The sequence below is a fragment of the Streptomyces hyderabadensis genome (assembly GCF_020404845.1).
Taxonomy (GTDB): Bacteria; Actinomycetota; Actinomycetes; order Streptomycetales; family Streptomycetaceae; genus Streptomyces; species Streptomyces hyderabadensis.
Map to the genome: position 1 here is coordinate 112,601 of NZ_JAIOJZ010000001.1, position 114,029 is coordinate 226,629.

Sequence of the window (114,029 nt, forward strand, 5' to 3'; positions counted from 1 at the left end):
ATCACGGACTCGATCCCGAGCCCGAACTCGGCGATGGCCTCGACGGCGGTGCCGAAGGCCACCTTGGTCTGCTCGTACGGGTCGCCCTCGCCGTACAGCACGGCGCCCTTGAAGGCGGTGGTGCCCGCCACGACGACACGATCACCCGCCGCCACGGCCCGTGCGAAACCGAAGGACTCTTCCCAGGGACTTCCGCTCTGCACGCGCCGTACGGCTTCGGACGTCATGTCGACACAGCCTCCAGGGCCTCTTCCAGGGTGAACGACTTCGCGTAGAGGGCCTTCCCGACGATGGCACCCTCGACACCGTCCGGGACGAGCCCGGCGATCGCGCGCAGGTCGTCCAGGGACGACACGCCGCCCGAGGCCACGACGGGGCGGTCGGTGGCGGCGCAGACGTTCTTCAACAGCTCCAGGTTGGGGCCCTGGAGGGTGCCGTCCTTGGCGATGTCGGTGACGACGTACCGGGCGCAGCCCTCCTTGTTGAGGCGGTCCAGCGTCTCGTAGAGGTCGCCGCCGTCACGGGTCCAGCCGCGGCCGCGCAGCGTGGTGCCCCGTACGTCCAGGCCGACCGCGATCCTGTCGCCGTGCTCGGCGATGACCTTGGCGACCCACTCGGGGGTCTCCAGGGCGGCGGTGCCCAGGTTCACCCGGGTGCAGCCGGTGGCGAGGGCGGCGGCGAGGGTGTCGTCGTCGCGGATGCCGCCGGACAGCTCGACCTTGATGTCCATCGCCTTGGCGACCTCGGCGATCAGCGCGCGGTTGTCCCCGGTGCCGAACGCCGCGTCCAGGTCGACCAGGTGCAGCCACTCGGCGCCGGAACGCTGCCAGGCGAGGGCGGCCTCCAGCGGGGAGCCGTAGGAGGTCTCGGTGCCGGACTCGCCGTGTACCAGGCGGACGGCCTGGCCGTCGCGGACGTCGACGGCGGGGAGGAGTTCGAGCTTGCTCATCTCTACCGGGCTCATCTCTTCTACCGGGCTCATCTCTACAGGGTCTCGATCCAGTTGGTGAGGAGCTGGGCTCCGGCGTCACCGGACTTCTCGGGGTGGAACTGGGTGGCCCACAGCGCGCCGTTCTCCACGGCGGCCACGAAGGGCTTGCCGTGCGTGGACCAGGTGACCCTGGGCTCGGCGAGCAGCGGGTTGTGCGCCTCCTGGGTCCACTCGTGGACGGCGTAGGAGTGCACGAAGTAGAAGCGGGCGTCCGCGTCCAGGCCGGCGAAGAGCTGGGAGTCGGCCGGTGCCTCCACGGTGTTCCAGCCCATGTGGGGCACCACGTCGGCCTGCAGCGGTCCGACCGTGCCGGGCCACTCGTCCAGGCCCGCGGCCTCCACGTCGTGCTCGATGCCGCGGGAGAACAGGATCTGCATGCCGACGCAGATGCCCATGACCGGACGGCCGCCCGACAGCCTGCGGTCGACGATCCAGTCGCCGCGGGCGGCCTTGAGCCCGTCCATGCAGGCGGCGAAGGCGCCGACGCCGGGGACCAGCAGCCCGTCGGCGTTCATGGCCTTGTCGTAGTCGCGGGTGATCTCGACGTCGGCGCCCGCGCGCGCGAGGGCCCGCTCGGCGGAACGGACGTTGCCGAAGCCGTAGTCGAAGACGACGACCTTCTTTGCCGGGGCGGCGGTCAACTCCACACCTCCAGCCTCAGGACGCCCGCGAGCAGACACATGCCGGCGCCGATGGAGAGCAGCACGATCAGGCCCTTGGGCATCTGCTGCTTGGCGAAGGAGTAGATGCCGCCGAGGAAGAAGAGGCCGACGACGATCAGTGCGGTGGACGTACCGTTCATGGGTTACAGCGCGCCCTTCGTCGAAGGCAGGATGCCGGCCGCGCGCGGGTCGCGCTCGGAGGCGTAGCGCAGGGCCCGGGCCAGCGCCTTGAACTGGCACTCCACGATGTGGTGCGCGTTGCGCCCGTAGGGCACGTGCACGTGCAGGGCGATCTGGGCCTGGGCGACGAAGGACTCCAGGATGTGCCGGGTCATCGTCACGTCGTACTCGCCGATCATCGGCGCCATGTTCTCCGGCTCGGTGTGCACGAGGTAGGGGCGGCCGGAGAGGTCCACGGTGACCTGGGCGAGGGACTCGTCCAGCGGGACCGTGCAGTTGCCGAAGCGGTAGATGCCCACCTTGTCGCCGAGGGCCTGCTTGAAGGCGGCGCCCAGCGCGAGGGCGGTGTCCTCGATGGTGTGGTGGGAGTCGATGTGCAGGTCGCCGTCGGTCTTCACGGTCAGGTCGAACAGACCGTGCCGGCCGAGCTGGTCGAGCATGTGGTCGTAGAAGCCGACGCCGGTGGCGATGTCGGTCTTGCCGGTGCCGTCGAGGTCGATCTCGACGAGGACCGAGGTCTCCTTGGTCGTGCGCTCCACGCGTCCCACGCGGCTCATGTGTTCTGCTCCTTCTTGACTTCACGTACCGCGTCGAGGAACGCGTCGTTCTCCTCCGGGGTGCCGGCGGTGACCCGCAGCCATCCCGGCACGCCGTTGTCCCGGACCAGGACGCCCCGGTCGAGGATCTTCCGCCAGGTCGCGTGGGAGTCCGCGAACCGCCCGAACTGGACGAAGTTGGCGTCGGACTCGGTCACCTCGTAGCCGATGGCCCGCAGTTCGGCGACCAGCCGGTCCCGCTCGGTCTTCAGCTGCTCGACGTACTTCAGCAGCGTGTCCGTGTGCTCCAGCGCGGCCAGCGCGGTCGCCTGGGTGACGGCCGAGAGGTGGTACGGCAGCCGCACGAGCTGGACGGCGTCCACGACGGCCGGGTGCGCGGCGAGGTAGCCCAGGCGCAGGCCCGCCGCACCGAACGCCTTCGACATGGTGCGGGAGATCACCAGGTTCGGCCGGCCGTCCAGCAGCGGCAGCAGGGAGGCGCCGTGACTGAACTCGATGTACGCCTCGTCCACCACGACCATGGAGGGCTTCGCCGCCTGGGCGGCCTCGTACAGGGCGAGGACCGTCTCGGCCGGGACCGCGGTGCCGGTGGGGTTGTTGGGGGTGGTGACGAAGACGACGTCCGGGCGGTGCTCCGCGATCGCCTGCTCGGCGGCGGACACGTCGATGGTGAAGTCCTCGTGGCGCGGCCCGGAGATCCAGCCGGTGCCGGTGCCGCGCGCGATGAGGCCGTGCATCGAGTACGAGGGCTCGAAGCCGATCGCGGTGCGCCCCGGCCCGCCGAAGGTCTGCAGCAGCTGCTGGATGACCTCGTTGGAGCCGTTGGCCGCCCAGACGTTGCGCAGGTCCAGGGGGTGCCCGGAGGTGTTCGTCAGGTACTCGGCGAGCTTGGTGCGCAGCTCGACCGCGTCGCGGTCGGGGTAGCGGTTGAGGTCGCGGGCGGCCACGCGGACCCGCTCGGCGATCCGCTCGACCAGGGCCTCGGGCAGCGGGTAGGGGTTCTCGTTGGTGTTCAGCCGTACCGGCACGTCCAGTTGGGGCGCGCCGTAGGGGGACTTGCCGCGCAGCTCGTCCCGTACGGGGAGATCGTCGATGCCGAACGTCACTTGCTCTGGGGGACCTTCCACTCGAACCTCGCCTTGATCGCCGCGCCGTGCGCGGGCAGGTCCTCGGCCTCCGCCAGCGTCACCACGTGGTGCGCGACCTCGGCGAGCGCGTCGCGCGTGTAGTCGACGATGTGGATGCCACGCAGGAAGGACTGCACGGACAGGCCCGAGGAGTGGCAGGCGCAGCCGCCGGTGGGCAGCACGTGGTTGGACCCGGCCGCGTAGTCGCCGAGCGAGACGGGTGCCCAGGGGCCGACGAAGATCGCGCCGGCGTTGCGGACACGGTCGGCGACGGCGGCGGCGTCGGCGGTCTGGATCTCCAGGTGCTCGGCGCCGTAGGCGTCGACCACGCGCAGGCCCTCGTCCAGGCCGTCGACGAGGACGATCGCGGACTGGCGGCCCTTGAGGGCCGGGACGATCCGGTCGTCGATGTGCTTGGTGGCGGCGACCTGGGGCTCCAGCTCGCGCTCGACCGCCTCGGCCAGCTCCACGGAGTCGGTGACCAGGACGGCGGCGGCCAGCGGGTCGTGCTCGGCCTGGCTGATCAGGTCGGAGGCGACGTGCACCGGGTCGGCGGTGGAGTCGGCGAGGATCGCGATCTCGGTCGGGCCGGCCTCGGCGTCGATGCCGATCTTCCCGGTGAAGAAGCGCTTGGCGGCGGCGACCCAGATGTTGCCGGGGCCGGTGACCATGTTGGCGGGCGGGCAGGACTCGGTGCCGTACGCGAACATCGCTACGGCGGTGGCGCCGCCCGCGGCGTACACCTCGTCGACGCCGAGCAGGGCGCAGGCGGCGAGGATCGTCGGGTGCGGGAGCCCGCCGAACTCTGCCTGCGCCGGGGAAGCGAGGGCGATCGACTCGACGCCGGCCTCCTGCGCGGGCACCACGTTCATGATCACGGACGACGGGTAGACCGAGCGGCCGCCCGGCGCGTACAGCCCGACCCGGTCGACCGGCACCCACTTCTCGGTGACCGAGCCGCCGGGCACGACCTGGGTGGTGTGCGTGCTGCGGCGCTGCTCGCGGTGGACGAGGCGGGCACGGCGGATGGATTCCTCCAGGGCGGCGCGCACGGCCGGGTCCAGCTCCTCCAGCGCGCGCGTGAGCGCGGCGGCCGGGACCCGCACCTGGTCGAGCCTGACCCCGTCGAACTGCTCGGCGAAGTCGATCAGCGCCGCGTCGCCGCGATGATGCACGGCCTCGCAGATCGGGCGCACCTTGTCCAGGGCGGCCGCGACGTCGAAGTCGGCTCGGGGCAGCAGGTCGCGCAGGGCGGGACCCTCGGGGAGGGCGTCGCCGCGCAGATCGATTCGGGAGATCACGGAACCAATTCTCTCAGACCCGCGTCCGGCACGGTCCGCGCGTATCAATGGCTGATACGGAACGCGACGGACCGCACGCCCCACGGTGAACTCGTCCGATCCGTGCTCACTTTGAGTGTTCGGAAGGTCACTCAGTGGGCATGAACGGTTGTACGAAGGGTGAGCGACCGACGAGTAGTTGGGGAGGGAGTGAAGCACCGTGACCGAGGGGGCCGGCCATCGTGACGGAGAGCTGCCGGACGACCTGACCACCGCGGAGGCCGGCATGTGGCAGGCCTTTCGCAACGGCAGCGTGTACGACCTGAGCGGCGGCGACCCGCTCGTCGACGACCCGCACGGCGGGCACCCGTGGGGGCCGGAGCGGACGGTGCGGGCCCGTGTCGTGTGCTGGCTGCTCCTCGACGGCCCGCCGGCGCTCGCCGGCCGGGTGTCCTCGCTGCAGCTGGTGGGCGTGCGGATCAGCGACACGATGGACCTGGCGGGCGGCACGGTGGTGCCCTACGTGGAGCTGCGGCGCTGCCGCTTCGACCGGGAGGTGCTGCTGCCGGAGACCCGGTTCACGACGGTGCGGATCGTGGACTGCGCGGTGCCGCGCCTGGAGGCGGCCCGGCTGCACACCGAGGGCGACCTGCACCTGCCGCGCTCCCGCTTCCCGGGCGGCATCCGGCTCACGGACGCGCAGATAGGCACCGACCTGCTGCTCAACCAGGCGATCGTGCACCGGGACCGCAGCGGGCGGTCCATCGCCGCGGACGGCATGACGGTCGGGCAGGACCTCCAGGCGGAGATGCTGGAGTCGCACGGCGAGGTGAGCCTGCGCAGCGCCCAGGTCGGCGTGTCGCTGAGCCTGCGCGGTGCCCGGCTCCTCAACCCGTACACGCGGCACGCGCTGAACGCGCCGCAGCTGACGGTGGAGCGCACGCTGTACCTGACCCCGGCGGGCCTGGGCAGCCCGCTGCTGCGCGGCACCACCCCGGCCCAGGGCACCCGCATCCAGCGCTTCGAGTGCGAGGGCGGGGTGCGGCTCGACGACGGGCGGTTCGGCGACGCGCTGGACCTGGAGCACGCCCGGTTCACCTTCACCGACGACCAGGAGCTGTCGCTGCGCCGGGTGCAGACGCCCGAGCTGCGTTTCCTGGGTGAGCGTCCGGCGCGCGGGCGGGTGGTGCTGTCGGGGGCGCGGGTGGTCAACCTGATGGACCGGGCGGACAGCTGGCCGGGCCCCGGCCGGCTGCACATGGGCGGCTTCGCCTACGAGAACCTGGTGCCGCGCGGGCCGTTCCCACTGGCCAAGCGGCTGCGCTGGGTGGGCGCCGCGACCGCCGAGTACCACCCGGAGCCGTACGAGCGGCTCGCCGCGGTGCTGCGGGCCGGCGGCGAGGACGAGGACGCCAGGGAGGTGCTGCTGGCCAAGCACCGTCGGCGCCGCGAGAGCCTGCCGGTCGCCGCGAAGCTGGTGGGCTACGCGCAGGACTGGACGGTCGCCTACGGCTACCGTCCGGGCCGGGCGGCGGTGTGGATGGCGGTCCTGTGGGCGGCGGGCTCCCTCGCGTTCGCCCGCGCGGACCCGCCCCCGCTCAAGAGCGGCGAACACCCGGACTGGAACCCGGCGCTCTTCGCCCTCGACCTCCTCCTCCCGGTGATCGACCTGGGCCAGGCGGGCTCCTGGCAGCTCCACGACGGCTGGCAGTGGCTGTCGACGGCCCTGGTCCTGCTGGGCTGGGTCCTGGCGACCACGGTCGCGGCGGGCGCCACCCGCCTGCTCCGCCGCAACTGACCCCTCCGGGGGATCGGCCCCGGCTCGCCTCCGCGGCAGAACGGATCCCGGGCACTCCCCCGGCAGCGAGCGCCCCGGCTCCGCCCCGGGACCGGTGAGCCCCGGTGCCCGCCCGTAGCGGCTGGGTCGCGCGGTCGCGCCCGGAGAAGACCGGGTCTCGGACCCGGAGCGGGGCGCGAACCCACCCGGAAGGCTCCCCGGCCTCGCCCCCGGGGCCCCGGGGCGGACCCCCGGCTCCGCCCGGCGCAGCCCCGGGTCTGCGGGGCCCGGCCCAGCCCTGACCCCGCAGCCGCTGCCCCGGCGTCGCCCCGGGACTCCCCCGGCCCTCCCGGCCACGCCCGACAACCGCCCCGGCGGGAAGCCCCGCACGGGCCACCCGCACCCGGCGACGCATGCCGCACGCATCGCGCGGTGGAAAACCACGAATCCGAAGGCAGAGCCCAACCCCAGGCCCGCAACCAGCACCCCGACGTCCGCCAGAAACTCCCCCGACCTCACCACCGGCCCCGGCCGCGCCCGGCAGCCGCCCCCCGGCGGGAAGCCCCGCCGGGGCCCGCGCGGGTGCGGGTGGGCGTCCAGGGACCCCGAAGGCGGAGCCAAGGACGGGCCCGAGCCGCACAACCATCCCGAACCCTCGACCGTCGTACTGGCCATGCTGCGCGCGTTCCTGCGGTCCGCGGCCGCCCGGGCCCGCTCCCGGTCAGCACGGCCCGCCCAAGACGACGACGTGCTCCTCGACGCCCCCGACGACCGCCTCGCCCCCGTCCTCGTCGCCGCCGCCCGGGGCGAGCACGCCCCCGCGGCCGGCCTCCTCGCCGGTACCCGCGAGGGCGCCGAATGGGACCACCGCGACCGTTACGCGACCCGGCTCGCCGCCTTCGCCCGCTCCCGCTCCGAGTGGCTCGACTCCTGGCGCGCCGCCGCCCCGGACGACCCCGACGCCCGCCTGGTCACCGCCCGCCTGACGGTCCACCGCCACTGGGGCTCACCGGCCCGCGCCGAGCTCCTGCGCCAGGTGCTCCCCGCCGTCGTCGCCGCCGCGGAGGCCGCCGGCCCCGCCGACCCGGTGCCGTGGCGGACCGCGCTGGACGCCGCACGGGGCGCGCGGGCCGGACACACCGAGTTCGAGCGGCTGTGGGAGCAGGCGGTCCGCCGCAGCCCGCACCACTACGGCAGCCACGTCGCCGCCCTGGAGTACCTGGCCGCCGCCTCGCCCGACGCCCACGGCGAGTGCCTGGACTTCGCGGAGACGGCCGCCCAGGACGCGCCCGAGGACGCGCTGGTACGGGCGCTGCCGCTGCACGCGGCCCTCACCTGCCCCACACCCGCCGCCGTACGCGCCCACCGCCCCCGCCTGGACGCGGCCGCGGACCGCGCGATCACCCTCTCGGCGGCCCACCCGGCGGCCGATCCCTGGGCGGCGGAGCTGCGGAACCTGCTCGTCCACGTCCTCGTACGCCTGGAACGCCACCGGGACGCGGCAGAGCAGCTGCGGCTGACCGGCCCGTACGTCACGTCCTTCCCGTGGGACCGGGACACGGACGACCCGCTCGGCGGCTTCCTCCGGGTGCGCGCGGACGTCCGCGCACGCGCGGCGGCAGCGGTCCCGGCGGCCGGTACGGCGGGTTCGGGACCGCCGCGAAATGGGCACGGCGGACGCGTCCGCCCCGGCGACCATTAGGCTTCTGCGTCGTGACCACCGTCCGGCTCCCCCTCTTCCCCCTGAACTCGGTCCTGTTCCCGGGGCTGGTGCTCCCCCTCAGCGTCTTCGAGGAGCGCTACCGCGCCATGATGCGCGAGTTGCTGAAGACCCCCGAGGACGAACCACGCCGGTTCGCCGTCGTGGCGATCCGCGACGGCCACGAGGTGGCCAGGACCGCCCCCGGCCTGCCCGACCCGACGGCCACCGTCGAGCTCGGGCCGACGGCCGGGTTCGGGACCGACCCGCTCAAGGCGTTCCACAAGGTGGGCTGCATCGCGGACGCGGCCACCGTCCGGGAGCGGGCCGACGGCACCTTCGAGGTGCTGGCGACCGGCACGACCCGGGTGCGGCTGCTCTCGGTGGATGCCTCGGGGCCGTTCCTGACGGCGGAGCTGGATCCGCTGCCCGAGGAGCCCGGCGACGAGGCGGGCGCCCTCGCGGAGGGCGTGCTGCGGTCCTTCCGGCAGTACCAGAAGCGGCTGGCGGGGGCACGCGAACGGTCGCTGGCGACCGGCGCCGACCTGCCGGACGAACCGGGTGTGGTGTCCTACCTGGTCGCCGCCGCGATGATGCTGGACACGCCGACGAAACAGCGCCTGCTCCAGGCCCCGGACACCGCCTCGCGGCTGCGGGACGAGCTGAAACTCCTTCGCTCGGAGACGTCCATCATCCGTACGCTGCCGTCGCTGCCCGCGCAGGACCTGACGCGCGGCCCGACGAGTCTCAACTGAGGTACTGGCCCGCATGGCGAAGAAGGCGAACAAGCCCGGCAAGGCGAAGAAGCAGCAGGCGGGCGGCACGCCCGCGACGGTGGCGCTCACGGCGGCCGGGGTGGCGTACACGGTGCACGCCTACGAGCACGACCCGGCGCACCCGTCCTACGGCGAGGAGGCGGCCGAGGCGATGGGCGTCCCGCCGGAGCGGGTGTTCAAGACGCTGGTGGCGGACGTCGACGGCGCCCTGACGGTCGCGGTGGTGCCGGTGGCGGGCCAGCTGGACCTCAAGGCGCTGGCGGCCGCGGTGGGCGGCAAGCGGGCGGCGATGGCCGACCCGGCGCTCGCCGAGCGCACCACGGGCTATGTGCGCGGCGGCATCTCCCCGCTGGGCCAGCGCAAGCGGCTGGCGACGGTCCTGGACGCGTCGGCCGCTGAGCACGCCACGATCTGTGTCTCGGCGGGCCGCCGCGGCCTGGAGGTCGAGCTGGCCCCCGACGACCTGGTCGAGCTGACAGACGCCGTGCTGGCTCCGGTCGGACGCGCCTGACCCCTCGACAGGCCCCCTGTCCTCGGCTAATCAGACAGGACATGTCGAAGCGAACACGCAAACGCCGGTGGCGCGCCAAGAAGGGCCGGGCGAACCACGGCCGCCGCCCGGCCTAGCCAGGTCAGCCGGGTCAGCCCTGAACCGGCTTGTCCCCGTAGGGTCCCGACGGATACTGCCCCGGTGCCGGCCAAGGATCCGGCTCCGGGTCCCGGGGCCCGAACAGGCCGGTCAGCCCCAGGTGGACCACCAGCGCCGCGAGCGACCAGGCCAGCAGCGCCCCCTTGGCGCCCAGCTTGAGCGGCGCGGAGAACGTCACCCCCTTGCCGACCTCCTTGGCGTGCGCGATCACGTCCTGCGCCGGCCCGAGCCACACCCCGAGCCGCCAGGCCAGCAGCGACCCGAGCAGACCGCCCACGCACAGGGCCACCACCAGCGGCACGCCCCCGCGCCGCCGCAGCAGGAAGACCACCACCCCGCTGAGCGCCCCGAACGCCAGCGCGAGCAGCGTGAACGTTCCGTCGACGCCGATCGCCTGCTCGCCCTCGGAGTCCTTGAGGTAGACGACCCAGCTGTCGTTGACCACTTCGCCGACCAGCGGCACGCTCGGTGCCAGCTGCCACCACAGCACGCCCAGCAGGGCGCCGAAGATCGCGACCGCCACCGCGGTCACGGCTGCCTGTCGCACTTCGGTCAGCATCCCGGGGCCGTCCTGTTCGCCGTGCGGGCCGTAGGGGTCGTGAGTACCGCCGGACGCGGCTCCCACCGCGTGGGCGCCGACGGGCGGCGGCACCGGTCCGCCCTGGTACGAGGAGTGTTCGTGCGGCGGCGGTGGCGGAGTCAAGGGTGCGGTCACCGTGCCATCGTGCCAAACCCGGCTGTGCGGCGCGTCACCGGACGGCGGCCCGGCGGTACGCCCAGGTGGCCACGGCCAGCGAGATCACCCCGACCGCGGCGCACACCGCGAGGTCGCCGAGGACGAAGCCCCAGTCGGGCCGCTCGCCGAAGGTACGCGCGAAGGCCTCCACGCCGTACGTGGAGGGCAGCAGGTCCCGGGCCAGGCGGACCACCTGCGGCAGCCGTTCGGGCGGCAGCACGCCGAGCAGCAGGGCCGCCGACATGCCGAGCTGGCCGAGGAGCGTGGCGAACTCGGGCCGGGGGGCGAGCAGCCCCAGCGCCGCGCCCAGGCCCGCCAGGGCGGCGCCCGCCAGCGGGATCACGGCCACCAGCACCCACAGGTGGGTCATCGGCAGCCCGAACAGCAGGCACCCGAACACCGCGGTGACCACGGTGCCGGGCACGGTGAAGGACGCGTACGCGCCCGCCGCGCCCAGCACCACCGCGGCGGGCGGGACCGGCAGCGTCGCGTAGTGGTCGAGGCCGCCGCTGGCGCGCAGCTGGCCGAAGTACTGGGCGAGGAGGTTCAGCGCGACGAAGGCCACGACGAGCACCGCGGACCCGGCGACCACGGCCCGTGCCTCGCCGCCGCCGTCCACCACGCCGCGCATCAGGATCATGATGCCGACCGACTGGAAGGTCGCCACGAACAGCAGCGGGATGCGCGCGACCCGCGCCCGGGACAGCTGCGCCCGGTACACGGCCACCAGGGAGGGCCACAGCCGTGCCCTGGGCCCCAGCTCGGCCGGGCCGGCCGCGTGCCGCCCCTCGGCTGCCGGGGCGGTGCCCCGCAGGGCATCGGCGGATACGACACTCACGTCGCGCAGCTCCCCTTCGCTCGGGTCGTTCGAAGCGGTCGCCCCGGCGGAGGCACTCGCCCCGACGGGTACGGATGCGGCGGCCGGTGTGCTCACCGCTCGCGTGCTCACGCCCTCACCAGTCCCTGTCGCACGGCGCCGCCCAGCGCCAGGTACACGTCCTCCAGGCTGGGCGTGGCCAGGGTGAAGTCGTCCAGGGCGGCGAAGGCGGCGCCGCCGGTGACGGTGGCGACGACCGCGCGGGCCTCCTCGGGGGCGAGCCGCAAGGTCCAGCGGCGCCCCGACTCGACGACGCGGTCGCGCAGGGCGGCGACCTCCGGGACGTTCAGCGGCGCGCTCTCCCGCCACACCAGCTCGACCCGGACCTCGCCGGCGACCTTCTCCTTGAGCCCGGAGGGCGTGTCGCAGGCGATCACGCGTCCCCGGTCGAGGACGGCGACCCGGTCGAGGACGGTCTCGGCCTCGATGACGTTGTGGGTGACGAGCAGCACGGTGGTGCCGTGTTCGGCGCGCCGCCGGTCGACGGCCGACCACACCGCGCGCCGGGCAACCGGGTCCATGCCGGTGGTCGGCTCGTCGAGCACGAGCAGCGGCCGCTCCCCCACCAGTGCGGCGGCGAAGCAGGCCAGGCGGCGCTGACCGCCGGAGAGCTTCTTGAGCGGGCGGCCGGCGAGCCCGGTCAGGCCCAGCTCCTCCAGGACGGCGTCCCGCTCGGCGCGGGCCTGCCGCACCTCCAGGCCGCGCAGCCGCCCGGTGGTCTCGGCAGCGAGCGACACGGTCAGCTCGTCCAAGGCGCTGGACTCCTGCCCCAGGTAGGCGAGGATCCGCGCGGCCCGCTCCGGGTGGCGCACGATGTCGTGGCCGAGGATCTCCACGCGGCCGGCGTCGGGCCGCATCAGTCCGGTGAGCTGGCGCACGAGGGTGGACTTGCCGGCGCCGTTGGGTCCGAGCAGTCCGAAGATCTCACCGCGGCGGATGTCCAGGGTGACGTCGTCGGTGGCCCGCACCTCGGGCGTGGCGGGTACGCCGCGCCTGCCGCGCTGGGCCGGATAGGTCTTGGTCAGTGCGCGCACCACGCACACGGCATCGCCACCGGGTCGAGATGCCTGTGCCGCGCGCGTACTCACAAGGGACGAGACTACGGGGTCGGTCCCCCCGGCCCGCTCCCGGGTCCGCCCATAAGTGTCGATTCAGCAGGTGTCGCCGGCGCCCGCGGGGCAGGGGGCGCCGGCCGTCCGTGCGGCAGGGTCCGCCCGGTGTCCCTGCGGCGGATTCCGCCGGTGTGCCTGCGGCAGGCGCCGCTCGTCGGCGGGCGCCGCGGCACCTCACTCGGCGGCGGGCGTCCGTTCGGTCGCCGTGCGCACGTCGATCTCGCGCCAGAACCCGGCCCGGATGGCGTACCGGTCGTGCTCGTCGATCTGGTCGTCCTTGTGGGCGAGCAGCCCGAAGCGGGCCGCGTAGCGCAGCAGCTCGCCGTCGACGCGGTGCGGGATGCGCGGGTACATCCCGGACAGTTTCTGCAGGTGGCCGTGGTCGCCGAGGCGTTCGAGCCAGCGCCGGGCGAAAACCTGCCCCACCTCGTACGGGTCGCCGCCGACCGTGGTGATGTCCTCCTCGCGGTCGGCCCAGCGCTGCTCGGCCGTGGTGAGCTGGGCCAGCGTCGGCAGCGAGGCGGCCTCGGCGGGCTCGGCGGCGGGCCGGTCGACCCAGCCCTTGTCGGAGGACCAGCGCAGGGTGGCGTTGGCCGGCTGCGGGGCGGGGTGGGCGGCGCCGGGGGCGCGCAGGGCGGCGAGGTCCTTGGGGGTGGGGACGCCCTTGGCGGGCGGTACCCGCTGGTCGGTGCCGTCCTGCCCCGCGGCGGCCGTGGTGGGGTGCTCGGGCTGCTCGGCGGGCCGCTGGGCGGCGGAGAGCGCCGACTCGGGCAGCGGCGCGGAGAGGATCGCGGCGATCTCGGGGCGGGGCACGGGCGGCGGCGCGCAGATGCCGCCGAGTTCCTTGGCGCGTACCGCCTTCGTGATCCACGTACGGTCCAGGACGCGGCGTTCGTCGGCCTCGGCGACCAGGTCCTCGGACTGGTTGTAGTCGCCGTCGGCGGCCTGTACGGCCCACAGGTGGACGGCGACGCCGTGCTCCTTGGCGGCCATCATGCCGGGCAGCAGGTCGCCGTCGCCGGTCACCAGGACCACGTCGGAGCAGGCGCGGTTGCGGGCCAGTTCGGTCAGTTCGGCGTGCATGGCGGCGTCCACGCCCTTCTGCGCCCAGCGGCCGTCACTGCGCGTGAGGGCGCCCAGCCGGACGGTCACCCGGGGCATGACGCGCAGCCGCCGGTGTTCGGGCTGCGGGACGCGGTCGGGGGCGCCGTCGAACCAGTAGATGCGCAGCAGGGGCTGCTGCGTGTCGGACTCGGCGCGGTCGCGCAACCCCTGGATGAGGGCGGCGTGGTCGACGGTGATGCGCGAGCGCGAGGGCTCTCCCGCCAGGAGACTCGCGGCGGCCCCCAGCAGATACCCGGCGTCCACCAGGACGATGCAGCGGTCCACGCGATCCACCCTCTTTCCGGGAGGTTTGCTTCGGGCTTGCTTCGAGTCTGCCCGACCACGCGGAGGTTAACGGCCCGAACTCGATCTTCGGCGTGGCGTTTCGGCACCCCGCACCCCGTCGAACCACGTCACGGACGGTAATTGCCCGATATGCGTTCTTTGTTGGGCTGTGTGAATCTGGATCCGGCCCTGGCCCCTAGATCCCCCTCAGGAGGTAGATCACCATGGCCAAGAACAAGAACAACCGTGATCGTAAGCAGCCCCGGTCCGAGCGCTCCCCGCAGACCGCCGAGTCGGCCGTGCTGGAGCGCGAGGAGCAGCACTCCCCGCAGCTGACGACGCCCGGCGACCCGGCCTCCCGCAAGCGGGGGAAGCGCTTCGGCCACAACTGACACCCGCGGTACGGGCCGTCGCGGCCCCCGCGACGACGAGGGGCGCACCCGGCAACCGGGCGCGCCCCTCGCTCGTTTCTCCGCTCAGCCCGCCAGGCAGGACGGCCCGAGCAGCACCTTCAGGTCGCCGAACAGCGCCGGATCGGGCTTCACCCGGTGCCGGTCCAGGCGCAGCACCGTCGTCTTCGTCGGCCCCTGGAGCTTGATCCGCACCTCGCTGTCGCCCCGGTGGTGGGTGAGGATCTCACCGAGCCTGCTGACCATCGGCGGGGTGACGCGGGTGGCCGGGATGGTGAGGACCACGGGTGCGTTGGTGCCCGCGTTGGACAGGTCGGGGACCATCAGCTCCATCGCGACCAGCCGGGGCACGTCCTCCCGCTTGTCGAGCCGCCCCTTGACGAACACCACGGCGTCCTCGACGAGTTGGGTGGACACCAGCTGATAGGTCGCCGGGAAGAACATGCACTCCAGCGAGCCGGCCAGGTCCTCGACGGTGGCGATGGCCCAGGCGTTGCCCTGCTTGGTCATCTTGCGCTGGAGGCCCGAGATGATGCCGCCGATGGTGACGACCGCGCCGTCACCGAAGTCGCCGCCGGTGAGCTGGGCGATGCCCGCGTCGGCCTTGTCGGACAGCACGTGCTCCAGGCCGAAGAGCGGATGGTCGGAGACGTAGAGGCCGAGCATCTCCCGCTCCTGGGCGAGGAGGTAGGTCTTGTCCCACTCGTCCTCGCCGAAGACGACGTCGAGTCCGAACCCGGGCTCGTCGTTCTGCTCGTCGCCCATGCCGCCGAACAGGTCGAACTGGCCCTCGGCCTCCTTGCGCTTGACCGCGACCACGTTGTCGATCATCGGCTCGTACTGCGCGGTGAGGCCCTTGCGGGTGTGCCCCATCTCGTCGAAGGCACCGGCCTTGATCAGCGACTCCGTCGTCCGCTTGTTGCAGACGACCGCCTCCACCTTGTCCAGGTAGTCGGGGAAGGACGCGTACTTCCCCTTGGCCTTGCGGCACTTGATGATCGACTCGACGACGTTGGTGCCGACGTTGCGCACCGCGGAGAGGCCGAAGAGGATCACGTCGTCACCCTGCGCGGCGAAGTTCGACATGGACTCGTTGACGTTGGGCGGCAGCACCTTGATGCCCATGCGCCGGCACTCGTTCAGGTAGACGGCCGACTTGTCCTTGTCGTCCTTGACCGAGGTGAGCAGGGCGGCCATGTACTCGGCCGGGTAGTTCGCCTTCAGGTAGCCGGTCCAGTAGGAGACCAGGCCGTACGCGGCCGAGTGCGCCTTGTTGAAGGCGTAGCCGGCGAAGGGGACCAGCACGTCCCACAGGGCCTGGATGGCCTCGTCGCTGTAGCCGTTCTTCCGGGCTCCGGCCTGGAAGAGGACGAAGTTCTTCGCCAGTTCGTCGGGCTTCTTCTTGCCCATCACGCGGCGCAGGATGTCGGCCTCGCCCAGGGAGTAGCCCGCGATGATCTGGGCGGCCTTCTGCACCTGCTCCTGGTACACGATCAGGCCGTAGGTGACCGCGAGGACCTCCTGGAGGGGCTCCTCCAGCTCCTTGTGGATCGGGGTGATCTCCTGGAGGCCGTTCTTGCGCAGCGCGTAGTTGGTGTGCGAGTCCATGCCCATCGGGCCCGGGCGGTACAGGGCCGACACGGCGGAGATGTCTTCGAAGTTGTCGGGCTTCATCAGCCGCAGCAGCGAGCGCATGGGGCCGCCGTCGAACTGGAAGACGCCGAGCGTGTCGCCGCGCTGCAGCAGTTCGAAGGTCTTGGGGTCGTCCAGCGGCAGCGACAGCAGGTCGAGGTCGATGCCCTTGTTGGACTTCACCATCTTGACGGCGTCGTCCATGATCGTGAGGTTGCGCAGGCCGAGGAAGTCCATCTTCAGCAGGCCGAGCGACTCGCACTGCGGGTAGTCCCACTGCGTGATGGTCACACCGTCGGTGTGCCGCACCCAGATCGGGGCGTGGTCCACGATGGGCTCGCTGGACATGATCACGCCGGCCGCGTGCACGCCCATCTGCCGGACCAGGCCCTCGACGCCCTTGGCGGTGTCGATGACCTTCTTCACGTCCGGCTCGTTCTCGTACATCGAGCGGATCTCGCCGGCCTCGCTGTAGCGGGGGTGCTCCGGGTTGGTGATGCCGTCGAGGTCGATGCCCTTGCCGAGGACGTCGGCGGGCATCGCCTTGGTGAGGCGGTCGCCCATCGCGTACGGGTAGCCCAGCACGCGCGCGGAGTCCTTGATGGCGTTCTTCGCCTTGATCTTGCCGTAGGTGCCGATCATGGCCACCTTGTCGGCGCCGTACTTCTCGGTCACGTACCTGATCACCTCGACGCGCCTGCGCTCGTCGAAGTCGATGTCGACGTCGGGCATGGAGACGCGCTCGGGGTTGAGGAACCGCTCGAAGATCAGGCCGTGCGGGATCGGGTCGAGGTCGGTGATGCCCATCGCGTAGGCCACGATCGAACCGGCCGCGGAGCCTCGGCCGGGGCCGACCGCGATGCCGTTCTTCTTGGCCCACATGATGAAGTCGGCGACGACGAGGAAGTAGCCCGGGAACCCCATCTGGATGATGACGTCCATCTCGTACTCGGCCTGCTTCTGGCGGTCCTCGGGGACGCCGCCGGGGAAGCGGCGCTCCATGCCGCGGCGGACCTCCTCCTGGAACCAGGTGACCTCGGTGTACCCCTCGGGGATGTCGAACTTCGGCATGAGGTCGCGCTTCTCGAACATGCCGGTGGTGTCGATCATCTCGGCGATCAGGCGCGTGTTGGCGCAGCCCTCCTGCCAGGCGTCGGAGGAGTCGATGGCGTACATCTCGTCCGTCGACTTCAGGTAGTAGCCGGTGCCGTCGAAGCGGAAGCGGTCCGGGTCGGAGAGGTTCTTGCCGGTCTGGATGCAGAGCAGGGCGTCGTGGGCGGTCGCCTCGTGCGCGTAGGTGTAGTGCGAGTCGTTCGTCACCAGCGGCGGGATGCCGAGCTTCTTGCCGATCTCCAGGAGTCCGTCGCGGACCCGGTGCTCGATCTCGATGCCGTGGTCCATCAGCTCCAGGAAGTAGCGGTCCTTGCCGAAGATGTCCTGGTAGTCGGCGGCGGCCTTCAGGGCCTCGTCGAACTGGCCGAGGCGCAGCCTGGTCTGCACCTCGCCGGAGGGGCAGCCGGTGGAGGCGACGATGCCCTCGGACCACTGGCTGATGGTCTCCTTGTCCATCCGCGGCCACTTCTGCAGCCAGCCCTCGGCGTACGCGTCGGAGGAGAGGCGGAAGAGGTTGTGCAGTCCCGTGCTGTTCGTCGCCCACATGGTCTTGTGGGTGTAACCACCCGAACCGGAGACGTCGTCCCGCTTCTGGTGCGGCTGGCCCCACTGGATCTTGCGCTTGTTGCGCCGGGACTCGGGCGCGACGTAGGCCTCGATCCCGATGATCGGGGTGACCCCGGCCTTCTTCGCGGAGTGGAAGAAGTCGTACGCCCCGTGCAGGTTGCCGTGGTCGGACATGGCGATGTGCGTCATGCCCATCTCGTTGCAGGCGTTGAACATGTCCTTGAGCCGCGCGGCGCCGTCCAGCAGCGAGTACTGGGTGTGGACGTGCAGGTGCGTGAACGGCGGCTTGGACACGTGCGGCCTCCTGGGAAAACTGGGGACGACTGGCGGCGGTCGATCCGGGGGGTCAGCGTCGAAGTCTATGCCTCGCCACTGACACTCGAGGGCTGCCCACGCGTACCTTCTGGGGCGGGCACTCCCGCACCCCTTCGAACGTTGGCCCGAGTGGAGATCCGCTCCACTCGTCAGGCACCACCCGCACCAGGAGGCACCAGGCATGTCGGTCCCGCAGCTCAACGAGGAGAGGCGCGGCGAGGAGATCCTCGCCGTCTTCGACACCGCCTTCGGCCAGCTGCTGGCCGCGGATCCCGCGGCGTTCCGGGTGAAGTTCCGGAAGATGGCGGCGTCGGCCTTCGCGTTCTACCGCGGCACCGCCGGCCTCTTTTACCGCGATTTGACCGAGGACCCCGAGTTCGCCGACCGGCCCGGCGGCGCCTACCTGGACGAGCGGACCTCCCGGGTGTGGATCCACGGCGACCTGCACGCGGAGAACTTCGGCACGTACATGGACTCCACCGGCCGGCTGATCTTCAACGTCAACGACTTCGACGAGGCCTACGTCGGCCCCTTCACCTGGGACCTCAAGCGCTTCGCCGCCTCCGTCGCGCTGATCGGGTACGCGAAGGCGCTCAGCGACGAGCAGATCACCGAGCTGGTGCGGGTGTACGCGGGCGCGTACCGCGAGCGGATCCACGCCCTGGCCACCGGCGCCAAGAGCGACGAGGTGCCGCCGTTCACGCTGGACACCGCCGAAGGTCCGCTGCTCGGCGCGCTGCGGGTGGCCCGCTCGCTGACCCGCTTCGGGCTGCTGGACTCGATGACCGAGATCCGGGACTTCGAGCGCCGCTTCGCCCCCGGCGGCGGCTCCATCGAGCTGGACGCCGCCACGCGCTACAAGGTGCTCGCGGCCTTCGACGGCTACCTGGAGACGCTCCCGGAGTCCTCCCTGGCCCGCCCGGACTCCTACCGCGTGAAGGACGTCGTCGGCCGCCGGGGCATCGGCATCGGCTCGGCCGGCCTGCCCTCGTACAACATCCTGCTGGAGGGCAACAGCGACGCGTTGGAGAACGACGTCGTGATCTACATCAAGCAGGCCCAGACCCCGGCCGTCTCCCGGCACATCACCGACCAGGCGATCCGGGACTACTTCCAGCACGAGGGCCACCGCACGGTGATCTCCCAGCGCGCCCTGCAGGCGCACGCCGACCCGTGGCTGGGCTGGACCGAGCTGGACGGCGCCGGCCAGCTGGTCGCCGAGGTCTCGCCGTACGCGGTCGACCTGGACTGGGGCGACATCGACGACCCGGAGGAGATCGCCGAGGTCGTCGCCGACCTGGGCCGGGCCACCGCGACCATGCACGCGGCGGCCGACGACCAGTCCGGGGAGTCCCTGGTGCCGTTCTCCACCGAGCGGGCCATCGACGCGGCGATCGCGGCCGACGAGGAGGGCTTCGCGCCCCTGCTGGTCGACTTCGCGCACCGCTACGGCGCACGCGCGCGCGCCGATCACCAGACCTTCGTCGACCTGTTCCGCAACGGCCGGATCCCGGGTCTGTGACCATTCCGGTTCGGTAACCGTCGGCTGTCTCACAGGAACCTTTTAGGGGTCTCTTACCGGACCCCGTGACACACTCTTCTACTGCTATGGACATATCCGGAACCCCGCTCAGAGCCGTACGCGCGGCGCTGTTCACGGCACTCGCCGTGACCCTCAGCACCGCGTCGCACGTGCTGCTGTCCGGGGTTCCGCTGCCGCTGCCCACGGTGGCCGCCGTCGCGGCCGCCGTGTTCCTGATCGCGTACGCCCTGGCCGGGCGGCGCGAGCGCGGCTTCGGGCGGATCGCCGCCCTGCTGATCCCGCTGGAGCTGGCCGCCGACACGGTCTTCACCACCGGCCAGCACGTCTGCTACGGCCGGGCGGGCGGCCCGGTAGCGGGCCCGCTGCGTTCGGTCGGCTTCGACGTGCTGTGCGGCGACGGGACCGGCGTCCACGCCGGGGTGACCGCGCCGCTGACCCGGGTGACCGGGGCCGAGACCGACCGGATGGCGTCGGTGCTGGCCCAGGCCGACCCGGGCACCGCCTGGCTGCTGCTCGGCGCGCACGTCGGGGTCGGGCTGCTCGCGGCGGCCTGGCTGCGGCGCGGCGAGCGGGCGCTGGGCCAGCTGCTCGGCGCGGTGGCCGCGACCACCTTCCGGCCGCTGCTGCTCGCCGTCGCCGCCGTGGGCGTACGCCGGACCCCGGCGGTGCGCCGCCCGGCTCCCCCGGCCCGCCGCACCGCCGGCGCCCGCGAGCGGATCCTCACGCACTCCCTGGGACGTCGCGGACCGCCGCGCCCGGTCCTCGCCCTCGTCTGACCCGGCACCGGCCGCGTCGCACGAGCACCACCGAGCACGGCAGTCCCCCCATACGTTTTTCCGCACACCCCCGTGTGCGCGTCCCCGGAGAGATCACCAACATGAGCAAGCGGAACAGCCAGGCGGCGAAGACGGCGGCCCGTGAGCGCCTGCGCCAGGAGCGCGAGCGCCAGGCCAAGCGCGACAAGGTCAGGCGGCAGGTCATTGTGGCCGCCTCCATCGTCGGCGTGCTGGCGATAGCCGGCGGCATCAGCTACGCCGTCGTGCAGGGCAACAAGCCGAGCGGCTGGGACAAGGCCGCCGAGGCGAAGGTGGTGGCCCCGGCCAACACCTCCGGCAAGGACGGCACCACGATCGTCATGGGCGAGTCCAAGTCGGACAACGTCATCCACCTCTACGAGGACCCCCGCTGCCCGGGCTGCGCGGCGATGGAGCAGAGCATCGGCGAGGCCGTCAACAAGGGCATGGAGGACGGCGACTACAAGCTGTCGTTCACCGTCGGCACCTTCCTCGACGGCAACCTGGGCGGCGAGGGTTCGAAGAACGCGCTGAGCGCGCTCGGCGCCGCGCTGAACGTCAGCCCCGAGGCGTTCGTCGACTACAAGACCGCGCTCTACTCCACCGAGTACCACCCCGAGGAGTCGACCGACGAGTTCGCCAAGGACGACTACCTGATCAAGGTGGCGAACTCGGTCGACGCGCTGAAGAACAACAAGAAGTTCCAGGACGCCGTGAAGAAGGGCACCTACGACGCCTGGGCGATGCGGATGAGCGACTCCTTCGACAAGGCCGAGGGCGTCCAGTCGACCCCCACCATCAAGATCAACGACAAGGTGGTCGAGACGCCGAGCACGCCGGACGCGTGGCAGAAGGCGCTGAAGGACGCGGGCGTCACCAAGTGACGCGGTGACGCCGCCGGTCCCGGTCGCCGGTTCCGGTCGCCGTTCCCGGTGAGCGTCGTCTGACGAGTGGGCGAACTTTTGCGCGTTCGCCCACTCACGCGCATACCGATCAGTAACCTGATCGGCCGTGACCAGTCGACACAGAGCCTCCGACAACTCCCGCACCCCGAGCCGCCGTACGGTCGTCAAGGCCGCGGCGGCCGGCGCCGTCCTGGCCGCCCCGCTCGCCGCCGCCCTGCCCGCGGGCGCGGCCGACGCGGCCCCCGCCTTCCTGCACGGCGTCGCCTCCGGCGATCCGCTGCCCGACGGCATCCTGCTGTGGACCCGGGTGACACCGGTGCCCGACGCCATACCGGGCTCCGGAACCGGTCCGGACACCGAGGTGAGCTGGGTCGTCGCCACCGACAAGGCCCTCACGAACGTCGTCGCCAAGGGGTCCGTCACCGCGACGGCCGCCGCCGACCACACCGTGAAGGCCGACGTGCGCGGCCTCGCGCCCGCCACGGACTACTGGTTCCGCTTCTCCGCGGGCCCCGCCGACTCCCCCGCCGCCCGCACCCGCACCGCCCCCGCGCACGACGCTGCCGTCCCCGGCCTGCGCTTCGGCGTGGTCTCCTGCGCCAACTGGGAGGCCGGGTACTTTTCCTCGTACCGGCATCTCGCGGCCCGCGGTGACCTGGACGCCTGGCTGCACCTGGGCGACTACATCTACGAGTACGGCACCGGCGAGTACGGCACCCGCGACACCGTCGTGCGTCCGCACGCCCCGGCCCACGAGATCCTGACCCTCGCCGACTACCGGATCCGGCACGGCCGTTACAAGACCGACCCCGACCTCCAGGCGCTGCACGCCGCGGCGCCCGTGGTGGCGATCTGGGACGACCACGAGATCGCCAACGACACCTGGTCGGGCGGCGCCGAGAACCACACCGAGGGCGCCGAGGGGAGCTGGGCGGCACGGCAGAGTGCCGCCAAGCGGGCCTACTTCGAGTGGATGCCGGTCCGCCCGGCCATCGCCGGCACCACCTACCGGCGGCTGCGGTTCGGCAAGCTCGTCGACCTGTCGCTGCTCGACCTGCGCACCTTCCGCTCCCAGCAGGCGGCGCTCGGCGACGGCGAGGTCGACGACCCGGACCGCACCCTCACCGGCCGCGCCCAGCTGGACTGGCTGAAGTCGGGGCTCGCGTCCTCCGACGCCACCTGGCGGCTGGTCGGCAACCCGGTGATGATCTCGCCGTTCGCGATCGGCTCGCTGCCCGCCTCGCTGCTCGGGCCGCTCGCCGAGCTGCTCGGACTGCCGAAGGAGGGCATCGCCCTCAACACCGACCAGTGGGACGGCTACACCGACGACCGCCGCGAGCTGCTGGCCCACCTGCGCGCGCACGCGATCCGCAACACCGTGTTCCTGACCGGCGACATCCACATGGCCTGGGCCAACGACGTGCCGTACCACGCCGGGACCTACCCGCTGTCCGCCTCGGCGGCCACCGAGTTCGTCGTCACGTCGGTGACCTCCGACAACCTCGACGACATCGTGAAGGTCCCCGAGGGCACCGTCTCGGCGATCGCCGCGCCGGTGATCCGGGCCGCGAACCGGCACGTCCACTGGGTCGACACCGACCGGCACGGCTACGGCGTCCTGGACGTCACCGCGGACCGGGCGCAGATGGACTACTACGTCGTCTCCGACCGCACCGACGCGGCGGCCACCTCCGCCTGGGCCCGCTCCTACCGCACGCGCAGCGGCACCCAGCGCGTCGAGCGCGTCTACGACCCGGTCTGAGCCTCCTGGAGCGACGCGAGGAAGCCGAGCGCCACCCGCCAGGTGGTCTCGGCCGCCTCCGCGTCGTAGTCGTCCAGCTCCGGGTCGGTGTACAGGTGGCCGGCGCCGGGGTATCTGTGCACCTCGACGTCGGCGCCGATCCGGCCCATCTGCAGGTACCAGGCGCTGAGCCAGTCGTCCGTCTCGAAGGGGTCCGGCTCGGCCACGTGCAGCTGGACCGGCAGCTCGTCGACCGAGGCGTTGGGTGCGAGGTCCGAGGTGCCGTGCAGCAGGAGCAGCCCGCGCGCCCGGTGGTCGCCGAGGGCGAGGGTCTGGGCGACGGAGGCGCCGAGCGAGAACCCGGCGTAGACCAGCCCGCGCTCCGAGTAGGGCGCGGCGGCCAGCACCGCCCGCTTCAGCAGCTCCTCCCGGCCGATCCCGTCCTGATGGGCCATGCCCTCCTCGACCGAGTCGAAGGTACGGCCCTCGAAGAGGTCCGGGGTCCACACCTGGTGCCCGGCGTCGCGCAGCCGGTCGGCGGCCTGCCGCACCGCCGGCCTCGGGCCGAGGGTCGAGTGAAAGAGCACGATGTTCATGAGGCCATGGTGCCAGCCGGGTGTGACACGGCCCCGCACGGCCGTACCCCGGACGGGACGTAGCTCACAGGTTCACGGCGCCGTGCGGCCGGTTACGTTCGAGGGATGGAGACGATACTCCGCCCGCTGATCGTGGTCGGCGGCTCCGTCCTGCTGACCCTGGTCATCGGCTGGGCCACCGACCTGTTGCTGCGCAAGGCCGACGCACGCCACCCCGAGACACCGCTGTGGGGGCTGCTGCGGCGCGCCCGCGTGCCCTACCAGATCGCGCTCTGCGCGGGCCTGCTGAGAGGCTCGTACGTCGAGGCCGAGGTCTTCCCTGAGCACCAGACCGGGGTCGGCCGGACGCTGACGCTGGCGCTGATCGGCTCGGTGGCCTGGCTGGTGGTCCGGATCGCCGCGGCGGTCGTCGAGACGTCCTACTCGCGCTACGCGCACGCCCACGCCGAGCGGGACCCGGCGCGGGTGCGGCGGGTGCGGACCCAGGTGTCGCTGATCATGCGGGTGGTCACGGCGATCGTCGCCGTGGTCGCCGTGTCGTCGATGCTGCTGACGTTCCCCGCGATGCGCGCGGCCGGCGCCTCGCTGCTGGCCTCGGCCGGGATCATCGGCATCGTCGCCGGTGTGGCGGCCCAGTCCACGCTGGGCAACCTGTTCGCCGGGTTCCAGATCGCCTTCGGCGACATGGTGCGCATGGGCGACACGGTCGTGGTGGACGGCGAGTGGGGCACCGTCGAGGAGATCACGCTGACGTACCTGTCCGTGCGCACCTGGGACGAGCGCCGGATCACGATGCCGGTGTCGTACTTCACCTCGAAGCCGTTCGAGAACTGGTCGCGCGGCACCCCGCAGATGACCGGGACGGTGTTCTGGCACCTCGACCACTCGGCGCCGCTCGACGCAATGCGGGAACGGCTGCGCGACCTGCTGCGCGAGTGCCCGGCCTGGGACGGGCGCAGCTACAACCTGACCGTCACCGACACCACCCCCACCACCATGGAGGTGCGGGCCCTGGTGACGGCGAAGGACGCGGACGACATCTGGACGGTGCGGGTCTCGGTCCGCGAGGGGATGATCCGCTGGCTGGCCGACGAGCACCCGTACGCGCTGCCCCGGGTCAACACGGCGGACGCGGCCCTGCCCCCGCCCCGCGACGGGGTCCCGCACGCCCGCCGCGCCCCGGACGTCGGGACCCGCCGCTCCTCCGACGGGGACTCCCGCCGCTTCCCGGGCCGGCCGGCCAAGAGCCTGTGACCGCCGGGCCGCAGCCAGGTCAGCGCAGGCTGCGCACGTCCAGGTGGCGCAGGACCCGGTCGACGATCTCCGGGTCGGCGCCGGGCTCGCTGCGGGCGGCCAGCACCTCGTGCCGGGCGGCGCTCAGCATCTCGCCCTGGATGCGCCGGACGCGCTTGATCCGGCGCGCCCGCTGCTCCTGCGCCTCCCGCCGTTCCTCGTCACCCAGGTCCGGGCTGATGCGTACGCCGATGTCGAAGGCGCGCCGCAGCATCTGCTCGGACAGCTCCTCCGGCAGCTCCTCCACCGACTCGATCTCCTTGAGCCGCTGCTTGGCCGCCTTGGCCGCCCGCAGCGCCAGGTTCCGCTCGAACTCCTGCTCCCGCTCGGTGTCCGCCCGCACCCCGAGCCGGCCCACCAGCCAGGGCAGGGTCAGACCCTGCAGCAGCAGCGTGCCCATGATCACGCCGAACGCGATGAAGACGATCTCCTCCCGGTGCGGGAAGGCCGACCCGTCGTCCGTCTCCAGCGGGATCGCCAGGGCCAGCGCGACCGAGGCCACGCCCCGCATCCCGGCCCACCACATGACCACCGTCTCCCGCCAGCTGGTCGGGATGTCCTCGTCCTGGTCGCGCCGGGCGTGCAGCCGCTGGGTGAGCCAGGTGGCCGGCAGCAGCCACAGCAGCCGGACCAGGATCACGACGCCGAGGATCGCCGCCGCCCAGCCGAGCAGTTCCGTCCACCGGCCGGAGGCGGTGCGGACGGCGTTGTGCAGTTCCAGGCCGATCAGCCCGAAGGCCACCCCGGTGACCAGGGTGTCGACCACGTCCCAGACGGTGTGCCCGCCGAGCCGGGTCATCACGTCGTCGGCGTCCGAGGCGTACTCGGCGAGGAACATGGCGGTGGTGAGCACGGCGAGGACGCCGGATCCGTGCAGCTCGTCGGCGGCGACGTAGCTCACGAACGGCACCAGCAGCGTCAGCCCGATCTGCAGCGTCGGATCGCCGAGGACGCCCATGAGCTTGTTGGAGCCCCAGCCCAGGGCGAGCCCGATCGCGACGGCGACGACGGCGGACAGCACGAGGTCGAGCCCGGCCCGCCACGGCGAGAAGGAGCCGCCGACCGCCGCGGCGATGGCGACGTGGTACAGGACGATGGCCGTCACGTCGTTGAAGAGCCCCTCGCCCTCCAGGATGGACACCAGCCGGCGCGGCAGTCCCAGCTGCCCGGCGACCGCGGTCGCGGCGACCGGGTCCGGCGGCGCCACCAGCGCGCCCAGCGCGAAGGCGGCGGCGAGCGGCAGCCCCGGCACGATCGCGTGGGCCACGGAGGCCACGCAGACCATGGTGACGAAGACCAGCGCGACGGCCAGCAGGAAGATCGGGCGTTTGTTGGCCGCGAACTGCCGCCAGGACGTGCGCCGCACGGCGGCGTACAGCAGCGGCGGCAGCAGCCCGGGCAGGATCAGCTCGGGCGGGATGTCGACGTTGGGCACGAAGTCGAGCAGGGCCAGGACGATTCCGAGGAGCGTCATCAGCACCGGCGCCGGAAGCCCGAGCCGGGCACCGATCGGGACGCTCAGCAGGGCCCCGAGCAACAGCATGAACAACAGGGCCAGCTGATCCACGGTCACCGCTCCGGTGGGGTCTCGGCGTTACACGGCGGACCTCAAGCGTGCCACGCGACCGGTCTCACCAGCCCGTTCGCCGCCCCGGCTACAGGGCTCGCCGCATCGCACGGTGCGGAATCCCGGCGTCCGGGAACTCGGGTCCGTAGGCCTGGTACCCCAGACGTTCGTAAAAACCCAGGGCGTGGGTCTGCGCGTGCAGGTCCACGGCGGTGAGTCCGCGCGCGCGTGCCGCCTCCTCGACGGCCCTGACCAGCGCCGCCCCGACACCCAGGCCGCGGGCCGCGGCGGTCACCGCGAGCCGTCCCAGGGAGCCGACGGCCGGGTCGCCGTCGCCGTTCTTCGCGGCGGCGGCCGCACCGTGCAGCAGCCGGCCGGTGCCGAGCGGCACGCCGTCCGCCCGGACGGCCAGGACGTGCACGGCATCCGCGTCGTAGGCGTCGTACTCGATGTCCTCGGGGACCTTCTGCTCGGCGACGAAGACGTCCTTGCGCACCGCGAAGCAGGCCTCGCGGTCGGCGGGGTCCTCGGCGACGCGCACCTGGTAGGCCGGGACGGCCGGGTTCGGGGTGCCGCTCATCCGTAGGTCTCCTCGCGGACCTGGTCCAGGGCCTGCTGGAGGTCCTCGGGGTAGTCGCTGGCGTACTCGACCCACTCACCGGTGCCGGGGTGCTCGAAGCCGAGGCGTACGGCGTGCAGCCACTGGCGGGTCAGCCGCAGCCGCTTGGCGAGGGTGGGGTCCGCGCCGTAGGTCAGGTCGCCGACGCAGGGATGCCGGTGGGCGGCCATGTGGACGCGGATCTGGTGGGTGCGGCCGGTCTCCAGCTTCACGTCGAGCAGGGAGGCGGCGCGGAAGGCCTCGATGAGGTCGTAGTGCGTGACCGAGGGCTTGCCCTCGGCGGTGACGGCCCACTTGTAGTCGTGCTGCGGGTGGCGGCCGATGGGGGCGTCGATGGTGCCGCTGGTCGGGTCGGGGTGGCCCTGCACGAGCGTGTGGTAGCGCTTGTCGACCGTGCGCTCCTTGAACTGGCGCTTCAGCGAGGTGTAGGCGCGCTCCGACTTGGCCACCGCCATCAGTCCGGAGGTGCCGACGTCGAGGCGGTGCACGATGCCCTGGCGCTCGGCGGCGCCGGAGGTGGAGACGCGGTACCCGGCGGCGGCCAGCCCGCCGATCACCGTCGGCCCGCTCCAGCCCGGCGACGGGTGGGCGGCGACGCCGACGGGCTTGACGACGACGACCACGTCCTCGTCGTCGTGCACGATCTCCATGCCCTCGACGGGCTCGGCGACCACCTGCACCGCCGCGGGTGCCTGCGGCATCTCGACCTCGAGCCAGGCGCCGCCGTGGACGCGCTCGGACTTGCCGACCACCGACCCGTCGACCTGCACCTTGCCCGCCGCCGCCAGCTCGGCGGCCTTGGTGCGGGAGAAGCCGAACATGCGGGAGATGGCGGCGTCGACGCGCTCGCCCTCCAGGCCGTCGGGCACGGGCAGGGTACGGATCTCGGGAATCGTGCTCACCCGTCGAGTATGCCGGACGGCCCGGACACTCCCGAACGCGCGCCCGGCCGCCTGTGGAAAACCCGGGCCGGCCCAGTTCAGTCCTTGTGGAGGCCAGTCCGTGTGGAGGTCAGTCCTTGTGGACGGTCCCGTCCGGGTCCAGGCCCCGGAAGGAGAGGATCACGATCAGGATGCCGCCGCAGACGATCGCCGAGTCGGCGAGGTTGAAGACGGCGAAGTGCTTGGGCGCGATGAAGTCCACGACCGCGCCCTCGAAGACGCCGGGGGCCCGGAAGATCCGGTCGGTGAGGTTGCCGAGCGCACCGCCGAGCAGCAGGCCGAGCGCGATCGCCCAGGGCAGGCTGTGCAGCTTGCGCGCGAGGCGGGCGATCACGACGATCACGGCCGCGGCGATCACCGTGAAGATGATCGTGAAGGCCTCGCCGAAACCGAAGGCAGCGCCCGCGTTGCGGATCGCGGCGAACCGCAGCCAGTCGCCGATGATCTCGATCGGCTCGTGGTGCTCCAGCTTGGCGACCACCAGCATCTTGCTGCCCAGGTCGAGCAGGTACGCGAACAGGGCGACCGCGAACAGCACGGCGACCCGCCGCTTGCCCCGGGGGCGCTCAGGAGCCTGCACCTGCTTCCGCTCCTGCTCGGCGTCGGGCCGCTCCTGCCCGTCCCCCGCCGCGTCCGGGGTGTCCGGAGTACCGATGATGCGCTCCGCCTCTGCCACGTGAGTCCCTCAGCCTAGGTCCTTGACTGAGCACGAGGGTACGGCACACTTCCCGTCCCGGCTGCGGCTCAGTACCGGCGCTCCTGCTTCTGCTTGCACTCGACGCACAGGGTGGCCCGCGGGAAGGCCTGCATCCGCGCCTTGCCGATCGGCTTGCCGCAGTTCTCGCACAGGCCGTAGGTGCCGGCGTCCAGGCGTTCCAGGGCGCGCTCGGTCTGGGTGAGCACCTCGCGCGCGGTGGCGGCCAGCGCCAGTTCGTGCTCGCGCGTGATGTTCTTGCTGCCGGTGTCCGCCTCGTCGTCGCCGGCGCCGTCGCCGGAGTCGCGCATCATGCCCTGCAGCGACCGCTCGGAGGAGTCGATCTCGGTGCGCAGCCGGTCGGCCTCGGACTGCAGCTCGCCGCGTGCCTCCTCGACCTCCTGCGGGGTCCAGGGTTCCTCGCCGGGGCGAACCGCGAGGTCACCGGGGTCCGCGGCGGTGCCGCGGGCCTTGGGGACAGCGGTCTTGGCCGCCGTGGCCGTGCCAGGAGTCTTCTTCGCAACCACCGTCGTGGCTCCCGTCTGCTCCGCGGCCTCGGCCGCGCCCACTTTCTTGGCCGTGCTCTTCTTCGCCGTGCTCTTCTTCGCCGTGCTTCCGCCCGCCGCGGTCTTCCCTGCCGCGGCCTTCTTCGTTGCGGCCTTCTTCGCCGCGGTCTTCTTCGCTGCGGTCTTCTTCGCCGCCGCCTTCTCCTCCGGGTCCCGCACCGCGGCGTCCTCCTCGGCGGCGCTCCGTTTCGCGGCCGTCGTCTTCTTCTTCGCCACCATGGCCGCGGCCCCTTCACATATTGTGATCTTGCGCGCGAATCGTGCTGGGACGATAAATCGACTCCGGTCCCGCGGCAACGGGGCACGCCGCCCGACTCGCCCGCCCACCGTGCGCCGCCCGGTGAGCATGCATGCGTTGTGCCCAGCTCCCCGCCCGGTAATCCGCCGGAGCGGCGCCCGCCCGGGCCGTCGGGGGGTCGACCCCGGACGGCGGCATTCGGGTCACGCCTAAATGGGTCGGCCGCTGTCCGCGCGGCGCCGTACACTGGGCGCAGCGAAAAGCGTGGATGGGGACGAGTAGCGGCGTCAGCAGCCCAGAGCGACCCGGGGACGGTGTGAGCCCGGGGGCGAGCGCGACGTGAAGATCACCCCGGAGCCGCCGGAAGAAAGCCGTGGCAGGAAGGCCGCGGCGAGTAGAACCGGCTCGCGACCCCAATGAGGGGGCTCGCCGGAGCACACGACGCACCGGCCGGGCCAAGGAGGGTGGTACCGCGGGAGCACGGCTCTCGTCCCTCCGACGGAAGGCAGCACGTCCGCCGGAGGAAGCTCGTTGAATACGCAGCCGCAGTACCGCCAGGTGCCCGCCCAGGTCGACCTGCCCGCGCTCGAACACGCGGTGCTCGACTTCTGGCGCGAGCAGAAGATCTTCGCCAAGAGCCTGGAGCAGTCCGAGGGCCGCCCCGAGTGGGTGTTCTACGAGGGCCCGCCCACCGCCAACGGCATGCCCGGCGCCCACCACATCGAGGCGCGCGTCTTCAAGGACGTCTTTCCCCGCTTCCGCACGATGCGCGGCTACCACGTGGGCCGCAAGGCCGGCTGGGACTGCCACGGCCTGCCGGTGGAGCTGGCGGTCGAGAAGGAGCTGGGCTTCTCCGGCAAGCAGGACATCGAGGCGTACGGCATCGCCGAGTTCAACGCGAAGTGCCGCGAGTCGGTGACCCGCCACACCGACGCCTTCGAAGAGCTCACGACGCGGATGGGCTACTGGGCCGACCTCCAGGACCCGTACCGCACGATGGACCCGGAGTACATCGAGTCCGTCTGGTGGTCGCTGAAGACGATCTTCGACAAGGGCCTGCTGGTCCAGGACCACCGCGTCGCCCCCTGGTGTCCCCGCTGCGGCACCGGCCTGTCCGACCACGAGCTGGCCCAGGGCTACGAGACGGTCGTCGACCCGTCCGTCTACGTCCGCTTCCCGCTGACCTCGGGCCCGCTGGCCGGCGAGGCCGCGCTGGTCGTCTGGACGACGACCCCGTGGACCCTGGTCTCCAACACCGCGGTCGCCGCGCACCCGGAGGTCACCTACGTCGTCGCGACCGACGGCGAGGAGAAGCTCGTCGTCGCCGAGCCGCTGGTGGAGAAGGCCCTCGGCGAGGGCTGGGAGACCACCGGGCAGTCCTTCACCGGCGCCGAGATGGAGCGCTGGACGTACCGGCGCCCCTTCGAGCTGGTGGAGTTCCCGGAGCCGGCCCACTTCGTCGTCAACGCCGACTACGTCACCACCGAGGACGGCACCGGCCTCGTCCACCAGTCCCCCGCCTTCGGTGACGACGACCTCAAGGTCTGCCGCGCGTACGGCCTGCCGGTGGTCAACCCGGTCCGCCCGGACGGCACCTTCGAGGAGGACGTCCCGCTCGTCGGCGGCGTCTTCTTCAAGAAGGCCGACGAGAAGCTGACCGAGGACCTGGACACCCGGGGCCTGCTCTTCAAGCACATCCCGTACGAGCACAGCTACCCGCACTGCTGGCGCTGCCACACGGCCCTGCTCTACTACGCGCAGCCGTCCTGGTACATCCGCACCACGGCGATCAAGGACCGTCTCCTCGAGGAGAACGAGAAGACCAACTGGTTCCCGGAGGCGGTCAAGCACGGCCGGTACGGCGACTGGCTGAACAACAACATCGACTGGGCGCTGTCCCGCAACCGCTACTGGGGCACCCCGCTGCCGATCTGGCGCTGCGCGGAGGACCACCTCACGGTCGTCGGCTCCCGCGCGGAGCTGACCGAGCTGTCCGGCACCGACCAGTCGGCGCTGGACCCGCACCGCCCGTTCATCGACGAGGTGACCTTCACCTGCACCCACGAGGGCTGCTCCCTCGAAGCGGTGCGGGTGCCGGAGGTCATCGACGCCTGGTACGACTCGGGCTCGATGCCGTTCGCGCAGTGGGGCTACCCGTACAAGAACAAGGAGCTGTTCGAGAGCCGCTACCCGGCGCAGTTCATCTCCGAGGCCATCGACCAGACCCGCGGCTGGTTCTACACGCTGATGGCGGTCGGCACCCTGGTCTTCGACAAGTCGTCCTACGAGAACGTGGTCTGCCTCGGCCACATCCTCGCCGAGGACGGCCGCAAGATGTCCAAGCACCTGGGCAACATCCTGCAGCCGATCCCGCTGATGGACCAGCACGGCGCCGACGCGGTCCGCTGGTTCATGGCGGCCGGCGGTTCCCCGTGGGCGGCCCGCCGGGTCGGTCACGGCACCATCCAGGAGGTCGTCCGCAAGACGCTCCTCACCTACTGGAACACGGTCGCCTTCCAGGCCCTGTACGCCCGCACCACGGGCTGGGCCCCGAGCGAGGCCGACCCGGCCCCGGCCGACCGCCCGGTCCTGGACCGCTGGCTGCTCTCCGAGCTGCACGCGCTGACCGACCAGGTCACCCAGGCTCTCGACGCCTACGACACCCAGCGGGCGGGCAAGCTGCTGTCCGCGTTCGTCGACGACCTGTCCAACTGGTACGTGCGCCGCTCCCGCCGCCGCTTCTGGCAGGGCGACAAGGCGGCGCTGCGCACGCTGCACGAGGTCGTCGCGACGGTCACCCAGCTGATGGCGCCGCTGACGCCGTTCATCACCGAGCGGGTCTGGCAGGACCTGGTCGTGCCGGTCACCCCGGGCGCGCCCGAGTCGGTGCACCTGTCCTCGTGGCCGGAGGCCGACCTCACGGCGATCGACCCGGAGCTGTCGAAGCAGATGGTCCTGGTCCGCCGCCTGGTCGAGCTGGGCCGCGCCACCCGCGCGGAGTCCGGCGTCAAGACCCGGCAGCCGCTCAGCCGCGCGCTGATCGCGGTGGCGGGCTTCGACGCCCTCTCCCCCGAGCTGCACTCGCAGATCACGGAGGAGCTGAACGTCGCCTCCCTCGCATCGCTGAGCGAGGTCGGCGGCTCCCTGGTCGACACGACCGCGAAGGCCAACTTCCGGGCGCTGGGCAAGCGGTTCGGCAAGCGGGTCCAGGACGTGGCGAAGGCCGTCGCGGCCGCGGACGCCGCCGCGCTGTCCCTCGCCCTGCGCGAGGGCACGGCGTCGGTGGAGGTCGACGGCGAGACCGTCACCCTCGCTCCGGACGAGGTGATCATCACCGAGACGCCGCGCGAGGGCTGGTCGGTCGCCTCCGACTCGGGCGCGACGGTGGCGCTGGACCTGGAGATCACGGAGGAGCTGCGCCGGGCGGGCCTCGCCCGCGACGCGATCCGGCTGATCCAGGAGGCCCGCAAGAACAGCGGCCTCGACGTCGCCGACCGGATCGCCCTGCGCTGGACGGCCACGGACCCGGCGACCATCGCGGCCCTGACCGACCACGCGGGCCTGATCGCCGACGAGGTCCTGGCGACGGACTTCGCCCAGGGCGAGGCGGACGACACGTACGGCACCCCGTTCACGGACGAGGGCCTGTCCCTGGTGTTCCGCCTGCGCAAGCAGTAACCGAGGGAACGCAACGAGGGCCCGCATCCCTGCAGGGGGTGCGGGCCCTCCGCGCAGCTGCGGGCAGTCGTGCCGCTGGGGCGGCACGGGTGGGCGCAGCGGCACCCGCAACGCCGGGCAGCGCACCCACCCCGCGCCCACACCAACACCCCGCACGCAGAACCGCGCACACCAAAGGGCGGGCCCCGGGTCGAAAAACCCGGGGCCCGCCCTGAACGTTGCCGACGGCTACGCCGTACTACAACTCAGTTGTCGTCCTCGTCGATCAGGAACCCGCGCATCGGCGAAGGCGCCTGCCCCATCGGCGACGGCCCCTGCGGCCGCACCGGTGCCATCGGCTGCGTCATCGCCGGCGACATCTGCTGCTGACCGCCGTAGGACGGACCGGACTGGCTCGGACCGCTGCCCATCGACTGGTTGCCGCCGTAGGACGGGGCGCTGGCGCCGGCCGGTGCCATCGAGGGCGCCGGGGACGGCGGCAGGGAGGCCGTCGCGGGCGTGCGCGGCGGGGCGAGCGAGTCGTCCGCCTGGGTCTCCAGCTGGCGCAGCTGCGACTCCAGGTAGGACTTCAGCCGCGTGCGGTACTCGCGCTCGAAGCCGCGCAGGTCCTCGACCTTGCGCTCCAGCGTGGCGCGGGCAGACTCCAGGGAGCCCATCGCGACGCGGTGCTTCTCCTGCGCGTCCCGCTCCAGGGCGTCAGCCTTGGCACGGGCGTCCCGCTCCAGACCCTCGGCGCGCGAACGGGCCTCGCCGACGATCTTGTTGGCCTCGGAACGGGCCTCGGCGATCGCCTGGTCGGCGGTCTGCTGGGCCAGCGACAGAACACGCGCGGCGCTGTCGCCACCGGGGCCGCCCTGACCGGGCATGCCGGGGCCGCCGGGGCCCTGCGGGCCGCCCATGGGGCCGCCCATCGGACCGGGACCCATCTGGCCCTGCATCGGACCCGGGCCCTGGCCCATCGGCCCCGGACCCTGACCCATCGGGCCGGGACCCTGCGGGCCACCCTGTCCGCCGGGGCCGGCGGGCAGCTGCGGGGCACCGCTCGGCAGCTGGGGCGGACCACCCATGGGGCCACCCATCTGCTGCTGCGGCGGGCCCGATATGCCGGCGGGCACCGGAGCGCCGGGACCTCGCATGCCCTGCTGCGGCATACCGCCCTGCTGCGGGTGCCCCTGCTGGTGCGGCGGCTGTCCCTGCTGCGGCGGCTGCTGATCCTGCGGCGGTTCCGGAGGCTTGCGCATGTTCTGCTGGTTCTGCGCGGCCGCGCGCGTCGCCGCGGCCAGCTTGGCGCGCAGGTCCTCGTTCTCGCGGAGCAGTCGGGTCAGTTCGGCTTCGACCTCGTCGAGGAAGGCATCGACCTCGTCCTCGTCATAGCCTTCTCGGAGGCGGACGGTCGTGAACTGCTTGTTCCGCACGTCCTCGGGGGTCAACGGCATCTCTTCACCTCAACGTTGTCGTCGGCATTCGGCAAGCCCGTATCTCTCTCATCGATCACAGCCGGCTCACGATCGAGATCAGGATGTAGACGATGATCATCAGTACGAAGAAGGACAGGTCGAGCGCCACGCCCCCGAGACGCAGCGGCGGGATGAACCGCCGCAGAAGCTTCAGCGGTGGATCGGTGACAGTGTAGGTGGCCTCCAGAACGACCACCATCGCCTTGCCGGGTTGCCACGAGCGGGCGAACTGGAAGACGTAGTCCATGACCAACCGGAAGATGAGCACGATGAGGAAGCACATCAGCGCGATGTAGACGACATCCAGGACCACGCTCATGACCCTTGCTTCCCTCTCCCCTGAACCATCTCTCGGACCCGTTGTCGGGCCCGTGGCTTGCTCACTGCCGGTGTTGCGTCTCAGCTCTGGTTGAAGAACCCGCCCTCTGCGATGCGGGCCTTGTCCTCCGCCGTGACATCGACGTTAGCAGGAGACAGCAGGAACACCTTCTGCGTCACCCGCTCGATACTGCCGTGAAGACCAAACACCAAACCGGCCGCAAAGTCGACAAGTCGCTTCGCATCTGTGTCATCCATCTCAGTGAGATTCATGATCACCGGAGTGCCCTCACGGAAGTGTTCCCCGATGGTACGGGCCTCGTTGTAGGTCCGGGGGTGAAGTGTGGTGATCCGGTAGGGCTCTCGTTCGGACACGACCTTGGGCATGATGACCGGTGCGCTCTTTTCCAGGCTTGCGCGTTCTTGTGTGATGGACGCCACGGGCGCGATGCGCGCCGGACGGCCGGATTCCGCCGCGAGCGAAGCGGAACGGGGCATCGGCTCGCGCTGCGCGGGCGGTTGTACGACTCGTACCTCTTCGTCCCTTTGGGGCTGATGCGAACCGTGTGACTGGTGCGCCGGTTCGTGGCGCCGGTGGTCCCGCTCGGGCTCCGGGTCCAGTTCGGGTTCGAAGTCGTCGTCGGGGTCGAACCCCCGGCCGTCGTACCCATCGTCCTCCACGAGGCCGAGGTAGACCGCCATCTTGCGCATCGCGCCGGCCATGCTCTGAGTCCTCCGCTCTGTGGTGGATCTGCTGACGACTGCCAAGTGCCTGCGATCCACGAGGTCGTTGCGTCCGCCTTTCGGCGGTAATGACCATATTTTCTGCTGTGGTCCGACTTCTTGGCGACGTTACCCGAGCACGGGTCGGACTCCGAGTACCGCGGTGCCGACGCGTACATGTGTCGCTCCGGCGGCCACGGCCTGTTCGAGGTCCGCACTCATCCCCGCGGAGACCATGTTCGCAGCCGGATGGGTTCGGCGCACGTAGGTCGACAAATCCATGAGGTGCTCGAACGCCGCCTGTTGGCGTCCCGCGTACTCGCCGGTGAGCGGGGCCACGGTCATCAGCCCGTCGAACCGCAGCCCGTCCGATCCGGCGACCAGGTCGGCCAACTCTTCGATTCCGGCGGGTGCGACGCCACCGCGCTCCCCGCGCCCGCTCTCCCCGGCGTCGAGCGCGACCTGGATCAGACAGCCCACCTCGCGCCCGGCCCGGACGGCCTCCTTCGACAGGGCCGTGACCAGCCGGGCCCGGTCGACCGACTGCACGACATCCGCGTAACCGACCACGGACCGCACTTTGTTGGTCTGCAACTGGCCGACGAAATGCCAGGAAAGCGGCAGATCCGAGCAGGCGGCGGCCTTCGGTGCCGCGTCCTGGTCGCGGTTCTCCGCGACGTGGCGCACCCCGAGTTCGGAGAGAATGCGCACATCGTCCGCGGGGTAGGTCTTGGTGACCACGATGAGGGTCACGTCCTCGCGGGGGCGGCCCGCGGCCGCGCACGCGGCGGCGATGCGCTCTTCCACTTTCGCCAGGTTCGCGGCGAGTTCGTGCTTACGGTCCGTCATGCCCCATCAGTCCAGCCAGACATAGCCCGCGAGCCGCCCGGTGGTGCGGTCGCGTCGGTACGAGAAGTGGTCCTTCGACTCCCGGGTGCACACCGGCGACTGCGCCCGGTCGCACACCCCGAGGCGTTCGAGCTGCGCGTGCACTCCGGCGCCCACGTCGAGAGCCGGAGTGCCCCAGCTGGTCTCGGCGTACGCGGCCGGTTCGGCGGCGGCCACCTCGGCGCGCATCTGCTCGGGCACCTCGTAGCACCGGCCGCACACGGCGGGTCCGGTGCGGGCGACGATCCTGGCGGGGTCCGCACCGAGTCCGGTCATGGCCCGTACGGCGGCGGGGACGACCCCGGCGACCAGTCCGGGCCGGCCCGCGTGGGCCGCGGCGGCGACACCGGCGACCGGGTCGGCGAGCAGGACCGGCACGCAGTCGGCGGTGAGGACGGCGAGGGCGAGACCGCGTTCGGCGGTGACGATCGCGTCGACCCGCGGGACCGGCGCGTCCCCCCAGGGGCCGTCGACCACGGCGACGTCGGCCCCGTGCACCTGGTTCATCCAGACCACCCGGGCCGGGTCGACGCCCAGCGACCTGGCCGCCAGCTCCCGGTTGGCCGTGACGGCGGCGGGGTCGTCACCGACCGCGCCGCCGAGGTTGAGCTCCTCGTACGGAACGGCGCTCACTCCGCCCCACCGGTCGGTGAAGCCGAAGTGCGCGCCGTTCACGGTGTCGCGCTGTCCTATCACTTCAGGAAGTCCGGCACGTCCAGTTCCTCGGCCGCGCTGTCCGAGTAGGTGCGGGACGGCGGAACCGGCGGCGGGGAGACCGGCGGCAGGTCGGCGACCGGCTCCGGGGCCGGAGCCTGCTCGGGCTCCTCCTTCGGCTTGACGCTGCCGAGCGAGCCGAAGGACGGGCGGCTCTCGGGCTGCCGGGCCGGCGTGGGCTCCTCGCGCTTGGCCGAGGAGGCGGAGCCGAGGACGTTGTCCCGCTGCTTGGACGGCGGCTGGCCCCCGTCGAAGCCGGCCGCGATCACGGTGACCCGCACCTCGTCGCCGAGGGCGTCGTCGATGACCGCGCCGAAGATGATGTTGGCCTCGGGGTGGGCGGCCTCGCTGACCAGCTGGGCGGCCTCGTTGATCTCGAACAGGCCGAGGTCGGAGCCGCCGGAGATGGAGAGCAGCACCCCGCGGGCGCCGTCGATGGACGCCTCCAGGAGGGGCGAGGAGATGGCCATCTCGGCGGCGGCCACCGCGCGGTCGTCGCCGCGGGCCGAGCCGATGCCCATGAGGGCGGAACCGGCCTCGGACATGACCGACTTCACGTCGGCGAAGTCCAGGTTGATCAGGCCGGGGGTGGTGATGAGGTCGGTGATGCCCTGCACACCGGACAGCAGCACCTGGTCGGCGGACTTGAACGCGTCGAGCACGCTGACCTGGCGGTCCGAGATGGACAGCAGCCGGTCGTTGGGGATGACGATGAGGGTGTCGACCTCTTCGCGGAGTTCCGCGATGCCGTCCTCGGCCTGGTTGGCCCGGCGCCGTCCCTCGAAGGTGAACGGGCGGGTGACCACGCCGATGGTGAGGGCGCCCAGCGAGCGGGCGATGTTGGCCACGACGGGTGCGCCGCCGGTGCCGGTGCCGCCGCCTTCACCGGCTGTCACGAAGACCATGTCGGCCCCCTTGAGGACCTCCTCGATCTCCTCGCGGTGGTCCTCGGCGGCCTTGCGGCCGACGGCCGGGTTGGCTCCGGCGCCGAGTCCGCGGGTGAGTTCGCGGCCGACGTCGAGCTTGACGTCGGCGTCGCTCATCAACAGCGCCTGTGCGTCGGTGTTGATGGCGATGAACTCGACGCCCTTGAGACCGACCTCGATCATCCGGTTGATGGCATTGACACCACCGCCGCCGACACCGATGACTTTGATGACTGCGAGGTAGTTCTGCGGTGCTGCCACGTCGAAGGCCTCTCGCCTCGAGTTACGTGTCGCCCGACCGCCGAAGCACTGATGCCCCCGCGACCCGACGACTGATGCCGATTGGGACGGTCCGTAGCGCCGACCCGAACCCTAACGCTGAAGTTTAGGGTTACCAGTGTGTCTGTTCCTTGGACTCTTCCGAACAGGACACTAAGTCGACAAGTGGCGCACGTTCAACGAACACGCCGAACCTCCCGTTTTTCTTTTCACCCTATGTGATCAGCCGTAGCGCTGCCCAACCAGGGTGCTGGCCTGCACGTATACCCGTCAACTCCCGGATGACGCGGGGGCGGTGGGAACACTCACGTCGAAGTGCCGCGCATCGGGCGTCGCTTTCATCAGCGCGGTGAGCGCGCGGGCTTTGCGCACACCCTGCTCACCACTTCCCCACGACACGGTCCGCTCGCCGCTCAACTCCAGCGAGATGTCGTCGTAGGAACGGACCTTGACGACCCGTGTGTCCCGGGCGACCTGGTCCGGGAGCCGGTCTGCCACCCGCACCGCCTCGCGCACCAGGCGGTCGTCGTCGAAGCGGCGCAGGCTCGCTGCGGCCGAGCCGGAACGGGCGGGTTCCAATTCCAGCGTCGGCACGCCTTTCGGGGCCTTGGAAACCGTGGCGAAACGGACGCCTTCATCGTCCACTTCCACGAAGTTTCGGCCCTTTTGGGCAATCAGTACCGGAGTACGCTCCGTCACTTTCAGCCCGATTCCGTGCGGCCAGGAACGCTCCACGTCGACCTCGTCAATGCGGGGCAATTTCCGGCGCAGCCGGGCCTCGACCGCCTCCGTGTCGACCGAGACCAGCGGGTCCCCGACCGGCAGGTCGGCCGCCTCGCGCACCTGGGCGGGCGTCAGGACACGCGTTCCCGAGACCGACACCTGTTCCAGGCGTGTCCAGTTCGAGCCGTAGAGCACCCAGACGGTTCCGCCCGCGACGAGCACGAGCGCCACGGCGAGGATGATGATCGTACGAAGACGGGGCGGCCGGAACCGGCGCACCCGGGGCGGGCCGGACGACTCCTGCTGGCGTGCACCCCGCTCGGCGGTGGTCGGTCCGGCCACGCTCCCCTGCCTTCCGTCAGTGTCTAGCGGTGCGCACGGGCGGCGATCGCCTCGTACACCATGCCGACGAGGAGGTCGTCGGCGTCCCGGCGGCCGAACTCGGCGGCGGCGCGGGACATCTCGTACAGCCGGTGCGGATCGGCGAGCACGGGCAGGACGTTCTGCTGGACCCACTCGGGCGTGAGGTCCGCGTCGTCGACGAGCAGTCCGCCGCCGGCCTTGACCACCGGCTGGGCGTTGAGCCGCTGTTCGCCGTTGCCGATGGGCAGCGGGACGTAGGCGGCCGGGAGCCCGACGGCGGAGAGTTCGGCGACGGTCATCGCGCCCGCGCGGCAGAGCATCATGTCGGCCGCGGCGTACGCGAGGTCCATCCGGTCCAGATAACTTACCGGGATGTACGGGGGCATCCCCGGCATCTGGTGCACCTGCGGCAGTTCGTTCTTGGGCCCGACCGCGTGCAGGATCTGGATCCCGGCCTGCTGGAGCCAGGGCGCGACCTGCTGGATCACCTCGTTGAGCCGGCGGGCGCCCTGCGAGCCGCCGGTGACCAGCAGCGTGGGCAGGTTGGGGTCGAGCCCGAACATGGCCCGGGCCTCGGGCCGGGCGGCGGCCCGGTCGAGGGTGGCGATGGAGCGGCGCAACGGGATGCCGATGTAGCGGGAGTTGCGCAGCTTGCTGTCGGGAGTGGAGACGGCGACCTGGGCGGCGTAGCGCGAGCCGATCTTGTTGGCCAGGCCGGGGCGGGCGTTGGCCTCGTGCACCACGATCGGCACGCCGAGCCGCTTGGCCGCAAGGTAGGCGGGCAGCGCCACGTAACCGCCGAAGCCGGCCACGGCGTCCGCCTTGGTGCGCTCCAGGATCTGCTCGGTCGCCTTGATGGTGCCGCGCAGCCGGCCCGGGACGGTGATCAGCTCGGGGGTGGGCTTGCGCGGCAGCGGCACGGCCGGGATCAGCGCCAGCTCGTAACCCCGCTCGGGCACCAGTCGGGTCTCCAGGCCGCGTTCCGTGCCCAGGGCCGTGATCCCCACGGTCGGATCCTGCCTGCGCAGGGCGTCCGCGAGGGCGAGCGCGGGCTCGATGTGGCCCGCGGTTCCTCCGCCGGCGAGTACGACATGCACCGAAATTCACCGCTCTCCGGACGAGCGCGCCGCCGAGGCGCGCCGTCGCATCGTGTTCCAACTCCCAGGGCGCCGCTTGGCCGCGGGTCCCCTGGCTCCCCGCTTTCTACCAAAGCGAGGTTGCCGCAACGCAAGCGCCGCCCGCGCACCGGGTTCGTCACGCGCGAAGGCGATCAGCAGACCGATGGCGAACATGGTCGGCAGCAGGGCGGAACCCCCGTAGGAGAACAGCGGGAGCGGGACGCCGGCGATCGGCAGCAGTCCGAGGACCGCGCCGATGTTGATCACGGCCTGGGCCGTGATCCAGGTGGTCACGCCTCCCGCGGCATACCTCACGAAGGGGTCCTCCGTGCGTCCGGCCACGCGGATACCCGCATAGCCTAGAGCCGCGAACAGGGCGAGCACCGACAGCGTCCCCGCCAGGCCCAGTTCCTCACCGGTGACGGCGAAGATGAAGTCGGTGTGCGCCTCGGGGAGTTGGCCCCATTTCTCCACACTGGCACCGAGCCCGGAGCCGAACAGTCCGCCGGAGGCGAGGGCGTAGATGCCGTGCACCGCCTGCCAGCAGGAGTCGCCCGGTCCGGGGTCGGTGGCGCCGAGGCAGTTGAGCCGGGCCATGCGGTTCGCGCTGGTCTTGATGAGGATGAAGCCGAGCAGCAGGGCGATCGAGAGCACGCCCGCGAACAGCCGGGTGGGCGCGCCGGCCAGCCACAGCAGGCCGAACAGGATCGCGGTGAGGATGATCGCGGTCCCCATGTCGCCGCCGATCATGATCAGCCCGAGCAGCATGAACGCGGCCGGCACCAGCGGCACCAGCATGTGCTTCCACTGGGTCAGCAGCTTCTTGTCGTGCTTGCGGGCGAGCAGGTCCGCGCCCCACAGCACCAGGGCCAGCTTGCCGAACTCGCTGGGCTGGATCTGGAAGGAGCCGCCCAGCGAGATCCAGTTCTGGTTGCCGTTGACCGCGACTCCTATCCCCGGCACCTGGACCAGGATCATCAGGAAGACGGCACCGGCGAGGATCGGATAGGCCAGCGCCCGGTGCAGTTTGACCGGCATCCTCATGGCGGCGACCAGGAGACCGGCGCCGATGAGCGCGGCGAGCGCCTGCTTGCGGAAGAAGTACGAGCCGGGCAGCGACAGCTGGAGCGCGGTGATCTGGGAGGCCGAGTAGACCATCACCAGGCCGAGCACGGTGATCAGCAGGCTGCCGCCGAAGATCAGGTAGTACGCGGTCAGCGGCCGGTCCCAGGCGCGGCGCAGCCGGTGGTAGAGGCGGAGCACACCGTTCTCGTGCGGCGGCCCCGGTGCGGCGGGTCGCTTGACGGACCGCTGTACGGGCGGACGTCCGGTGCGGCTCTGGGGACTACCGGGCATCGCGGCCTCCGCTGTACGTCGGCATGGACCGTCCCACGCGTCCTCCCGAGTTCACCCGGCGGCAGGAGGCGGCCGGGTCAGGCGCCGAGTTCGCGAACGGCCTGCGCGAACGCGTCACCGCGCTGGTTGTAGTTGGTGAACATGTCCATGGAGGCACAGGCCGGTGCCAGCAGCACCGTGTCGCCGGGCCGGGCGAGCCGCCGCGCCTCCTGGACGGCCTGGAGCATCGCACCAGTGTCGGTCCGGTCGAGGTCGACCACGGGTACTTCGGGCGCGTGTCGCGCCAGGGCTTCGCGGATCAGGGCGCGGTCGGCGCCGATCAGGACGGCGCCGCGCAGCCGCTTCGCGGCGCCCGCGACCAGTTCGTCGAAGGTCGCACCCTTGGCCAGTCCGCCCGCGATCCACACGATCGACTCGTACGCCGCCAAGGAGGCCTCGGTGGCATGGGTGTTGGTGGCCTTGGAGTCGTCCACGTAGGCCACCCCGTCCACGTCGGCGACGTGCGCGATGCGGTGGGCGTCCGGCGTGAAGGCGCGCAGCCCGTCGCGTACGGCGGCGGCGGAGACGCCGAAGGCGCGGGCGAGGGCCGCGGCGGCGAGGGCGTTGGCGATGTTGTGCGGGGCCGGCGGGTTGACGTCGGAGACCTCGGCGAGTTCCTGGGCGTTCTTCTGCCGGTCCTCGACGAAGGCGCGGTCGACCAGGAGGCCCTCCACCACGCCGAGTTGGGAGGGACCGGGGGTGCCGAGCGTGAAGCCGATCGCCCGGCAGCCCTCCTCCACGTCGGCGGCGCGGACCAGGTCCTCGGTCGCCTTGTCGGCGACGTTGTAGACGCAGGCCACCTGGTTGCCCTCGTAGATGCGGCCCTTGTCGGCGGCGTAGGCCTCCATCGAGCCGTGCCAGTCGAGGTGGTCCGGGGCGAGGTTGAGCACGGCGGCGGAGTGGGCGCGCAGCGAGGGCGCCCAGTGGAGCTGGTAGCTGGACAGCTCGACGGCGAGAACGTCGTACTCGGTGTCGCCGGTGACCGCGTCGAGGAGCGAGACGCCGATGTTGCCGACGGCGGCGGTGCGCAGCCCGGCCGCCTTCAGGATCGAGGCGAGCATCTGGACGGTGGTGGTCTTGCCGTTGGTGCCGGTGACGGCCAGCCAGGGAGCGGGCTCCCGGCCGTCGAGGCCGCGCAGCCGCCAGGCCAGCTCCACGTCGCCCCAGACCGGGACGCCGGCCTCTTCGGCCGCCGTGAACAGGGGCTTGGTGGGCTTCCAGCCGGGTGCGGTGACGATCAGCTCGGTGCCTTCGGGGAGCGTGTCCCCGTCGCCGAGGCGCACGGTGACGCCGAGCGCCTCCAGCTCCGCCGCCTGGGTCCGGGCCCGCTCGTCGGCGCCGTCGTTGACGACGGTGACGTGCGCGCCGAGCCCGTGCAGCACCTTGGCCGCCGGGACGCCGGAGACGCCGAGTCCGGCGACGGTGACGTGCTTGCCGGTGAATTCCGAAGGCACCGAGGAGGTCACTTGTCCGCTGCCCATCCCGCGTAGAAGAGGCCGAGTCCGACGATCACGCAGATGCCCTGGATGATCCAGAAACGGACCACGACGAGGACCTCGGACCAGCCTTTGAGTTCGAAGTGGTGCTGGAGTGGCGCCATCCGGAAGACCCGCTTGCCGGTGAGGCGGAAGGAGCCGACCTGGATGACCACGGACATGGTGATCAGGACGAACAGGCCGCCGAGGATGGCCATCAGCAGTTCGGTGCGCGAGCAGATCGCCAGACCCGCGAGCACACCGCCGAGCGCGAGCGAACCGGTGTCGCCCATGAAGATCTTGGCCGGCGAGGTGTTCCACCACAGGAAGCCGAGGCAGGCGCCCATCAGCGCGGAGGCGACCACCGCGAGGTCGAGCGGGTCTCTCACCTCGTAGCAGGCGCCCGGGTTGGTCAGGGTCAGCGCGTTGGCGCAGGACTCCTGGAACTGCCACACGCCGATGAAGGTGTAGGCGCCGAAGACCAGGACGGAGGCGCCGGTGGCCAGGCCGTCCAGGCCGTCGGTGAGGTTCACGCCGTTCGACATCGCGAGGATCATGAACAGCGCCCAGATGACGAACAGCACCGGGCCGATGGTCCAGCCGAAGTCGGTGATGAACGACAGCTTCGTGGACGCCGGGGTGTTGCCGCGGTTGTCCGCGAACTGCAGCGAGAGCACGGCGAAGCCGATGCCCACGATCAGCTGCCCGGCCATCTTCGCCTTGGCCCGCAGGCCCAGCGAACGCCGCTTGACGATCTTGATGTAGTCGTCGAGGAAGCCGACCAGGCCCATGCCGACCATCAGGCCGAGCACCAGCAGGCCGGAGAAGGTCGGCCCCGCGTCCGCCTTCGGGTCGAGGTAGCCGGTGATCGCCTTGGCCAGGAAGTAGGCGGCGACCGTCGCGAGGATGAAGGCGATACCACCCATGGTCGGCGTACCGCGCTTGCTGGCGTGCTCGCGCGGTCCGTCGTCCCGGATGTACTGGCCGTAGCCCTTGCGGGCCAGGAGCTTGATCAGCAGCGGGGTGCCGACCAGCGTCAGGAAGAGGCCAATGACTCCTGCGAACAGGATCTGCTTCATCATCGGGCGGCGACCTCACCCTCGGCGCCGGTCTCCAGCAGCGCCGTGGCGACGCTCTCCAGACCCACCGAACGGGACGCCTTCACGAGCACGACGTCCCCCGGGCGCAACTCGCTGCGCAACAGGTCGACCGCCGCCTGTGCGTCGGACACGTGCACCGACTCCTCACCCCACGAACCCTCGTTATATGCGCCCAGTTGCAGCCATTGGGCTTCCCTGCCCCCGACCGCGACGAGCTTGCTGACGTTGAGCCGGACGGCGAGCCGTCCGACCGCGTCGTGCTCGGCGAGCGCCTCGTCCCCGAGCTCGGCCATCTTGCCGAGCACCGCCCACGTACGACGCCCCTTGCCCATGGCCACCAGTGCACGCAGCGCGGCTTTCGTGGACTCGGGGTTCGCGTTGTAGGCGTCGTTGACGACCGTCACGCCGTCCGGGCGCTCGGTGACCTCCATCCGCCAGCGGGAGAGGGAGCCCGCCTCGGAGAGCGCGGTGGCGATCTCGTCTGCGGACATGCCCAACTCGTGGGCGACGGCGGCCGCGGCGAGCGCGTTCGACACGTGGTGCTCACCGTACAGGCGCATGGTCACATCGCTTGCACCGGAGGGTGTGTGAAGGCTGAAGGAGGGCTGTCCGGTGTCCGTGAGTCGCACGTTCTCGGCGCGAACGTCCGCTTCGTCGGACTCTCCGAAAAGGATCACCTTCGCCTTCGTTCGGGAGGCCATGGCCCGTACGAGCGGGTCGTCCGCGTTGAGGATCGCGGCGCCGCCCTGCTCGGCCGGCGGCAGCGCCTCGACGAGTTCGCCCTTGGCCTGGGCGATCTGCTCCCGGCCGCCGAACTCGCCGATGTGCGCGGAGCCGACGTTGAGGACCGCGCCGATCCTCGGCGGGGTCAGCTCGCACAGGTACCGGATGTGGCCGATGCCGCGGGCGCCCATCTCCAGGACGAGGAACTTCGTCTCGTCGGTGGCGGTGAGCGCGGTCAGCGGCAGCCCGACCTCGTTGTTCATGGAGCCGGGCGTGAAGACCGTGGGCGCCTTGCGGCGCAGTACCTGGGCGATCAGGTCCTTGGTGCTGGTCTTGCCGGCCGACCCGGTGAGGGCCACGAGGGTGGTGCCGAGGCGCCGCACGACGTGCCGGGCGAGGGCGCCCAGGGCGGCCTGGACGTCGTCCACGACGATCGCGGGCACGCCGACGGGGCGGGAGCCGAGGACGGCCACCGCACCCGCTTCGACGACCTGCGCGGCGAAGTCGTGGCCGTCGGCCCGTTCGCCCACGAAGGCGACGAAGAGGCTGCCGGGCCCGGCTTCCCGGGAGTCCCGGACGACCGGCCCGGTGACCTCGGCGGACGCGTCCGGTATGTCGTGCATCCGCCCGCCGACGACTTCTGCGATCTCGGCGAGTGAGAGGGTGATCACAAGTTCGTCCCCTGGATCAGGATCAGGATCGGCTGGATCATTCGGGATCTCATCCCTGGGCTTTCTTGATGGCTTCGCGGAGCACCTGGCGGTCGTCGAAGGGACGGACCACCCCGGCGATGTCCTGGCCCTGCTCGTGGCCCTTGCCCGCCACCAGCACGGTGTCGCCGGGCTCGGCCCGGGCGACGGCGGCGGCGATCGCGGCGGCCCGGTCCTCGAAGACCTGCACCTCGCCGCGCTCGTGCGCGGGCACGGAGGCCGCGCCCTGGAGCATGGTGGCGAGGATCGCGAGGGGGTCCTCGGAGCGGGGGTTGTCGGAGGTCAGTACGGCGGTGTCGGCGAACCGGGCCACGGCGGCGCCCATCGGCTCCCGCTTGGTGGTGTCCCGGTCGCCGCCGCAGCCGAGCACCACGTGCAGCCTGCCCTCGGTGACCTTGCGCAGCGCCCGCAGGACGGACTCGACGGCGTCGGTCTTGTGGGCGTAGTCGACCACCGCGAAGAAGGGCTGGCCCTCGTCCACGCGCTCCAGCCGGCCCGGCACGCCCGGCACGGCGGCGACACCGTCGGCGGCGACCTGCGGGTCGAGCCCGGCGGCGGCCAGGGCGACGATCGCGGCGAGGGTGTTCGCCACGTTGAACGGCCCGGCCAGCGGCGACTTGGCGGCGATCCGCTCGCCCTTGGGCCCGAGCACGGTGAACGTGGAGTCCAGCGGGCCGACCTCGACCTCGTCGGCGCGCCAGTCGGCGTCGGGGTGGCCCTCGGCGGAGTAGGTGACGACCGGGACGGTGGCCTCGTTGGCGAGCCGGCGCCCGTACTCGTCGTCGACGTTGACCACGCCGAGTTTGCTGCGTTTCGGGGTGAAGAGCTGTGCCTTGGCCTGGAAGTAGTCCTCCATGCCGGAGTGGAACTCCATGTGCTCCGGGCTGAGGTTGGTGAAGACCGCGATGTCGAAGACGCAGGCGTCGACGCGGCCGAGGACCAGGGCGTGGCTGGAGACCTCCATGGCGACCGCCTCGGTGCCGCGCTCGCGCATCACCGCGAACAGCGCCTGGAGGTCGGTGGCCTCGGGCGTGGTGCGCTCGGACTTGATGCGCTCGTCGCCGATGCGCATCTCGACGGTGCCGATCAGCCCGGTGGACTTCGCCGTGCGCAGACCGCCCTCGACCAGGTAGGCGGTGGTGGTCTTGCCGGAGGTGCCGGTGATGCCGATCTGGAGCAGGTCGCGGCCCGGGTGGCCGTAGATCGTGGCCGCCAGCTCGCCCATCCGCGCGCGCGGGTCGTCGACGACGAGCGCCGGCAGCCCGGCCGCGGCGGCCCGCTCCGCGCCGGCCGGGTCGGTCAGCACGGCGGCCGCGCCGAGTCCGGCGGCCTGGGTGACGAAGTCGGCGCCGTGCAGGCGGGCGCCGGGCAGGGCGGCGTACAGGTCACCGGGGCGGACGGCGCGCGAGTCGTGGGTGATGCCCGTGATCTCGGCGGAGCCGTCCGGCGCGGTGACACCCAGCTGATCGGCGAGTTCCGCGAGGGGTGTGGCGGAGATCCGCACCGGCCGGGGCGGTCCCGGGTATGTCACGGGGTGGCCCTTCTGGGTGGTTTGGGACTGATCAGGGTGTGGCACGGCGGTGAGCGTACCGGGAGTACCCGCTTCCCGGCGAAGCGAGGGCTGGGGGGAGGCCTGGGGGGCGCTCCGGTTCCCGGGGTCGGGGGTGATCGTTGTCACGGGTGGTTCCTGGTGGCTCGGTACTGAAACGGCGCTGGCTCGGTACGGGCTCGGTGGGGTCTCGATGCGGGGGACGGTGCGGTTCAGGGCTTGAAGGTGACCGGGAGCCTCGCGGGGTCGGCCCCGGTCGGCGGGACCTGGAGGGTCTTCAGGGCGAACTCCATGACCTGCTTGTAGATGGGGCCGCAGATCTGGCCGCCGAAGTAGCTGCCCTCGGTGGCGTTCTGGATGGCGCAGTAGACGGTGACGCGGGGCTTGTCGGCGGGCGCGAACCCGGCGAAGGACGAGGTGTAGCCGTGGTACTTGCCGGTGGCCGGATCCACCCGGTTGGCCGTGCCCGTCTTGCCCGCCACCCGGTAGCCGGGGATGCGGGCCTTGGTGCCGGTGCCCTCCTCGTCGTCGACCACGGACTCCAGCATCTGGGAGAGGGTCTTGGCGGTCTTCTCGCTGGTCACGCGGGTCTTCTTGGGTTCGGGGGCCGGGGTGAAGCGTCCGTCGGCGTCCTTGGTGCCGCGGACGAGCGTGGGTTCGATACGGACGCCGCCGTTGGCGATGGTCGAGTAGATGGAGGCCGCCTGGAGCGCGTTCACGGAGACGCCCTGGCCGAAAGGGATCGTGTACTGCTGCGAGGTCGACCACTGGCCGGGCGGCGCGAGGATGCCCTTGGTCTCCCCGGGGAAGCCGAGCCCGCTGTAGCCGCCGAGGCCGAACTTGCGCAGGTAGGAGTAGAGCACCTGGTTGGCCTCGGCCTGGGTCTTGCCCAGTTCGCCGGTGGCCATGATCGTGCCGATGTTGCTGGACTTGGCGAGCACGCCGTTGAGCGTGAGGTACCAGGTCGGGTGGTCGATGTCGTCCTTGAAGAGCCGGTCGCCGCGCTTGAGCCGGTTGGGGACGGTGATGTGGGTGTCCGGGGTGGCGACGTTCTCCTCCAGCACGGCCGCCATCGACAGCACCTTGGCGGTGGAACCCGGCTCGAAGGCGTCCTGGAGCGCGGCGTTGCCCAGCGCGTCGGGGTCGGCGTGCGCGAGGTCGCCGGGATCGAAGCCGGGCGAGTTGGCCATGGCCAGGATCTCGCCGGTCTGGGTGTCCTGGACGATGACGTAGCCGCCGTCCGCCTTGGACTTCTCCACCTGCTCGCTGATGGCGTGCTGCGCGGCCCACTGGATGTCGCGGTCGATGGTCAGCTCGACGTCGCTGCCGGGCACGGCGGGGGTCTCGGTGGAACCGGCGGTGGGCACCTGGCGCCCGCCGGACTGCGCGTAGCGGATCTTGCCGTCCTGGCCGGCCAGCGTCTTGTCCAGCTGCCGCTCCAGGCCGCCGCCGCCCTTGCCGTCGGCGCCGACCCAGCCGAGGACGCCGGCGGCGAGGTCGCCGCCCGGGTAGACGCGCTTGCTGCTGGGGTCGGCGAAGACGCCCGCGAGCACGTTGACCGTCGACCTGTCGGTCTCCGCCTTCGTGGTGAGCGCGGTCTTCAGGTCCTTGATCTGGTTCCAGACCTGGGGGGTCTGGCGGCGCGCGAGGCGGACGTAGCGCAGTTCCTTGTTCTTCGGGCGGAGCACCTTGGCCAGCTGCTCCTGGTCCTGGCCGAGGATCGGCGCGAGGAGCGCCGCCGCCTGCTCGGGTCCGTCGTCCACCTTCAGCTGCTCGCGGGTGAACATCGTGGGGTCGGCGGTGATGTCGTAGGAGTCCACGGTGGTCGCGAGGGCGACGCCGTTGCGGTCGGTGATCCCGCCGCGTTCGGCGGGCAGGGTGTGCACGACGTAGCGGTTCTGCTCGGCCTTGGCGGAGTACGTGCCGGCGTCGACGGCCTGCACCTGGAGGAGCCGTACGACGAAGGCGGCCAGCACCAGGGTCAGCGCGAGGCCGATCATGCGCAGCCGGGGGCGCGGGCTGCCCAGCCGGAAGGCGCGGGGCGCCGGCCGGGGCGGCCCTGGCCTGCGGGCCGGCCGGGCGCCCGGTCCCGGGCGGCGCCCGCCGCCGGGGCGGACGGGCCTCGCGGGTCCGGGCACACGGCGGCGCGGCGGTTCCCTGTCGGACACTTCCGTCACCTGCCGGGAGTCGGGGTCGGGGTGGGCGTCGCCGCTGGGGTGGGGGTGGCGGCTGTGCTGGGCGGGGCCGCGGTGGTGGGCGTGGGGGCCGGGGCGGACGGCTCCGTGTAGGGGGACGGCGTGACCGTGGACGTGCCCGCGGACGTGGAGGCCAGTGCCTCGGGGGCGAGCACGAGCGGGGTGGCGGCGGCGGGCGCGGGGCTGGGCACGCCCTTCACGGTGCCGTCGGGGTCGAGGAAGGCGGGGTCGCCGCCGGGCACCATGCCCAGTTCGCGGGCGCGGCGCTGGAGGGCCTGGGGGGCGGAGTAGGCGTCGATGTCCCGCTGGAGCGCCTGTTCCTCGTCGGTGAGTTCCTTGGTGCGCTGCTTGAGGTCGTCCAGCTGGAAGGAGCCCTCGCTCAGGGCGGAGTTCAGTACGAGGAGCCCGATGAGGCCGCCGCCGAGGAGGACGACGACCAGCAGGACGAAGGGCGCCCGGGCCGCCTGGCCGCGGGTGCCGCCGGTGGGCAGGAGCCGGGCGAGGCGGGCCGCCCGGCCCTTCAGTTCGGGTTTCCTGCTCATGTGCCCTCCCCCCGGTCCGGGGTGGGCCGTCCGCACCCCTGCCTGGCCTGCCTGGCTCGCCGCACCCGAGCAACTCCCTTCACCCGAGGGACTCCCTGATGCGCTCGGCCCCGCGCAGCCGTGCCGGTGCCGCCCGCCGGTTCTCGGCGATCTCCTCCTCGGTGGGGAGTTCGGCACCGCGGGTGAGCAGCTTGAGCCGCGGCGCGTACTGCTCCGGGACGACCGGCAGACCGGGCGGCGCGGTGTTGGCGGCGCCGGCCGCGAACACCTGCTTGACCAGCCGGTCCTCCAGCGAGTGGTACGACAGCACCGCGATCCGCCCGCCGACCGCGAGCGCCTCCACGGCGGCCGGGATCGCCCGCTCCAGGACCGACAGCTCGCCGTTGACCTCGATACGCAGGGCCTGGAAGGTGCGCTTGGCCGGGTTGCCGCCGGTGCGCTTGGCGGCCTGCGGCAGGGCCGCGCGGATCAGCTCCACCAGGCGGGCGCTGTTGGTGAACGGCTCCTTCTCGCGCTCGCGCACGATCGCGGACACGATCCGCTTGGCCTGCTTCTCCTCGCCGTACGCCCGCAGGATCCGGACGAGTTCGCCGGGCGGGTAGGTGTTGAGGACCTCGGCGGCGCTCGTGCCGGTGCTCTGGTCCATCCGCATGTCGAGCGGGGCGTCCTGGGCGTAGGCGAAGCCGCGGCCGGCCTCGTCGAGCTGCATGGAGGAGACGCCGAGGTCGAACAGCACACCTTGGACGCGGGGGGCGCCGAGCCGGTCGAGGACGTCGGGCAGCTCGTCGTAGACGGCGTGCACGAGGGTGGCGCGCTCGCCGTACGGGGCGAGCCGCTCGCCGGACAGGCGCAGGGCCTCCTTGTCGCGGTCGAGTGCGACGAGCCGGGCCTCGGGGAAGCGGGCGAGGAGCGCCTCGCTGTGCCCGCCGAGACCCAGCGTGCAGTCGACGACCACGGCTCCCGGCTCCTGAAGGGCGGGTGCCAGCAGGTCCAGGCACCGCTGGAGCATCACCGGGACGTGTCGACTCTGGCTCAAGTGGGGCGGCCTCTCAGGTCCGGCGCGGCGTCACGCACCGCCGGGTCCCCTCCCGCTCGCATCTGAAGGGGAGGCCTGCCGGCGCCAAGAGCGTCGGCCGGCCGGGAGCGGGAGGAGGCCGAGCCGTACGTACGCGCCGCGCACGTGGGGAGATCTGGCGGGACGTCGCCCAGGTCTCCGGGGAATTCAGTCCAGCAGGGAGGACCTCGCCTCCCGCTTCGCGTCACTTTAGTCCACCGTGTCGCCCGGTCAATCAACCGGCCTGCGCGTCGCGGACCCCGGCGTCCGCAAACCGGCGCCGCGCGGCTCCTCACTCGTACGGCCGCATGCGCACCGCCCTGTGGGTTGCCTCACAAGCGGCGCCGATGACGTTCTTTGTCCCGCTTCACAGCGGGCCACGGGCGGGGACGGCCAGTAACGTCATGGATATGACGACTTCTGCATCGGTACCCGCGGACCCCGAATCCGCCATAGTGTCCGACCACACCGTCACCGACCGGCTCGTCGAGGCGAACGAACGCTATGCCGCGGCGTTCACCGATCCCGGGATGGACGCCCGCCCCGTGCAGCGGGTCGCGGTCGTCGCCTGCATGGACGCACGCCTGGACCTGCACGCCGCGCTCGGCCTGCGGCTGGGCGACTGCCACACCATCCGCAACGCGGGCGGTGTCGTCACCGACGACGTGATCCGCTCCCTGACCATCAGCCAGCGGGCGCTCGGCACCCGCAGCGTGGTCCTCATCCACCACACGGGCTGCGGCATGGAGACCATCACCGAGGAGTTCCGGCACGATCTGGAGCTGGAGGTCGGCCAGCGCCCGGCGTGGGCGGTCGAGTCCTTCCGGGACGCCGACCAGGACGTGCGGCAGTCGATCGAGCGGGTGCGCACCTCGCCGTTCCTGCTGCACACCGAGGACGTGCGCGGCTTCGTCTTCGACGTGCGGACCGGCCGGCTGCGCGAGGTCGACCCCGCCTGATCCGGGGGCCCGCCCCGACGATCCCGCCGCGCAAGCGCCGCAAAGGCCGTAAGGGCCGACATATCGCGGCCAGTTGTCCACAGGCGAGTGACACGAATCGGTAACGGCGGCAAGAATGCGGGAAGTGGTGTCGTGCGGAACTTTTTCCGCACGGCGTCCGTGATTCGGGGTGGGCCGGTCCGCGATACGGGCCGGTCCGGCAAGCTGGGGTACTCCCGCTTCCCAGGGAGCGCGGGGAAAGGCCGAGGAGGGCCGGGTGACGACCTATGACAATCGGGCGAGCCATGGGGGTGCCCCCTCGGGAGGGTATGCGAGCGTGGGGGACGATCTGACCGCGGTGGTCGAGCGGGTGCGCGCTTCGGTGGAGGACGTGATCGAGGGCAAGCCCGAGGTCGTCCGGCTCTCGCTGACCGTGCTGCTCGCCGAGGGCCATCTGCTGATCGAGGACGTCCCGGGAGTCGGCAAGACCATGCTGGCCAAGGCGCTGGCCCGGTCCATCGACTGCTCCGTGCGCCGCATCCAGTTCACTCCGGACCTGCTGCCCTCGGACATCACCGGGGTGTCCATCTGGGACCAGCAGCGCCGGGACTTCGAGTTCAAGCCGGGCGCGATCTTCGCCCAGGTGGTGATCGGCGACGAGATCAACCGCGCCTCGCCGAAGACGCAGTCGGCACTGCTGGAGTCGATGGAGGAGCGCCAGGTCACCATCGACGGGCAGACCTACGAGCTGCCCAGCCCGTTCATGGTCGTGGCGACGCAGAACCCGGTCGAGATGGAGGGCACCTACCCGCTGCCGGAGGCCCAGCGGGACCGCTTCATGGCCCGGGTCTCCATCGGCTATCCGAGCCCGGAGGCCGAGCTGCAGATGCTCGACGTGCACGGCGGGGTCAGCCCGCTGGACGACCTGCAGCCGGTGGCGCACGCGCACGAGATCCTGAAGCTGATCGAGGCGGTGCGCGGCGTCCACGTGGCGGACCCGGTCCGGCGGTACGCGGTGGACCTGGTCGCCGCCACCCGGTCCCACCCGGATCTCAGACTCGGCGCCTCGCCGCGTGCCACGCTGCATCTGCTGCGCGCGGCGAAGGCGTCCGCCGCCCTCAGCGGCCGGGAGTACGCGCTGCCGGACGACGTGCAGGCCCTCGCGGTCGCCGTCCTGGCCCACCGGCTGCTGCCGACCGCGCAGGCCCAGCTCAACCGCCGTACCGCCGAGCAGGTCGTCGAGGAGATCCTGCAGCGCACCCCGGTACCCGCGGCACCCCAGCAGCAGACGGGCTACGGCATGGGCCGCGGCACGTCGGCGTACGGTCAGCAACCGCCGCGGAGGCTGTGATGGACGCCGGGGGGACGGACCGGTCGGAGGCCGACCGGGGCGAGGGCGGCGGCATGCGGACCGCCCTGGCCGGTCTGACCACCCGCGGGCGTTCCTTCCTGGCCGCCGGCATCGCGGCCGCGATCTGCGCGTACGTCCTGGGGCAGAGCGATCTGCTGCGGGTCGGGCTGCTCCTGGGCGTCCTGCCCGTGGTCTGCGCGGCGGTGCTCTACCGCACGCGGTACCGGGTCGCGGGCAGCCGCCGGCTCTCCCCCGGGCGGGTGCCCGCGGGCAGCGAGGCCAGGGTCCATCTGCGCGTCGACAACGTCTCCCGGCTGCCCACCGGTCTGCTGATGCTCCAGGACCGGGTGCCCTACGTGCTCGGACCGCGCCCGCGCTTCGTGCTCGACCGGGTGGAGCCCGGCGGTCGCCGCGAGGTGTCCTACCGGGTCCGCTCCGACCTGCGCGGCCGTTACCCGCTGGGCCCGCTGCAGCTGCGCCTGACCGACCCGTTCGGCCTGTGCGAGCTGACCCGCTCCTTCTCGACGTACGACACGCTGACCGTGATCCCGCGCGTGGAGGCGCTGCCGCCGGTGCGGCTGAGCGGCGAGGCGAAGGGGTACGGCGAGGGAAGGCAGCGCTCGCTCGCCCTGGCGGGCGACGACGACGTGATCCCGCGCGGGTACCGGTACGGCGACGACCTGCGGCGGGTGCACTGGCGCTCCACCGCGCGCTACGGCGAGCTGATGGTGCGGCGCGAGGAACAGCCGCAGCGGGCCCGCTGCACGGTGCTGCTCGACACCCGGGTCGTGGCCTTCGAGGGCGCGGGCCCCGACTCGGCCTTCGAGTGGGCGGTGTCGGGCGCGGCGTCCGTGCTGGTGCACATGCTGGAGCGGGGCTTCTCCGTGCGGCTGCTCACCGACACCGGGAACTCGGTGCCGGGCGAGGGCGCCGAGGGCTTCGCGGGCGCGAGCCAGGGCACGGCCGACGCGGCCGGGCTGATGATGGACACCCTCGCCGTGATCGACCACTCCGACGGCACCAGTCTGTCGCGGGCGTACGACGTGCTGCGCGGCGGCAACGAGGGGCTGCTGGTGGCGTTCTTCGGCGACCTGGACGAGGAGCAGGCCACCGTGGTGGCCAAGATGCGGCAGCGCAGCGGCGGCGCCGTCGCCTTCGTCCTGGACAGCGAGACCTGGGCCCGGGAACCGGCCGACGTGCCCGGCCCGTTGGACCGGAGCGGGGAGCGGCTGCGGATGCTCCGCGAGGCGGGCTGGACCGCGGTGACCGTCCCACGGGGCGCCACCGTCGAGGAGCTGTGGCGCCTGGCCGACCACGAACGCACCACCCTCACCACGCCGACCGGCGGAAAGGGGACCCGATGAGCGGGCGGGCGCGGGTGGCTGTGTGTGCCCCGGCGGACGGCCACCGGCCGGCGGACGACGCGACCGGCCGACGAGCGCACACCGCCTATCGGGGCCCGGCGAGCAGTCGACGCCCGGTGGGCCTCCCGGGCGCCCGTCCAGCCGTGGCCGGCGGGCGGGGGGTGGCGCGATGAGCGGGCGGGCGCGGGTGGCTGCGTGTGCTTGGGCGGCGACCTTGATGGCGGCGTGTGCGTTGTTGCCGCTGGTCGAGCCGGCCACCTGGATCCTGCAGGCGGCGGTCCTGCTGGCGGTGCAGTCGGGGGTGGGCGCGGTGGCCCGGCGGGTGCCGCTGGCGCGGCCGCTGACCATCGCGGTGCAGGCCCTGGTCACGCTGCTGCTGCTGACCCTGGTCTTCGCCCGGCAGCAGGCCTTCGCCGGGCTGGTCCCCGGCCCGCAGGCCTTCCAGCACTTCGCCGACCTGTTCCAGCAGGGCGGCGACGACATCGCCCGGTACGCGATCCCGGCGCCGCTGGAGTCCGACGGCATCCGGCTGATGCTCGTCGGCGGCGTCCTGGTGATCGGGCTGCTGGTGGACACCCTCGCGGTGACCTTCCGCAGCGCCGCCCCGGCGGGCCTGCCGCTGCTCGCCCTCTACTCGGTGGCCGCGGGACTGTCCGAGGGCGGCGCCGACTGGCTGTGGTTTCTGGTCGCGGCGGTCGGCTATCTGATGCTGCTCCTGGCCGAGGGACGTGACCGGCTCTCGCAGTGGGGCCGGGTCTTCGGCGGCTCGTCGCGCGCCCCGGGCCCGGAGCAGGGGCACGCCCTCGCCCCCGTCCGCACCGGCCGCCGCATCGGCGCCTTCGCGCTGGGCATCGCCCTGGTGGTGCCGCTCGCCCTGCCCGCGATGGACGGCGGGCTGCTGGACGGCGCCCGCGGCGGCGTGGGCTCCGGCACCGGTGGCGGCGGCACGATCTCCGCGGTGAACCCGCTGGTCTCGCTGCGGGACAGCCTCAACGTCAACGAGGACCGCCAGGTGCTCTCCGTCCAGACGGACTCCGAGGACCTGTCCAACCTGTACCTGCGCATCGTGTCCCTGGACGACTTCGACGGCACCACCTGGAAGCCGTCCAAGCGGCACATCACCGCCGTGCCGGACGGCACGTTCCCCACCCCGGCCGGCCTCGGTGCCGACATCAGGCGCACGGAGACCCGGACCCTGATCTCGGCCGCCGACTGGTACGCCCAGGACTGGCTGCCGATGCCCTACCCGCCCAGCGGTGTGCGCGTCGCGGGCAACTGGCGCTACGAACCCGTCGGCATGACCCTGGTCGGCGACCACGGCCAGAACACCCGCGGGCTGAAGTACGAGGTGCGCAGCCTGAACGTGCAGCCGACGGCGGAGCAGCTCGCCGCGGCGCCCCCGCCGTCCGCGGCTCTCCTGCGCGAGTACACACGGCTGCCGGACTCGCTGCCCTCGGTGGTCTCCCGGACCGCCCGCGAGGTCACCGCCGGCGCCGCGAACCCCTACCAGCAGGCGGTCAAGCTCCAGGAGTACTTCGCGATCAACGGCGGCTTCGAGTACGACACCCAGGTCAAGGTGGGCAGTGGCTCCGACGCGATCGCCCGGTTCCTGAAGGACAAGGAGGGCTTCTGCGTCCACTTCTCCTTCGCCATGGCGGCGATGGCCCGCTCCCTGGGCATTCCGGCCAGGGTCGCGGTCGGTTTCGCGCCGGGCTCCCCGCAGGCGGACGGCTCGGTGTCCGTGGGGCTGCGGGACGCGCACGCCTGGCCCGAGGTGTACTTCGAGGGCGTGGGCTGGACCCGCTTCGAGCCGACGCCGACGCGTGGCTCGACCCCGTCGTACACCATCACGGACCGGCCGGGCAGCTCGGTGCCGGACCCGGCTCTGCCCTCGCAGAGCGCGGAGACGGAGCCGTCGGCGGCGCCCTCGTCGAGCGACGCCTGCTCGCCGCAGGACAAGAAGCTGGACGCCTGCTCCACCGAGACCGCGGCGGCCCTGCCCGTCACTGGCGGTGACGGACCGAAGTGGTACGGGCTGCTGGCCTGGGCCCTGGCGGGACTGGCGGTGCTGCTGATCCCGCTGGCGCCGATGCTGTGGCGGCTGCGGGCCCGGGCGGTACGGCTCGGGGGCCACGGCCGCGGTGCCGCGGACGCCGGCCCGCACACCCTCGCGGTGTGGCAGGAGCTGACCGACACGGCGTGGGACCTCGGCATCCTGCCCCAGGAGTCGCAGACCCCGCGCAAGGCGGCCGCCCGCATCGTCCGGCTGGGCGGGCTCGACCCGACGTCCGCCCAGGCGGTGCACCGGGTGGCGGACGCCGTGGAGCAGGTCCTCTACGCGCCCCACCCGCGTCTGACGGCGGGGCTGGCGGAGGACGTCCGGCTGGCGACCGCCGGTCTGCGGGCCGCGGTCGGCCGCGGCACCCGGCTGCGCGCACGATTCGCTCCGCGTTCGGCCATTCGGGTGACCTGGACGGTGTCGGCCCGGTGGACGGCGTTGAAACGCCGGGCGGCCGCGTCGTCCCGTCCGGTGTGGCGAAAAACGTCGGACCAGCAGGGCTGAACCCGCCACCCCGACGGGGCGAAGCCCTCCGGCCGGACGGCTGAGCCGTCCGGCCGACCGATGGAGCCGGAGCCCGCCGATCAGTCGCGCTGAGCGCGCCGACGGGCGACAGGCCCTGTCGGGCGACAGTTGGTCTATGGGTGGCCGATCCTCTCGGACCGCAGTCGGTCGACAGGCGGCAGCCCCGGTCGGCCGTCCGGTCGGCTGCCCACCCTCGGCAGACCCCCGGAGTGCGGCCCGTCGGCCAAGCATCTGCGCCCGCCGACCGGTGGCGCGCGCCTCTCCCCGGAGTGCGGAGCCGTTCGGCCGGACGGCTGAGACCGTCGGACCGGTGAGGCCGTCGGGCGGGTGGCAGAGCACGCGAAGCGAGCCCAGCCCTCCGGCCGGGCGGCGGAACCAGTCGGCCCGGGTGAGGCTGGGCCGCGCGGCCGGGTGGCCGGGGCGTCGGCCAGGGTGGGCGGCGTGCCCCGGGCGTTCCTGGGTGTGCGTGAGGGGGTGACCACCCGGACGGTGGTCACCCCCTCACGCGGATGTCCTGGTGAGCGGCTGCTCCGGCGGCGCTACTGGCCGCCCTGCTGCTCATCCCTGCGGCGCTGCCAGCGCTCGTCGATGCGGTCCATCATCGAGCGTTTCTGTCGTCCTTGGCGGCGTGCTGCCTGCGGACCGGCACCGGCCGCCTGCTGCTGCTCGCCCGGCTTGGGGGCCTTGCGCCAGCCGGTCACGGCGAGCACCGCGCAGCCCAGCATGACGAGGAAGCCCACCACACTGAGCCACACCTGCTGGGCGACCATACCGGCCATGAGGAGCGCAATACCTACGAGGAAGCCCGCGACCGCCTGGTAGACCCGTCGCCGGGTGTACGTACGCAGCCCGCTTCCCTCGAGCGCTGTCGCGAACTTGGGATCTTCGGCGTACAGCGCTCGCTCCATCTGCTCGAGCATGCGCTGCTCGTGCTCCGAGAGCGGCACGGAGTCCTCCTCATCGTGCAGTCGCCGGGGCGACCCGGGGGGTCCCTTCAGGATAGGCAGGGAATCGCCCCCGTGAAACCCGCCCCTCTGCGCCAATTGACCAACCGGACTCCGTCATGGCCGTACCGGCTCGCTGAAAGTCCCATTCCCCAGCGGCCGACCCGTCATGCCGGACGGTCTCCCTCGATCATACGGCGACTGCCCCCCGTTCGGGGGGCCTGTGGCGTACTCCATCTGCAGTCGCGCCCCTGATCAGCGCCTTACCCCACCGGTCGGCTCAGGCCCCGTCGGCCCCTCGCGTCTCACCGAGCACATGGAGCTGAGTGGCCACGGAGTGGAACGCCGCGAGTTCGGCCGCCGCGGCCTCCAGCTTCAGCAGGGCGTCCATGGCGCCGGGCTCGGTGTCCACCAGCACGCCGGGGACGAGATCGGCGAAGACCCGCACGCCGTGCACGGCGCCGACCCGGAGCCCGGCGGCCTCGACCAGCCCGGTGAGCTGCTCGGCGGTGAAGCGCCGCGGCACCGGGTCACCCGCGCCCCAGCGGCCGTCCGGGTCGTCCAGGGCCCGCCGGGCCTCCGTGAAGTGGCCGGCGAGGGCACGCGCCAGCACGGCGCCGCCCAGACCCGCGGCCAGCAGGCTCAGGACGCCGTCGGCGCGCAGCGCCCCCACCGCGTTGCGGACGCCCTCCGCGGGGTCGTCCACGTACTCCAGGACGCCGTGGCACAGCACCGCGTCGTAGCCGCCGCGCTCGACCACGTCGAAGAGGCCGCGGGCGTCGCCCTGGACGCCCCGCACGCGGTCGGCGACGCCGGCCTCGGCGGCCCGGCGCTCCAGGGCGAACAGGGCGTTGGGGCTCGGGTCCACGACGGTGACGCGGTGGCCGAGGCCGGCCACGGGCACCGCGAAGTTGCCGCTGCCGCCGCCGGTGTCGAGGACGTCCAGCGTCTGGCGGCCCGCGGCCTTGGACCGGCGGTCCAGGGCGTCCTGGAGGACGTCCCAGACCACGGCGGTGCGCAGGGCGGCCCGGGAACGGGAGGGCTCGGAACGCGGAGCCGCCGGGTGCGGTCGGGGCTGGGAGGCGGGCGGGCGCATCGGGTCCGACACGGCAGTTGACTCCTCGGCGCGGCACCGCCTCGGACACGGGCGGAGCGAACGGGCTGCCGCCCCCGCCCGGCGCGGGGAGGGGGAGGCTTCAGGCGCCTCCCACCCTATTGCCTGCGCCGCGCCGGCCGGTCACCCGTCACCGCCCCGGTCATCCCGCGTCCGGCAGGTCGCGGCCCGGGTGGCCGGCGTCGTGCTGGTCGGGGTGTTCCGGGCCGGACGGATCCGTGTCGGGGCGCGGCTGGGGCAGGACCGGCTGGAGGACCAGCATCCGCTCCACCAGGCGCAGGAACATCGCCACGTCGCGTATCAGGTCGTCGGCGTCCCGGGTGCCCGCCGCGCCCTGGATGCCCGCCTCGGCGCGGGCCCGGCGCCGCGCGCCGGAGGCGAACAGCGCGCTCCAGTCGGACAGCTCGGGGGCGATCTCGGGCAGCACCTCCCAGGCGCTGCGGATGCGGGCCCTGGCCCGCGGGCTGGTCTCCGGACGGCCGCGCGCGGCCAGCACCGCGGCGGCGGTGCGCAGCGCGGCGAGGTGGGCCGTCGCGTAACGCTCGTTCGGCGTTTCCAGGGTGGTGGCCTCCTCCAGTCCGGCCCGGGCCTGGGCGAGCAGGTCGAGGGCGGCGGGCGGGGCGGTCGTCCGGCGGAGCACGGGGTGCACGTCGCTCGCCGGTCCGGTCAGTGAGGGTGCAGGGCCGGCTGCGCGGCGCCGCCGGGCGGCGGCTGCGGACGAGTGGGCCATGACGATCCTCCTGTCGTCTCCGTGACGGCACGCCCCGGGCAGGAGGTGCCGTATGTGCCCATCGTGAGGTATGGCACTGACAATCCGTTCTGACCTGGACTTTTGCTTCGATCGACTGTTCGGTTCGGGTCCCGGGCGGGCCTGCGGTGACGGCCCCGCGCGGGGTGCTGTGAGAATCGGGACCATGGACAGCAGCAGCACCGCCTCGCAGCACGGCAGCCGTCGCGAGGCCACCCGGCAAAAGCTCTACGAGGCGGCGGTCACCCTCATCGCCGAGCAGGGCTTCTCCGCCACCACCGTGGACGAGATCGCCGAGCGGGCCGGGGTCGCCAAGGGCACCGTCTACTACAACTTCGCCAGCAAGTCCGTCCTCTTCGAGGAGCTGCTGCGGCACGGTGTCGGCCTGCTGACCGCCTCACTGCGCCAGGCCGCGGAACGGACGGCCCGGGAGGGCCGCGGCCGGGTCGACGCCCTGGACGCGATGATCCGCGCGGGGCTCGTCTTCATCGACCGCTATCCGGCCTTCACCCAGCTGTACGTGGCCGAACTGTGGCGCACCAACCGGGCCTGGCAGTCCACGCTGCTGGTGGTCCGGCAGCAGGCCGTGGCGGTGGTGGAGGGCGTGCTGCGCGAGGGCGTGGCGAGCGGCGAGTTCAGCGAGGAGATCGACGTGCCGCTGACCGCCGCCGCGCTCGTCGGCATGGTGCTGGTGGCCGCGCTGGACTGGAAGGCGTTCCAGCCGGAGCGCTCCCTGGACGACGTGCACGCCGCGCTGTCGCGGCTGCTCCAGGGACGCGTGAGCGGCCGGGGCTGAGCGGGCGCCGTTGAGCGGCCGGAGCCGTCCGGGCGGCGGGGGGTGACGCACGAAGAACGCCGGTCCGTGGTGGCCGCGTCCCCCGCGGGCCGCCGTCGGACCGGCGTCTTCTCGTGCTCCCCCGTACGTCCCCCCGTCGGCACTCCCGTCGCCGGTCGTCCCTCCGGGCTCCCCCGTGTCTCGCTCCCGCCGACCACGGTCGGCGGAAGGAGCGGATCGCGGGCCCGGCTCCGTTCCGGCGCCCCGTGCCGCCGGTCCCGGAGCCGTGCCCCTCTCCGTGCCTCCACTCTCTCGTTCCCGCAGGTCGGAGCCCATCCGCGCGCGTACTCATCTGCCGGACTAGGTACAGCTACTCAGGCCTGGGCACCCCGCCCCACGGGGCGCCGCCGCCGACCGGTCACCTGGACGTCCGTTGCGGTGCTCAGCCCTCGCACGGCGGTGCCGGTGGCGGCGGTTAAAGTCCCTGGCATGGCACGGATTGCGGTGATCGGCGCCGGGATGGGCGCCATGGCGGCGGCCGCCCGGCTGGCCGTCGCGGGCCACCGGGTGGTGGTGTACGAGCGGGGGCGGACGTACGGCGGAGCCCTGGGCCGGTTCGAGCGGGACGGGTTCGGCTTCGACACCGGTCCCGGTCTGCTCCCGCTGCCCGCGGTCTGGCGCGATCTGTTCGTGAAGACCGGCAAGGAGCCGCTGGAGGCGTGCGTCGAGCTGGTCCAGGTGGACCCGTCGTCCCGGCACGTCTTCGCGGACGGCACGGAGGTCTCGCTGCCGAACGCCTCCCGGGCAGGTGTCGTCGCCGCCCTGGACGCGGCACTCGGTGCGGGCGCCGGGCGGCTGTGGGGCGACTTCCTGGTGCGGGCCCGGGAGACCTGGGACCGCACGCGCCGCCCCCTCCTGGAGGAGCCGCTGTGGCCGAACTGGCGGGTGCTGGCCGAGCGCGAGCCCTACCCGGCGGTCCCGCACAAGCGGCTGCTGCGCACCCGTCGGGCCGGCACGCTCGCGGAGGTCGGCGCCTGGGAGCTGCGCGACGCCCGGCTCGCCGCCCTGCTGGAGAGCCATGCGCTCGCCCACGGCCTGGACCCCCGCACCGCCCCGGCGAACACCGCCGTCCTGCCGTACATGGAGTACGCGTTCGGCGTGTGGTACGTGCGCGGCGGCGGCCTGCGGGAGCTGGCGCGGGCGGTGTACGAGCGGTGTCTGGCCCGCCGGGTCGAGTTCCGCTTCGGGGCCGAGGTCACCGGGGTCGTGGCGAAGGACGGCCGGGTGGCGGGTGTGGAGCTGGCCGAAGGGGGTGTGACGGAGGCGGATCTGGTGGTCTCCGGCGTGGCCCCGGAGGTACTGGAGGGCCTGTGCGGCGGAGTCCCGGTGCGGGGCGAGGGCGAGGTGCCGGCGCAGCGCGGCGGGGCGAGCCGGCTGTCGGTGCTGCTGGCGCTGCGGGGCGGCCGCCCCGCGGGCACGGCGCACCGGACGGTGGTGCACGCGGCGGACCGTGCGGCCGAGTTGGACTGTCTGTTCGGCGCCGCTCCCGGGATGGCAGCGCGGCCGACCGTCACCGTCCTGCGGCCCGACGACCCCGCGCTGGTCCCGGACGCGGACCACGAGGCGGTCACCCTCTCCGCGGTGGTGCCTGCCCTGGGTGGTGAGTCCGACTGGGCCACGACCGAGGTGTCCGCCCACTGGGCCGAGCAGCTGATCGACGTCGCCGAGCGGGCGATACCGGACCTGCGCGACCGTCTCCTGTGGCACGAGGTGCGCACCCCGGCCGAGGTCGCGGCGGACACCGGTGCGGCCGGGGGCGCGATTCCGGTACCGGCGTTCGCGGGTGCCGACGGACGGCTGCTGCACCCGGCGAACGGCACGCGCACCCAGGGCCTGTTCACCGTCGGCGGCTGGTCGCACCCCGGCGGGGGGCTGCCGCACGCGGGGATGTCGGGCGCGCTGGTCGCCGGACTCGTGGTGGAGGGACCGGAGTTCCGCGGCTCCCAGTGAGCGGCGGACGGGGCGGCCGCCGAGGCCGGGCGGGGTTGCTCAGAAGCGGTACTGCTCGTCGTAGCCCTGGCCCTGCGGCTGGCCGTTGCCCTGGTAGGGGTACGGCTGCTGCTCGGGCGGGAGTTCGCCGCCGTAGGCGTCGTCGGTGCTGCGCTGCTGCGGCACCCACACCCCGCCGGCCGGGGTCTCGCCGCCGTAGCCGCCGGGCGCGCCGGTGGCGTACTGGTCCTGGCCGTAGCCCTGCTGGCCGTACTGCTGCCCGCCGGTCGTGTCGTAGCCGCCGGTGTCGTACGCCCCGCCGCCGTAGGTGTGGGTGCCGATGTACGGGTCGGAGTAGGCGGCGTACTGCTGCTGGGCGCCGGTGTCGTAGCCGTACTCCTGCTGCTGGCCGTAACCGGAGTAGTCGTAGGCGTAGGCCTGGTCGGCGCCCGGTGCGGTGGCGGCCTGCTGCTGGCCGGTGCCGTAACCGGAGTCGGTGTAGATGCCGTACGAGTTGGTGTCGTCCGGCATGGGCTGCGGTTCGTAGACGGCGGTGGTCTCCGCGGCCGAGGGGTCGGCGGCGGGCCGGGCCGGGGTGAAGACGTCGTCGCGGTCGTAGTCGTCGGGCCCGTACGGCGGTGCGTCCTGGCCCGGGGCCGCGTGCGCCTGGGCGGCGCGCTCGTCGTAGCCGTCGTGGTCCCGGCCGCCCTCGGCGGGGCCGACCCCGGAGTCCTCCAACGCCGGTTCCCGGCGGCCCCGTTCGGGACGCCCGCGTTTGCCGACGAGGCTCGCCGGGGCGTTGACCGCCCAGCCGGCCTCGAAGCCGCGGCGGAACGACAGGGTGACGTAGGTCTGGCCGACCGCGAAGGCGGCGGCGCCGAGCCCGATGACGAGCACGTTCGACATCAGCACGCCGGCGACCACCCCGACGAAGCCGCCGAAGGCGAGCAGCCGCCAGCGCAGCCGCGCCTTGTACTGCAGCAGCACCTCGCCGAGCAGCCACAACGCGACGACGCCGAACGCGATGTAGAGGACCGTCCAGCCCATGTACGCCCCTCTCCCAGTGGCCGTTACGCAGTGTGTCGCAAATACGTGCGGCCGGTCTAGGCCCGCGGTGGGTGGTGCAGGCCCAGGTTCTCGTAGATTTCCAGGGTCGCCGTGGAGTTGTTGAGCGTGATGAAGTGCAGTCCGGGCACACCCTCGGCCAGCAGTCGCGCGCAGAACTCCGTGGCGAACTCGATGCCGATCGAGCGTACCGCCGCCGGATCGTCCTTGGCTGTGAGGATCCGCTCTTTCAGCTCCGGCGGGAACGAGGCGTTGCTGAGCTTCGGCAACCTCTCCAGCATCTTCACACTGGTCACCGGCATGACCTCGGGGATGACCGGGGTCTCGCAGCCGGCCGCGGCGACCCGGTCGCGCAGCCGGAGGTAGGACTCGGGCTGGAAGAACATCTGGGTGATGGCGTAGTCGGCGCCGGCCCGGCACTTGTCGACGAAGTGCGCGACGTCCGTGTCCCAGTCGGCGGAGCGCGGGTGCATCTCCGGGAAGGCGGCGACGCCGACGCAGAAGTCGCCCGACTCCTTGATGAGCCTGACCAGTTCGGCGGCGTAGGTCAGGCCCTCGGGGTGCGCGATCCAGTCGGCGCCCGGGTCGCCGGGCGGGTCGCCGCGCACCGCCAGCATGTTGCGGATCCCGGCGTCGGCGTACTGGCCGATGATGTTGCGCAGCTCGGCGACGGAGTGGTCGACGGCGGTGAGGTGCGCCACCGGGGTCAGCGTGGTGTCGGCGACGATCTGCTGGGTCTCGCGGACCGTGCCCGCGCGTGTGGAGCCGCCGGCGCCGTAGGTCACGGAGACGAAGTCCGGGGCCACGGCCTCGACCCGCCGCAGCGCACTCCACAGGTTCTTCTCGCCCTTGGGCGTCTTCGGCGCCGAGAACTCGAACGAGTACGTCGTCTTGCCGGTGGCGAGGATGTCACGCACCGTGCGGGCGCGATCAGTCCTCGTGCTTGCGGTTCCGAGGGCCATATGGGCAGGTTAGCCAGGGTGCGGCGGTCACCCAACCGGATGCGGGACTTTTGTCCACATTGTCGAGTTGTTGTCCACCCTTTGGACACCTGCCCGCCGGCCGACGTCCGTTGCCGACGGGCGGCTAGACCCGGGCCGGGGCCTGCCGCAGCCGCTTGGCGAACTCTGCGGCCGCCGCGCCCGGGTCCTCGGCGGCGGTGATCGCGCGGACGACGACCACGCGCCGGGCGCCCGCGTCCAGCACCTCGTCGAGGTTGCCGAGGTCGATGCCGCCGATCGCGAACCAGGGGCGGTCGGTGCCCAGCGCCGCCGTGCTGCGGACCAGGTCCAGGCCGGGTGCGTGGCGGCCGGGCTTCGTGGGGGTCGGCCAGCACGGACCGGTGCAGAAGTAGTCCACGCCCTCCTGGACGGCGGCAGCGGCGGCCTCGGACTCGGCGTGCGTGGAGCGGCCGATCAGCACCTCGTCGCCGAGGATGGCGCGGGCGGCGGGCACCGGCAGGTCGCCCTGGCCGAGGTGCAGCACGTCGGCGCGGGCGGCGTGGGCGACGTCCGCGCGGTCGTTGACGGCGAGGAGCTTGCCGTGGCGGGCGCAGGCGTCGGCGAGGACCTCCAGGTGCGCCAGCTCCTCCGCCGCCTCCATGCCCTTGTCCCGCAGCTGCACGATGTCGACGCCGCCGGCGAGCACGGCGTCCAGGAATTCGGGCAGGTCGCCCTGGCTGCGGCGGGCGTCCGTGCACAGGTAGAGCCGGGCGTCGGCGAGCCGGGCGCGGGCGGTGGTCGCGGCGGTGTCGGGCATGCGGGTGTCCCCCCGGTGAGTGGCGCGGTCCCACGACGGGCCGCGCGGTGGTGGCGTACGGGCACGGGCGCCCGGCGTGCGTGGCCCGCACGCCGGGCGGTGTGGCGGATCGGCGAGGGGCCTCTCAGACGGCGAGCGCCTGGGCTCGGCGCTTCACCTCCGTACCGCGATTCTCACTCAGGGCCTGTGCCGGGGTGCCGGGCAGGCTCGGGTCGGGCGTGAAGAGCCACTCCAGCATCTCCTCGGCCGTGAAGCCGTCGTCCCGCAGCAGCGTCAGCGTGCCGACCAGGCCCTTGACGACCTTGTCCTCGTCGATGAAGGCGGCGGGGATGTGCAGTGCGCGGTTCTCACCGCGGCGTACGGCGATGAGCTGGCCTTCCTTGATCAGCTGGCGTACCCGGGTCACCTCGATACCGAGCTTCTCGGCGATGTCGGGAACGGTGAGCCAGGCGGGCACGAGAGCATCGGTCTTTGCGTCAATCTCGGTCACGCCTCCAGCCTGCCACCTGGCACTGACACTCGGAAACCGGCTACGCCGTGGCCGTCGTCGCCGCCTTCAGCGGCTTCGCCGGGTCGGCCAGCAGCTCCGGGTCCATCGTCGCCCCCGACTCGATCAGCCGTCTGCCCTGCGCCAGGTCGCGGGGGCGGCCCACCGCCAGCACGGCGACCAGGCGGCCCTCGCGCAGCCAGCAGACCGTCCACGCCGCGCTCGCGGGGTCGCCGCGCCACACGGTGGTGTCGGCGGACGCGTGGTGACCGGCGTACTGGACGAAACGGCCGAACTGCTCGGACCAGAAGTACGGCACCGGGTCGTAGGCCGCCGGGACCTCGCCGGCCGGCCCGCCGACGATGTCCGCGGCGACCGTGCGGGGGCCCTGGAGGGCGTTGTCCCAGTGGTGCACCAGCAGCCGCTCGCCGTAGCGGGCGGAGGGGAAGGAGGCGCAGTCGCCGACCGCGTGGACGTCCGGCGCGGAGGTGCGCAGGTGGCCGTCGGCCAGGACCTCGCCGTGCACGCCGAGCGCGATGCCGGAGCCGGCCAGCCAGCCGGTGGCGGGGCGGGCGCCGATGCCGACGACGACCGCGCCGGCGGGCAGCCGGGTGCCGTCGTCGAGGACGACCCGGCCGGGCTCACCGGGGCCGCCCGGCTCGACGCGCTCCACGCGCGCGCGGGTGCGCAGTTCGGCGCCCGCGTCGGCGTACCAGGCGGCCATCGGCGCGGTGACCTCGGCGGGCAGCGCGTCGGCCAGCGGCCGGTCGGCGGCCTCCACCACGGTCACCGCGCAGCCCGCCTCACGCGCGGCGGTGGCGAACTCGGCGCCGATCCAGCCCGCGCCGACCACCACGATCTCGTGCTGCCGGGCGAGCACCGGCCGCAGCCGTTCGGCGTCGTCCAGGGTGCGCAGCAGGTGCACCCCGGGCACGCCCTCGGAGCCCGGGAGCCGGACCGGTTCGGCGCCGGTCGCCAGGACGAGCGCGTCGTACGGCACCGGCCCCTCGGAGGTGTCCAGCACGTGTTCGCCGGGGCGGACGCCCAGGGCCGCGCAGCCCAGCCGCAGGGTGATGCCGAGCGCCTCGAAGTCGACGTCGAAGGCGGAGCCCTCGGCGGTGCCGAGCAGGACGGCCTTGGACAACGGGGGCCGGTCGTACGGCTGGTGCGGTTCCGCGCCGATCAGGGTCACCGGGCCGGCGAAGCCCTGTTCCCGCAGGGCGACCGCGGTCTGCACGCCCGCCATCCCGGCGCCCACGACGACCGCGCGCCGCTCCGCGCCCGCCGCCGGTCCCTGTCCCCGTTCCCGCGTCTGCTCGCTCACCCGATCACCATAGACACCTGCCGGGCCGCCGGTCACAGCCCGTGCGCGTCGAGCTGTTCCACCACGCTGGTCCCGCTGCCCGGCTGCGACTCCCACTCCCAGGTCTCCTCCAGCCGCACGCGCCCGTCGGGCAGCTCGACGACGGTGGACCGGCAGTGCCCCGAGGAGGTGCTGCCGTCGGTCCTGAGCTGTACGTACCGGAAGTCGAGGCGGTCGCCCTCCCTGGTGCCCACCAGCCGCCCGCGCACCACGTCACCGCCCTCGTACTCGGCCCACACGGCGCCGTCCTGCTCGTGGTAGGTGAACCGGGTACGCGTGCCCACCTGGCCGGGCGCCTGGTCGGCGACGGGGGCGAGGACGAGACCGTCGAGTGAACGCGCCACGGGTGGAGGCTCCCTTACACGTGCGATGCGCTGCGGGCTAGGGTGGCCAACGTAAGGCACTCGCGGGAGCCCGGACGCACCGGGCTGAGAGGGAGGCTGGCGGCCTCCGACCGTACGAACCTGATCCGGGTCATGCCGGCGAAGGGAGGGGCTGGACGCCCATGTCGTCTCCACCACACACGCCTCGTACGTCCCGTACACCCGACGTGCTCGTCGTCGGCGGCGGGATCATCGGGCTGGTCACCGCCTGGCGGGCCGCGCAGCGCGGGCTGGTCACGGCCCTCGTCGACCCCGAGCCGGGCGGCGGGGCGGCCCAGGTGGCCGCCGGGATGCTGGCCGCCGTCACGGAGCTGCACTACGGCGAGGAGACCCTGCTCGCGCTGAACGTCGCCTCCGCCGGCCGTTACCCCGGTTTCGCGGCCGAGCTGACCGAGCTGACCGGTCACGACCTCGGTTACCGCCGCTGCGGCACCCTCGCCGTCGCGCTGGACGCCGACGACCGCGCCCACCTGCGCGAGCTGCACGCCCTCCAGCAGCGTTCCGGCCTGGAGTCCGAGTGGCTGTCGGGGCGCGAATGCCGGCGTCTGGAGCCGATGCTCGCGCCGGGCGTGCGCGGGGGGCTCCGGGTGGACGGCGACCACCAGATCGACCCCCGCCGCCTCGCCCACGCGCTGCTGGAAGCCTGCGCACGCGCGGGCGTGGTCTTCCACCGGGTGTGGGCCGAGCGGCTCACCGTCGGGCGCGGGGACCGGGCCACGGGCGTCGTCACCGCCGACGGCACCGCGCTGGAGGCCGGGCAGGTGGTACTGGCCGGGGGGAGCCTGAGCGGGCGGCTGGCGGGCGTGCCGGAGGCCGTGCTGCCGCCGGTGCGGCCGGTGAAGGGGCAGGTGCTGCGGCTGACCATGCCGCGCACGGGCGCACGGGCGCCGCTGCTGAACCGGACCGTGCGCGCCGTCGTGCGGGGCAACCACGTCTACCTGGTGCCCCGGGAGAGCGGCGAGCTGGTCGTCGGCGCCACCAGCGAGGAGCTGGGCTGGGACACGACGGTCACCGCGGGCGGCGTCTACGAGCTGCTGCGCGACGCGCACGAGCTGGTGCCCGGCATCACGGAGCTGCCCCTGACGGAGACCCGCGCGGGTCTGCGTCCCGGCTCCCCGGACAACGCCCCGCTGCTCGGCCCGACCGCCCTGGACGGCCTGCTGCTGGCCACCGGTCACTACCGCAACGGCGTCCTGCTCACCCCCGTCACCGGCGACGTCATGGCGGACGTCCTGACCGGCGGGGAGCTGCCGCCGCCGGCCCGCCCCTTCAGCCCCCGGCGCTTCGGCGCCGTCCCCGCACTCTCGGAGCAGCCCGCATGAACATCTCCGTCAACGGCGAGCCGCGCGAGGTGGCTCCCGGCACGGCCCTGGACGTCCTGGTGGGCACGCTCACCCGGGCCCCGTCCGGGGTGGCCGCCGCCCTGAACGAGACCGTCGTCCCGCGCGCGCGGTGGTCCGCCACCGCCCTGGCCGAGGGCGACCGCGTCGAGGTCCTCACCGCCGTCCAAGGAGGCTGACCATGGCCGACGATCCCTTTGTCCTCGGCGGTACGACGTACGCGTCCCGCCTGATCATGGGCACCGGCGGGGCGCCCAGCCTGGACGTGCTGGAGCGCGCGCTGGTGGCCTCCGGTACGGAGCTGACGACCGTCGCGATGCGGCGGGTGGACGCCTCGGTGCACGGCTCCGTGCTGTCCGTGCTGGAGCGGCTCGGCATCCGGGTGCTGCCCAACACGGCCGGCTGCTTCACCGCCGGGGAGGCGGTGCTCACCGCCCGGCTGGCGCGCGAGGCGCTGGGCACGGACCTGGTCAAGCTGGAGGTCATCGCCGACGAGCGCACCCTGCTGCCGGACCCGGTCGAGCTGCTGGACGCGGCGGAGACGCTGGTCGACGACGGGTTCACGGTGCTGCCGTACACCAACGACGACCCGGTGCTCGCGCGGAAGCTGGAGGACGTCGGCTGCGCGGCGATCATGCCGCTGGGCTCGCCGATCGGGTCCGGGCTCGGGATCCGCAACCCGCACAACTTCCAGCTGATCGTGGAGCACGCGCGCGTGCCGGTGATCCTGGACGCCGGGGCCGGTACGGCGTCGGACGTGGCGCTGGCGATGGAGCTGGGGTGTGCGGGTGTGATGCTCGCCTCGGCGGTGACGCGGGCGCAGGAGCCGGTGCTGATGGCCTCCGCCATGCGGGCGGGGGTGGAGGCGGGGCGGTTGGCCCGCCGGGCGGGGCGGATTCCGCGGCGGCATTTCGCCGAGGCGTCTTCTCCTGCGGAGGGCTTGGCGGTGCTGGATCCGGAGCGGCCGGCCTTTTAGCCGGCCGGTCCTGGGGCTGGGCGGGGGCGGGAGCGCAGCCCGGCGTTGCGGGTGCCGCTGCGCCCACCCGTGCCGCCCCAGCGGCACGACTGCCCGCAGCGGGGGCGTCGCACGACTGTCCGCAGTTGCGTACGTCACAGGTGCGCTGCAGTCCCGCTCCCGTTCTGCTCGGCGGCGCGGGGTGTCCGTGGTGGCTCGTAGACTCACCTGCGTGGACACGACCCTCCAGGACCCTCTCGTCGGGCAGGTGCTCGACGGCCGGTACCGCGTCGAGGCGCGGATCGCGGTCGGCGGGATGGCCACGGTCTACCGGGCCGTGGACACCCGCCTGGACCGCGTGCTCGCGCTGAAGGTGATGCACCCGACGCTCGCGACCGACGCCACCTTCGTCGAGCGGTTCATCCGCGAGGCCAAGTCGGTGGCCCGGCTCGACCACCCCAATGTCGTCCAGGTCTTCGACCAGGGTGCCGAGGGGGCGTACGTCTACCTGGCGATGGAGTACATCGCGGGCTGCACCCTGCGGGACGTGCTGCGCGAACGCGGGGCGCTCAGGCCGCGGGCCGCGCTGGACATCCTGGAGCCGGTGCTCGCCGCGCTGGGCGCCGCGCACCGGGCGGGGTTCGTGCACCGGGACATGAAGCCGGAGAACGTGCTGATAGGCGACGACGGCCGGGTCAAGGTCGCCGACTTCGGCCTGGTCCGGGCCGTGGACACGGTCACCAGCACCACCGGTGCCGTCCTCGGCACCGTCTCCTATCTGGCGCCCGAGCAGATCGAGCACGGCGCCGCCGACCCCAGGGTCGACGTCTACGCGTGCGGTGTCGTGCTGTACGAGATGCTGACCGGCGCCAAGCCGCACGACGGGGACTCCCCCGCGGCGGTGCTCTACAAGCACCTGCACGAGGACGTGCCGCCGCCGTCGGCCGCGGTGCCGGAGATGGCCTACGAGCTGGACGAGCTGGTCGCCGCGGCCACCGCGCGCAACCCGGAGATCCGGCCGCACGACGCCGTGGCGCTGCTCGCGCGGGCCCGCGAGGCGCGGGCGGCGCTGAGCACGGCACAGCTGGACGCCGTCCCGCCGCAGGCGCTCGCCGGGGAGCACGACAACGCCGAGGACCGCACGAGCGTGATCCCGCGCGCCCTGACGATGCCCCGGCCGCTGCCCGTCAACGAGGACGACGAGACCGAGGGGACCGACGGCACGGACGGCCGCTTCACCGCGGGCGGCGGGGTCGGCCCGGACGGAGTCAACCGCACCAGCCGGCTCGCCGCTCCCCCGCCGCCCCCCGCCCCGTCCCGGCGGCTCCGGCTGCGCCGCGGGCCGCTGACGATCGTCGTGGCCGTGCTGCTGGTGCTCGGGGTCGGCACGGGCGTCTGGTACATCAACTCCGGCCAGTTCACCAAGGTGCCGCCGCTGCTGTCCAAGACCGAGGCGCAGGCCCGGGACCGGCTGGACGACGCCGGTCTCGACGTCGGCAAGGTGCGGCACGCCTACAGCGACACCGTGGAGCGCGGCAAGGTCATCAGCACCGACCCCGCGGCCGGTGACCGCATCCGGAAGAACGACTCCGTGTCCCTCACCGTCTCCGACGGCCCCGACACCGTGAAGCTGCCGGACGTGGCGGGCTACAAGCTGGACAAGGCCCGGACGCTGCTGGAGGACGAGGGGCTGGAGCCGGGCATGGTGACCCGGGCGTTCAGCGACGAGGTGGCCAAGGGCTTCGTGATCTCCACCAAGCCCCGCTCGGGCACCACGGTGCGCGCGGGCTCCGCGGTCGCCCTGGTCGTCAGCAAGGGCAGCCCGATCGACGTCCCGGACGTCACCGGCGACGACCTGGACGACGCCAGGGAGGAGCTGACCCGGGCCGGCCTGGAGGTCAAGGTCGCCGACGCGCGGGTGAACTCGGAGTACGACAGCGGCCAGGTGGCCCGGCAGACGCCGGAGCCGGGCGGCCGCGCCGCCGAGGGCGACACGGTGACGCTCACCGTGTCCAAGGGCCCCCGGATGATCGAGGTCCCGGACGTGGTCGGGGACAGCGTGGACGACGCCAAGCAGAAGCTGGAGGACGCGGGCTTCGAGGTGGACGAGGACCGCGGTCTGCTCGGGCTGTTCGGCGACACCGTCAAGAAGCAGTCCGTGGACGGCGGGGACACCGCTCCCGAGGGCTCCACCGTCACCATCACGATCCGCTGACGGGGCGGCCCGACAGGCCGAACCCCATGGTCAACAGGCCGTGTACGAAGGGGTGTTGCCCCCTCTGCTTCCCCGGGCACGGACCGCTACTATGGCGGCTCCGCAGGCGGTCGGGGCCTGCGGTGGCGGACGGGGGGAGGGCGCCGTGGCGGCGGAACCGGTCGTGCGGACGGCCGTCACCGACGACTGGCAGGTGAGCATCCTCGGCCCGGCCGGCAACCCGGTGGGCGGCGGAGTCATCGTCCCGCCCCGTTACGTGCTGACCTGCGCCCACGTCGTGACGTCGGCCATGGGCGGACGCCTGGAGGACGACCCGCACGCCACGGTCACGGTGACCCTCAGCAGCGGGCTGAAGCTGACCGGCTCCCCGGGCGGCGGGCACCACTACACGGGCGGCAGCCACCACGAGGACGTCTCGGTGCTCACCCTGCACGGCGACCTGGGGCAGGCCAACGGCCAGTTCCCCACCTCGCACGCCCATCTGTCCACCGGCGGCTACACCGCCAAGCGGCCCATGCAGGTGTACGGCTATCCGCAGGGGCAGCCGCACGGGGTGTGGGCGGACTGTCTGATGGCCGGGCGGGGCGGCCCGGAGTCGGCGCTGATCCAGCTGAACGACGCACCGGACACCGGCCGCCGGGTGGCCCGCGGCTACAGCGGCTGCGGGGTCCGGGACGCCGCGACCTCCCGCGTCGCCGGGCTCGCCGTGCTGCGCGACAAGTCGCCCGAGGCGGGCGTGACCTGGATGATCCCGCTGGAGCGGCTGGCCCGCGACTGGCCCCCGTTACGGGCGGCGCTGGCGCTGTCCGGCGAGCGCCTGGCGCCGCTGCCCGCGCCGGCGCCGCCGGATCCGGACGACGGCCCGTTCGACGACGAGGCGATGGACGACCTCTACCGGCTGCTGCTCGACGGCCGGCTCGCGATGCCGGGCCTGGTAGCGCTGCGCGACGACGCGCTCGGACCGGTGCGCCGCCCCTGGCAGGGCTCCCCCGAGGACATCCTGGGCATCGTGCACGACCTGCGGCACATCGCCCAGGCGGGCCGGCCGGTGCCGCCGCTGCTGACCTTCGTCGCCGCGCTGTCCCGGCGGGTCCCCGGGCCCCGCGGCCAGGAGCTGGCCCGTTGGGTGCGCGGGCGGGCGGGCCACTGCACCCCGGCGGTCGATCCCGGCCCGCTGCTGGAGCGCCGGGTGCGCCCCGGCGGGGCGGGCACCCGGTGGACGTACGCCACCTTCCGCGTCACTCCGGCGTCGCCGGGCCGGCACTACCTGCTCGACGTGTTCCGGCAGCACGAGGGCGCGCCGCGGGAGGCCGTGCAGCAGTACACCGAGGCGATGCGGCTGGCGCGGCTGGAGCGGCTCGTGGTGGACGAGATCATCCGGATGCGCCGGGAGAAGGCCATCGACTCCCCCGACCTGTTCGTGGAGTTCGTCCTGCCCCGCGAGCTGCTGGGCCGGCCGGTCGACGGACTGCCGATCACGACCCCGAGCGGCGCGGAGGTGCGCCTGGGGGTGGTGCACCCGGTCGCCGTGCGCAGCCTCGAGCGCCAGAACGCGTCGGAATGGGTCGACTGGGGGCATAACTGGTCCCGGAAGTGGGACAGGATGAAGGCATTGTCCGCACTCTCCGGAGAGGGCGTGGTCGCGGTGGTCCCCGCCCGGAACCAGGACGGTCCGTCCCACGAGGCACTGTTCTCCGCCCTGTACGCGGACGACGGGCCGCTGGCGCTGGTCCTGGGTTTCCCGCCGCGGGTGCCCCGCAGGCGCGCCCCGGACTCCCCGCGGGTGCCCCGCAGGCGTGCCCTCGACGCCGAGTTCGACGCGGCCCTGGACGCGGGGGTGCCGGCCCTGGTCTGGGCCCACGACGAGCAGGACGGGCCGTCCGTCGTCGCCGACCTGCCGGACCGGCTGCGGGCCGCCGGGGCGCGCACGCTGCCCGGGGAGGTGCTGCGGGCCCGGCGCGGGGAGTGGTCGTCCCGGCCGGGTGCGGCCCGGCCGCGGGTCGGGGGCGGTCTGCGGCTGGGCTTCCTGTGGGACCCGTTCGACCGGCTGCCCCCGCACACGCCCCTGACCCCACCAGCTCCCGCTTCCGGAGGTGCCTCGTCGTGACCGAGCCCGCAGCCCCGCAGCCGCCTGCGTGGTGGATCTACCGCGGTGACGGTGTCCCGCACAACGGCATCGAACGGCTGCCCGATCCGCCGAGCTGGCGCCCGCTGCAGCAGGGCATGCCGCCGCAGGACGAGCCCGTGCCCCCGCAGCCCGCCGACACCCGCCGCGGCCGGGTCTTCCAGGTGGACCACGGCCTCGTCGACGCGGTCAACGCCGCGCTGCTGCTGCGCCGCCCGCTGCTGCTGACCGGGCGTCCCGGCACCGGCAAGTCCACCCTCGCGCACGCGGTCGCCTACGAGCTGGGCCTCGGCCCGGTCCTGCACTGGCCGGTGACCTCGCGCACCACGCTGCGGGACGGCCTGTACGCCTACGACGCCATCGGCCGGCTGCACGAGGCCAACCTGCGCCGCGCCGGACTGGAGACCGGGGAGGGCACCGGCGACATCGGCCGCTTCCTGCGGCTCGGGCCGCTGGGCACGGCGCTGCTGCCGCGCCGCCGTCCCAGGGTCCTGCTCGTCGACGAGCTGGACAAGAGCGACATCGATCTGCCCAACGACCTGCTCACCGTGTTCGAGGAGGGCCGCTTCACCGTCGAGGAGCTGCTGCGGCTGCCGCCGGAGCAGCGCACCGTCCCGGTGCGGACGGCGGACGGGCTCAGCGCCCCGGTGACGGACGGCGAAGTGGAGTGCTGGGCCTTCCCGTTCGTGGTGATCACCTCCAACGAGGAGCGGGAGTTCCCCGCCGCCTTCGCCCGGCGCTGCCTGCGCTACGACATCGAGCAGCCGGGTCCGGACCGGCTGGCGGCGATCGTCGCCGCGCACCTGGGCGCCGACGCGCTGGAGGAGGCGGCGCCCCTGGTGGAGGCGTTCCTCGCGGAGCAGAGCAACGGGAGTGTCGCGGTGGACCAGTTGCTCAGCGCCATCCAGCTGGCGCGGGCCGGTGCCGACGAGGACCCGGAGCAGTGGCAGGACCTGCTGCGCACCCTGTGGCGGCACCTGGAGACGGGGCCCTGATGCCGTACGAACCGCCGGAGCACCCCGCTCCGGACGCCCGGGAGATCGCCGAGGTCCTGTGGCTCGCGGCGCGGCTGGCCCGTGCGCCCCAGGACCCGGAGCCCGCCCGGCCGGCCTCCACCGCCCCCCGGCTGTCCGGGATCGCGGGCCAGCTGGAGCCGGGCTCACCGCGCCGGGGTCCCAGGGCCCGGCCACCGGCCGATCCGCCCGGCCCGGCGCCGGACGGCACCTGGTCCGAGGGGGCCGTGCCGGGGGCCGGGGAGCCGCGGCTGCACATGCGGAGCACCGACGCGCCGGACGGCCGTACGAGCGCCCCGGTACCGGCGCTGCCGGTGCGCTCCCCGGGGGTGCGGCCGCTGGCCCGGTCGGCGGAACTGGCCAAGGCCCTGCGGCCGTTGCGGCGGCGGGCCGCCTCCAGCGTCCGGCACCGGCTGGACGAGGAGGCGACGGCCGACCGGGCGGCCGAGACCGACGTCTGGGAGCCGGTGCTGGTCCCGGCGGAGGAACCCTGGCTCGACCTCGTGCTCGTGGTGGACACCGGCGAGTCGATGGTGCTGTGGGACGGCGCGGTGGCCGAACTGCGCGCGGTGCTGCGCCGGGTGGGCGCCTTCCGCTCCATCGCCGTGCGCTGGCTGGAGCACCTGCCGGACGGCTCCGTGACGGTGCGCGCCACCCCGCCGCCGTGGCCGGACGGCGCGGCCCCGCGCTCCGCCACCGGTGCGGACCGGCGGCTGCCCCACTCCCCGCGCGGCGCGGTGCTGGTCCTCAGTGACGCGATCGGTCCCGGGTGGGGCTCGGGTGCCGCGCACCGGCTGCTGGCCCGCTGGGCGCGCGGCGGCCCGACGGCGCTGGTGCAGCCGCTGGACCGGCGGCTGTGGCACCGCACCGCGCTGCGGCCGCTGCCCGTCGCGCTCAAGGCGTCCCGGCCCGGCGCCCCCAACGCGGACCTGCGCTCGGACGCCGACCGGCCGGGGCTGCTGGTGCCCGTGGTCGAACTCGCCCCGGCGGCCCTGCAGATGTGGGCGCGGCTGGTCGCGCGCCCCGAGTCCTCGCCCTTCCACGGGTACGCCGTACGGGCGGACGCCGCCCCGCGCCGGACGCCGGGGCAGGGGGCGGGCCCGGGCGGTGCGGGGCCCGCGGCGCGGGACGCGCGGCTGTCGCCGCTCGACCGGGTGCTGGCGTTCCGCGCGGAGGCCTCGCCGCAGGCTTTCGAACTGGCCGGATATCTCGCCGCCGCTCCCCTCTTCCTGCCGGTGATGCGCCTGGTGCAGCAGGTGATGGCGCCGCGCACGACCCCCTCGCACCTGGCGGAGGTCTTCCTGTCCGGCCTGCTGCACCCGGTGCCGGCGCAGCCCCGCCCGGCCGAGCAGACCGAGTTCGACTTCCCCGAGACCGTGCGGTCGCTGCTGCTGGGTTCGCTGCACCGGCAGGAGAGCCGCCGGGTCCTGACCGCCGTGTCGGGCTATCTGGCGGAGCACTCCTCGGCGCCGTACCGGTTCGACGCGACGCTGACCGACCCCTCGCGCGGGCTGCCCTCCCGGATCAGTGTCGAGAGCCTCCCCTTCGCCAAGGTCGACGCGGCGGTCGCCGACGCCCTGGGCGGCGGCTTCGCCGCCCGCGCCCGCGAACTGCGGGACCTCATCTCCCGGCAGCAGCGCCCCGGGGGAGATGGTGACGCAAAGTCGCCATACGATGACGGTGTGACTGACACCACATCCACCAGCGGAGCCATCGAAACGGGCGCCGGCCGCCCCCGCCCGGCCGGTCCCGGCACCCGGACCGGGGGGACGTCCGCACATCCGGGGGAACAGTCACGGCACACAGCGGAAAGGGATCCATCCGTGGCCGAGTCCGCCTCTCACCCGGTCGGCGTCAACGGCCCCCCGAAGACGGCGCAGGCTCCGACGGGCGCCCTTCCGACGCTCACCCGTCCGATGCGTTTCGAGGAGACCGTGCCGCAGGTGTGGGGCCGGCGCATCCCGCCGCGCAACCACAACTTCACCGGGCGCAGCGAGCTGATCACCCAGTTGCACGACCGGCTGGCCGACCGGCGGGCGGCCATCGTGCCGCAGGCCTTCTTCGGACTCGGCGGCGTGGGCAAGACCCAGCTGGCCGTGGAGTACATCTACCGCTACCAGTCCCAGTACCAGCTGATCTGGTGGATCAACGCCGAGGACCCCGCCCTGGTCCGCTCCGCCATCGCCGCTCTCGCACCGCACCTGGGCCTGGAGGCCGGGCCCAGCGGTGACGAGGCGCTTCCGCTCGTCCTCGACGCGCTGCGCCGGGGCTCTCCCTTCCGCAGGTACCTCTTGGTCTTCGACAACGCCGACCGTCCCGAGGACCTGGAGGAGTACTTCCCCTCCGGCGAGGGACACATCCTGATCACGTCCCGCAACCAGAGCTGGGCCGGTCACGCGCACCCCGTCTCGGTGGACGTCTTCTCCCGCGAGGAGTCGGTCCGCTTCCTGCAGCGCCGGGTGCCCGGCATGCCGACGCAGGACGCCTCCCGCCTGGCGGAGGCGCTGGGCGACCTGCCGCTCGCGGTGGAGCAGGCCGGTGCCTGGCACGCGGAGACGGCGATGTCGGTCGACGAGTACCTGGAACTGCTGCGCGAGCACGCGGACCGGCTGCTGGACACCTCCGTGCCCTCGGGGTACCCGCACTCCGTGGTGGCGACCTGGAACCTGGCGATGGAGCGCCTGGAGCAGCGCAGTCCGGCGGCCGTGCAACTGCTGCGGCTGTGCTCCTGCATGGCCCCGGAGCCGATCAGCTGGGCCATGCTGCGCAGCGCCGCGTTCGCCCCGCTGCCCTCGCCGCTCGCCGAGGCGCTGCGCGATCCCGTCGAACTGGGCCTGGCCACCCGGGAGATCGGCCGGCTCGCCCTGGCCCGGATCGACCACCGCAGCAACAGCCTCCAGATGCACCGGCTGGTGCAGGCGGTGCTCTTCAACCAGATGTCGGAGCAGGAGCAGGAGGACACCTACCACCTGACCCACGTGCTGCTGGCCGCCGCCGACCCGCAGGAGCCGGAGGACAACGACAACTGGCGCCGCTACTCCGAGCTGCGGCCGCACATCCGTCCCACCCGGGCCGTGGAGTGCGACCACCGGGAGGTGCGGGACCTGGTCATCAACGAGATCCGCTACCTGTACCTGCACGGCGACTACACCGGCGGCACGGAACTGGCCGAATTCGCCCGCAAGGAGTGGCAGCAGCGGCTGGGCGACGACCATCCGCAGACGATGCGCACCACCCGCTCCTACGCCACGCTGATCCGCAACTTCGGCCGTTTCGACGAGGCCCGGGAGCTGAACGCCCAGCTGCTGGTGCGGGCCCGCCGGGTGTTCGGCGAGGACCACGAGGAGACGCTGGCCATCGCCAACAGCAACGCGGCGGACCTGCGGGTGCTGGGCGACTTCGAGCAGGCCACGGAGCGGGACGCCGACACCCTGGAGCGGCTGACCAGGAGCTTCGGCCGGGACTACCCGCTGGCGCTGATGTCCGCCGCCAACCACGCGCTGGACCTGCGGCTGCTCGGCCGCTTCCAGGAGGCGCTGGAGCTGGACGCGGACACCTACCAGCGGCGGGTGCGCATCTTCGGCCCCGACGACCCGGTCACGCTGGTGGTGGCCGCCAACTACGCCCGCGACCAGCGGGAGCTGGGCGACTACCGGGGTTCCACCGAGTCGCTGCGGGCGCTGTACCCGAAGCTGCGGGACCGGCAGGGCCGCGAGCACCCGTCTACGCTGGACGTGGCGAAGAACCTCGCGGTCTCGCTGCGCGCGATGGGCGCCTACGAGGAGGCGTACGACCGGTCCTCGCGGACGGTGGAGCGCTACCGGGCGCGGTACGGCGAGGGCGACCTCAACACGCTGGCGGCGGTGGGCAACTACGCCATCGACCTGCTGCTGCGCGGCGAACTGGAGGACGCCGAGCGGCTGGCCGCGCAGACCGTGGCCGGGTACGAGCAGTTGTTCGGCGCGGACCACCCGTACCTGCCGATGACCGAGACGAACCACGCCCTGGTCCTCAGCGCGCTGGGCGAGCACGAGCGGGCGCTGTCCCTGAACCTGACGGCGTACGAGAAGCTGGCGGCCCGGTTCGGCCCGGAGCACAACTGCACCCTGCGCTGCGGGGTCAACCTCGCCAACGACCTGCACTCGGCGGGCCGCCACGAGGAGGCGGCGCAGGCCGACGGCCGGCACCTGGACGCCCTGCGGGCCACCGTCGGACCGGATCACCCGGTGACCCTGGTCTGCGGCGGCAACCTGGCGCACGACCTGCGCGCCCTGGGCCGGGACGAGGAGGCCGAGGCGCTCCGCGCGGACGTCCTGGCCCGCTTCGCCCGCACCCTGGGACGGGACTACCCGGTCGCCGAGGTCTTCGCCAGGGGCGAGCGGGCGTTCTGCGACATCGAGACCCCGGTGTTCTGACCGTCCTCCCCGGCTGCTCCGGACTCCCCGCTGCTCCGGGCGCGGCCCCGGCGGCGGGACCCTCTCCGGGCCGGGCGCGGCCGGGGCTACGGGCGCCTCGTCGGAGGCCGGGCCCGGACCGGGGCCGGCACCGGCGGCGTCCCCCGGCCGACGCGCCCGAGCGGACCCGGATCGGCGGTGGCCCCGGCGGGGTCCGCCCGGCCGACGCGCCTGGGGCCTGGGGCCGGGTGGGCGGGTCGGGCCTGCGGGTCCCTCCCGGCGGCTCCTTCCTCGTCCCTGGCCGGACCCGCGCCGGAGGGCTCCGCGTGGGGGTCGGCGTCCGCGAGCCAGGCCGCCAGGGTCAGCGGGTCGGGCGAGTGGGGCGGTGCCGGGCCGGCCGGCGTCGCCGCCTGCTGTGCGGTGAGCCGCAGGAAGAGGTCGCGGACGAGTTCGGTGCGTGCGCGCAGGAGATCCGCGCAGGGACGCCCCTCCTCGGCGGCCGCCGCGGCGAGTTCCGCCCAGCCCTGCGCCCGGTGCGGCGCGGCGCGCACCGCGTCCGCGGCCTCGCGGGCCGGGCGGGCGCGTTCGGCGCCCCGTTGCCTGGCCGCCCAGCGCCCGAACTCCGGTCCGGGCCCGGCCACGGCACCGGTGGCCGCCCGCACGTCCTCCGCCGGCAGCGGTCCCGCCGGGCGGCCGGCCCGCCACCGCGCGGCCAGCCGCTCGGCCGCGTCGGCGTCGGCGGCCGCCCAGCGCAGCCGCCAGACGGCCTCGTCGCCCGCCTGCACCCGGGCGACCGCGCGTGCGAGCCGTTCACCACCGCTCCCGCCCGCGTCACCGCCCCGGTCCCCGTCCCGTACGGTCCGCGCGAGCCGGTCGAGGAAGCGGGCGCCGAGGGCGGTGAGCCGGAGGTGGGCCGCCGCCTCCGTCAGGCCGCGCTCGACGTGGGCCCGGGTCTGGGCCAGGCGCCAGGCCGCGTCGGCCCGCGCGGGCCCGTGCCGGCTGCCGCTGCGGTCCTGCCAGAACGCCAGGTCGCCGAGGTGGGCGTAGATGCCCTGGAGCAGTCCGCCGGGCGGCCGCGGGTCGGGCCGCCAGGGCGCGTACAGCCGGGGTCCGCCACCGGGCTCGCACAGGGTCACCAGGTCGGTCAGGGCGCTGAGCTTGCTGTGCTGGAACTCGTGCAGCAGGGTCAGCGCCAGCCGCTCGGGGTCGGCGGGCCAGGAGGTGAGCACGGTGCCGAAGGCGTGCCGTGAGGTCGCCGAGGCCACGCCGCGGGCCGGGGCGGGCAGCGGCACGATGCCGTTCAGTCCGGCCGCCAGTTCCTCGGCCCGGCGCGGATGGTTGTCGACGAGCAGTTCCCAGGCCTGGCGCAGGAGGTCCTGCCAGGCCGCGGGTCCCGCGCTGGCCGTCTCCAGCGCGGGCAGCTCCGGTGCGGCGGTCTCCAGCGGCAGCCGGAGCGCCAGCCCCCGGTGCCGGGCGTCGAGCACGGCGACGGGCTGCCAGCCGTGCCCCGGGCGGGCCGGGTCGCGCGGCAGGACGCGTTCCCCGGCGGCGGTCAGGACGCGCACCCGGCAGCCCCCGGCCGCCGGGGTGTCCGGGGCCCCCGCGGCAGCGGCCGGCGCCTCGACGACGACCAGGGCCTCGGGCGCCTCGCCGAGCCCGGTGACCGTGCCGAGGCCGGGCAGGGGCAGGCGCCCCTCGCGCACCGGCACGGTGATCCGGGCGGGGTGGGCCGCGCGTACCGCCGCGAGGACCGCGAGGGCGGCCAGGTCCCGGCCGGCGCACCGGCCCCGGTGGTGGGCCGGGCAGTCGCGCAGGGTCCGGGCGGCCCAGGTGCCGAAGGCGGGGCCGTCGATCACCGACCGGGCCGCCCCGGGGGCGACGCGTTCGACGCCCGCCAGCAGGTCCGCGGCCGGTTCGGCGGCCCGGCCGCACGGTCCGTCCAGCGCGCGGCGCAGCAGCAGGAGGTTGCGGCTGCGCCGGGCGCCCCGCAGCAGGAGCACCGCGGGCCGGCCGCCCTCCCCGGCGGCCAGGGCGTCGAAGACGTCGTCCGGCAGGACGTACGGCCCGATCACGTCGGCGCCGCGGTGCGTGCGAGCCGGCGCCGGATGTGCCCGATGAGCAGGAGCAGGTCCGCGCAGTACACGGTGGGCGCGCGGTAGCCGGAGCCGGGGCGGTAGCGGTGCCCGTACTCGCCGCCGCCGCACACGGACAGCTCCGGGCAGCGCAGGCACTGCTCGGCCAGGGCGCGCTCCCCGGCCTGCCGGGCGGCGAATCCGGGATGCAGCAGGACCTCGTCGAAGGAGTGGCGGAAGACGTCGAGGCCGCTCGCGGAGGAGCCGTCGGGTCCGGTGCGCAGCGTGTCGTTCTGGTGGACGGACCCGTCGGACTCGACGAAGACGGAGACGCTGCTGGTCACGCCCACCCAGTCGAGCCTGCTGTGCCCGCCGAGCACCAGGTGCAGCAGCTCGTCCAGGATCCGCACGGAGGTCTCCTTGCGCGGCGCGTCGGCCCAGCGGTCGAAGACGGCGGCCAGCCAGCGCCCGTACGTCCCGGCCGGTGCCGGGGGCGGGGCGCCCCAGTGGCCGTGCGGCAGCAGGAAGTCGATCAGCGGCGGCCGGGTCGCCAGCAGCGACTCGTAGACGGCGACCGGGTCCCTGGCCGCGTCCACCGTGCACAGCAGCCCGGCGTACAGCTGCGGGTAGCTGCCGGACAGCAGCCGCAGACCCGCCAGCACGTCGTCGTAGGAGCCCCGTCCCCCGCGGGTGCGGCGGTGCGCGTCGTGCGCCTCCCGGTCGCCGTCCACGCTGACGCCGATCCGCACCCGGTGCTCGGCCAGCGTGTCCAGCATGCGGGTGTCGAGCAGCGTGCCGTTGGTCTGCACGGTGAACTCGGTCTCGGTGCCCGCCTCGCGGACGGTCTCCCGCACGGTACGCACGGCCTCGGCGACCCCCTCGGGTCCGGCCAGCAGGGGCTCGCCCCCGTGCAGCACGACCCGGACCTGCCGCAGCCCGTGGCGCCGCGCGTGCTCCGCGATCCGCTCGGCGGTGCGGCGCAGGGTCGCCTGGCTCATGGCACGGGGCTGCCGGCGCCAGGTGCGGTCGCCGTGTTCGTAGATGATGCAGTAGTCGCAGGCGAGGTTGCACCGGCTGCGGGTCTTGAGGACGAACTGGCGCAGCGGGACCGGCCGCCAGCCCTCGTCCAGGAGTGCCGCGACGTCGACCGCGGGTCGGTCAGGCGCTCGCCTGCCAGCTGGTGTATTCGTCGTCATGGGACTGGGCGGCCTCCGTCTGCAGCCGCTCCAGGGCCACCGCGAGTACGGAACCGGGAAGCGCGCGCAGTTCGTCGACGGTGCATCCGGCGATGTCCGGCAGTGCGCACTCGACCCCCGTGGTCTCTTCCACGCCTCGGCCCCCTCCTGCTTCCGGGACGTCCGGCATCCGGTCCCGCGCCGCGGCACACCGCCGCCCGTGCATGGTAGGCGGATCCGGGTGCGGTGCGGGAGAGGGCCGCGCTCCCCCGCGGACGGATCCGGACACCCGGTTGCCCGGGCATGCCGCCCCTCAGCCTTCCCACACGGCACGCACGATCAGGTGGGCCTCTCCGGTCGCCTTGGCCACGACCGCACCCGCCTCCCCGCTGAGCTTCACCCCGAACTCCAGCTCCAGCCGGCTCGGGGCGACGTCGAGGGACGTCATGCGGGTGTGCGCCTCGGCGGCCATGCGCCGGATGCCGTCGAGGGCCTCGCCGAGGCCCTCCTGGGCGCGCCGGACGACCGTGCTCCCGTTGACCGAGATCTCCTGCAGTCCGTAGACGTCCTCGTCGACCGGTTCGACCAGGACCCGGCCGCCGTCCGGCAGCGCGAAGCTGACGACGTCCCCCATCTGGCACCCTCCCCAGGCTCGGCAGCGCCGGTGCGCTGAGGCAGTCGTACCCTGATCCGGGGTCCGTCCACACGTCCTGGCATCCTTGGTGCGGACATGAGCACCGCATCCCCCACCCCCGCCCTGCCGCGCAACCCCGTCGGCGGCCACGTCCCCGTGGCCGGCGGGCTGCACTCCGTCGGCCTGTCCTACGCCCGTGAACTGAAGGCGGAGGCCGTGCAGGTCTTCGTGGCCAACCCGCGCGGCTGGGCCACCCCGGCCGGCAACCCCAAGCAGGACGAGGCCTTCCGCGAGGCCTGCGCGGCCGGGTCGATCCCGGCGTACGTGCACGCTCCGTACCTGATCAACTTCGGCTCGCACACCGAGGCGACGGTGCAGCGCTCGGTCGAGTCGCTGCGGCACTCGCTGCGGCGCGGGCGGGCGATCGGGGCGCTCGGCGTGGTGGTGCACACCGGCAGCGCGACCGGCGGGCGGGAGCGGTCTGTGGCGCTGAAGCAGGTACGGGAGCACCTGCTGCCGCTGCTCGACGAGCTGACCCACGACGACGACCCGTACCTGCTCCTGGAGTCGACCGCGGGGCAGGGCGCCTCCCTGTGCTCGCGGACCTGGGACTTCGGGCCGTACTTCGAGGCGCTGGACAGCCATCCGAAGCTGGGCGTGTGCCTGGACACCTGCCACGTCTTCGCGGCCGGCCACGACCTGACCGGCCCCTCGGGCATGCACCAGACCCTCGACCTGCTGGTGGACACCGTCGGCGAGGGCCGGCTGAAGCTGATCCACGCCAACGACTCCAAGGACGTGGCCGGTGCCCACAAGGACCGGCACGAGAACATCGGCGCCGGGCACATCGGCGAGGACCCGTTCCGCGCGCTGATGACCCACCCGGCGACCGAGGGCGTGCCGCTGGTCATCGAGACACCGGGCGGCAAGGAGGGCCACGCGGCGGACGTGGCGCGGCTGAAGAAGCTGCGCGACGGCTGACCCCCGAGGGCGCCGCGCCGGGTCACAGCTCGGGGCCGTCCCCGGGCTCCTCCTGGTAGGAGTAGCGCTGCTCCCGCCAGGGGTCGCCGATGTTGTGGTAGCCGCGCTCCTCCCAGAAGCCCCGCCGGTCGGCGGTCATGTACTCGATGCCGCGCACCCACTTCGGGCCCTTCCAGGCGTACAGGTGCGGGACGACCAGCCGCAGCGGGAAGCCGTGCTCGGCGGTGAGCAGCTCGCCGTCCTTGTGGGTGGCGAAGAGGGTGCGCTCGGCGGCGAAGTCGGACAGCCGCAGGTTGGAGCTGAATCCGTACTCGGCCCACACCATCACATGGGTGACGTCGGGCGCGGGCGGGGCCAGCCGCAGGATCGTGGCGGCCGGGACGCCGCCCCACTCGGCGCCGAGCATGCTGAACTTGGTGACGCAGTGCAGGTCGGCGACGACCGTGGTGTAGGGCAGGGCGGTGAACTCGTCGTGGGTCCAGCCGTGCTTCTCGTCGTCGGTGGTGGCGCCGAAGACCCGGAACTCCCAGCGCTCGGGGCGGAACTTGGGGACGGGTCCGTAGTGCGTGACGGGCCAGCCGCGCTGCAGCCGCTGTCCCGGCGGGAGCTCGAACCGCGACGCTCCTTGCGAACCGTCTTCTCCCGATCCGTCTTCCACCGGCTGACCCATGCCTCCATCCTGACAGACCCGGGCCGATGCCCCTCACCCACCTCACTTACATTCGGGCAAAGGCGGATAATCGCGACCAAGCCGACTAATCCTGTACTTACTTACTAAGTCAACACTTACTGGACGATCTTCGATGCCGGTGCAATCATGCCGCGCAACACGCCTGTTCCCGTTCGAAGGAGCCTCAAGCGATGCAGGGCGACCCGGAAGTCATCGAGTTCCTCAATGAGCAGCTGACCGCCGAGCTGACGGCGATCAACCAGTACTTCCTGCACGCGAAGCTGCAGGACCACAAGGGCTGGACCAAACTCGCGAAGTACACGCGCGCGGAGTCCTTCGACGAGATGCGCCACGCCGAGGTGCTCACCGACCGCATCCTGCTCCTGGACGGCCTGCCGAACTACCAGCGGCTCTTCCACGTGCGGGTCGGCCAGAGCGTGACCGAGATGTTCCAGGCCGACCGGGAGATCGAGCTGGAGGCGATCGACCGGCTGCGCCGGGGCATCGAGGTGATGCGGGCCAAGCACGACATCACGTCGGCCAACGTCTTCGAGGCGATCCTCGCCGACGAGGAGCACCACATCGACTACCTGGAGACCCAGCTCGACCTGATCGAGAAGCTGGGCGAGTCGCTCTACCTGTCGACGGTGATCGAGCAGACCCAGCCGGACCCGTCGGGGCCGGGATCGCTCTAGTCTCCGGCCCTCAGGCCGCCTCGGGAAGCTCCGAGAGGACCGGGGCGCCCTGGTCCGCCAGCTGCCGGCGGGGGCAGGCCCCGCGCCCGAGCAGAGCCTGGATGCGCCGTACGCAGCCGCCGCAGTCGGTGCCCGCCTTGCAGGCCGAGGCGATCTGCCGGGGCGTGCACGCACCGGCCTCCGCGTGGCTCTTCACCTGTTCCTCGGTGACACCGAAGCAGCTGCAGACGAACACGCGGTTCACCTCCCGGGCGGGGTACAAGGTCGTGCCGTACCGACGACGACCGGAGGGCCCGACTGATCGGTGAGGCAAACCTAACCTTACCCATCGCGCAAGGCCGGTAAAAGTGGGAGGGGCGCGGATCCCGTGTGACCCGCGCCCCATTCCACCCGCCCCGTCCGGGGCGGACCGTCACTGGTCCCGGTACATCTCCGCCACCAGGAACGCCAGGTCGAGCGACTGGCTGCGGTTGAGCCGCGGGTCGCAGGCCGTCTCGTAGCGCTGGTGCAGGTCGTCGACGAAGATCTCGTCGCCGCCGCCCACGCACTCGGTGACGTCGTCGCCGGTCAGCTCGACGTGGATGCCGCCCGGGTGGGTGCCGAGCGACTTGTGCACCTCGAAGAAGCCCTTGACCTCGTCGAGCACGTCGTCGAAGCGGCGGGTCTTGTGCCCGGAGGCCGCCTCGTAGGTGTTGCCGTGCATCGGGTCGGTGATCCAGGCGACGGTCGCACCGGACGCGGTGACCTTCTCCACCAGCTCGGGGAGCCGGTCGCGGATCTTGTCCGCGCCCATCCGGACGATGAAGGTCAGCCTCCCGGGCTCGCGCTCCGGGTCCAGACGCTCGATGTACTGCAGCGCCTCCTCGGCCGTCGTCGTCGGGCCGAGCTTGATGCCGATCGGGTTGCGGATCCGCGAGGCGAACTCGATGTGCGCGTGGTCCAGCTGCCGGGTGCGCTCACCGATCCACACCATGTGCCCGGAGACGTCGTACAGCTGCCCGGTGCGCGAGTCGACCCGGGTGAGGGCCGACTCGTAGTCCAGCAGCAGCGCCTCGTGCGAGGAGAAGAACTCGACGGTCTGGAACTCCGCCGGGTCCGTCCCGCAGGCCCGCATGAAGTTCAGCGCGTTGTCGATCTCCCGGGCGAGCTGCTCGTAGCGCTGGCCGGAGGGGGAGGACTTCACGAAGTCCTGGTTCCAGGCGTGCACCTGCCTGAGGTCGGCGTAGCCGCCGGTGGTGAAGGCCCGCACCAGGTTCAGCGTGGACGCCGAGGCGTGGTACATCCGCTTCAGCCGCTCGGGGTCCGGGACCCGGGCCGCCTCGGTGAAGTCGAAGCCGTTGACGGAGTCACCGCGGTAGGTCGGCAGGGTGACGCCGTCACGGGTCTCGGTCGGCTTGGAACGCGGCTTGGAGTACTGACCGGCGATCCGGCCCACCTTCACCACGGGCACGGAGGCGGCGTACGTGAGCACGGCGCCCATCTGGAGGAGGGTTTTGAGCTTGTTGCGGATGTGGTCCGCGGACACCGCGTCGAAGGCCTCGGCGCAGTCGCCGCCCTGGAGGAGGAACGCCTCTCCCTTGGCGACGGCCGCCATCCGGGCGCGCAGCTGGTCGCACTCGCCCGCGAAGACGAGCGGCGGATACGACTCGAGGTCCGCGATCACTGCGCGCAGAGCCTCAAGGTCGGGGTACTCGGGCTGCTGCGCCGCGGGCAGGTCTCGCCAGGTGTTGCCAGCGCTCGGGCTGGTCTTAGCGTTCACGGTCACGGCCCCAACATTACGGGGTCGGAACCGGGCCCCCGCCCCCGTGCCCAGGAAATGAGACGCACCGAATGCTCCGTGGACAAGCCCGGTGCGTGGGGTACGCTGCGCCCTATGTTCGCGCACTCGACCCAGACCTGGTGGTGGACCGCTCATCCGGCGGCCCACTGACTGCGCGCGACACCAGACTCCGCGAAGGCCGCCCGAGGGGCGGCCTTCGGTGTTTGTGCGACCGGGTCCGTTCCTCTCCGACAACCGAGAAGGAACCGGACCCATGACAGCGCTCGACGGCCTCCTGGCCGACTCCCGTCCGTTCGCCCTGCTGCGCCGCCGTACCCCGGGCCGCGACCACGACACCGTCGAACTCCTGGTCGGCCCGGTCACCGAGCACGACCGGGTCGCCGACCTGCCCGACGAGGGGCTGGCGCTCGTCCCCTTCCGGCAGATCCGCGAGCGCGGCTTCGACGTCCGCGACGACGGCACACCGCTGCTGGTGCTCACCCCCGAGGAGCGGTACGAGATCCCGCTCGCCGAGGCGCTGGACCGGCTCCCCGGGCACGAGGTGCGGGTCGAGGGCGGCGGCTTCGACGTCGGCGACGAGGAGTACGCGCGGATCGTCGGCCGGGTCCTCGACGAGGAGATCGGACGGGGCGAGGGCGCCAACTTCGTGATCCGGCGGACGTACCAGGGCCGGATCCCGGGGTTCGGGCGGGCCGACGCGCTAGCGCTGTTCCGTCGGCTCCTGGCGGGCGAGCGGGGCGCGTACTGGACGTTCGTCGTGCACACCGGGGACCGGACGCTGGTGGGCGCCAGCCCGGAGGTGCACGTGCGGATGTCCGGGGGCACGGTCGTCATGAACCCGATCAGCGGCACCTACCGCTACCCCGCCGGGGGCCCAACGCCCGAGCACCTCCTCGGCTTCCTCGCCGACGGCAAGGAGATCGAGGAGCTGTCGATGGTCGTCGACGAGGAACTGAAGATGATGTGCACCGTCGGCGACATGGGCGGGGTGGTCGTCGGCCCGCGGCTCAAGGAGATGGCGCACCTCGCGCATACCGAGTACGAGCTGCGCGGGAAGTCCTCCCTGGACGCCCGGGAAGTGCTGCGGGAGACGATGTTCGCGGCGACGGTCACCGGCTCGCCGGTGCAGAACGCCTGCCGGGTGATCGAGCGGCACGAGGCCGGCGGGCGGGGCTACTACGCGGGCGCGCTGGCGCTGCTCGGCCGGGACCCGGGTGACGGGCCGGGCGGGGCGGCCGGTCCCCAGACGCTCGACTCCCCCATCCTGATCCGCACCGCCGACATCGACGCCGACGGGCGGCTGCGGGTGCCGGTCGGCGCCACGCTGGTGCGCGGCTCGGACCCGGCGGGCGAGGTCGCCGAGACCCACGCCAAGGCGGCCGGGGTGCTGGCGGCGCTGGGCGTACGTCCCCGGCCGCGTACGGAGGCCGGGCGGCCGCGGCTGGCCGACGACCCCCGGGTGCGGGCCGCGCTGGACGGGCGCCGCGCCTCGCTGGCCCCGTTCTGGCTGCGGATGCAGGAGCCGTCGGCCGCGCTGACCGGGCACGCGCTGGTCGTCGACGCGGAGGACACCTTCACGGCGATGCTCGCCCACGTACTGCGCTCCTCGGGCCTGGCGGTGAGCGTGCGGCGGTACGACGAGCCGGGGCTGCGCGAGGCGGTGCTCGGGCACGAGGGCGGCCCGGTGGTGCTGGGCCCGGGACCCGGTGACCCCTCGGACCCGGCCGACCCGAAGATGCGCTTCCTGCGGTCCCTGACCGCCGAGGTGCTCGGGGCGAACCGGCACGGCGTCCTCGGCGTCTGCCTCGGGCACGAGCTGATCGCGGCGGAGCTGGGGCTGGGCATCGTCCGCAAGGAGGTGCCGTACCAGGGCGCGCAGACGGGGATCGACCTGTTCGGGCGGCCGGAGACGGTCGGCTTCTACAACAGCTTCACCGCCCGCTGCGACGACGCCGCGGCGGCCGCGCTGACCGCGCGCGGCATCGAGGTGAGCCGCGCCGCGAACGGCGAGGTGCACGCGCTGCGCGGCCCGGGTTTCGCGTCGGTGCAGTTCCATCCCGAGTCCGTACTGACGCTGAACGGCACGGCGATCGTGCGGGAGCTGACCGGTCAGCTGCGCGGGACCAGCACGTTCTCCGAGCGGCGGCCCTGACGGTAGTCCAGGACGTTGCGCACCGTGGCGTCGACGATCTGGCCGACGGCGTCCTCGGTGTAGTACGCCTGGTGCGAGGTGACCAGGACGTTGGGGAAGGTGACGAGGCGGGCCAGGGTGTCGTCCTCGACGGCCTCCAGGGACTTGTCGAGGAAGAACAGGCCCGCCTCGGCCTCGTACACGTCCAGGCCCACGCCCGCGAAGCGGCCCGCGCGCAGTTCACCGACGAGGGCGGCGGTGTCGATCAGGCCGCCGCGGCTGGAGTTGATCAGGACGGCGTCGTCCCGCATCGCCTTCAGCGCGGCGGCGTCGATCAGGTGCCGGGTCTCGGGCATCAGCGGGACGTGCAGGGTGATCAGGTCGGAGCGGGCCAGCAGCTCGTCCTTCGGGACGTAGCGCATGCCGAGTTCGGCGCAGGCCGGGTTCTCGGCGACGTCCCAGCCGAGCAGGCGCATGCCGAAGCCGTGCGCGATCCGGGCGAAGGCCTCGCCGATCTTCCCGGTGCCGAGCACGCCGGCGGTGCGGCCGTGCAGGTCGCGGCCCATCAGCCCGTCGAGCCGGAAGTCGAAGTCGCGGGTGCGGATGGAGGCGCGCACGATCCGCCGGTTGACGGCCATGGCGAGGGTCCAGGCGAACTCGGCGACCGAGTAGGGCGAGTAGTACGACACCCGGGCCACGGTCATGCCGAGCCGCTCGGCCGTGTCCAGGTCGACGTTGTTGAAGCCGGTGGAGCGCTGGGCCACCATCCGGGTGCCGCCGGCCGCGAGGATCTCCAGGACGGCCGCGCCGAGGTCGGCGTTGACGGAGGTGGAGACGATCTCGTGGCCGGCCGCGATGGGGGCGGTGTCCGCGTTGAGGAAGACGTCCAGGCAGCGGACCTCCTCCTGGTCGCGGAAGGCCCGCTCGATCAGGGGCTTCTCGTCGGCCTGCACGCCGAAGGCAAGGATCTCCACGACCGCTCCCGTCCTGGTGGGCTCCGGGCCGAATATACGACCCCGGGCCCGCCGTCGCCGGTCAGCGGCCGTTCGGCCGGACGTCAGCCGAAGAAGACGCCGACCTCCTCGTACCGCGCCGGGTCGACCGTCTTCAGCCGGGCCGTGGCCTCGGCGATCGGGACCCGGACGATGTCCGTGCCGCGCAGGGCGACCATCTTGCCGAAGTCCCCGTCGCGGACGCAGTCGATGGCGTGCAGGCCGAAACGGGTGGCGAGCCAGCGGTCGAAGGCGCTGGGCGTGCCGCCGCGCTGGACGTGCCCGAGGACGGTGGTGCGGGCCTCCTTGCCGGTGCGCTTCTCGATCTGCTTGGCCAGCCACTCGCCGACCCCGGACAGCCGGACGTGTCCGTAGGAGTCCAGGGACTCGTCCTTGAGCACCATGTCGCCGTCCTTCGGCACCGCCCCCTCCGCGACGACCACGATCGGGGCGTAGGAGGCCCGGAACCGGGAGGTCACCCAGGAGCACACCTGCTCCACGTCGAAGCGCTGCTCGGGGATGAGGATGACGTTGGCGCCGCCGGCCAGGCCCGAGTGCAGGGCGATCCAGCCGGCGTGCCGGCCCATGACCTCGACGACCAGGACGCGCATGTGGGACTCGGCGGTGGTGTGCAGCCGGTCGATGGCCTCGGTGGCGATGCCGACGGCGGTGTCGAAGCCGAAGGTGTAGTCGGTGGCGGACAGGTCGTTGTCGATGGTCTTGGGGACGCCGACGCAGGGCACGCCGTACTCGTCGGCGAGGCGGGTGGCGACGCCGAGGGTGTCCTCGCCGCCGATGGTGATGAGCGCGTCGACGCCGAGTGCGGCGAGGTTCTCCTTGATGCGCCGGATGCCGCCTTGCTGCTGGAGCGGGTTGGTGCGCGAGGAGCCGAGGACGGTGCCGCCGCGGGGCAGGATGCCGCGGACGGCCGGGATGTCGAGCGGGACGGTGTCGCCCTCCAGGGGGCCGCGCCAGCCGTCCCGGAAGCCGGTGAAGTCGTAGCCGTACTCCTGGACGCCCTTGCGGACGACGGCCCGGATGACGGCGTTGAGCCCGGGGCAGTCGCCGCCGCCGGTCAGTACTCCGACCTTCATCGCGTAATCCCCTTGCCACAGTGGGTGGTTGAGGCCACTCCACTGTCCCGCGCGGGTCAGGCGTCGTCCAGACCCCGTTCTATCGCGTACCGCACCAGCTCCACCCGGTTGTGCAGCTGGAGCTTGCCGAGGGTGTTCTGGACGTGGTTCTGCACGGTGCGGTGCGAGATGACCAGGCGTTCGGCGATCTGCTTGTAGCTCAGGCCCTTGGCGACCAGGCGCAGCACCTCGGTCTCCCGGTCGGTGAGCCGGGGCGCGCCGGGGTCGTCGGTGCCGGCGGCGGGTGCGGGTTCGGAGGCGAGGCGGCGGTACTCGCCGAGGACCAGTCCGGCCAGGCCCGGGGTGAAGACCGGGTCGCCGGCGGCCGTACGGCGCACCGCGTCCCTCAGCTCCTCGGTGGAGGCCGACTTCAGCAGGTATCCGGTCGCGCCGGACTTCACCGCCTCCAGTACGTCGGCGTGCTCCCCGCTGGCCGAGAGCACCAGCACCCGCAGCTTCGGGTCGGCGCCGACGACCTCCTTGCAGACCTGGACCCCGGGCTTGCCGGGGAGGTTGAGGTCGAGCACGAGGACGTCGGGGGCGGCGGCGCGGGCGCGGCGCACCGCCTGGTCGCCGTCCCCGGCGGTGGCGACCACGTCGAAGCCGGACTCGGCCAGGTCGCGGGCGACCGCGTCGCGCCACATCGGGTGGTCGTCGACCACCATGACCTTGATCGGGTCCTGTCGTTCACTCATGGTCTGCTGCCTTCCCCCGCGCCGTGGTGCCGGCGGTCTTCTTCGGTGCCTTCAGTTCGACCTCCGTGCCCTGTCCGGGCACCGAGATCAGCTCGGCCGTGCCGCCGAGGTCGCGCAGCCGGCCCCGGATCGACAGGGCCACGCCGAGCCGTCCCTCGCCCTCGGCCTCGGCGAGCCGCCCGTCCGGGATGCCGGGCCCCTCGTCGCGGACGGTGACGATCACCTCGTCCGGTTCGTCCTCGACCAGGATCCAGGCGCGCGCCCGCTCGCCGACGTGTTGGCGGACATTGTCCAGCGCGGCGCCCACGGCGGCGGCCAGCTCCCGCGCGGCGTTCGGGGCCAGGAGGACCGGGGCGCCGGGTTCGGCCAGGTTCACCAGCGAACCGGCGTACGGGGCGAGCAGGGCGCGCAGGTCGACGGGACCGTCCGGGTCCGCCCCCTCCGGTTCCTCGACCACCCGGACGACCGCGCCCTCGGCGGTGTCCTCCGACACGCGGGAGACGGGGACCAGGCCGCCGGAGACCAGGGTGCGCAGGGCGACCTCCTGCTCACCGGCCAGCCGGCCCAGCTCGGCCGCCTCGCCGCCGATGACGGCGCCCCGGCGCTGCACCATCGCCAGCACCTGCAGGACGCTGTCGTGGATGTCCCGGGCCAGCCGCTCGCGTTCCCTGGTCGCCGCCTCGATCTCCAGGGCGCGGGCGAGGGTGCGCTCGGAGGCGCGGGCGACCTCGACGACGTAGCCGATGGCGATGGAGGCGACCCAGACCAGGACGACGTTGTGGACGGTGTCACGGGCCGGGGTGCCGCGTTCGACCAGGTTGGCGACGGCGACGAGGGTGGAGGCGACGGCGGCCCAGCGCCAGCCGCCCTTGACGGCGAAGGCGAGCACGGAGCCTGCGGTCCATATCGACGGCAGGGTCGGCCCGCCGTCCATGACCCGTTCGTGGGCGTCGGCGAAGGGCGTGAGCAGGATGCCGGTCAGGGCGACGGTGAGGTCGGCGGCGAGGAACCGCTTGGTGCAGCTCGCGGCGTTCGCGACCTTGGGGAGGGTGGCCAGGGTCCACACGAGGAGGACCGCGTAGTAGGCGACGGCCAGCTAGGGGCGGTCGAAGCCGGACCAGGCGGTGGCGAAGAAGCCGATCGCGTACAGCATGGTGAGCACGCGGTAGCCGGCCAGCGCGCGCCACAGCGGCTGCTCGACCGACATCCTCATGACTCTCTCGCGCCTGGCCATGTCCCCCCTCTCCGGGTCACCGGCACCCGGTGCCCCGGACTACGTACCGGCCCGGTCCTGCGCGGCCTTCGCCGCCTTGTCGCCCTTGGCGGCCTTGTCGCCCTTGGCGGCCTTCTCGGCCTTCGCCGCCTCCGCGAGCTGCCGCTTCATGGCGGTCGCGTACATGTCGACGTACTCCTGGCCGGAGAGCTTCATGATCTCGTACATGACCTCGTCGGTCACCGCGCGGAGCACGAAGCGGTCGTGCTCCATGCCCTGGTAGCGGGAGAAGTCCAGCGGCTTGCCGATGCGGATGCCGGGCCGCATCAGCTTCGGCATCACCTGGCCGGGCGGCTGGATCTTCTCGGTGTCGATCATGGCGACGGGGACGACGGGCGCGCCGGTGGCGAGCGCCACGCGCGCGAGGCCGCCCGGCTTGCCGCGGTACAGGCGGCCGTCCGGGGAGCGCGTGCCCTCGGGGTAGATGCCGAACAGCTCGCCGCGCTCCAGCACCTCCATGCCGCTCTTGATGGCCGCCTCCCCCGCGCCGCGCGCGCCGGAGCGGTCCACCGGGAGCTGGCCGACGCCCTTGAAGAAGGCGGCGGTCAGCCGGCCCTTGACCCCGGGGGTGTTGAAGTACTCGGCCTTGGCGATGAAGGTCACCTTGCGGTCGAGGACGGCGGGCAGGAAGAACGAGTCGGAGAACGACAGGTGGTTGCTCGCCAGAATGGCGGCCCCCTCGGCCGGAACGTGCTCCAGGCCCTCCACCCAGGGCCGGAAGGCCAGCTTCAGCGAGCCCCCGATGGTGACCTTCATCGCGCCGTACAACAACCGAGTGCCTCCCGTGTCCGTGGGTCAGACCTTATCCCGCGGTGCCGTCAATGGCCCCGACGGCCCTGGTCGGTGTCAGTGCGGTCGCGTACGGTGAAAGACCCGCGAGTAATCCCTGACGACAGGAGACCGAGACGTGTCGGTCCTGCCCGGAGCCGAGCCGTACCGCCACGAGGGCGGTGAGGTCGGCGTCCTCCTCTGTCACGGTTTCACCGGCTCCCCGCAGTCGCTGCGCCCCTGGGCCGAGTACCTGGCCGCGCGCGGCCTGACGGTGGCGCTGCCGCTGCTGCCCGGGCACGGCACCCGCTGGCAGGACATGCAGGTCACCGGCTGGCCGGACTGGTACGCGGAGGTGGACCGCGAGCTGCGCGTGCTGCGCGAGCGCTGCGCGCGGGTCTTCGTCGCCGGGCTGTCCATGGGCGGCGCGCTGGCGCTGCGGCTGGCCGCCAAGCACGGGGACGCGGTCAGCGGCGTGGTCGTGGTCAATCCGGCGAACCGGATGCACGGCGTCGCCCAGCACGCCCTTCCGGTGCTGCGCCACCTGGTGCCCGCGACGAAGGGGATCGCCAGCGACATCGCCAAGCCGCTCAGCACGGAGCTGGGGTACGACAGGGTGCCGCTGCACTCGGCGCACTCGCTGCGCGCCTTCTTCCGGCTGGCCGACGGCGACCTGCCGCAGGTGACCCAGCCGCTGCTGCTGCTGCGCAGTCCGCAGGACCATGTGGTGCCGCCGGCCGACTCGGCGCGGATCCTGGGCCGGGTGTCGTCGACGGACGTGACGGAGATCCTGCTGGAACAGAGCTATCACGTGGCGACGTTGGACCACGATGCGGACCGGATCTTCGCTCAGAGCGTCGCGTTCATCGACCGGCTCGCGCCCGGTTCCGTCGGGGAACCGGAGTCCGGTCTCGGCAAGGAAGGGACGGCCGCAGGTGGCTGAGCACGACTCCGACCGCGAGGACCGCGAGGAGCGCGAGGAGCGGGACCTGGAGCGGGAGCACCGCGAGGGACGGGAGCGCGCGGCGGACGGCGGCCCCGGGGCGCCGGACGTGCCCTTCGACGAGGACGCCGCCTGGGCCTCGATCGTCGCCGGGTACGGGGAGGAGCCCCCGGACCCGCCGGGCGCGAAGCCGTTCAAGTCGGTCGAGGACCTGGCGCTGCTGGAGACGGAGGTGAACGACGAGAAGCCCGGGGCGGACCGGCCCGCCCCGGACCGGCCGCTGGGCAGCTCCGTCGCCTTCGCGCCCGGCGTCGGCCCCCGCGACCACACGCCCGCCGAGCCGTCCGACGACGACTTCGACGCGGACGACGAGGGTCACTTCGTGCCGCCCGAGCCGCCGCCGCTGCCCGAGGCCGACCCCACCGCGAAGTTCGCCTGGCTGGGCGTCCTCGGCGGTCCGGTGCTGCTCCTGCTGGCGGTGGTGCTCGGCTGGGACATGACCTGGTGGCTGACGACCCTGAGCATCGGCGGCTTCCTGGGCGGCTTCGCCACCCTGGTCATGCGGATGCGGACGGGCGACGAGGACGACGACGACCCGGGGCGCGGCGCGGTGGTGTAGCCGGGCGGCCGGACCGCGCGACCGGGCCGGGCCCGGGGATCAGGCGGCGCCGGCGGGTACCCGGAGGGCGGTCAGGACCGGGAGGTGGTCCGTGGCCGCCCTCAGGTCGTCCTCGGCCACCCCGGTCAGTCCCGTCGGCACCCCGCAGCCCAGCACCTCGACGCCCTCGGTGACGAAGACCGCGTCGATACGGCGGTCGGGAGCGGTCGCGGGGAAGGTGTACTCGCCGCCCCAGGGCGCCGCGGTCCAGCAGTCGCGCAGCCCGTCCCCGAGCCGCCGGAAGGTGCGGCCGCCGGGGCGCTCGTTCAGGTCGCCGCCCGCGACGGCGTGCTTCACCCCGAGGCCGGCCAGGTGGCCGAGGAGCAGCCCGGCCTGTTCGTGGCGCTCGTCCGCGTCCAGGGACAGGTGGGTGCTCAGTACACCGAGACGGGCCCCGCCGATCCGGACCACGGCGGCGGCGATGCCCCGGCGGTGCCGGCCGGGGGTGAGCGGGAGCAGCACGTCCTCGGTGCGCTCCACGGTGGCCCGCAGCGAGCAGAGCAGCGCGGGGCCGGCGGCGGTGCCGCCGCCGGAGAGCAGGACCAGGTCGGACGCGGAGGCGAGCCGGGTGATCTTCTTGCGCCAGCGGAAGAAGCGCGGGGCCTCCTGGAGGAGGACGAGGTCGGGCGCGCAGGCCGTGATGACGCGGGCGAGGGCGTCGGTGTCGTCGCGCAGTGAGCGGACGTTGTAGCTCAGGACACGGATGACCGCGGAACCGTCGGGTTCGGTGCGGGAGTTGGGGAGCGCGGGGAGGGACGTTGCCATGCCGTCAATTTACGGGACCGCATGATCGGGCGCCTTGTGGGTCGGGGCGCGAGGCCTGTGGGCGACTGCCGGTTCGTTGTGGCTGGTCGCGCCCGCGGGGCGGAGCCCCACATGGACTCCGCCCCGCGCCCCTTGGGGGCTGGCAGTGACCGGCGTTTACATGATCGGGTCGGGCTCCCGGGCCAGGTCGGCCGCGCCGACCAGGCCGGCCTTGTTGCCGAGCTGGGCGGCGATCACGTCGGCGACCGGGCGCCAGTTGCCCCCGACCAGCCAGCGCTTGTAGGACTTGCGGATCGGGTCGAGGACCAGGTCGCCCTCGTCCGAGAGGCCGCCGCCGACGATGAAGGCGGACGGGTCGAAGAGCGAGGCCAGGTCGGCGAGGCCGGCCCCGGCCCAGCGGGCCAGCTCCCGGTAGGAGTCGACGGCGACCGGGCAGCCCTGGCGGGCGGCGACGGAGATGTGCTTGCCCTCGATGCCGTCGGGGGTGCCGTCGCCGAGCGCGAGGAGCACCTCGGCGCGCTCGGGGGTGGCGTTGGCCCGCTGCTTGGCGTACCGCACCAGCGCCCGGCCCGACGCGTACTGCTCCCAGCAGCCCTGCGAGCCGCAGCCGCACAGCAGGCCGTCCGGCACCATGCGGATGTGGCCGAACTCGGCGGCCACGCCGAAGTGGCCGCGGCGCAGCTTGTTGCCGATGATGATGCCGCCGCCGAGGCCGGTGCCGAGGGTGATGCAGATGACGTTGCGGTGGCCCTTGCCGCCGCCGAACTTGTACTCGCCCCAGGCCGCGGCGTTGGCGTCGTTCTCCACGACGACCGGGAGGCCGACGCGGGCCTCGACCTTCTCCTTGAGCGGCTCCTGGCGCCAGTCGATGTTGGGCGCGAAGTAGACCGTGGAGCGCTGGCGGTTGACGTATCCGGCGGCACCGATACCGACGCCGACGATCTCGTGTCCCACCCGCGCGCCCTCCACCGCGGAGGCGATGGCGTCCACGATGGCCTCGGGCGTGGTGGGGGTCGGCACCTTGTGGGTCGAGAGGATGTTGCCTTCCTCGTCGACCACGCCGGCCGCGATCTTCGTGCCGCCGATGTCGACGCCGATGGTGAGTCCCATGAATCCCTCAGTTCGGTCGAGCCCCGCTAAGGGCAACCGTACCCGAGGCGGGGCTCAGTCCAGGTCGATGCGCTGTCCCGGGCCGGTGCCCTCGTCGCCCTCGTCGCGGCCGTCGGCGTCGTGTCCGTCCAGGTCGCGGGGGTCGCGCGGGTCCCGGGGCGCGGTGTCGCCGGTGGTCCAGCGGCGTTCCTGGTTCTGGACGGCGGAGCGGTAGGCGGCGAGGAGTTCACCGCCGGCGGCGGCGAGGTGGTCGAACACGCCCGGGTTGCGTTCGATGACCGGTTCGACGGCGGCCTTCGCCTGCTGCACGACCTGCCGGACCACCTGCTGGGCGGCGGGCCCGGCGAGCTGGCCGAGCAGCGGTGACTGGAGGCCGGACAGCTTGTCCGCGACGGTGTCGACGAGCCGGCGCAGCTCCTCGGCGGCGGACCCGGGCGGCGGCCCGTACTCGGCACGGCGGCGGGCCTTCTCCGCCTCCAGGTCCTCGGCGCACGCCGTGGCCCAGGCGTCGGCGTCGGTCGCTCGCGTCTCGTCGACCGCGTCGGCCTCGTCGGGGCGGGGGGCCTCGGACGGGGGGAGCTCTTCGCTCATGACGGACTCCTGACTACGGTTCGTCCTTACGACGTTACCCGAACGGGCTCCTACTCAGGCGGGTCCCGTCGGGTCGGCGCCCCCGGGGGCCACGGCTTTGGTCAGCGCTCCCGCGGCCACAGCTCCGGGTCCGGTGCGAACCGGACGGCGAGTACGCCCTCCCGCAGCGCGGCCCCGTCGACGGCGCAGCGGCGCAGCGCGGAGGGCAGCGGGACGATGCGGCGGAAGGGCCCGGCGGCGACGACCAGTTCGTCCCCGCGGCGGATCAGGTCGAGGTCCTCGCGCACGGCTCCGGGCAGCGGGATGTGCCAGACCAGCACGCCGTCCTCGGCCAGCCGGTCGGTGACGGGCCACTCGACCGGGGAGGCGTCCGGGTTGACGCCCGGCACGTCGAGGGCCGCCAGGTCGTCCGTGCCGCGCGGGTCGCGGCCGAGATGGGCGACGACGCGGACGTCGTACGTCCCGCGCCATTCCTCCAGGGTCTTGCGCTGCTGGGCGAGGGGGCCGCTGAGCCAGCTGTCCGCCGGGGTGTCCTCGGGCAGGACGCGGTTGGCGACCAGGACCTCGGTGCGCAGGCCGCGCAGGGCGAGGCCGAGGGTGGTGGCGCGGACGGCGTCGGCTCCGGCCGGTCCCGGTTCGGCGACCAGCCGTACGGCGGTGTTCCGGTCGGCCAGTACGGCCTCGGCGGCGGCGAGTTCCAGGTCCCAGCGGGCGGCGGTCTCGTACAGCGCCTCGGCGGGCATGGGGACGCCCGCGAGCCGGCCGAGGACGGGGCGCAGGGCGCGGGCGGCCTGCCGTTCGGGCGGGAGCAGGCGGCGCAGGCAGCGGCGCAGTTCCTCCGGTGCGGCGAGCAGGGCGAGGGCGCGCGGCGCGGGCGGGAGGTCGACGACGAGGAGGTCGTGCGCCTCGGCGAGGGCGGCCTCGCGCAGGGCGCGCAGCAGGGCCAGGTCCTCGGCGCCGGGCAGCGGGGTGAGGTCCTCGGGGTCGAGGCGGGCGGCGCCGAGGAGGTCGAGCGCGGCGGCGGCGCGGTCCTGGAGGGCGGCGAGGCCGTCCCGGAAGCCCTGAGCGGCGTCGGGGCGCCAGACGGTGAGGCCGGGTTCGACGGGGGCCGGCGCCGGGCCGGTGCGCAGGCCGAGCACGGCGCCGAGGGTGTCGTCGCGGTCGGTGCCGAGGAGGAGGGTGCGGGTGCCCTCGCGGGCGGCGGTGAGCGCGGTGGCGGCGGCGACGGTGGTGCGGCCGGTGCCGCCGGGGCCCGTGATCAGGAGGGTGCGCATGGGGGTGAACGGTACCTGGGGGCTCCGCCGGTTGGGCTGGTGACCGGCGCTGGGGTGGGCGTGGGTTCGCGGGCCGGCGCCGGCCGGGTGCCGCTGCGCCCACCCGTGCCGCCCTGGGGGTACCTCCCAGGCCGTTCAGGCACTGGGGGAGGCACGATTGCCCGCAGCTACGGTGCTACTTGTCCGACTCGACTCGCTTCTTCAGGCCTGCCAGGGCTCGGTCGATGATGACCTTCTCCGCCTTGCGCTTGATCATGCCGAGCATGGGGATCTTGACGTCCACCGTGAGGCGGTAGGTGACCTCCGTGCCCGTGCCCGCCGGGCGGAGGTGGTAGGAACCGTCGAGGGAGCGCAGCATCTGGGACTTCACCAGCGTCCAGGACACCTCGTGCTCGCCGGTCCAGGTGTACCCCAGCGTCTGGTCGTCCTTGATCGCCCCGGCGTCCATGACGAGCCGGACCTGCTCGGCACGGCCCTGCGCGTCGGTCGCGAGGACCTGGGCCTCCTTCACTTCGCCGGTCCAGTCCGGGTAGCGCTCGAAGTCGGAGATCACCGCCATGACGTCGGCCGGTGCCGCCTCGATGGTGATGCTCGAGCTGGTGTGTTCCGCCATCGCCGTGGCTCCTCCGGATGCGGGCCGCTACGTGTGTGCCGCGTGAAGGCTATCGCGCACGGGCAGGGCGGATGCCACCACCCACCTGCGCGGGTACGCCGCGCCCGGTCACCACTCCAGCGCCCACGGCCGTCCCGTGGACGCGAAGTGACCGACGTTCACGCATTCGGTCGCGCCGACGCGCATCCGCCGTACCAGCGGCTGGTGGACGTGCCCGAACAGGGCGTAGCGGGGACGGGTGCGGCGGATCGCGTCCAGCAGCGCGCGGCTGCCCCGCTCGAAGCGCCGGGCCACCGTGTCGTAGACGAGTTCCGGCACCTCGGGCGGGATGTGGGTGCACAGCACGTCCACCTCGCCGACGGCCTCGATCTTCGCGGCGTACTCCTCGTCGCTGATCTCGTACGGCGTGTTCATCGGGGTGCGCAGCCCGCCGCCGACGAAGCCGAAGACGCGGCCGCCGATCTCCACCCGCTCCCCGTCGAGCACGGTGGTGCCGGGCCCCGCGTACTCGGGCCACAGCGGGGGCACGTCGACGTTGCCGTAGGTGGCGTACGTCGGGGTGGGGAACGCGGCGAACAGTTCGGCGTACTGCTTGCGCACCGCCCGCTCGATCAGCTCCCGGCGCTCCCCGTCGACCCCGGCCCACAGCCGCGCCCCGAACTCCCGTGCCTCGGCGAACCGGCGGGCGGTGCGCAGCGCGACGATGCGGTCGGCGTTCGCGACGCCGAACAAGTCGGGGAAGATGCCGCGCGAGTGGTCGGCGTAGTCGAGGAAGAGGACCAGGTCCCCGAGGCAGATCAGGGCGTCGGCGCCCTCGCCGGCCCTGGCCAGGTCGCGGGCGTTGCCGTGGACGTCGCTGACCACGTGGACGCGCGTGGTCGTGTTACGGGGCGGTGTGGGTGCCATGGCGATCAAGCGTAAGCAGCGCGCGCGTGCTGTGAACAGTGGCGGTCGGACCTGCGGTTACTGGCTGGTCCGTTGATCCGTCGACTACTGTGCGCAAAGCAAACCCCATCCGTGTGACGCAGCGAACATCTCGCGGGGACCCCCTGTCGGAGAACGCATACCGGCGGGTAACGTCCGGGCAGTCCAGTCGTGCTCTGGATTTCAACATGTGAATCCCGCATGAGTCCTCCGGAGCCACAGCCCGAGCCTTGGACCGCACCGTCGCATCACACAACGTCGTGGCGCCGGCGCCCTATGAGGAGCAGCAGTCTTGCGCGAGTTCAGCCTTCCGGCCTTGTACGAGGTCCCCGCGGACGGAAACCTGACCGACATCGTCCGCAGAAACGCCGCGCAGCATCCCGACGTCGCCGTCATCGCCCGCAAGGTGGGCGGGGCCTGGCAGGACGTGACCGCGCGTGCCTTCCTCGCCGAGGTGCACTCCGCCGCCAAGGGCCTGATCGCCGCCGGGGTCCAGCCGGGCGACCGGGTCGGACTGATGTCCCGCACCCGTTACGAGTGGACCCTGCTGGACTTCGCGATCTGGAGCGCGGGCGCGATCACCGTGCCGGTGTACGAGACCAGTTCGCCGGAGCAGGTGCAGTGGATCCTCGGCGACTCGGGCGCCACGGCGTGCGTCGTGGAGTCGGCCGGGCACGCGGCCGCCGTCGAGTCGGTGCGCGAGCAGCTGCCCGCCCTCAAGAACGTCTGGCAGATCGACGCCGGCGCGGTGGAGGAGCTGGGGCGGCTGGGCCAGGACGTCACGGACGCCACCGTCGAGGAGCGCGGCTCGATCGCGAAGGCCGACGACCCGGCGACCATCGTCTACACCTCCGGCACCACGGGCCGCCCCAAGGGCTGCGTGCTCACCCACCGCAGCTTCTTCGCGGAGTGCGGCAACGTGGTGGAACGGCTGCGGCCGCTCTTCCGCACCGGTGAGTGCTCGGTCCTCCTCTTCCTGCCGCTCGCGCACGTCTTCGGGCGGCTGGTCCAGGTCGCGCCGATGATCGCGCCGATCAAGCTGGGCAACGTCCCCGACATCAAGAACCTCACCGACGAGCTGGCCGCCTTCCGGCCCACGCTGATCCTCGGCGTGCCGCGCGTCTTCGAGAAGGTGTACAACTCGGCGCGCGCCAAGGCGCAGGCCGACGGCAAGGGCAAGATCTTCGACCGGGCCGCCGACACCGCGATCGCGTACAGCAAGGCCCTGGACACCCCGGCGGGCCCGTCCGTGGGTCTGAAGATCAAGCACAAGGTCTTCGACAAGCTCGTCTACAGCAAGCTCCGTACGGTCCTCGGCGGGCGCGGCGAGTACGCCATCTCCGGCGGCGCCCCGCTCGGCGAGCGGCTCGGCCACTTCTTCCGCGGCATCGGCTTCACGGTCCTGGAGGGCTACGGCCTGACCGAGTCCTGCGCGGCCACCGCCTTCAACCCCTGGGACCGGCAGAAGATCGGCACGGTCGGCCAGCCGCTGCCCGGCTCCGTGGTGCGCATCGCGGACGACGGCGAGGTGCTGCTGCACGGCGAGCACCTGTTCAAGGAGTACTGGAACAACCCGGGGGCGACCGCGGAGGCGCTGGCCGACGGCTGGTTCCACACCGGCGACATCGGCACCCTCGACGAGGACGGGTACCTGCGGATCACCGGCCGCAAGAAGGAGATCATCGTCACGGCCGGCGGCAAGAACGTCGCCCCGGCCGTCATAGAGGACCGCATCCGCGCGCACGCGCTGATCGCGGAGTGCATGGTGGTCGGCGACGGGCGGCCCTTCGTGGGTGCGCTGGTCACCCTCGACGAGGAGTTCCTGGGCCGCTGGTGCGCGGAGCACGGGAAGCCGGCCGGGTCGAGCGCGGTGTCGCTGCGGGAGGACCCGGATCTGCTCGCGGCGATCCAGGACGCGATCGACGACGGGAACGCGGCGGTGTCGAAGGCGGAGTCGGTGCGGAAGTTCCGGGTGCTGGGGGCGCAGTTCACGGAGGAGTCGGGGCATTTGACTCCGTCGTTGAAGCTGAAGCGGAATGTTGTCGCGAAGGATTACGCGGACGAGATCGAGGCGATTTACGCCAAGTAGGGGCGCCTTCCGGGGTGCCGGGTCCGGTTCGTCGGCGGCTTCACGTACGTCGTGGTCGCTCGCGCGGTTCCCCGCGCCCCTGGGCCGGTCCACCTCACCGTGCGGACAAGGCACCCTGCGTCACAGCAACGCCTTCAAGTGCTCGGCCAGCAGGTCCCAGCGCCACTTCTCCTCGACCCACGACCTGCCCCGTTCGCCCATCCTGCGGCGGAGTTGCGGGTCGGCGAGGAGGGTGGTGATGCGGTCGGCGGACTCGTTCGGGTCGGCGCCGCGGACCACCCAGCCCGTCTCGCCGTCGAGTACGGCGTCCGGGGCGCCGCCCGAGTCGCCGGCGACGACGGGCAGACCGGTCGCGGAGGCCTCCAGGTAGACGATGCCGAGGCCCTCCACGTCGAGGCCGCCCCGCCGGGTGCGGCAGGGCATGGCGAAGACGTCCCCGGCGCCGTAGTGGGCGGGCAGTTCGGACCAGGGCACGGGGCCGGTGAAGTGGACGGCGGCGGCGACGCCGGTCTCCTCGGCGAGGCGGCGCAGGTCCTTCTCGTAGGGGCCGCCGCCGACGATCAGCAGGACGGCGTCCGGCTGGGCGGCGAGGATCCGCGGCATCGCCCGGATCAGGGTGTCCTGGCCCTTGCGCGGGACCAGGCGGGAGACGCAGACGACGACGGGGCGCTCGGTCAGGCCGAGGCGGGCGCGCACCTCGTCGCCGCCGCTGCCGGGGTGGAAGGTCTTCTCGTCGACGCCGGGCGGCAGTTGCACCATCCGTGCGGCGGCCCCGGGCGTGAGCGCGCCCGCGATCCGGGAGCGGGTGTACTCGCCGAGGTAGGTGATCGTGTCCGTCGACTCCCCGATCCGGCGCAGCAGTTGCCGGGCGGCGGGCAGCTGGGCCCAGCCCGCCTCGTGGCCGTGGGTGGTGGCGACCAGCCGCTCGGCGCCCGCCTTGCGCAGGGCCGGGGCCATCAGGCCGAGGGGCGCGGCCGCCCCGAACCACACCGACGTGCAGCCGTGCTCGCGCAGCAGACCCACCGCCCGCCGGGTGGCGCCCGGTGTCGGCAGCAGCATCGTCGTGCGGTCCCGTACGACGGTGAAGGGCTGCTCGGCGTCGAAGGCGGCGGTGGCCTCGATGCCCTCGCGGCTCCGCTTCCAGGTGGAGGCGTAGACGACCAGCCGCTCGGGGTCCAGGCGCAGCGCCATGTTGTGCAGGAAGGCCTGGATGCCGCCCGGGCGGGGCGGGAAGTCGTTCGTCACGATCAAGGTCTTGCGCACGCCGCCGACCCTACCGAACCGTCCGCCGGGCGCCGGGCCCGGCCGCGTCCCTGTGGCACGCCCACAGGTGTCCGGGTCATCATGGCCGCACCGGCGGACGGCCGGGACGGGCGGGGACGGGCGGGCACGGACGGGCAGGGAGCACGTGGAGACGAGGGACGCGGGGCGGTCACCGGTGTGGCTGCCGGCGGTCTGGGCCGCCACCCGGCTGGTGCTGCTGCTGTTCGTGCTGAAGGTGCTGGTCTTCCCCGGTCCGGACGTCACGAGCGACGTGTCCGTCATCTACCGGGACTGGTCCGACGTCCTGCGCACCGGAACGTTTCCGCTGGCGGACGTCACCTGGCAGTACCCGCCGGCGGCGGCCTTCGCGATCCTCTCCCCCGCGCTGCTGCCCTTCCTGGAGTACGCGACGGCCTTCTTCGTCCTCGCGTGTGTCACGGACGCCGTCGTGCTGGCGCTGCTGTGGCACGCGGGCCGGGGCGCGGGGCGGTCGCCGCGCGGGGCGTGGGTGTGGGTGGCGGGCGTGCCGCTGCTCGGGCCGACGGTGTACGCCCGCTACGACGTGATGGTCACGGCCGTCGCGGTGGCCGCGCTGCTGGCCGCCGGGCGGCATCCGCGGGTGGCGGGGGCGCTGGCGGCCCTCGGGGCGCTGCTGAAGGTGTGGCCGGCGCTGGTGCTGGTCGGGATGCGGGGGTGGCGGCCGTGGATCGCGGCCGCGGTGAGCGGGGCGGGGCTGGCCGTGCTGTTCGCCGTGTCGATGCCCGGGGCGTTCGCGTTCCTGACGTTCCAGCGCGAGCGGGGCGTCGAGGTGGAGTCGGTGGGGGCGCTGGTCTTCCACGTCGCCCGGCACTTCGGCTGGGAGGGCGGGGTGCTGCTGAACTACGGGTCGATGGAGTTCCTGGGCCCGCACGTGGACACGGTCGGCACGGTCTCGCTGGGGCTGAGCGCGCTGGCGTTCGGCTGGCTGCTGCTGTGGCGGCTGCGGGCGGCACGGCCGGCGGCGCCCCGGTTCGCGGCGCACACGGCGGCGGACGCGGCCTTCGTGGCGGTGCTGATGTTCACGGTGACCAGCCGGGTGATCAGTCCGCAGTACCTGGTGTGGCTGGTGGGCCTGGGCGCGGTCTGCCGGTGCTTCCGGGCGAGCCGGATGCGGGTGCCGGTCTCCCTGGTGCTGGCGGCGACCCCGCTGACGCTGCTGGACTTCCCGTTGCTGTTCGCGGACGTCGTGGCGAGCACTCCCCTGGGCAGCACGCTGCTGTTCGTCCGCAACGGCCTGCTGGTGACCGCCACCCTCCTCGGCGCCCGTGCCCTGTGGCGAAGCCCGGTGCGCCGCGGGTCCCCGGACCCGGCCGAGCCCTCCGAGCACCCCGGCCGCACCACGGCTTGCGCGGACACTCCCGCCGGCACGCCGTGAACCCCTCCGGCACCACGGCCGGCGAGCACCCGCGGCTCAGGCCAGCCCCGCTCGCAGGTACTTCTGCCAGCGTGCCGTGAAGTCCTTCTCCGTGGTGCCGAGCACCTCGTGCAGCGCGCCCTCGACCGCGCCGGTGCGCTCGTCGTGGGCGCCCACGGCGCGGTAGAAGGCGTCCAGCCGGTCCTCGCCCCACTGCTCGGCGATCATCCGGCAGGCCAGCCAGCCGCCCTCGTAGGCCCGGGCCAGTTCGTCCGCCTCGGCGGTGAAGCCGAAGTCCTCGTCCGTCGGCAGCCGCGCGGGCACCCGGCCCCCGGCGACCGCGTCGGCCAGTTCGGGGGCGGCCTGGGCGGCGGTGCGTCCGCTGCCGCGGTAGCCGACCCAGTCGGCGTAGCCCTCGGAGAGCCACAGCGGGGTGGCCGAGGTGGTGTCGGCGCGGGTGGCGACGTGGGTCGTCTCGTGGGTGAGCACGACCTGCTTGCCGAGGTCGCCGAGGAGCCCGTACGCGTCGGGGTTGACGATGATCCGGTCCGCGGGTGCGTGTTCCCGGCCGCCCGTCTCACCGGTGGTGACGGCGGCGATGCCCCGGTAGGAGGAGACCGGGGAGCCGAGCAGGCCCGCCATGCCCTCCACCGACCGGGGCACGACCACGACCACCCGGCGGGACCAGTCGCCGTCCCAGGCGTCCGCGACGGCCGGCACCGCCCGGTCGGCCAGGCCGGCGAAGCGGCGCAGGGCGGCGGTGGACTGCCCGACGCCGAGGACGAGGCTGTGCGTGCCGCGGACGATCTCGACCTTGCCCTGGTCCCAGGGCTGCTGGCCGGACTCCTCGGCGGGGCGGTCGGAGTCGACGGCCCAGGTCCCTGCCGTGCCCTCCCGGCTCAGCCGCACGGTGCGGCCCGCGGTGACGGGGCCCCGGTCGTAGCCGTCGACCCGGTAGCGCAGTTCGACGTCGGCGGTGGCGGTGTCGCCGGTGCGCTCCACGTCCCGTACCCGGTAGGACCAGTCGGCCAGCGGGATCGCGCTCAGGCGGTCGAAGCCGGTGCCGGTGCCGGTGCGCGCGTAGGCGGCCGCGTCGTGGGCGAGGACGGCCGCCGCACGCCGGTCCAGGACCCGCTGGACGTCGGCCCGGGCGGGGTCGGCCGCGGTCCGGCCGCCGCAGGCCACCAGCGCGACGAGCAGCAGGCACAGCGCCACCACCGAGGAACCCGACACCCGCCTTCGACCAGCCATCTTCCCGATCGTACGGGCGAGGGGCCGCGGACGGCACCGGGCGAGCAGAGCGCGGGCGCCGGGAGGGGCCGTGGGGTCACACCCGGGTGACCGAGGAGATCGGCATCATGCCGACCGGGTCGTAGCGCACCGGGGCGCCGGGGTAGGGCGCGTGGATCACCTGCCCGTTGCCGGCGTACATGCCGATGTGGCTGGCGTCGTCGCGGTAGGCGACCAGGTCGCCGGGGCGCGCCTCGGCCAGGGACACGTGCCGTCCGGCGCCGGTCTGCGCCTGCGAGGTGCGCGGGATGCCGACCCCGGCCTGCGCGTAGGCCCACTGGGTCAGGCCCGAGCAGTCGAAGCCGGAGGGGCCGTTGGCGCCCCAGACGTAGGGCTTGCCGAGGGCGGAGCGGGCGGCGGCGAAGGCGGCCGCGGCCCGGCCGGAGGCGGGGGCGGCGGCGCCGGCGAGGGCGGTCAGGTCCTCCCGGCCGGAGCGGGAGCCGCGCCGGTAGGCGTCGCGTTCGTCGTCGGGCAGGGCGGCGAGCAGCGCGCGTGCCTTGGCGAGCTTGCGCTCCACGGTCTTCTTGTGGGCGGCGACGGCCTTGCGGCCCTTCTCCAGCTCGGTGAGCTTGCGGGCCGCCTCGGCCCGGTCCTGGGCGAGGTCGCGCATCGCCTGCTGGAGCTCCCTCAGCTCACCCGCCTGGCGGGTGGTGATCCGGTCCAGCACGGAGGCCCGGTCGAGGTAGTCGTCCGGTTCGGCGGAGAGCAGCAGCGCGAGCGAGGGGTCGATGCCGCCGGAACGGTACTGGGCGCCGGCCAGCGAACCGAGCGCGTCCCGCATGGTGTTGACCCGCTGCTGCTGCCGGGCGATGGAGTCCTGCGCGGTGGTGACCTCCTCGCGCAGCGCGTCGGTGCGGGCGTCGGCCTTGTTGTAGGCCTCGGTCGCCCGCTCCGCCTCGGCGTGCAGCCGGTCCACCTCCGCCCGCCGGTCGTCGTGCGGGGCGGCCGCGGCCGGTACGGCGCCCAGGAGCGCGGCGGCCACGGAGAGCAGGCCGACGGCGGCGGTGGAGCCGCGGTCGAACCCGGATGGTGCAAGGCGGCGATGGGACCCCACGGGAAGCCGCACTCCTTCCGCTGGCGGACGGGGAAACGCGGCAGACAGTAACCCCACGGCGGGGCACCGGCCAACGACCTCGGGGGCCGCGCAACGCGACGCCCCGCCGCTGACGCAGGTCACCGGCGGGGCGGGGGGTCACAGGGCCCGGACGTGATTCGCCCGAACGGGCGGCACGGCGGGGGTGACTCCGGGTGGCGCGGGAGGCGTCGGGATCAGACCCGGACGCCGAACATGAACGGACCGCCGATGGTGCCCATCGACTCGTAGCGGACGTTGGTGCCGGTGCGCGGCGCGTGCAGGACCTGGCCGTTGCCGGCGTAGAGGCCGACGTGGTGCAGGTCGCTGAAGAAGAAGACGAGGTCGCCGACCTGGAGGTCGCTCATCGAGGAGATGCGCGTGCCGTAGTTGGCCTGCGCCTGGGAGGTGCGCGGGATGCCGACGCCGGCCTGCGCGTACGCCCAGGAGGTCAGGCCCGAGCAGTCGAAGGAGGACGGTCCGGTGGCGCCGTAGACGTACGGCGTGCCTATCTTGCTCTGGGCGGCGGCGAAGGCGGCGCCCGCGCGGCCGGAGGCGGGGGTGGTCTTGCCGCCGGTGAGGACCTGGCGCTCGCTGGCGCGGTTAGAGCGCTGCTCCTCCTCCTGGAGGGCGGCCCGCTCCTGCGCGGTGAGCGTGTTGAGCAGCTTCTGCGCGGACGAGAGCTTGCCCTGGACCTGCTTCTTCTTCTTGCCCAGTTCGGTGCGGGTGGCGGAGAGGTCCTTGAGCTTCTCGGAGGCCTCGGAGCGCTGCTGGGCGAGGTCGCGCTGCTTGGTCTGGATCTTCTTCAGCGCCTCGACCTGCTGACCGCTCAGCTGGTCCAGGGTGGAGGCCTTGTCCAGGTAGTTGTCCGGGTCGGCGGACAGGAAGAGCTGGAGCGAGGGGTCGATGCCGCCGGAGCGGTACTGGGCGCTGGCCATCGAACCGAGGCCGTCGCGCAGCTCGTTGAGCTCCTCCTGGCCGCGGGCGACGTTGTCCTGGATGGTGGAGATCTCCTTCTGGAGCTTCTCCTGCTTCTCCTTGGCGCCGTTGTACTTCTCGGTGGCCTGCTCGGCCTCCTCGTAGAGCTTGTCGACCTTGGCCTTGACCTCGTCCTTGCTCGGCTTCTCACTCGGGGCCGCGTTGGCGGCCTGGGAGCTGAGAGCGACAGCGGCGGCGGCAGCGGTGGTGAGCACGGTCACGCGCGTGCGGCTCGGCTGCTTGGGACGACGGTGGGACGCCACGGAGACGAGCTCCTTCTTGAGAGGGATCACCCGTGCGAGGGTTCGAAGGGTGACCCTAGTGACCCACTCGTGATCAGTTCAAATCCTCCGCCGAAAAATCACGGTTACGCACCGCGATTTCCGCCGCAACTCACCTGCAGTGACGCCCATCTGACGCTACGTTGCGTGACGCTTCCGTCAATTCGGGCATAGAGCGCCTACGTTACGGTTGGTGCGGAAGTGAAGAGAAGTGGCCGGAAGCCAACGCGAAGCGAACGAGCGGCTAGGAAAGCCGCTTGAGGAGCACCGCGGACGCCACCGGGCGTGCGCCCGCGCGCGCCACGCCGTCGGCGACCTCGCGGTCGGTGGAGACGACGATGACCGGCCGGCCCGGCGGCTCCGCCCGCACCAGCTGGCGGATCAGCTCGTCGGCGGTGACCCCGGGCTTGGAGAACAGCACCCGCACCCCGCGCGGCGGCGCGAGCAGCACCGGCGCCACGAGTTCGGCCCCGTCGAAGACGCAGGTCATCTCGGCGCCGGTCTGCGCGGCGAGCTGGGAGAGCTGGCCGAGCAGCCGCAGCCGCTGCTTCTCCAGGGGCATCTGCGGATAGCCGGTCTTGGTGACGTTGTAGCCGTCGACCACCAGGTGGGCCTGGGGCAGCGCCAGCAACTGGTCCAGGATCGCCGGGTCGTTCTCGGACAGGGCCCGGTTGGCGATGTCCTTCGGCGTCATCCGGCCCGGCTCGACCGCGTCCACGGTCTCGGCGGGCCGCACCGACACCGGGGGCAGCGCCAGCTCGCGGCGCAGCCCCTGGGTGGCGTCGAGGAGGGTGTCCAGGAGCAGCCGTACGCGCATGTCCTCGACGCTGCGCCCCTCCCGGGCGGCCTTGCGGGTGGCCTCCAGGGCCGCCTCGGCCTCCCCCAGCCGGCCCTTGAGCCGCCGGGTCTCGCTCTCGGCGGCGGACACCTGGGTCTGCCCCTCGGCCCGGACCGCGTCCAGCTCGGCCCGGACCTTGCGCAGCGCCGCCTCGCCGCGCTTGACGTCGCTGAGGGCGGCGCGCAGCTTGCGGTGCAGCGACTCGGCCTCCCGCTTCGCCGCGTCCAGCTCGCCGCGCAGCCGCTCGGTCTCGGTCCTGGTGTGCTCCCGGGCCCGGGACAGCTCCTCGTGCAGCCGTTCCAGCTCCGCGCGGTTCTCCTCGTCGGCGCGCTCGGCGTCCGCGCGCTGCGCCTCCTCGCCGGCGGCGGTGACCAGCTTCACCCAGCCGTGCGGGCGCAGCACGTAGGCCGCGGCGGCCACGTCCAGCGGGTCGGCGGCCGGGGGCGGGGAGCCGGCGTCCAGGGCACCGCACAGCTCGGGCTGGGCGTCGCGGAACTTCTCGCCGATGCGCTGGCGGAAGAGCGGGTCGGTCTCCACGGCGGCGGCCATGGCGTTGCCGGCGAACTTGGCCCGGCGGTTCGGGGCGAACCTGGCGTACTGCCTCAGCTGGGCGGGCAGCTCGCCCAGGGTCAGCGAACCGAAGCCGTCGGACACGATCTGCACGACCCGGCGGCGCACGCCGTCGGGCAGCGGGCGGTCGAGCACCTCAGCGGTGCCGTCGTCCGGCCCCCCGCCGTGTGTCTCCACCATCCGTCACCCCAATGTCTCAGGGCGATCCCGGACCGGAATCGCCTGGTGCGGGGCCGCTCCGCTCAGGAGGCGGCACCCGGCCTGTCCACGAGTTCCACCTGGTCCACGGCGTTGCACCAGCGGCACCGCACCGACTCGATGGTCTCACTGAGCACCTCGCGCTCCTCCACCGTCGGCTCACCGGCCAGATCGAGGTGCACGTACTCGACGACCTTCGAGGCCCGGGTCACGTCGAAGCGGGTGAGGTTGCCGCACAGGGTGCAGCGCCACCGCGTCGTGTCGGTCGGCAGGGGAACCGTCATCGTGGCTGTCCGCTCTCTTCCAGTGTCGGTGACGCGCCGGGCTCCCCCGGTGCGTGTGGCTCGTAACCCTACGGCCTGGCGGGTACCCGACGCCCGCGTGTCCACGGCGGCGAGGCGCTATGAGCCCTCGCGCCCGTTACGTCATGCTCTGTGTCCATGATCCGCAACTGGAGCAAGGCGGTCCGCAGCACGGTCACGGCGGCCCGGGCGCTCGCCCCCGTCCGCTCGCCGCGGCGCCGGGCGGCGCCCGTGACGTACACGCTGATCACGCTGTGCTGTCTGCTGTTCCTGATCAGCCCGGCCGCGGGCCTGAATCCGGTGTACGGCACCGGGGAGGAGGTGCTGGCGGCGCAGCGCGCCTACTTCCGGCGCTGGGGCGTGATCCCCGCAGAACTGTTCGAGGACTCCCCCGGGTCGGCGCTCACCCCGGCCACGGCGCTGTTCGTGCACGGCAGCTGGGTGCACCTGCTGGGCAACATGCTCTTCCTCTACGTCTTCGGCGCGATGACCGAGGAACGGATGGGCCGGCTCCAGTTCGCCCTGTTCTACCTCGGCTGCGGCTACCTGGCCCTGCTGGGCTACGCCGGTGCCAACGCCCACTCCCAGGAGTCCCTGGTCGGCGCCTCGGGGGCGATCTCCGCGGTCCTCGGCGCCTTCCTGTTCCTCTTCCCGCGGGCCCGGGTGACCAGCCTGCTGCCCTTCCTCTTCTTCCTGCCGCTGCGCTTCCCGGCCTGGGTCGTGCTGCCGTTCTGGGTGACCCTGCAGTGGCTGGCGGCGGGACGGGCCGGCGACGGTCCGGGGGTGGCCTACCTCGCGCACCTGGTGGGCTTCGGCCTGGGCTTCGCCTACGCCTGGGTGCGGTTCGGACGTACGACTAGAGTTGGTGGCGTTCCAGTGGCGGCGCCCGAGGGAGAGAACCAGCCGTGATCAGCGCGATCGTCCTCATCAAGACCAGCGTGGACCGCATTCCCGAGATCGCGGAGCAGATCGCCGCGCTGGAGAGCGTCAGCGAGGTCTTCTCCGTCACCGGCACCTACGACCTGATCGCCATGGTCCGGGTGAGCAAGCACGAGGACCTGGCCGAGGTCATCCCCGGCCGGATCAGCAAGATCCCCGGCGTGGAGGGCACCGACACCCACGTGGCCTTCCGCACCTACTCCCAGCACGACCTGGAGGCGGCCTTCGCCATCGGCCTGGACAACTGAGACGCGCCCCAAAGGGGCGCGGGGAACTGCGCGACCAGCCACGACGGCGCCGCAGCCGACCAACGAGCCGGGGCACCGGATGAAGAGTTCTTCACCCGGCACTCATCCGGCCCGCGGAAAACCCCGCGCAGAATCCACCGCATGGTCTTCTCCCGCCGCATGGCGGCCCTCGCGGCCGTCGTCCTGATCCCCCTCGGCATCGCCGCGACCAGCTTCGCCCTGACCGACAGCCCGCAGGAGCCCAAGGTCCCGGCCAAGGTGGAGCTGGAGAGCGGCTCCCCCAGCCCGCGGCCTGCCTCCTCCTCGCCCGAGCCGACGCCCAGCGACCAGGTGGTGACGCGGCCGCCGGTGACCGACGGCCCTTCGGATGACGACGATGACGACGACCGGGGCGGCGACGCCGACGACGGGCCCGGCGACGGATGAGCGCGAGCGCCGCCGGGTCTCGGCCCGGGTCCGCATCCTGCTGTGGCTGCTGCTCGTGATGGCGGTCGCGCTGGCCTCGGTGGC

At 73.0% G+C, this 114,029-nt stretch carries 103 protein-coding genes, 1 pseudogene and 1 riboswitch (2 of these 105 running past the window's edge); of the genes and pseudogenes, 37 read left to right on the forward strand and 67 right to left on the reverse strand.

What is annotated here, in order from left to right:
- The 7 genes in view from K7854_RS00520 to hisD are tightly spaced (at most 35 nt apart) and all read right to left on the reverse strand, a layout consistent with a single transcriptional unit that may run on beyond the window.
- Positions 1-227: the 5' portion of a RidA family protein gene (locus tag K7854_RS00520; protein WP_226024323.1), read on the reverse strand. The gene continues 178 nt to the left of window position 1, outside the view; 227 of the gene's 405 nt are visible here — the first part of the coding sequence; the start codon lies at positions 225-227; its stop codon lies beyond the left edge, outside the window.
- Positions 224-949: a bifunctional 1-(5-phosphoribosyl)-5-((5-phosphoribosylamino)methylideneamino)imidazole-4-carboxamide isomerase/phosphoribosylanthranilate isomerase PriA gene (priA, locus tag K7854_RS00525; protein ID WP_226024631.1), complete on the reverse strand. Its 726-nt coding sequence runs from the start codon at positions 947-949 to the stop codon at positions 224-226. Before priA ends, K7854_RS00520 begins: the two co-directional genes overlap by 4 nt.
- A 35-nt stretch (positions 950-984) precedes the next feature.
- Entirely contained in the window at positions 985-1,638 is a 654-nt protein-coding gene (gene hisH / locus K7854_RS00530) for an imidazole glycerol phosphate synthase subunit HisH (protein WP_372480975.1), read from the reverse strand.
- Entirely contained in the window at positions 1,629-1,793 is a 165-nt protein-coding gene (locus tag K7854_RS00535; RefSeq protein WP_003976764.1) for a CG2302 family histidine operon protein, read from the reverse strand. The genes hisH and K7854_RS00535 overlap by 10 nt, the downstream gene beginning before the upstream one ends.
- Before the next feature lie 3 nt (positions 1,794-1,796).
- Positions 1,797-2,390 (reverse strand): imidazoleglycerol-phosphate dehydratase HisB, encoded by a 594-nt coding sequence (gene hisB, locus K7854_RS00540; RefSeq protein ID WP_007448566.1) that lies wholly within the window; start codon positions 2,388-2,390, stop codon positions 1,797-1,799.
- Positions 2,387-3,496 (reverse strand): histidinol-phosphate transaminase, encoded by a 1,110-nt coding sequence (locus tag K7854_RS00545; RefSeq protein ID WP_226024324.1) that lies wholly within the window; start codon positions 3,494-3,496, stop codon positions 2,387-2,389. The genes hisB and K7854_RS00545 overlap by 4 nt, the downstream gene beginning before the upstream one ends.
- Positions 3,493-4,818 carry a histidinol dehydrogenase gene (gene hisD, locus K7854_RS00550; RefSeq protein ID WP_226024325.1) on the reverse strand — a complete coding sequence of 442 codons (1,326 nt, stop codon included), beginning with the start codon at positions 4,816-4,818 and terminating at the stop codon, positions 3,493-3,495. Before hisD ends, K7854_RS00545 begins: the two co-directional genes overlap by 4 nt.
- Positions 4,819-5,017: 199 nt before the next feature.
- Here hisD and K7854_RS00555 point away from each other — a divergent pair, with 199 nt between their 5' ends.
- The 5 genes from K7854_RS00555 to K7854_RS37960 all read left to right on the forward strand — a co-directional run bounded on the left by K7854_RS00555 (position 5,018) and on the right by K7854_RS37960 (position 9,676).
- On the forward strand, positions 5,018-6,595 hold the full coding sequence (locus K7854_RS00555) for an oxidoreductase (protein ID WP_226024326.1): 1,578 nt from the start codon (positions 5,018-5,020) through the stop codon (positions 6,593-6,595).
- A 652-nt stretch (positions 6,596-7,247) separates the two neighbouring features.
- Positions 7,248-8,276, forward strand: a complete 1,029-nt coding sequence (locus K7854_RS00560; protein WP_226024327.1) for a hypothetical protein — start codon at positions 7,248-7,250, stop codon at positions 8,274-8,276.
- A gap of 11 nt (positions 8,277-8,287) precedes the next feature.
- Positions 8,288-9,028 carry an LON peptidase substrate-binding domain-containing protein gene (locus tag K7854_RS00565; RefSeq protein WP_226024328.1) on the forward strand — a complete coding sequence of 247 codons (741 nt, stop codon included), beginning with the start codon at positions 8,288-8,290 and terminating at the stop codon, positions 9,026-9,028.
- A gap of 13 nt (positions 9,029-9,041) precedes the next feature.
- Positions 9,042-9,560, forward strand: coding sequence for a Cys-tRNA(Pro) deacylase (ybaK, locus tag K7854_RS00570; protein WP_226024329.1), 519 nt, complete (start codon positions 9,042-9,044; stop codon positions 9,558-9,560).
- A 41-nt stretch (positions 9,561-9,601) separates the two neighbouring features.
- Complete coding sequence (locus K7854_RS37960) at positions 9,602-9,676, forward strand: hypothetical protein (protein ID WP_486389168.1); 75 nt, start codon at positions 9,602-9,604, stop codon at positions 9,674-9,676.
- A gap of 14 nt (positions 9,677-9,690) precedes the next feature.
- On the opposite strand, the gene K7854_RS00575 is transcribed toward K7854_RS37960, so the two are convergent.
- The 4 genes from K7854_RS00575 to K7854_RS00590 form a co-directional block, all read right to left on the reverse strand.
- Positions 9,691-10,413: an AAA family ATPase gene (locus K7854_RS00575; protein ID WP_226024330.1), complete on the reverse strand. Its 723-nt coding sequence runs from the start codon at positions 10,411-10,413 to the stop codon at positions 9,691-9,693.
- 34 nt (positions 10,414-10,447) lie between these two features.
- Complete coding sequence (locus K7854_RS00580; RefSeq protein WP_226024331.1) at positions 10,448-11,272, reverse strand: ABC transporter permease; 825 nt, start codon at positions 11,270-11,272, stop codon at positions 10,448-10,450.
- A gap of 107 nt (positions 11,273-11,379) precedes the next feature.
- The gene (locus K7854_RS00585; RefSeq protein WP_226024332.1) at positions 11,380-12,354 is read right to left on the reverse strand and encodes an ABC transporter ATP-binding protein; all 975 of its coding nucleotides are present in this window, start codon (positions 12,352-12,354) and stop codon (positions 11,380-11,382) included.
- Positions 12,355-12,597: 243 nt separating this feature from the next.
- The gene (locus tag K7854_RS00590) at positions 12,598-13,812 is read right to left on the reverse strand and encodes an NYN domain-containing protein (protein WP_226024333.1); all 1,215 of its coding nucleotides are present in this window, start codon (positions 13,810-13,812) and stop codon (positions 12,598-12,600) included.
- Between the two features lie 224 nt (positions 13,813-14,036).
- Here K7854_RS00590 and K7854_RS00595 point away from each other — a divergent pair, with 224 nt between their 5' ends.
- Positions 14,037-14,204, forward strand: a complete 168-nt coding sequence (locus tag K7854_RS00595) for a hypothetical protein (RefSeq protein ID WP_226024334.1) — start codon at positions 14,037-14,039, stop codon at positions 14,202-14,204.
- 84 nt (positions 14,205-14,288) lie between these two features.
- On the opposite strand, the gene dnaE is transcribed toward K7854_RS00595, so the two are convergent.
- Positions 14,289-17,828, reverse strand: coding sequence for a DNA polymerase III subunit alpha (gene dnaE / locus K7854_RS00600; RefSeq protein WP_226024335.1), 3,540 nt, complete (start codon positions 17,826-17,828; stop codon positions 14,289-14,291).
- 202 nt (positions 17,829-18,030) lie between these two features.
- Between dnaE and K7854_RS00605 the strand changes: the two genes are divergently transcribed.
- From K7854_RS00605 to K7854_RS00620, 4 genes are all read left to right on the forward strand, one after another.
- Positions 18,031-19,371: a DUF2252 domain-containing protein gene (locus K7854_RS00605; protein ID WP_226024336.1), complete on the forward strand. Its 1,341-nt coding sequence runs from the start codon at positions 18,031-18,033 to the stop codon at positions 19,369-19,371.
- Between the two features lie 86 nt (positions 19,372-19,457).
- Complete coding sequence (locus K7854_RS00610; RefSeq protein ID WP_226024337.1) at positions 19,458-20,168, forward strand: hypothetical protein; 711 nt, start codon at positions 19,458-19,460, stop codon at positions 20,166-20,168.
- A gap of 101 nt (positions 20,169-20,269) precedes the next feature.
- A complete protein-coding gene (locus tag K7854_RS00615) occupies positions 20,270-21,070 on the forward strand; it encodes a DsbA family protein (protein ID WP_226024338.1) in 801 nt (266 codons plus the stop codon).
- 127 nt (positions 21,071-21,197) lie between these two features.
- On the forward strand, positions 21,198-22,853 hold the full coding sequence (locus K7854_RS00620; protein WP_226024339.1) for an alkaline phosphatase D family protein: 1,656 nt from the start codon (positions 21,198-21,200) through the stop codon (positions 22,851-22,853).
- On the opposite strand, the gene K7854_RS00625 is transcribed toward K7854_RS00620, so the two are convergent.
- Positions 22,838-23,428 carry a dienelactone hydrolase family protein gene (locus tag K7854_RS00625; protein WP_226024340.1) on the reverse strand — a complete coding sequence of 197 codons (591 nt, stop codon included), beginning with the start codon at positions 23,426-23,428 and terminating at the stop codon, positions 22,838-22,840. The two genes, K7854_RS00620 and K7854_RS00625, sit on opposite strands and share 16 nt — an antisense overlap.
- A 105-nt stretch (positions 23,429-23,533) precedes the next feature.
- Here K7854_RS00625 and K7854_RS00630 point away from each other — a divergent pair, with 105 nt between their 5' ends.
- Entirely contained in the window at positions 23,534-24,682 is a 1,149-nt protein-coding gene (locus tag K7854_RS00630) for a mechanosensitive ion channel family protein (protein ID WP_226024341.1), read from the forward strand.
- Between the two features lie 19 nt (positions 24,683-24,701).
- Here K7854_RS00630 and K7854_RS00635 read toward each other — a convergent pair whose 3' ends face one another.
- From K7854_RS00635 to K7854_RS00655, 5 genes are all read right to left on the reverse strand, one after another.
- The gene (locus K7854_RS00635) at positions 24,702-26,288 is read right to left on the reverse strand and encodes a Na+/H+ antiporter (protein ID WP_226024342.1); all 1,587 of its coding nucleotides are present in this window, start codon (positions 26,286-26,288) and stop codon (positions 24,702-24,704) included.
- A gap of 88 nt (positions 26,289-26,376) precedes the next feature.
- The gene (locus K7854_RS00640) at positions 26,377-26,868 is read right to left on the reverse strand and encodes a GNAT family N-acetyltransferase (RefSeq protein WP_226024343.1); all 492 of its coding nucleotides are present in this window, start codon (positions 26,866-26,868) and stop codon (positions 26,377-26,379) included.
- Positions 26,865-27,809 carry an RluA family pseudouridine synthase gene (locus tag K7854_RS00645; protein ID WP_226024344.1) on the reverse strand — a complete coding sequence of 315 codons (945 nt, stop codon included), beginning with the start codon at positions 27,807-27,809 and terminating at the stop codon, positions 26,865-26,867. The genes K7854_RS00640 and K7854_RS00645 overlap by 4 nt, the downstream gene beginning before the upstream one ends.
- A 109-nt stretch (positions 27,810-27,918) precedes the next feature.
- The gene (lspA, locus tag K7854_RS00650) at positions 27,919-28,524 is read right to left on the reverse strand and encodes a signal peptidase II (RefSeq protein ID WP_226024345.1); all 606 of its coding nucleotides are present in this window, start codon (positions 28,522-28,524) and stop codon (positions 27,919-27,921) included.
- A 68-nt stretch (positions 28,525-28,592) separates the two neighbouring features.
- Positions 28,593-29,327 carry a TraR/DksA family transcriptional regulator gene (locus tag K7854_RS00655; RefSeq protein ID WP_226024346.1) on the reverse strand — a complete coding sequence of 245 codons (735 nt, stop codon included), beginning with the start codon at positions 29,325-29,327 and terminating at the stop codon, positions 28,593-28,595.
- 550 nt (positions 29,328-29,877) lie between these two features.
- On the opposite strand from K7854_RS00655, the gene ileS reads away from it, so the two are divergent.
- Complete coding sequence (gene ileS / locus K7854_RS00660) at positions 29,878-33,024, forward strand: isoleucine--tRNA ligase (protein WP_226024347.1); 3,147 nt, start codon at positions 29,878-29,880, stop codon at positions 33,022-33,024.
- Between the two features lie 245 nt (positions 33,025-33,269).
- Here ileS and divIVA read toward each other — a convergent pair whose 3' ends face one another.
- From divIVA to rsmH, 16 genes are all read right to left on the reverse strand, one after another.
- Positions 33,270-34,460, reverse strand: a complete 1,191-nt coding sequence (gene divIVA, locus K7854_RS00665) for an apical growth/hyphal branching protein DivIVA (RefSeq protein WP_226024348.1) — start codon at positions 34,458-34,460, stop codon at positions 33,270-33,272.
- Between the two features lie 55 nt (positions 34,461-34,515).
- Complete coding sequence (locus tag K7854_RS00670) at positions 34,516-34,800, reverse strand: YggT family protein (protein WP_007448661.1); 285 nt, start codon at positions 34,798-34,800, stop codon at positions 34,516-34,518.
- Positions 34,801-34,880: 80 nt separating this feature from the next.
- Positions 34,881-35,522 (reverse strand): cell division protein SepF, encoded by a 642-nt coding sequence (locus K7854_RS00675; protein ID WP_127894767.1) that lies wholly within the window; start codon positions 35,520-35,522, stop codon positions 34,881-34,883.
- 129 nt (positions 35,523-35,651) lie between these two features.
- Positions 35,652-36,371 (reverse strand): YggS family pyridoxal phosphate-dependent enzyme, encoded by a 720-nt coding sequence (locus tag K7854_RS00680; protein WP_226024349.1) that lies wholly within the window; start codon positions 36,369-36,371, stop codon positions 35,652-35,654.
- 6 nt (positions 36,372-36,377) lie between these two features.
- Entirely contained in the window at positions 36,378-37,106 is a 729-nt protein-coding gene (gene pgeF, locus K7854_RS00685) for a peptidoglycan editing factor PgeF (RefSeq protein ID WP_226024350.1), read from the reverse strand.
- Complete coding sequence (gene ftsZ / locus K7854_RS00690) at positions 37,103-38,311, reverse strand: cell division protein FtsZ (protein ID WP_226024351.1); 1,209 nt, start codon at positions 38,309-38,311, stop codon at positions 37,103-37,105. The genes pgeF and ftsZ overlap by 4 nt, the downstream gene beginning before the upstream one ends.
- Positions 38,312-38,599: 288 nt before the next feature.
- Positions 38,600-39,394: a cell division protein FtsQ gene (gene ftsQ, locus K7854_RS00695; protein ID WP_226024352.1), complete on the reverse strand. Its 795-nt coding sequence runs from the start codon at positions 39,392-39,394 to the stop codon at positions 38,600-38,602.
- 23 nt (positions 39,395-39,417) lie between these two features.
- Positions 39,418-40,512 (reverse strand): undecaprenyldiphospho-muramoylpentapeptide beta-N-acetylglucosaminyltransferase, encoded by a 1,095-nt coding sequence (murG, locus tag K7854_RS00700; RefSeq protein ID WP_226024353.1) that lies wholly within the window; start codon positions 40,510-40,512, stop codon positions 39,418-39,420.
- A gap of 6 nt (positions 40,513-40,518) precedes the next feature.
- Entirely contained in the window at positions 40,519-41,889 is a 1,371-nt protein-coding gene (ftsW, locus tag K7854_RS00705; RefSeq protein ID WP_226024354.1) for a putative lipid II flippase FtsW, read from the reverse strand.
- A 77-nt stretch (positions 41,890-41,966) separates the two neighbouring features.
- On the reverse strand, positions 41,967-43,382 hold the full coding sequence (gene murD, locus K7854_RS00710) for a UDP-N-acetylmuramoyl-L-alanine--D-glutamate ligase (protein ID WP_226024355.1): 1,416 nt from the start codon (positions 43,380-43,382) through the stop codon (positions 41,967-41,969).
- An 8-nt stretch (positions 43,383-43,390) separates the two neighbouring features.
- Entirely contained in the window at positions 43,391-44,482 is a 1,092-nt protein-coding gene (mraY, locus tag K7854_RS00715; protein WP_226024633.1) for a phospho-N-acetylmuramoyl-pentapeptide-transferase, read from the reverse strand.
- Positions 44,482-45,897 carry a UDP-N-acetylmuramoyl-tripeptide--D-alanyl-D-alanine ligase gene (locus tag K7854_RS00720; protein WP_226024356.1) on the reverse strand — a complete coding sequence of 472 codons (1,416 nt, stop codon included), beginning with the start codon at positions 45,895-45,897 and terminating at the stop codon, positions 44,482-44,484. Before K7854_RS00720 ends, mraY begins: the two co-directional genes overlap by 1 nt.
- A 49-nt stretch (positions 45,898-45,946) precedes the next feature.
- Positions 45,947-47,467 carry a UDP-N-acetylmuramoyl-L-alanyl-D-glutamate--2,6-diaminopimelate ligase gene (locus K7854_RS00725; RefSeq protein WP_226024357.1) on the reverse strand — a complete coding sequence of 507 codons (1,521 nt, stop codon included), beginning with the start codon at positions 47,465-47,467 and terminating at the stop codon, positions 45,947-45,949.
- A gap of 230 nt (positions 47,468-47,697) precedes the next feature.
- The gene (ftsI, locus tag K7854_RS00730) at positions 47,698-49,662 is read right to left on the reverse strand and encodes a cell division protein FtsI (RefSeq protein WP_226024358.1); all 1,965 of its coding nucleotides are present in this window, start codon (positions 49,660-49,662) and stop codon (positions 47,698-47,700) included.
- Positions 49,659-50,222 (reverse strand): cell division protein FtsL, encoded by a 564-nt coding sequence (gene ftsL, locus K7854_RS00735; RefSeq protein ID WP_226024359.1) that lies wholly within the window; start codon positions 50,220-50,222, stop codon positions 49,659-49,661. The genes ftsI and ftsL overlap by 4 nt, the downstream gene beginning before the upstream one ends.
- Positions 50,223-50,301: 79 nt before the next feature.
- Entirely contained in the window at positions 50,302-51,258 is a 957-nt protein-coding gene (gene rsmH / locus K7854_RS00740) for a 16S rRNA (cytosine(1402)-N(4))-methyltransferase RsmH (protein ID WP_226024360.1), read from the reverse strand.
- Between the two features lie 422 nt (positions 51,259-51,680).
- On the opposite strand from rsmH, the gene K7854_RS00745 reads away from it, so the two are divergent.
- The 4 genes from K7854_RS00745 (at position 51,681) to K7854_RS00760 (ending at position 57,492) form a co-directional block, all read left to right on the forward strand.
- Entirely contained in the window at positions 51,681-52,235 is a 555-nt protein-coding gene (locus K7854_RS00745; RefSeq protein WP_226024361.1) for a beta-class carbonic anhydrase, read from the forward strand.
- A gap of 256 nt (positions 52,236-52,491) precedes the next feature.
- Entirely contained in the window at positions 52,492-53,565 is a 1,074-nt protein-coding gene (locus K7854_RS00750; protein ID WP_372480976.1) for an AAA family ATPase, read from the forward strand.
- Positions 53,565-54,929 carry a DUF58 domain-containing protein gene (locus tag K7854_RS00755; protein WP_226024363.1) on the forward strand — a complete coding sequence of 455 codons (1,365 nt, stop codon included), beginning with the start codon at positions 53,565-53,567 and terminating at the stop codon, positions 54,927-54,929. The genes K7854_RS00750 and K7854_RS00755 overlap by 1 nt, the downstream gene beginning before the upstream one ends.
- Before the next feature lie 169 nt (positions 54,930-55,098).
- Positions 55,099-57,492, forward strand: a complete 2,394-nt coding sequence (locus K7854_RS00760; RefSeq protein WP_226024364.1) for a transglutaminase TgpA family protein — start codon at positions 55,099-55,101, stop codon at positions 57,490-57,492.
- Between the two features lie 560 nt (positions 57,493-58,052).
- On the opposite strand, the gene K7854_RS00765 is transcribed toward K7854_RS00760, so the two are convergent.
- The 3 genes from K7854_RS00765 to K7854_RS00775 all read right to left on the reverse strand — a co-directional run bounded on the left by K7854_RS00765 (position 58,053) and on the right by K7854_RS00775 (position 60,301).
- Positions 58,053-58,460, reverse strand: coding sequence for a spore wall synthesis complex protein (locus K7854_RS00765; RefSeq protein WP_011028137.1), 408 nt, complete (start codon positions 58,458-58,460; stop codon positions 58,053-58,055).
- A gap of 277 nt (positions 58,461-58,737) precedes the next feature.
- Positions 58,738-59,565 carry a methyltransferase gene (locus K7854_RS00770; RefSeq protein ID WP_226024365.1) on the reverse strand — a complete coding sequence of 276 codons (828 nt, stop codon included), beginning with the start codon at positions 59,563-59,565 and terminating at the stop codon, positions 58,738-58,740.
- A 148-nt stretch (positions 59,566-59,713) separates the two neighbouring features.
- Positions 59,714-60,301 carry an SAV_6107 family HEPN domain-containing protein gene (locus tag K7854_RS00775; protein ID WP_226024366.1) on the reverse strand — a complete coding sequence of 196 codons (588 nt, stop codon included), beginning with the start codon at positions 60,299-60,301 and terminating at the stop codon, positions 59,714-59,716.
- Positions 60,302-60,485: 184 nt separating this feature from the next.
- Between K7854_RS00775 and K7854_RS00780 the strand changes: the two genes are divergently transcribed.
- Both K7854_RS00780 and K7854_RS00785 read left to right on the forward strand, forming a co-directional pair.
- Positions 60,486-61,115 (forward strand): TetR/AcrR family transcriptional regulator, encoded by a 630-nt coding sequence (locus K7854_RS00780; RefSeq protein WP_226024367.1) that lies wholly within the window; start codon positions 60,486-60,488, stop codon positions 61,113-61,115.
- Between the two features lie 468 nt (positions 61,116-61,583).
- Positions 61,584-63,104, forward strand: a complete 1,521-nt coding sequence (locus tag K7854_RS00785) for a phytoene desaturase family protein (protein WP_226024368.1) — start codon at positions 61,584-61,586, stop codon at positions 63,102-63,104.
- 39 nt (positions 63,105-63,143) lie between these two features.
- On the opposite strand, the gene K7854_RS00790 is transcribed toward K7854_RS00785, so the two are convergent.
- The 6 genes from K7854_RS00790 to K7854_RS00815 all read right to left on the reverse strand — a co-directional run bounded on the left by K7854_RS00790 (position 63,144) and on the right by K7854_RS00815 (position 68,100).
- Positions 63,144-64,130, reverse strand: coding sequence for an SCO2102 family sporulation regulator (locus K7854_RS00790; RefSeq protein ID WP_226024369.1), 987 nt, complete (start codon positions 64,128-64,130; stop codon positions 63,144-63,146).
- Between the two features lie 56 nt (positions 64,131-64,186).
- Complete coding sequence (gene metF, locus K7854_RS00795) at positions 64,187-65,110, reverse strand: methylenetetrahydrofolate reductase [NAD(P)H] (protein ID WP_226024370.1); 924 nt, start codon at positions 65,108-65,110, stop codon at positions 64,187-64,189.
- 124 nt (positions 65,111-65,234) lie between these two features.
- Positions 65,235-65,906, reverse strand: coding sequence for a thiamine phosphate synthase (gene thiE, locus K7854_RS00800; RefSeq protein ID WP_226024371.1), 672 nt, complete (start codon positions 65,904-65,906; stop codon positions 65,235-65,237).
- Between the two features lie 124 nt (positions 65,907-66,030).
- Positions 66,031-66,396 carry an Rv2175c family DNA-binding protein gene (locus tag K7854_RS00805; protein ID WP_226024372.1) on the reverse strand — a complete coding sequence of 122 codons (366 nt, stop codon included), beginning with the start codon at positions 66,394-66,396 and terminating at the stop codon, positions 66,031-66,033.
- A 40-nt stretch (positions 66,397-66,436) separates the two neighbouring features.
- Positions 66,437-67,717, reverse strand: a complete 1,281-nt coding sequence (locus K7854_RS00810) for an NAD(P)/FAD-dependent oxidoreductase (RefSeq protein WP_226024373.1) — start codon at positions 67,715-67,717, stop codon at positions 66,437-66,439.
- A gap of 32 nt (positions 67,718-67,749) precedes the next feature.
- Positions 67,750-68,100, reverse strand: coding sequence for an avidin-fold protein (locus tag K7854_RS00815; protein WP_226024374.1), 351 nt, complete (start codon positions 68,098-68,100; stop codon positions 67,750-67,752).
- A gap of 52 nt (positions 68,101-68,152) precedes the next feature.
- Positions 68,153-68,264, forward strand: a riboswitch (TPP riboswitch).
- Here K7854_RS00815 and thiO point away from each other — a divergent pair.
- The 7 genes from thiO to fxsT all read left to right on the forward strand — a co-directional run bounded on the left by thiO (position 68,262) and on the right by fxsT (position 80,202).
- Positions 68,262-69,461: a glycine oxidase ThiO gene (thiO, locus tag K7854_RS00820; RefSeq protein WP_226024375.1), complete on the forward strand. Its 1,200-nt coding sequence runs from the start codon at positions 68,262-68,264 to the stop codon at positions 69,459-69,461. It overlaps the preceding riboswitch by 3 nt.
- The gene (gene thiS, locus K7854_RS00825) at positions 69,458-69,658 is read left to right on the forward strand and encodes a sulfur carrier protein ThiS (protein WP_226024376.1); all 201 of its coding nucleotides are present in this window, start codon (positions 69,458-69,460) and stop codon (positions 69,656-69,658) included. The genes thiO and thiS overlap by 4 nt, the downstream gene beginning before the upstream one ends.
- Before the next feature lie 2 nt (positions 69,659-69,660).
- A complete protein-coding gene (locus K7854_RS00830) occupies positions 69,661-70,455 on the forward strand; it encodes a thiazole synthase (RefSeq protein ID WP_159330587.1) in 795 nt (264 codons plus the stop codon).
- 211 nt (positions 70,456-70,666) lie between these two features.
- On the forward strand, positions 70,667-72,649 hold the full coding sequence (gene pknB / locus K7854_RS00835) for a Stk1 family PASTA domain-containing Ser/Thr kinase (RefSeq protein WP_226024377.1): 1,983 nt from the start codon (positions 70,667-70,669) through the stop codon (positions 72,647-72,649).
- Between the two features lie 145 nt (positions 72,650-72,794).
- Entirely contained in the window at positions 72,795-74,756 is a 1,962-nt protein-coding gene (locus tag K7854_RS00840) for a VMAP-C domain-containing protein (protein ID WP_226024378.1), read from the forward strand.
- Positions 74,753-75,769, forward strand: coding sequence for an AAA family ATPase (locus K7854_RS00845; RefSeq protein ID WP_226024379.1), 1,017 nt, complete (start codon positions 74,753-74,755; stop codon positions 75,767-75,769). The genes K7854_RS00840 and K7854_RS00845 overlap by 4 nt, the downstream gene beginning before the upstream one ends.
- The gene (gene fxsT, locus K7854_RS00850; RefSeq protein WP_226024380.1) at positions 75,769-80,202 is read left to right on the forward strand and encodes an FxSxx-COOH system tetratricopeptide repeat protein; all 4,434 of its coding nucleotides are present in this window, start codon (positions 75,769-75,771) and stop codon (positions 80,200-80,202) included. The genes K7854_RS00845 and fxsT overlap by 1 nt, the downstream gene beginning before the upstream one ends.
- 86 nt (positions 80,203-80,288) lie before the next feature.
- Here fxsT and K7854_RS37640 read toward each other — a convergent pair whose 3' ends face one another.
- From K7854_RS37640 to K7854_RS00870, 4 genes are all read right to left on the reverse strand, one after another.
- Positions 80,289-82,253 carry an aKG-HExxH-type peptide beta-hydroxylase gene (locus K7854_RS37640; RefSeq protein ID WP_226024381.1) on the reverse strand — a complete coding sequence of 655 codons (1,965 nt, stop codon included), beginning with the start codon at positions 82,251-82,253 and terminating at the stop codon, positions 80,289-80,291.
- Positions 82,250-83,449, reverse strand: a complete 1,200-nt coding sequence (locus K7854_RS00860) for an FxsB family cyclophane-forming radical SAM/SPASM peptide maturase (protein WP_226024382.1) — start codon at positions 83,447-83,449, stop codon at positions 82,250-82,252. The genes K7854_RS37640 and K7854_RS00860 overlap by 4 nt, the downstream gene beginning before the upstream one ends.
- On the reverse strand, positions 83,412-83,582 hold the full coding sequence (locus K7854_RS00865; protein WP_161379870.1) for an FxSxx-COOH-like cyclophane-containing RiPP peptide: 171 nt from the start codon (positions 83,580-83,582) through the stop codon (positions 83,412-83,414). Before K7854_RS00865 ends, K7854_RS00860 begins: the two co-directional genes overlap by 38 nt.
- A gap of 159 nt (positions 83,583-83,741) precedes the next feature.
- Positions 83,742-84,062: a CU044_2847 family protein gene (locus K7854_RS00870; RefSeq protein WP_226024383.1), complete on the reverse strand. Its 321-nt coding sequence runs from the start codon at positions 84,060-84,062 to the stop codon at positions 83,742-83,744.
- A 96-nt stretch (positions 84,063-84,158) separates the two neighbouring features.
- Between K7854_RS00870 and K7854_RS00875 the strand changes: the two genes are divergently transcribed.
- On the forward strand, positions 84,159-85,043 hold the full coding sequence (locus K7854_RS00875) for a deoxyribonuclease IV (protein ID WP_226024384.1): 885 nt from the start codon (positions 84,159-84,161) through the stop codon (positions 85,041-85,043).
- 22 nt (positions 85,044-85,065) lie between these two features.
- Here the strand turns inward: K7854_RS00875 and K7854_RS00880 are convergent, their stop codons facing one another.
- Positions 85,066-85,713 (reverse strand): sulfite oxidase-like oxidoreductase, encoded by a 648-nt coding sequence (locus K7854_RS00880; protein WP_226024385.1) that lies wholly within the window; start codon positions 85,711-85,713, stop codon positions 85,066-85,068.
- A 191-nt stretch (positions 85,714-85,904) separates the two neighbouring features.
- Between K7854_RS00880 and bfr the strand changes: the two genes are divergently transcribed.
- Positions 85,905-86,408: a bacterioferritin gene (gene bfr, locus K7854_RS00885; protein WP_007448529.1), complete on the forward strand. Its 504-nt coding sequence runs from the start codon at positions 85,905-85,907 to the stop codon at positions 86,406-86,408.
- 10 nt (positions 86,409-86,418) lie between these two features.
- Here bfr and K7854_RS00890 read toward each other — a convergent pair whose 3' ends face one another.
- On the reverse strand, positions 86,419-86,652 hold the full coding sequence (locus K7854_RS00890) for a (2Fe-2S)-binding protein (protein ID WP_164883559.1): 234 nt from the start codon (positions 86,650-86,652) through the stop codon (positions 86,419-86,421).
- A 168-nt stretch (positions 86,653-86,820) separates the two neighbouring features.
- The gene (locus K7854_RS00895) at positions 86,821-88,173 is read right to left on the reverse strand and encodes a class II 3-deoxy-7-phosphoheptulonate synthase (RefSeq protein WP_226024386.1); all 1,353 of its coding nucleotides are present in this window, start codon (positions 88,171-88,173) and stop codon (positions 86,821-86,823) included.
- Positions 88,174-88,281: 108 nt separating this feature from the next.
- Here K7854_RS00895 and K7854_RS37765 point away from each other — a divergent pair, with 108 nt between their 5' ends.
- Both K7854_RS37765 and K7854_RS00905 read left to right on the forward strand, forming a co-directional pair.
- Complete coding sequence (locus K7854_RS37765) at positions 88,282-88,338, forward strand: trp operon leader peptide (protein ID WP_073723848.1); 57 nt, start codon at positions 88,282-88,284, stop codon at positions 88,336-88,338.
- 103 nt (positions 88,339-88,441) lie between these two features.
- Positions 88,442-90,340 carry an anthranilate synthase family protein gene (locus K7854_RS00905; RefSeq protein ID WP_226024387.1) on the forward strand — a complete coding sequence of 633 codons (1,899 nt, stop codon included), beginning with the start codon at positions 88,442-88,444 and terminating at the stop codon, positions 90,338-90,340.
- Here K7854_RS00905 and K7854_RS00910 read toward each other — a convergent pair.
- From K7854_RS00910 to K7854_RS00930, 5 genes and pseudogenes are all read right to left on the reverse strand, one after another.
- Positions 90,298-91,293, reverse strand: coding sequence for a 2-hydroxyacid dehydrogenase (locus tag K7854_RS00910; RefSeq protein ID WP_226024388.1), 996 nt, complete (start codon positions 91,291-91,293; stop codon positions 90,298-90,300). The genes K7854_RS00905 and K7854_RS00910 overlap by 43 nt on opposite strands.
- A gap of 83 nt (positions 91,294-91,376) precedes the next feature.
- Entirely contained in the window at positions 91,377-92,405 is a 1,029-nt protein-coding gene (locus K7854_RS00915) for a 6-phosphofructokinase (RefSeq protein WP_226024389.1), read from the reverse strand.
- Positions 92,406-92,461: 56 nt separating this feature from the next.
- A complete protein-coding gene (locus K7854_RS00920; protein ID WP_226024390.1) occupies positions 92,462-93,139 on the reverse strand; it encodes a response regulator in 678 nt (225 codons plus the stop codon).
- Positions 93,132-94,373: pseudogene (gene macS, locus K7854_RS00925) on the reverse strand (MacS family sensor histidine kinase). Before macS ends, K7854_RS00920 begins: the two are co-directional and overlap by 8 nt.
- A gap of 39 nt (positions 94,374-94,412) precedes the next feature.
- Entirely contained in the window at positions 94,413-95,168 is a 756-nt protein-coding gene (locus K7854_RS00930; protein ID WP_226024391.1) for a lysophospholipid acyltransferase family protein, read from the reverse strand.
- Positions 95,169-95,319: 151 nt separating this feature from the next.
- Here K7854_RS00930 and K7854_RS00935 point away from each other — a divergent pair, with 151 nt between their 5' ends.
- Together K7854_RS00935 and K7854_RS00940 are read left to right on the forward strand one after the other, a co-directional pair.
- The gene (locus K7854_RS00935; RefSeq protein WP_226024392.1) at positions 95,320-96,123 is read left to right on the forward strand and encodes an alpha/beta hydrolase; all 804 of its coding nucleotides are present in this window, start codon (positions 95,320-95,322) and stop codon (positions 96,121-96,123) included.
- A complete protein-coding gene (locus K7854_RS00940; protein WP_226024393.1) occupies positions 96,116-96,742 on the forward strand; it encodes a hypothetical protein in 627 nt (208 codons plus the stop codon). The genes K7854_RS00935 and K7854_RS00940 overlap by 8 nt, the downstream gene beginning before the upstream one ends.
- A 39-nt stretch (positions 96,743-96,781) precedes the next feature.
- Here K7854_RS00940 and K7854_RS00945 read toward each other — a convergent pair whose 3' ends face one another.
- The 6 genes from K7854_RS00945 to K7854_RS00970 all read right to left on the reverse strand — a co-directional run bounded on the left by K7854_RS00945 (position 96,782) and on the right by K7854_RS00970 (position 102,040).
- A complete protein-coding gene (locus K7854_RS00945; protein WP_226024394.1) occupies positions 96,782-97,546 on the reverse strand; it encodes an endonuclease/exonuclease/phosphatase family protein in 765 nt (254 codons plus the stop codon).
- Positions 97,547-97,702: 156 nt separating this feature from the next.
- A complete protein-coding gene (locus K7854_RS00950; RefSeq protein WP_007448618.1) occupies positions 97,703-98,656 on the reverse strand; it encodes an ROK family glucokinase in 954 nt (317 codons plus the stop codon).
- A 54-nt stretch (positions 98,657-98,710) separates the two neighbouring features.
- Positions 98,711-99,247 carry a DUF5304 domain-containing protein gene (locus K7854_RS00955; protein ID WP_226024395.1) on the reverse strand — a complete coding sequence of 179 codons (537 nt, stop codon included), beginning with the start codon at positions 99,245-99,247 and terminating at the stop codon, positions 98,711-98,713.
- 101 nt (positions 99,248-99,348) lie between these two features.
- Positions 99,349-100,521, reverse strand: a complete 1,173-nt coding sequence (locus tag K7854_RS00960; RefSeq protein WP_226024396.1) for an ArsA family ATPase — start codon at positions 100,519-100,521, stop codon at positions 99,349-99,351.
- A gap of 175 nt (positions 100,522-100,696) precedes the next feature.
- Positions 100,697-101,134, reverse strand: a complete 438-nt coding sequence (locus K7854_RS00965) for an SRPBCC family protein (RefSeq protein ID WP_226024397.1) — start codon at positions 101,132-101,134, stop codon at positions 100,697-100,699.
- Between the two features lie 108 nt (positions 101,135-101,242).
- A complete protein-coding gene (locus K7854_RS00970) occupies positions 101,243-102,040 on the reverse strand; it encodes a metallophosphoesterase family protein (protein ID WP_226024398.1) in 798 nt (265 codons plus the stop codon).
- Between the two features lie 310 nt (positions 102,041-102,350).
- On the opposite strand from K7854_RS00970, the gene K7854_RS00975 reads away from it, so the two are divergent.
- On the forward strand, positions 102,351-104,147 hold the full coding sequence (locus K7854_RS00975) for an AMP-dependent synthetase/ligase (RefSeq protein ID WP_226024399.1): 1,797 nt from the start codon (positions 102,351-102,353) through the stop codon (positions 104,145-104,147).
- A 120-nt stretch (positions 104,148-104,267) separates the two neighbouring features.
- Here the strand turns inward: K7854_RS00975 and K7854_RS00980 are convergent, their stop codons facing one another.
- Entirely contained in the window at positions 104,268-105,410 is a 1,143-nt protein-coding gene (locus K7854_RS00980) for a glycosyltransferase family 4 protein (protein WP_226024400.1), read from the reverse strand.
- Between the two features lie 145 nt (positions 105,411-105,555).
- Between K7854_RS00980 and K7854_RS00985 the strand changes: the two genes are divergently transcribed.
- Positions 105,556-106,824 carry a glycosyltransferase 87 family protein gene (locus K7854_RS00985; protein ID WP_226024401.1) on the forward strand — a complete coding sequence of 423 codons (1,269 nt, stop codon included), beginning with the start codon at positions 105,556-105,558 and terminating at the stop codon, positions 106,822-106,824.
- Positions 106,825-106,860: 36 nt separating this feature from the next.
- Here the strand turns inward: K7854_RS00985 and K7854_RS00990 are convergent, their stop codons facing one another.
- The 5 genes from K7854_RS00990 to K7854_RS01010 all read right to left on the reverse strand — a co-directional run bounded on the left by K7854_RS00990 (position 106,861) and on the right by K7854_RS01010 (position 112,314).
- Entirely contained in the window at positions 106,861-108,054 is a 1,194-nt protein-coding gene (locus K7854_RS00990) for a hypothetical protein (RefSeq protein WP_226024402.1), read from the reverse strand.
- A 76-nt stretch (positions 108,055-108,130) separates the two neighbouring features.
- Complete coding sequence (locus tag K7854_RS00995) at positions 108,131-109,147, reverse strand: C40 family peptidase (RefSeq protein ID WP_226024403.1); 1,017 nt, start codon at positions 109,145-109,147, stop codon at positions 108,131-108,133.
- Positions 109,148-109,362: 215 nt separating this feature from the next.
- On the reverse strand, positions 109,363-110,406 hold the full coding sequence (locus tag K7854_RS01000) for a C40 family peptidase (protein ID WP_226024404.1): 1,044 nt from the start codon (positions 110,404-110,406) through the stop codon (positions 109,363-109,365).
- 262 nt (positions 110,407-110,668) lie between these two features.
- Entirely contained in the window at positions 110,669-112,012 is a 1,344-nt protein-coding gene (locus tag K7854_RS01005; protein WP_226024405.1) for an NYN domain-containing protein, read from the reverse strand.
- Positions 112,013-112,074: 62 nt separating this feature from the next.
- The gene (locus K7854_RS01010; RefSeq protein WP_052841425.1) at positions 112,075-112,314 is read right to left on the reverse strand and encodes a hypothetical protein; all 240 of its coding nucleotides are present in this window, start codon (positions 112,312-112,314) and stop codon (positions 112,075-112,077) included.
- A 156-nt stretch (positions 112,315-112,470) separates the two neighbouring features.
- Here K7854_RS01010 and K7854_RS01015 point away from each other — a divergent pair, with 156 nt between their 5' ends.
- The 4 genes from K7854_RS01015 to K7854_RS01030 all read left to right on the forward strand — a co-directional run.
- Entirely contained in the window at positions 112,471-113,241 is a 771-nt protein-coding gene (locus tag K7854_RS01015) for a rhomboid family intramembrane serine protease (protein WP_226024406.1), read from the forward strand.
- On the forward strand, positions 113,238-113,519 hold the full coding sequence (locus K7854_RS01020) for an Lrp/AsnC family transcriptional regulator (RefSeq protein ID WP_030186400.1): 282 nt from the start codon (positions 113,238-113,240) through the stop codon (positions 113,517-113,519). The genes K7854_RS01015 and K7854_RS01020 overlap by 4 nt, the downstream gene beginning before the upstream one ends.
- Positions 113,520-113,660: 141 nt before the next feature.
- Entirely contained in the window at positions 113,661-113,945 is a 285-nt protein-coding gene (locus tag K7854_RS01025) for a small secreted hydrophilic protein (protein WP_226024407.1), read from the forward strand.
- A protein-coding gene (locus tag K7854_RS01030) for a sensor histidine kinase (RefSeq protein ID WP_226024408.1) crosses the window boundary here: on the forward strand, positions 113,896-114,029 show its beginning. The gene runs 1,339 nt beyond the window's last position; 134 of the gene's 1,473 nt are visible here — the first part of the coding sequence; its start codon is at positions 113,896-113,898; its stop codon lies off the right edge, out of view. Before K7854_RS01025 ends, K7854_RS01030 begins: the two co-directional genes overlap by 50 nt.

Excerpts from the sequence above, each read along its gene's own strand:
- K7854_RS00775 (WP_226024366.1), bottom strand. The coding sequence starts at position 60,301 with ATGGCCCACTCGTCCGCAGCCGCCGCCCGGCGGCGCCGCGCAGCCGGC.
- K7854_RS00905 (WP_226024387.1), top strand. The coding sequence starts at position 88,442 with ATGACAGCGCTCGACGGCCTCCTGGCCGACTCCCGTCCGTTCGCCCTG.
- K7854_RS00675 (WP_127894767.1), bottom strand. The coding sequence starts at position 35,522 with ATGGCCGGCGCGATGCGCAAGATGGCGGTCTACCTCGGCCTCGTGGAG.
- K7854_RS00990 (WP_226024402.1), bottom strand. The coding sequence starts at position 108,054 with ATGGCTGGTCGAAGGCGGGTGTCGGGTTCCTCGGTGGTGGCGCTGTGC.
- K7854_RS00615 (WP_226024338.1), top strand. The coding sequence starts at position 20,270 with ATGAGCAAGCGGAACAGCCAGGCGGCGAAGACGGCGGCCCGTGAGCGC.
- ftsL (WP_226024359.1), bottom strand. The coding sequence starts at position 50,222 with ATGAGCAGGAAACCCGAACTGAAGGGCCGGGCGGCCCGCCTCGCCCGG.
- K7854_RS00970 (WP_226024398.1), bottom strand. The coding sequence starts at position 102,040 with ATGGCACCCACACCGCCCCGTAACACGACCACGCGCGTCCACGTGGTC.
- K7854_RS00535 (WP_003976764.1), bottom strand. The coding sequence starts at position 1,793 with ATGAACGGTACGTCCACCGCACTGATCGTCGTCGGCCTCTTCTTCCTC.
- priA (WP_226024631.1), bottom strand. The coding sequence starts at position 949 with ATGAGCAAGCTCGAACTCCTCCCCGCCGTCGACGTCCGCGACGGCCAG.
- K7854_RS00945 (WP_226024394.1), bottom strand. The coding sequence starts at position 97,546 with ATGGCAACGTCCCTCCCCGCGCTCCCCAACTCCCGCACCGAACCCGAC.
- K7854_RS00780 (WP_226024367.1), top strand. The coding sequence starts at position 60,486 with ATGGACAGCAGCAGCACCGCCTCGCAGCACGGCAGCCGTCGCGAGGCC.
- K7854_RS00870 (WP_226024383.1), bottom strand. The coding sequence starts at position 84,062 with ATGGGGGACGTCGTCAGCTTCGCGCTGCCGGACGGCGGCCGGGTCCTG.
- K7854_RS00755 (WP_226024363.1), top strand. The coding sequence starts at position 53,565 with ATGGACGCCGGGGGGACGGACCGGTCGGAGGCCGACCGGGGCGAGGGC.
- K7854_RS00920 (WP_226024390.1), bottom strand. The coding sequence starts at position 93,139 with ATGAGTGAACGACAGGACCCGATCAAGGTCATGGTGGTCGACGACCAC.
- K7854_RS00655 (WP_226024346.1), bottom strand. The coding sequence starts at position 29,327 with ATGGTGGCGAAGAAGAAGACGACGGCCGCGAAACGGAGCGCCGCCGAG.
- thiS (WP_226024376.1), top strand. The coding sequence starts at position 69,458 with ATGAACATCTCCGTCAACGGCGAGCCGCGCGAGGTGGCTCCCGGCACG.
- K7854_RS00875 (WP_226024384.1), top strand. The coding sequence starts at position 84,159 with ATGAGCACCGCATCCCCCACCCCCGCCCTGCCGCGCAACCCCGTCGGC.
- K7854_RS00680 (WP_226024349.1), bottom strand. The coding sequence starts at position 36,371 with ATGACGGACCGTAAGCACGAACTCGCCGCGAACCTGGCGAAAGTGGAA.
- K7854_RS00630 (WP_226024341.1), top strand. The coding sequence starts at position 23,534 with ATGGAGACGATACTCCGCCCGCTGATCGTGGTCGGCGGCTCCGTCCTG.
- bfr (WP_007448529.1), top strand. The coding sequence starts at position 85,905 with ATGCAGGGCGACCCGGAAGTCATCGAGTTCCTCAATGAGCAGCTGACC.
- K7854_RS01005 (WP_226024405.1), bottom strand. The coding sequence starts at position 112,012 with ATGGTGGAGACACACGGCGGGGGGCCGGACGACGGCACCGCTGAGGTG.
- K7854_RS00915 (WP_226024389.1), bottom strand. The coding sequence starts at position 92,405 with ATGAAGGTCGGAGTACTGACCGGCGGCGGCGACTGCCCCGGGCTCAAC.
- K7854_RS01015 (WP_226024406.1), top strand. The coding sequence starts at position 112,471 with ATGATCCGCAACTGGAGCAAGGCGGTCCGCAGCACGGTCACGGCGGCC.
- mraY (WP_226024633.1), bottom strand. The coding sequence starts at position 44,482 with ATGAAGCAGATCCTGTTCGCAGGAGTCATTGGCCTCTTCCTGACGCTG.
- ybaK (WP_226024329.1), top strand. The coding sequence starts at position 9,042 with ATGGCGAAGAAGGCGAACAAGCCCGGCAAGGCGAAGAAGCAGCAGGCG.
- K7854_RS00605 (WP_226024336.1), top strand. The coding sequence starts at position 18,031 with ATGTCGGTCCCGCAGCTCAACGAGGAGAGGCGCGGCGAGGAGATCCTC.
- K7854_RS00640 (WP_226024343.1), bottom strand. The coding sequence starts at position 26,868 with ATGAGCGGCACCCCGAACCCGGCCGTCCCGGCCTACCAGGTGCGCGTC.
- K7854_RS00955 (WP_226024395.1), bottom strand. The coding sequence starts at position 99,247 with ATGAGCGAAGAGCTCCCCCCGTCCGAGGCCCCCCGCCCCGACGAGGCC.
- K7854_RS01010 (WP_052841425.1), bottom strand. The coding sequence starts at position 112,314 with ATGACGGTTCCCCTGCCGACCGACACGACGCGGTGGCGCTGCACCCTG.
- K7854_RS00960 (WP_226024396.1), bottom strand. The coding sequence starts at position 100,521 with ATGCGCACCCTCCTGATCACGGGCCCCGGCGGCACCGGCCGCACCACC.
- K7854_RS00785 (WP_226024368.1), top strand. The coding sequence starts at position 61,584 with ATGGCACGGATTGCGGTGATCGGCGCCGGGATGGGCGCCATGGCGGCG.
- metF (WP_226024370.1), bottom strand. The coding sequence starts at position 65,110 with ATGGCCCTCGGAACCGCAAGCACGAGGACTGATCGCGCCCGCACGGTG.
- thiO (WP_226024375.1), top strand. The coding sequence starts at position 68,262 with ATGTCGTCTCCACCACACACGCCTCGTACGTCCCGTACACCCGACGTG.
- K7854_RS00670 (WP_007448661.1), bottom strand. The coding sequence starts at position 34,800 with ATGAGCGTGGTCCTGGATGTCGTCTACATCGCGCTGATGTGCTTCCTC.
- K7854_RS00595 (WP_226024334.1), top strand. The coding sequence starts at position 14,037 with ATGGCCAAGAACAAGAACAACCGTGATCGTAAGCAGCCCCGGTCCGAG.
- K7854_RS00950 (WP_007448618.1), bottom strand. The coding sequence starts at position 98,656 with ATGGGACTCACCATCGGCGTCGACATCGGCGGCACGAAGATCGCGGCC.
- K7854_RS00790 (WP_226024369.1), bottom strand. The coding sequence starts at position 64,130 with ATGGGCTGGACGGTCCTCTACATCGCGTTCGGCGTCGTCGCGTTGTGG.
- K7854_RS00860 (WP_226024382.1), bottom strand. The coding sequence starts at position 83,449 with ATGACGACGAATACACCAGCTGGCAGGCGAGCGCCTGACCGACCCGCG.
- ftsW (WP_226024354.1), bottom strand. The coding sequence starts at position 41,889 with ATGCCCGGTAGTCCCCAGAGCCGCACCGGACGTCCGCCCGTACAGCGG.
- K7854_RS00625 (WP_226024340.1), bottom strand. The coding sequence starts at position 23,428 with ATGAACATCGTGCTCTTTCACTCGACCCTCGGCCCGAGGCCGGCGGTG.
- divIVA (WP_226024348.1), bottom strand. The coding sequence starts at position 34,460 with ATGCCGTTGACCCCCGAGGACGTGCGGAACAAGCAGTTCACGACCGTC.
- K7854_RS00965 (WP_226024397.1), bottom strand. The coding sequence starts at position 101,134 with ATGGCGGAACACACCAGCTCGAGCATCACCATCGAGGCGGCACCGGCC.
- hisB (WP_007448566.1), bottom strand. The coding sequence starts at position 2,390 with ATGAGCCGCGTGGGACGCGTGGAGCGCACGACCAAGGAGACCTCGGTC.
- K7854_RS00560 (WP_226024327.1), top strand. The coding sequence starts at position 7,248 with ATGCTGCGCGCGTTCCTGCGGTCCGCGGCCGCCCGGGCCCGCTCCCGG.
- K7854_RS00830 (WP_159330587.1), top strand. The coding sequence starts at position 69,661 with ATGGCCGACGATCCCTTTGTCCTCGGCGGTACGACGTACGCGTCCCGC.
- K7854_RS00760 (WP_226024364.1), top strand. The coding sequence starts at position 55,099 with ATGAGCGGGCGGGCGCGGGTGGCTGCGTGTGCTTGGGCGGCGACCTTG.
- thiE (WP_226024371.1), bottom strand. The coding sequence starts at position 65,906 with ATGCCCGACACCGCCGCGACCACCGCCCGCGCCCGGCTCGCCGACGCC.
- K7854_RS00930 (WP_226024391.1), bottom strand. The coding sequence starts at position 95,168 with ATGAAGGTCACCATCGGGGGCTCGCTGAAGCTGGCCTTCCGGCCCTGG.
- K7854_RS00880 (WP_226024385.1), bottom strand. The coding sequence starts at position 85,713 with ATGGGTCAGCCGGTGGAAGACGGATCGGGAGAAGACGGTTCGCAAGGA.
- K7854_RS00610 (WP_226024337.1), top strand. The coding sequence starts at position 19,458 with ATGGACATATCCGGAACCCCGCTCAGAGCCGTACGCGCGGCGCTGTTC.
- fxsT (WP_226024380.1), top strand. The coding sequence starts at position 75,769 with ATGCCGTACGAACCGCCGGAGCACCCCGCTCCGGACGCCCGGGAGATC.
- K7854_RS01025 (WP_226024407.1), top strand. The coding sequence starts at position 113,661 with ATGGTCTTCTCCCGCCGCATGGCGGCCCTCGCGGCCGTCGTCCTGATC.
- K7854_RS00745 (WP_226024361.1), top strand. The coding sequence starts at position 51,681 with ATGGATATGACGACTTCTGCATCGGTACCCGCGGACCCCGAATCCGCC.